General features: G+C 71.5%; 94 protein-coding genes, 1 tRNA gene and 1 riboswitch (1 of these 96 running past the window's edge). Of the genes, 58 read left to right on the top strand and 37 right to left on the bottom strand.

The features are described 5' to 3' along the window. Together ABZ910_RS20850 and ABZ910_RS20845 are read right to left on the bottom strand one after the other, a co-directional pair. A protein-coding gene (locus ABZ910_RS20850; protein WP_361366955.1) for an SUKH-3 domain-containing protein crosses the window boundary here: on the bottom strand, nt 1-296 show its 5' portion. 238 nt of this gene lie to the left of the window's left edge; the window shows 296 of its 534 coding nt (coding positions 1-296); it begins with the start codon at nt 294-296; its stop codon lies beyond the left edge, outside the window. Nucleotides 297-402: 106 nt separating this feature from the next. After that, a complete protein-coding gene (locus ABZ910_RS20845; protein WP_361366953.1) occupies nt 403-951 on the bottom strand; it encodes a YwqJ-related putative deaminase in 549 nt (182 codons plus the stop codon). 304 nt (nt 952-1255) lie between these two features. Here ABZ910_RS20845 and ABZ910_RS20840 point away from each other — a divergent pair, with 304 nt between their 5' ends. From ABZ910_RS20840 to ABZ910_RS20830, 3 genes are all read left to right on the top strand, one after another. Continuing rightward, complete coding sequence (locus ABZ910_RS20840) at nt 1256-2263, top strand: SMI1/KNR4 family protein (protein ID WP_361366950.1); 1008 nt, start codon at nt 1256-1258, stop codon at nt 2261-2263. Nucleotides 2264-2271: 8 nt separating this feature from the next. Beyond that, complete coding sequence (locus ABZ910_RS20835) at nt 2272-4653, top strand: SUKH-4 family immunity protein (RefSeq protein WP_361366947.1); 2382 nt, start codon at nt 2272-2274, stop codon at nt 4651-4653. A 171-nt stretch (nt 4654-4824) separates the two neighbouring features. Beyond that, a complete protein-coding gene (locus ABZ910_RS20830; RefSeq protein WP_361366944.1) occupies nt 4825-5712 on the top strand; it encodes a cellulose-binding protein in 888 nt (295 codons plus the stop codon). A 53-nt stretch (nt 5713-5765) separates the two neighbouring features. On the opposite strand, the gene ABZ910_RS20825 is transcribed toward ABZ910_RS20830, so the two are convergent. Both ABZ910_RS20825 and ABZ910_RS20820 read right to left on the bottom strand, forming a co-directional pair. After that, nucleotides 5766-7385: a cation acetate symporter gene (locus ABZ910_RS20825; RefSeq protein ID WP_361366942.1), complete on the bottom strand. Its 1620-nt coding sequence runs from the start codon at nt 7383-7385 to the stop codon at nt 5766-5768. Further along, complete coding sequence (locus tag ABZ910_RS20820) at nt 7382-7795, bottom strand: DUF485 domain-containing protein (protein ID WP_361366939.1); 414 nt, start codon at nt 7793-7795, stop codon at nt 7382-7384. Before ABZ910_RS20820 ends, ABZ910_RS20825 begins: the two co-directional genes overlap by 4 nt. Before the next feature lie 633 nt (nt 7796-8428). Here ABZ910_RS20820 and ABZ910_RS20815 point away from each other — a divergent pair. The 4 genes from ABZ910_RS20815 (at nt 8429) to ABZ910_RS20800 (ending at nt 16488) form a co-directional block, all read left to right on the top strand. Beyond that, nucleotides 8429-9217, top strand: a complete 789-nt coding sequence (locus ABZ910_RS20815; RefSeq protein ID WP_361366937.1) for an ABC transporter ATP-binding protein — start codon at nt 8429-8431, stop codon at nt 9215-9217. Next, nucleotides 9214-11781 carry an FtsX-like permease family protein gene (locus ABZ910_RS20810; RefSeq protein WP_361366935.1) on the top strand — a complete coding sequence of 856 codons (2568 nt, stop codon included), beginning with the start codon at nt 9214-9216 and terminating at the stop codon, nt 11779-11781. The genes ABZ910_RS20815 and ABZ910_RS20810 overlap by 4 nt, the downstream gene beginning before the upstream one ends. A gap of 250 nt (nt 11782-12031) precedes the next feature. Next, entirely contained in the window at nt 12032-15568 is a 3537-nt protein-coding gene (gene mfd, locus ABZ910_RS20805; protein ID WP_361366932.1) for a transcription-repair coupling factor, read from the top strand. A 206-nt stretch (nt 15569-15774) separates the two neighbouring features. Beyond that, nucleotides 15775-16488 (top strand): HNH endonuclease family protein, encoded by a 714-nt coding sequence (locus ABZ910_RS20800; protein ID WP_361366930.1) that lies wholly within the window; start codon nt 15775-15777, stop codon nt 16486-16488. 61 nt (nt 16489-16549) lie between these two features. Here the strand turns inward: ABZ910_RS20800 and ABZ910_RS20795 are convergent, their stop codons facing one another. Both ABZ910_RS20795 and ABZ910_RS20790 read right to left on the bottom strand, forming a co-directional pair. Then, the gene (locus ABZ910_RS20795) at nt 16550-17266 is read right to left on the bottom strand and encodes a hypothetical protein (RefSeq protein ID WP_361366927.1); all 717 of its coding nucleotides are present in this window, start codon (nt 17264-17266) and stop codon (nt 16550-16552) included. Between the two features lie 181 nt (nt 17267-17447). Further along, nucleotides 17448-18137, bottom strand: coding sequence for a hypothetical protein (locus ABZ910_RS20790; protein WP_361366924.1), 690 nt, complete (start codon nt 18135-18137; stop codon nt 17448-17450). A 191-nt stretch (nt 18138-18328) separates the two neighbouring features. Here ABZ910_RS20790 and ABZ910_RS20785 point away from each other — a divergent pair, with 191 nt between their 5' ends. The 6 genes from ABZ910_RS20785 (at nt 18329) to ABZ910_RS20760 (ending at nt 25604) form a co-directional block, all read left to right on the top strand. Next, nucleotides 18329-20500 (top strand): N-6 DNA methylase, encoded by a 2172-nt coding sequence (locus ABZ910_RS20785; RefSeq protein WP_361366921.1) that lies wholly within the window; start codon nt 18329-18331, stop codon nt 20498-20500. 141 nt (nt 20501-20641) lie between these two features. Beyond that, nucleotides 20642-21226 carry a hypothetical protein gene (locus tag ABZ910_RS20780; protein ID WP_361366919.1) on the top strand — a complete coding sequence of 195 codons (585 nt, stop codon included), beginning with the start codon at nt 20642-20644 and terminating at the stop codon, nt 21224-21226. 38 nt (nt 21227-21264) lie between these two features. Further along, nucleotides 21265-22749 (top strand): protein kinase, encoded by a 1485-nt coding sequence (locus ABZ910_RS20775; RefSeq protein ID WP_361367082.1) that lies wholly within the window; start codon nt 21265-21267, stop codon nt 22747-22749. 87 nt (nt 22750-22836) lie between these two features. Next, the gene (locus ABZ910_RS20770; protein WP_361366916.1) at nt 22837-23664 is read left to right on the top strand and encodes a glycoside hydrolase domain-containing protein; all 828 of its coding nucleotides are present in this window, start codon (nt 22837-22839) and stop codon (nt 23662-23664) included. A 142-nt stretch (nt 23665-23806) separates the two neighbouring features. Continuing rightward, nucleotides 23807-24463, top strand: coding sequence for a SurA N-terminal domain-containing protein (locus ABZ910_RS20765; protein ID WP_361366913.1), 657 nt, complete (start codon nt 23807-23809; stop codon nt 24461-24463). Nucleotides 24464-24599: 136 nt separating this feature from the next. After that, entirely contained in the window at nt 24600-25604 is a 1005-nt protein-coding gene (locus ABZ910_RS20760; RefSeq protein WP_361366910.1) for a nucleoside triphosphate pyrophosphohydrolase, read from the top strand. Nucleotides 25605-25644: 40 nt separating this feature from the next. On the opposite strand, the gene ABZ910_RS20755 is transcribed toward ABZ910_RS20760, so the two are convergent. After that, nucleotides 25645-26883 (bottom strand): cytochrome P450, encoded by a 1239-nt coding sequence (locus tag ABZ910_RS20755; protein WP_361366908.1) that lies wholly within the window; start codon nt 26881-26883, stop codon nt 25645-25647. Between the two features lie 243 nt (nt 26884-27126). On the opposite strand from ABZ910_RS20755, the gene ABZ910_RS20750 reads away from it, so the two are divergent. The 8 genes from ABZ910_RS20750 to ABZ910_RS20715 all read left to right on the top strand — a co-directional run bounded on the left by ABZ910_RS20750 (nt 27127) and on the right by ABZ910_RS20715 (nt 36221). Next, the gene (locus ABZ910_RS20750; protein WP_361366906.1) at nt 27127-28137 is read left to right on the top strand and encodes a transglycosylase family protein; all 1011 of its coding nucleotides are present in this window, start codon (nt 27127-27129) and stop codon (nt 28135-28137) included. A 183-nt stretch (nt 28138-28320) separates the two neighbouring features. Continuing rightward, a riboswitch (cyclic di-AMP (ydaO/yuaA leader) is annotated at nt 28321-28489 on the top strand. A gap of 4 nt (nt 28490-28493) precedes the next feature. Beyond that, nucleotides 28494-29195 carry a transglycosylase family protein gene (locus ABZ910_RS20745; protein WP_361366903.1) on the top strand — a complete coding sequence of 234 codons (702 nt, stop codon included), beginning with the start codon at nt 28494-28496 and terminating at the stop codon, nt 29193-29195. Nucleotides 29196-29447: 252 nt separating this feature from the next. Next, nucleotides 29448-30734 (top strand): phosphopyruvate hydratase, encoded by a 1287-nt coding sequence (gene eno / locus ABZ910_RS20740; protein WP_361366900.1) that lies wholly within the window; start codon nt 29448-29450, stop codon nt 30732-30734. A 132-nt stretch (nt 30735-30866) separates the two neighbouring features. Then, a complete protein-coding gene (locus ABZ910_RS20735; RefSeq protein ID WP_361366897.1) occupies nt 30867-31343 on the top strand; it encodes a septum formation initiator family protein in 477 nt (158 codons plus the stop codon). A gap of 38 nt (nt 31344-31381) precedes the next feature. Continuing rightward, nucleotides 31382-31951 carry a DUF501 domain-containing protein gene (locus ABZ910_RS20730; protein WP_361366894.1) on the top strand — a complete coding sequence of 190 codons (570 nt, stop codon included), beginning with the start codon at nt 31382-31384 and terminating at the stop codon, nt 31949-31951. Continuing rightward, entirely contained in the window at nt 31948-32889 is a 942-nt protein-coding gene (locus ABZ910_RS20725; protein WP_361366891.1) for a Ppx/GppA phosphatase family protein, read from the top strand. The genes ABZ910_RS20730 and ABZ910_RS20725 overlap by 4 nt, the downstream gene beginning before the upstream one ends. Nucleotides 32890-33336: 447 nt before the next feature. Then, nucleotides 33337-34728, top strand: a complete 1392-nt coding sequence (locus tag ABZ910_RS20720; protein ID WP_361366889.1) for an NAD(P)/FAD-dependent oxidoreductase — start codon at nt 33337-33339, stop codon at nt 34726-34728. Between the two features lie 203 nt (nt 34729-34931). Next, complete coding sequence (locus tag ABZ910_RS20715; protein WP_361366886.1) at nt 34932-36221, top strand: cyclopropane-fatty-acyl-phospholipid synthase family protein; 1290 nt, start codon at nt 34932-34934, stop codon at nt 36219-36221. A gap of 87 nt (nt 36222-36308) precedes the next feature. On the opposite strand, the gene ABZ910_RS20710 is transcribed toward ABZ910_RS20715, so the two are convergent. Both ABZ910_RS20710 and ABZ910_RS20705 read right to left on the bottom strand, forming a co-directional pair. Then, complete coding sequence (locus ABZ910_RS20710; RefSeq protein WP_361366884.1) at nt 36309-38837, bottom strand: FtsX-like permease family protein; 2529 nt, start codon at nt 38835-38837, stop codon at nt 36309-36311. A gap of 65 nt (nt 38838-38902) precedes the next feature. Further along, nucleotides 38903-39673: an ABC transporter ATP-binding protein gene (locus ABZ910_RS20705; RefSeq protein ID WP_361366882.1), complete on the bottom strand. Its 771-nt coding sequence runs from the start codon at nt 39671-39673 to the stop codon at nt 38903-38905. Between the two features lie 412 nt (nt 39674-40085). Here ABZ910_RS20705 and ABZ910_RS20700 point away from each other — a divergent pair. Together ABZ910_RS20700 and ABZ910_RS20695 are read left to right on the top strand one after the other, a co-directional pair. Next, a tRNA-Leu gene (locus ABZ910_RS20700) sits at nt 40086-40168 on the top strand. Nucleotides 40169-40379: 211 nt separating this feature from the next. After that, a complete protein-coding gene (locus ABZ910_RS20695; protein ID WP_361366880.1) occupies nt 40380-41240 on the top strand; it encodes a Bax inhibitor-1/YccA family protein in 861 nt (286 codons plus the stop codon). A gap of 75 nt (nt 41241-41315) precedes the next feature. Here ABZ910_RS20695 and ABZ910_RS20690 read toward each other — a convergent pair whose 3' ends face one another. Beyond that, nucleotides 41316-41546 carry a DUF4287 domain-containing protein gene (locus ABZ910_RS20690; protein WP_361366877.1) on the bottom strand — a complete coding sequence of 77 codons (231 nt, stop codon included), beginning with the start codon at nt 41544-41546 and terminating at the stop codon, nt 41316-41318. A gap of 101 nt (nt 41547-41647) precedes the next feature. Between ABZ910_RS20690 and ABZ910_RS20685 the strand changes: the two genes are divergently transcribed. After that, nucleotides 41648-41959 (top strand): hypothetical protein, encoded by a 312-nt coding sequence (locus tag ABZ910_RS20685; RefSeq protein WP_361366874.1) that lies wholly within the window; start codon nt 41648-41650, stop codon nt 41957-41959. Nucleotides 41960-42025: 66 nt separating this feature from the next. On the opposite strand, the gene ABZ910_RS20680 is transcribed toward ABZ910_RS20685, so the two are convergent. The 3 genes from ABZ910_RS20680 to ABZ910_RS20670 all read right to left on the bottom strand — a co-directional run bounded on the left by ABZ910_RS20680 (nt 42026) and on the right by ABZ910_RS20670 (nt 45559). Then, nucleotides 42026-42841 (bottom strand): hypothetical protein, encoded by an 816-nt coding sequence (locus ABZ910_RS20680; RefSeq protein WP_361367079.1) that lies wholly within the window; start codon nt 42839-42841, stop codon nt 42026-42028. Nucleotides 42842-43149: 308 nt separating this feature from the next. Continuing rightward, nucleotides 43150-44370 (bottom strand): acetyl-CoA C-acetyltransferase, encoded by a 1221-nt coding sequence (locus tag ABZ910_RS20675; RefSeq protein ID WP_361366871.1) that lies wholly within the window; start codon nt 44368-44370, stop codon nt 43150-43152. Between the two features lie 157 nt (nt 44371-44527). Beyond that, nucleotides 44528-45559, bottom strand: coding sequence for an SGNH/GDSL hydrolase family protein (locus tag ABZ910_RS20670; protein WP_361366868.1), 1032 nt, complete (start codon nt 45557-45559; stop codon nt 44528-44530). 162 nt (nt 45560-45721) lie between these two features. Between ABZ910_RS20670 and ABZ910_RS20665 the strand changes: the two genes are divergently transcribed. From ABZ910_RS20665 to ABZ910_RS20655, 3 genes are all read left to right on the top strand, one after another. Beyond that, entirely contained in the window at nt 45722-47110 is a 1389-nt protein-coding gene (locus ABZ910_RS20665) for a cystathionine beta-synthase (RefSeq protein ID WP_361366865.1), read from the top strand. Nucleotides 47111-47686: 576 nt separating this feature from the next. After that, nucleotides 47687-49195: an aromatic amino acid ammonia-lyase gene (locus ABZ910_RS20660; RefSeq protein WP_361366862.1), complete on the top strand. Its 1509-nt coding sequence runs from the start codon at nt 47687-47689 to the stop codon at nt 49193-49195. Next, nucleotides 49192-50034, top strand: coding sequence for a MurR/RpiR family transcriptional regulator (locus ABZ910_RS20655; RefSeq protein WP_361366860.1), 843 nt, complete (start codon nt 49192-49194; stop codon nt 50032-50034). The genes ABZ910_RS20660 and ABZ910_RS20655 overlap by 4 nt, the downstream gene beginning before the upstream one ends. A gap of 56 nt (nt 50035-50090) precedes the next feature. Here ABZ910_RS20655 and ABZ910_RS20650 read toward each other — a convergent pair whose 3' ends face one another. The 5 genes from ABZ910_RS20650 to ABZ910_RS20630 form a co-directional block, all read right to left on the bottom strand. Beyond that, on the bottom strand, nt 50091-50465 hold the full coding sequence (locus tag ABZ910_RS20650) for a hypothetical protein (RefSeq protein ID WP_361366857.1): 375 nt from the start codon (nt 50463-50465) through the stop codon (nt 50091-50093). Nucleotides 50466-50502: 37 nt separating this feature from the next. Further along, the gene (locus ABZ910_RS20645; RefSeq protein WP_361366854.1) at nt 50503-51003 is read right to left on the bottom strand and encodes a roadblock/LC7 domain-containing protein; all 501 of its coding nucleotides are present in this window, start codon (nt 51001-51003) and stop codon (nt 50503-50505) included. 31 nt (nt 51004-51034) lie between these two features. Continuing rightward, nucleotides 51035-51805, bottom strand: coding sequence for a transcriptional regulator (locus ABZ910_RS20640; protein WP_361366851.1), 771 nt, complete (start codon nt 51803-51805; stop codon nt 51035-51037). Continuing rightward, the gene (locus ABZ910_RS20635; protein ID WP_361366848.1) at nt 51802-52191 is read right to left on the bottom strand and encodes a hypothetical protein; all 390 of its coding nucleotides are present in this window, start codon (nt 52189-52191) and stop codon (nt 51802-51804) included. The genes ABZ910_RS20640 and ABZ910_RS20635 overlap by 4 nt, the downstream gene beginning before the upstream one ends. Before the next feature lie 171 nt (nt 52192-52362). Then, nucleotides 52363-53775 carry a diaminopimelate decarboxylase gene (locus ABZ910_RS20630; protein ID WP_361366845.1) on the bottom strand — a complete coding sequence of 471 codons (1413 nt, stop codon included), beginning with the start codon at nt 53773-53775 and terminating at the stop codon, nt 52363-52365. A 129-nt stretch (nt 53776-53904) separates the two neighbouring features. Between ABZ910_RS20630 and hutU the strand changes: the two genes are divergently transcribed. The 4 genes from hutU to hutI are packed head-to-tail and all read left to right on the top strand — an operon-like array spanning nt 53905 to nt 59424. After that, the gene (gene hutU / locus ABZ910_RS20625; RefSeq protein ID WP_361366842.1) at nt 53905-55587 is read left to right on the top strand and encodes a urocanate hydratase; all 1683 of its coding nucleotides are present in this window, start codon (nt 53905-53907) and stop codon (nt 55585-55587) included. Then, nucleotides 55584-56801, top strand: coding sequence for an allantoate amidohydrolase (locus ABZ910_RS20620; protein WP_361366839.1), 1218 nt, complete (start codon nt 55584-55586; stop codon nt 56799-56801). The genes hutU and ABZ910_RS20620 overlap by 4 nt, the downstream gene beginning before the upstream one ends. Further along, nucleotides 56798-58132, top strand: a complete 1335-nt coding sequence (locus ABZ910_RS20615; RefSeq protein ID WP_361366836.1) for a formimidoylglutamate deiminase — start codon at nt 56798-56800, stop codon at nt 58130-58132. The genes ABZ910_RS20620 and ABZ910_RS20615 overlap by 4 nt, the downstream gene beginning before the upstream one ends. Then, a complete protein-coding gene (gene hutI, locus ABZ910_RS20610) occupies nt 58129-59424 on the top strand; it encodes an imidazolonepropionase (RefSeq protein WP_361366833.1) in 1296 nt (431 codons plus the stop codon). Before ABZ910_RS20615 ends, hutI begins: the two co-directional genes overlap by 4 nt. A gap of 19 nt (nt 59425-59443) precedes the next feature. Here hutI and ABZ910_RS20605 read toward each other — a convergent pair whose 3' ends face one another. Together ABZ910_RS20605 and ABZ910_RS20600 are read right to left on the bottom strand one after the other, a co-directional pair. Further along, nucleotides 59444-61000, bottom strand: a complete 1557-nt coding sequence (locus tag ABZ910_RS20605; protein ID WP_361366830.1) for an RICIN domain-containing protein — start codon at nt 60998-61000, stop codon at nt 59444-59446. Between the two features lie 214 nt (nt 61001-61214). After that, nucleotides 61215-62090, bottom strand: a complete 876-nt coding sequence (locus tag ABZ910_RS20600; protein ID WP_361367076.1) for an RNA polymerase sigma factor SigF — start codon at nt 62088-62090, stop codon at nt 61215-61217. 336 nt (nt 62091-62426) lie between these two features. On the opposite strand from ABZ910_RS20600, the gene ABZ910_RS20595 reads away from it, so the two are divergent. Both ABZ910_RS20595 and ABZ910_RS20590 read left to right on the top strand, forming a co-directional pair. Then, nucleotides 62427-62804, top strand: a complete 378-nt coding sequence (locus tag ABZ910_RS20595; protein WP_361366828.1) for an STAS domain-containing protein — start codon at nt 62427-62429, stop codon at nt 62802-62804. Nucleotides 62805-63201: 397 nt separating this feature from the next. Next, on the top strand, nt 63202-63747 hold the full coding sequence (locus tag ABZ910_RS20590; RefSeq protein ID WP_361366825.1) for an ATP-binding protein: 546 nt from the start codon (nt 63202-63204) through the stop codon (nt 63745-63747). Nucleotides 63748-63883: 136 nt separating this feature from the next. Here the strand turns inward: ABZ910_RS20590 and ABZ910_RS20585 are convergent, their stop codons facing one another. Beyond that, the gene (locus tag ABZ910_RS20585) at nt 63884-65380 is read right to left on the bottom strand and encodes an oligopeptide:H+ symporter (RefSeq protein WP_361366822.1); all 1497 of its coding nucleotides are present in this window, start codon (nt 65378-65380) and stop codon (nt 63884-63886) included. 490 nt (nt 65381-65870) lie between these two features. On the opposite strand from ABZ910_RS20585, the gene ABZ910_RS20580 reads away from it, so the two are divergent. Next, nucleotides 65871-66548 (top strand): response regulator transcription factor, encoded by a 678-nt coding sequence (locus tag ABZ910_RS20580; protein WP_235457590.1) that lies wholly within the window; start codon nt 65871-65873, stop codon nt 66546-66548. 95 nt (nt 66549-66643) lie between these two features. Beyond that, a complete protein-coding gene (locus ABZ910_RS20575; RefSeq protein WP_361366819.1) occupies nt 66644-67915 on the top strand; it encodes an ATP-binding protein in 1272 nt (423 codons plus the stop codon). Nucleotides 67916-67944: 29 nt separating this feature from the next. Here ABZ910_RS20575 and ABZ910_RS20570 read toward each other — a convergent pair whose 3' ends face one another. Beyond that, entirely contained in the window at nt 67945-68454 is a 510-nt protein-coding gene (locus ABZ910_RS20570) for a GtrA family protein (protein WP_361366817.1), read from the bottom strand. Between the two features lie 225 nt (nt 68455-68679). Between ABZ910_RS20570 and ABZ910_RS20565 the strand changes: the two genes are divergently transcribed. Genes ABZ910_RS20565 through ABZ910_RS20555 form a run of 3 tightly spaced genes read left to right on the top strand, consistent with a single transcriptional unit; the run spans nt 68680 to nt 71548 of the window. Continuing rightward, nucleotides 68680-69819 (top strand): 5-(carboxyamino)imidazole ribonucleotide synthase, encoded by a 1140-nt coding sequence (locus tag ABZ910_RS20565; protein ID WP_361366815.1) that lies wholly within the window; start codon nt 68680-68682, stop codon nt 69817-69819. Nucleotides 69820-69845: 26 nt separating this feature from the next. Continuing rightward, nucleotides 69846-70343 carry a 5-(carboxyamino)imidazole ribonucleotide mutase gene (gene purE, locus ABZ910_RS20560; RefSeq protein ID WP_361367073.1) on the top strand — a complete coding sequence of 166 codons (498 nt, stop codon included), beginning with the start codon at nt 69846-69848 and terminating at the stop codon, nt 70341-70343. A 5-nt stretch (nt 70344-70348) separates the two neighbouring features. After that, a complete protein-coding gene (locus ABZ910_RS20555) occupies nt 70349-71548 on the top strand; it encodes a dipeptidase (RefSeq protein ID WP_361366813.1) in 1200 nt (399 codons plus the stop codon). Nucleotides 71549-71678: 130 nt separating this feature from the next. Here ABZ910_RS20555 and ABZ910_RS20550 read toward each other — a convergent pair whose 3' ends face one another. The 3 genes from ABZ910_RS20550 to ABZ910_RS20540 all read right to left on the bottom strand — a co-directional run bounded on the left by ABZ910_RS20550 (nt 71679) and on the right by ABZ910_RS20540 (nt 74123). Next, on the bottom strand, nt 71679-72071 hold the full coding sequence (locus tag ABZ910_RS20550; protein ID WP_361366810.1) for a VOC family protein: 393 nt from the start codon (nt 72069-72071) through the stop codon (nt 71679-71681). Nucleotides 72072-72105: 34 nt separating this feature from the next. Further along, on the bottom strand, nt 72106-72465 hold the full coding sequence (locus tag ABZ910_RS20545) for a VOC family protein (RefSeq protein WP_361366808.1): 360 nt from the start codon (nt 72463-72465) through the stop codon (nt 72106-72108). A gap of 314 nt (nt 72466-72779) precedes the next feature. Beyond that, nucleotides 72780-74123 carry a UDP-glucose/GDP-mannose dehydrogenase family protein gene (locus ABZ910_RS20540; protein ID WP_361366805.1) on the bottom strand — a complete coding sequence of 448 codons (1344 nt, stop codon included), beginning with the start codon at nt 74121-74123 and terminating at the stop codon, nt 72780-72782. 202 nt (nt 74124-74325) lie between these two features. Between ABZ910_RS20540 and ABZ910_RS20535 the strand changes: the two genes are divergently transcribed. The 3 genes from ABZ910_RS20535 (at nt 74326) to ABZ910_RS20525 (ending at nt 77248) form a co-directional block, all read left to right on the top strand. Next, on the top strand, nt 74326-75483 hold the full coding sequence (locus ABZ910_RS20535) for an acyl-CoA dehydrogenase (protein WP_361366802.1): 1158 nt from the start codon (nt 74326-74328) through the stop codon (nt 75481-75483). Nucleotides 75484-75584: 101 nt separating this feature from the next. Next, the gene (locus tag ABZ910_RS20530) at nt 75585-76421 is read left to right on the top strand and encodes an SAM-dependent methyltransferase (RefSeq protein ID WP_361366799.1); all 837 of its coding nucleotides are present in this window, start codon (nt 75585-75587) and stop codon (nt 76419-76421) included. 50 nt (nt 76422-76471) lie between these two features. Further along, a complete protein-coding gene (locus ABZ910_RS20525) occupies nt 76472-77248 on the top strand; it encodes a methyltransferase domain-containing protein (protein ID WP_361367071.1) in 777 nt (258 codons plus the stop codon). On the opposite strand, the gene ABZ910_RS20520 is transcribed toward ABZ910_RS20525, so the two are convergent. Further along, nucleotides 77245-78531, bottom strand: a complete 1287-nt coding sequence (locus ABZ910_RS20520; protein ID WP_361366796.1) for an LCP family protein — start codon at nt 78529-78531, stop codon at nt 77245-77247. The genes ABZ910_RS20525 and ABZ910_RS20520 overlap by 4 nt on opposite strands. Before the next feature lie 119 nt (nt 78532-78650). Between ABZ910_RS20520 and ABZ910_RS20515 the strand changes: the two genes are divergently transcribed. Next, entirely contained in the window at nt 78651-79208 is a 558-nt protein-coding gene (locus tag ABZ910_RS20515) for an acyl-CoA thioesterase (RefSeq protein WP_361366793.1), read from the top strand. Between the two features lie 43 nt (nt 79209-79251). Here the strand turns inward: ABZ910_RS20515 and ABZ910_RS20510 are convergent, their stop codons facing one another. Continuing rightward, nucleotides 79252-80625, bottom strand: a complete 1374-nt coding sequence (locus ABZ910_RS20510) for an LCP family protein (RefSeq protein ID WP_361366790.1) — start codon at nt 80623-80625, stop codon at nt 79252-79254. Between the two features lie 244 nt (nt 80626-80869). Between ABZ910_RS20510 and ABZ910_RS20505 the strand changes: the two genes are divergently transcribed. Then, complete coding sequence (locus ABZ910_RS20505) at nt 80870-81898, top strand: glycosyltransferase family 2 protein (RefSeq protein ID WP_361366788.1); 1029 nt, start codon at nt 80870-80872, stop codon at nt 81896-81898. Nucleotides 81899-81935: 37 nt separating this feature from the next. Here the strand turns inward: ABZ910_RS20505 and ABZ910_RS20500 are convergent, their stop codons facing one another. The 4 genes from ABZ910_RS20500 to ABZ910_RS20485 form a co-directional block, all read right to left on the bottom strand. Further along, the gene (locus tag ABZ910_RS20500) at nt 81936-83528 is read right to left on the bottom strand and encodes an LCP family protein (protein WP_361366785.1); all 1593 of its coding nucleotides are present in this window, start codon (nt 83526-83528) and stop codon (nt 81936-81938) included. A 129-nt stretch (nt 83529-83657) separates the two neighbouring features. Next, the gene (locus ABZ910_RS20495) at nt 83658-85400 is read right to left on the bottom strand and encodes an LCP family protein (protein WP_361366782.1); all 1743 of its coding nucleotides are present in this window, start codon (nt 85398-85400) and stop codon (nt 83658-83660) included. Nucleotides 85401-85655: 255 nt separating this feature from the next. Beyond that, nucleotides 85656-86849: an LCP family protein gene (locus ABZ910_RS20490; protein ID WP_361366780.1), complete on the bottom strand. Its 1194-nt coding sequence runs from the start codon at nt 86847-86849 to the stop codon at nt 85656-85658. A 191-nt stretch (nt 86850-87040) separates the two neighbouring features. Further along, nucleotides 87041-87796: a TIGR03089 family protein gene (locus ABZ910_RS20485; protein WP_361366777.1), complete on the bottom strand. Its 756-nt coding sequence runs from the start codon at nt 87794-87796 to the stop codon at nt 87041-87043. A 129-nt stretch (nt 87797-87925) separates the two neighbouring features. Between ABZ910_RS20485 and ABZ910_RS20480 the strand changes: the two genes are divergently transcribed. Then, nucleotides 87926-89311 (top strand): peptidoglycan recognition protein, encoded by a 1386-nt coding sequence (locus ABZ910_RS20480; protein ID WP_361366774.1) that lies wholly within the window; start codon nt 87926-87928, stop codon nt 89309-89311. A gap of 160 nt (nt 89312-89471) precedes the next feature. Then, the gene (locus ABZ910_RS20475; RefSeq protein WP_361366771.1) at nt 89472-90554 is read left to right on the top strand and encodes an NDP-sugar synthase; all 1083 of its coding nucleotides are present in this window, start codon (nt 89472-89474) and stop codon (nt 90552-90554) included. Nucleotides 90555-90642: 88 nt separating this feature from the next. Here ABZ910_RS20475 and ABZ910_RS20470 read toward each other — a convergent pair whose 3' ends face one another. The 4 genes from ABZ910_RS20470 to ABZ910_RS20455 form a co-directional block, all read right to left on the bottom strand. Continuing rightward, nucleotides 90643-91647, bottom strand: a complete 1005-nt coding sequence (locus ABZ910_RS20470; protein WP_361366768.1) for a DNA-3-methyladenine glycosylase 2 family protein — start codon at nt 91645-91647, stop codon at nt 90643-90645. A 78-nt stretch (nt 91648-91725) separates the two neighbouring features. Further along, a complete protein-coding gene (locus ABZ910_RS20465; RefSeq protein WP_361366765.1) occupies nt 91726-93057 on the bottom strand; it encodes a coenzyme F420-0:L-glutamate ligase in 1332 nt (443 codons plus the stop codon). Then, nucleotides 93047-94021: a 2-phospho-L-lactate transferase gene (cofD, locus tag ABZ910_RS20460; RefSeq protein ID WP_361366762.1), complete on the bottom strand. Its 975-nt coding sequence runs from the start codon at nt 94019-94021 to the stop codon at nt 93047-93049. The genes ABZ910_RS20465 and cofD overlap by 11 nt, the downstream gene beginning before the upstream one ends. A gap of 91 nt (nt 94022-94112) precedes the next feature. Continuing rightward, nucleotides 94113-94631 (bottom strand): cysteine dioxygenase family protein, encoded by a 519-nt coding sequence (locus ABZ910_RS20455; RefSeq protein WP_361366759.1) that lies wholly within the window; start codon nt 94629-94631, stop codon nt 94113-94115. 679 nt (nt 94632-95310) lie between these two features. On the opposite strand from ABZ910_RS20455, the gene ABZ910_RS20450 reads away from it, so the two are divergent. From ABZ910_RS20450 to ABZ910_RS20440, 3 genes are all read left to right on the top strand, one after another. Beyond that, on the top strand, nt 95311-95574 hold the full coding sequence (locus tag ABZ910_RS20450; RefSeq protein ID WP_003975777.1) for a WhiB family transcriptional regulator: 264 nt from the start codon (nt 95311-95313) through the stop codon (nt 95572-95574). A gap of 225 nt (nt 95575-95799) precedes the next feature. After that, on the top strand, nt 95800-99480 hold the full coding sequence (locus ABZ910_RS20445; protein ID WP_361366756.1) for a glycosyltransferase: 3681 nt from the start codon (nt 95800-95802) through the stop codon (nt 99478-99480). Further along, nucleotides 99477-100982, top strand: coding sequence for a DUF5719 family protein (locus tag ABZ910_RS20440; protein WP_361366754.1), 1506 nt, complete (start codon nt 99477-99479; stop codon nt 100980-100982). Before ABZ910_RS20445 ends, ABZ910_RS20440 begins: the two co-directional genes overlap by 4 nt. Nucleotides 100983-101097: 115 nt before the next feature. On the opposite strand, the gene ABZ910_RS20435 is transcribed toward ABZ910_RS20440, so the two are convergent. Next, nucleotides 101098-101550: a metallopeptidase family protein gene (locus ABZ910_RS20435; RefSeq protein ID WP_361367068.1), complete on the bottom strand. Its 453-nt coding sequence runs from the start codon at nt 101548-101550 to the stop codon at nt 101098-101100. 328 nt (nt 101551-101878) lie between these two features. Here ABZ910_RS20435 and ABZ910_RS20430 point away from each other — a divergent pair, with 328 nt between their 5' ends. The 9 genes from ABZ910_RS20430 to ABZ910_RS20390 all read left to right on the top strand — a co-directional run bounded on the left by ABZ910_RS20430 (nt 101879) and on the right by ABZ910_RS20390 (nt 112757). Beyond that, a complete protein-coding gene (locus ABZ910_RS20430) occupies nt 101879-102301 on the top strand; it encodes a DUF3499 domain-containing protein (protein ID WP_078967596.1) in 423 nt (140 codons plus the stop codon). A gap of 236 nt (nt 102302-102537) precedes the next feature. After that, the gene (locus ABZ910_RS20425) at nt 102538-104154 is read left to right on the top strand and encodes an L-lactate permease (protein ID WP_361366751.1); all 1617 of its coding nucleotides are present in this window, start codon (nt 102538-102540) and stop codon (nt 104152-104154) included. Between the two features lie 110 nt (nt 104155-104264). Continuing rightward, nucleotides 104265-105629, top strand: coding sequence for a phosphomannomutase/phosphoglucomutase (locus ABZ910_RS20420; protein WP_361366748.1), 1365 nt, complete (start codon nt 104265-104267; stop codon nt 105627-105629). Between the two features lie 142 nt (nt 105630-105771). After that, entirely contained in the window at nt 105772-105942 is a 171-nt protein-coding gene (locus tag ABZ910_RS20415) for a Trm112 family protein (protein ID WP_007382472.1), read from the top strand. A gap of 347 nt (nt 105943-106289) precedes the next feature. Continuing rightward, on the top strand, nt 106290-107417 hold the full coding sequence (locus ABZ910_RS20410; protein WP_361366745.1) for an SIS domain-containing protein: 1128 nt from the start codon (nt 106290-106292) through the stop codon (nt 107415-107417). Between the two features lie 339 nt (nt 107418-107756). After that, nucleotides 107757-108908, top strand: coding sequence for a mannose-6-phosphate isomerase, class I (manA, locus tag ABZ910_RS20405; RefSeq protein WP_361366742.1), 1152 nt, complete (start codon nt 107757-107759; stop codon nt 108906-108908). A gap of 162 nt (nt 108909-109070) precedes the next feature. Next, nucleotides 109071-110051: a cation diffusion facilitator family transporter gene (locus ABZ910_RS20400; protein ID WP_361366739.1), complete on the top strand. Its 981-nt coding sequence runs from the start codon at nt 109071-109073 to the stop codon at nt 110049-110051. Between the two features lie 442 nt (nt 110052-110493). Next, nucleotides 110494-111951, top strand: a complete 1458-nt coding sequence (gene ahcY, locus ABZ910_RS20395; RefSeq protein WP_361366736.1) for an adenosylhomocysteinase — start codon at nt 110494-110496, stop codon at nt 111949-111951. A 191-nt stretch (nt 111952-112142) separates the two neighbouring features. Continuing rightward, nucleotides 112143-112757, top strand: coding sequence for a hypothetical protein (locus tag ABZ910_RS20390; RefSeq protein WP_361366734.1), 615 nt, complete (start codon nt 112143-112145; stop codon nt 112755-112757). Nucleotides 112758-112809: 52 nt separating this feature from the next. On the opposite strand, the gene ABZ910_RS20385 is transcribed toward ABZ910_RS20390, so the two are convergent. Continuing rightward, nucleotides 112810-113799, bottom strand: a complete 990-nt coding sequence (locus ABZ910_RS20385) for an RDD family protein (protein ID WP_361366732.1) — start codon at nt 113797-113799, stop codon at nt 112810-112812. Between the two features lie 144 nt (nt 113800-113943). Here ABZ910_RS20385 and ABZ910_RS20380 point away from each other — a divergent pair, with 144 nt between their 5' ends. Then, on the top strand, nt 113944-114948 hold the full coding sequence (locus tag ABZ910_RS20380) for a stage II sporulation protein M (protein ID WP_361366729.1): 1005 nt from the start codon (nt 113944-113946) through the stop codon (nt 114946-114948). Nucleotides 114949-115343: the final 395 nt, after the last annotated feature.

Below are 115343 nucleotides of genomic sequence, written 5' to 3'. Positions count from 1 at the left end.
AGGTGGAGGGTGGCGGGGGCGATCTGGCGGCCGGGGCCCCTGGGGGTGACGCGGAGGTTGCCGAATTCGGCCCAGGCTTCGACGGCGGCGGGGAAGACGGCGTGCCGGTGCCCGGCGGGTGAGGTGTGTTCGCGGAGGGTGTCGGCCCAGACCTCGGCCTGCCTTATGTCCCAGCGTCCGGGTTGCCAGCCGGCGGCGCGCAGGGCGGCGTCGACGCTCGTGGGGAAGCGCGCTGGGGTTCCCCCCTGTGCCGGCGGTGTCGAGCGCCGGGGGGAGGAGGTGCGGTCGGCGTGCATCTGCCCTTCGATCGTTTCGTTCGCCGTTCGGCGGGGGTGCGTCCGGAGTGCGCGCGCCGGGGAGGTGTGCTGCGGGGTGTGGGGGGTCGGTGCGCGCGTGGTCGGGTCAGGTGGCGGCTGTCGTCGGGTCGACGACGCGGACGCCGAAGTGGTCGCTGAGGGCGGTGCAGGCGCGGCAGGGGGTGGCGAAGCTGCCGTGGAGCGGATCGCCGTCCTCGCGTATGCGGCGGGTGGTGAGCTTGGCTTGTTTGAGGGCTTTGCGGGCTTCGCCGTTGGTCATGGGTTTGCGGGCGGAGCGTTTGCTGCGGGCGGCGTCGGCGGCGGTGAGGTGGCGGGAGATGAGGATGGTCTCCGCGCAGCGGCCGGTGAAGCGGTCGCGTTGGGCGCTGGTGAGCGTGTCGAGGAAGTCCTGGACGAGGGGGTGCAGGGTGGGGGGCCGGTCGCCGCGGGCGGCGGTGCCGGTGAGGGTGGCGCCACGGACGGAGAGGGCGGCGGCGACGGTGGGCAGGATGCCGTCGCGGCGGTTGCGCAGGGTGGGGGCGTGCGGTGTCTCGGTGTGGCTCCAGTCGATGCGGGGGTCGCCGGAGGCCGCGGTGGGCCGGCCGGTTCGGGTGTCCGTGTGCGGCCCTGTCTGCGTCGCGTTCATGATCATCATCCCCTCCCGAGCATCCACCCGGAGGACACAGAGTGCCAAATACCGTGGCGTGTGCGGAAGCTGGGGCGGCGCGACACGCCAGGGTGCGGGCGGGTCGTCACGGTGGGGTGACGCCTGGTCACGGAGGCGGAGGTCCGGCGGTCGGAGCGCCGGTGACCGGTGTGCGCGTACCGCATAGGCTGTCGGCACCGCGATGGGTGCGGTCAACGCGTCGGAGACGGTGCGGGGACAGTGGGATACGGGCCGTGTCGCGCCGGAGGTGGCGTGCTGGGGTTCGTACAGAGTGCCGCAGGGGGCAACCGCCATGACGACAGGTCGGCTCGGGCAGCAAGCCGTGCCGCCGAACGCGGCCTACGCCGGGCAGGTCGTGCATTTCCCGGATCCGGTCCGCGCCGCACGTCACCCGGGAGGGGTACGGGTGGACGAGTACGGGTACCCCGATTTCTCGCCGTATGCGCGTGCGGCGGCGGACATCGCCGACCCGCCGGAGGGTTTCGGCGTCGACGAGCTGCGGCTGACGGACTACGTCTCGGCGAACGCCGCGTTGGCGGCGTCGGGCCACGAGTTGTGGGACACGGTGGCCAAGGTGGCGACGCCGCACGGCTGGACGTGGCACCACGTGGTGGGCACGCGGCGGCTGGAGCTGGTGCCGGTCGAGGTGAAGGCGTTGCTGCGGCACCACGGGGGCGTGGCGACGACGCGCGTCGATCAGGGCAAGCGGGGGACGCGGCCGTTGCAGGAGACGCGGCCGACGCACTTCAGGCTGCCGAAGTCGGGTGTGGCGGTGACGGAGCAGCAGGTGCAGGGGGTCGAGGAGGACCTGGGGTACCGGTTGCCGGGCGCGTACCGCTCGTTCCTGAAGGCGGCGGGCGGCTGCGCGCCGGTGGGCACGGCACTCGACGCCGAGCTCGGAATGCTCGTCGACCAGCCGTTCTTCACGGTGCGGGACGAGGCGGCGGTCAACGACCTGGTGTACGTCAACAAGTGTCTGCGTGACCACCTGACCAAGGACTACCTGGGCGTGGCCTTCGTGCAGGGCGGTCTGCTCGCGGTGAAGGTGAGGGGCGAGCGGGCCGGTTCGGTGTGGTTCTGCACGTACGACGATGCGCGGGACGTGGATCCGGCGTGGTCGCCGGCCGAGCGGGCGGAGCGGTTGCTGCTGCCGTGCGGTGAGGATTTCGACGTGTTCCTGTCGCGGTTGGCGGGCAGTCCGCCGGAGTTGGAGACGGTGTCGGGCCTGATGGTGGACGGCGGCTTCGCGCGCGTGGTGCCGGTGTCCGCGGCCGCTTCGGCGGCGTCGGTGGGGGAGTGAGATTTCCGATGGTGACGTTCGCGCAGGCGCAGGAGCGCGCGGAAGAGTGGATCAACGGGGACGTGCCGTCGTACCAGCATCGTGAGGTGCGGGTACGGGAGTTCGGGCTCGGGTTCGTGATGTGGGGCGAGGACCGGGCGGAGGGGCCGCGTTCGGACGCGGGCGGTCAGCGGCTGGTCCTCGCTCGGGACAGCGGCGAGGCCACGCTGTGGCCGGCGCTGCCGGTGGGCGAGGTGATCCGCCGGTACGAGGAGGAGTACGGCCGTGCGGGCGCGGGCGCGGGTGCGGCACCGGCGCCGCCCGAGCGGGTGGATCTGAACCAGACGTCGTTCCTGCTGACCCCGCCGGAGTGGCTCCAGGAGGCGGCGGACAAGCTGGGCATCCCGGATCAGAAGGCGTCGCACGGCGCGGCCGACGGTGTGCCGCCGACTCCGACTCCAGCGACTTCCGTGCCGCCGTCCGCCCCAACTTCCGTACCACCAGCGCCGGATGTACCCCCGGGCGCGACGCCTTGGGCGGGGACGGACACCAACGCGGATGCGGGCGACGACCGTTCGGTTCCGCTGCCGGAGACGGTGTCCGCGCCGCCGCTGAGTGACGCCGACGATGCCACGCCGAAGCCCGACGCGGCGTCGACGGCGGGTGGGGGCCAACTGCCGCCCGAACAACCGGCTCCGGCGGCCGACGTGCCTCCGGCGGGCAGGCCGCCCGCGCCTGCGTCTCCTCCCGCGGCGGGTGGTCCGTCGTACGGCCACCCGCACGGGCCGGGTGTTCCCGGGGCCTCGGGTGCTCCGGGCGCCCCCGTCTACGGCTACCCGCAGCAGCCGGGCCGCCCGCCCGCGCCCCACGCCGCGGACATCGCGGACGCGATGACGAGCAAGGCGCCGCCGCACGGGGAACGCGGTGCGATGGGTGCGCCGCCTCCCCCGCCTCCGGGTGCGCCCGCGGGCGATCACATGCCGACGCAGGTCATGCCGACGGTCGATCCGGGTGCGACGAACCCGCAGGGAGTCCCCAACTCGCCTGGCGCGCCGCTCTCCACGCCTCCCGGCGTCGCGGCCGTGCCGAGCGCGCCCGGGACTCCCGGTGCTCCGGGCATGCCCCCGAGTGCCCCGAGCGCACCCAACCCGCAGGGTGTTCCCGGGGACGCGTCCGGAGCCGTACACCAGGCGGAGACGGTCCTGGCCGCGCCCCCGGTGGGCGCCCCCGGCATGCCGCTCCCGCCACCGGCCCCGGCTCCGGGCACCCCCGGAGCACCGGGCACCCCCGGAGCACCGGGCGCCCCTGGCGTGCCCCCGGGCCCCCCGCAGCCCCAACCCCACTCGCAGCCGCAGCCGCAGCCTCAGTCGACGGCGCCCGGTGCGATGCCGCCGCCCGGTCAGCAGCCTCCGGCGTACGGTTACCCGCCGCAAGGGCAGCCGACGGTGGGTCCGGGCTATCAGGCCGTGCTGCGCTACCGCGCGCACGACGGCTCGGAGCAGCAGTTGATCCGGCGTTCCGCGCCGGGCATGCCGCACCCGGAGTGGCAGATATTCCATGAGCTGCGGGCCATGAACGTGCCGCCGGACAAGGTGCTGGAGCTGCACACGGAGTTGGAGTCGTGCGAGCTGCCGGGCGCGTACTGCGCGCGGATGATCCGTGAGCAGTGGCCGCAGGCGCGGATCACGAGCATCGCGCCGTACGGCACGGATCACGCGAGCCGTCAGCAGGGCATGCATCAACTGCTCGCCCACCAGGGCGAGTTGCACCAGGTGGCGGACGGTCCCGCGCGGCCCGCGCCGGTGCGGGCACCGTTGCCGCAGGTGCAGCCGGCGCCGCCGATTCCGCCGGAGGGGGTCGCGCAGGAACTGGCGGCGGCGTTCGGTCCGGGCGTGTTCCGGTTCGAGCAGGCCGCGGTGGCGCGGCAGGGCGTGCCGCCGATCGTGGCGCACACGCTGGTCTCGGCCGGGCTGCCGCTGGACATGGGCCCGTTCTTCTGGGCGCAGGCGCAGCCGGGCCGTCCGGTGCCGACGCTGGCGGAGCTGGCGCAGGAGCGCGGGGTGCAGCCGTCCGCGGACGCGGCGTCGTATCTGGTGATGGGCAGCGACTTCGGCAAGGCGATCTGTGTGCAGTACGGCACGGCGAACATCGTCGCGGTTCCGGTGGAGGCGGGGCCGGGCGGTGCGCCCGTGCCGCCGCAGTTCGTGAACACCGGGCTGCCGGAGCTCGCGCGCTGTCTGGCGATGCTGGGCCGGATGTGGCGGCTGCGGTTCGGTCTGAACCAGGAGCAGGCGGGGCGTTGGACCGTCGACTTCCAGGCGCAGCTCGCCGCCCTCGACCCGGCGGCGCTCGCCTCGCCGGAGAGCTGGTGGTCGGTGCTGCTGGAGCAGATGTGGGACGGGCTGCTCTAGGCAGCTCCGGGTCTGTTCAAGGCCGGCCTTGGTCTGTGACCGAGGCCGGCCTCTTTGTTTGTGGCCGTGACGCGCCTGCGGAGTGTCGCGTTATGAACACTTACGCCCGATCCATCAAGATGTGCGCGAAATCATCATTTCGTGTGTGTCCGGCGGAGAGGGGTTCCCGGGGTGAGCAGCACATCGATGCCGCCGCACGGCTTCGTGACTGTCCGGGGGCGCGGCTACCGCCCCGAGCAGGTCGACGCGTTCGCGGCGGCGCTCTCGCGGGAGCGGGACGACGCGTGGGAGCGGGCCGCACGGCTGACCGTGCTCGCCAAGGACATGGCGGTGGAGGCCGAGCGGTTGCGCGAGAGGGTGGCACGGCTCGCTCCGCAGAGCTACGAGACGCTCGGGGAGCGTGCGCGGCGCATCTTCCAGCTCGGGGTGGAAGAAGCGGCCGTCGTACGGGACGGGGCGGAGCGCGAGGCGCACGAGCGCGTGACGCGGGCGGAGGCGCACGCGCTCGCCGTGCGCCGAGCGGCGCAGGAGCGGGCGGATGTGGTCCGCGCGGAGGGGGAGGAACGCGCGCGTCAGCGGCTGCTCGCGGCGCGCGCCGAGGCGGACGACGAGCGGATCGGCGCGCGCCGTGAGGTGAAGGAGCTACGGAGCGAGGCTCTCGCCGCGTTGCGGGAGGTGCGGCAGCGGACCTCCGGGATGCTCGCCGACCAGGCCAAGGAGCAGGCCGAACGGTGGGCTGCGGCGGAGCGGGAGGAGGTCGAGCGGGTGGCCGCGCTCGACGCCCACCATGTCGAGCGGGCGGCCCGGGCCGAGGCCGCGCTGTCCGAGGCGCGGCGCGTGTTCGGCGCGGCGGAGGAGTCGGCACGGCGGTGTCTTGAGCAGGCGCAGGCGCGTGCCGCGCAGATGCTGGCCGAGGCGCGGGTGCACGAGGACCGGATCGCGCGGGAGACGGAGCAGGTGCTGCGCGAGCACGAGGAGACCCGGGGCGACGTGCAGGCGCACATGGACTACGTACGCAGCAGTCTGACGTCGTTGATGGGGCGTGCTGCGCTGGAGTAGGCCTGCCCGGTCCTGCGCCGGTCGGGCCGTGGGGACGGCCCGGGCGCCCTGCCTCAGCTCTCTCTCCGTACGGCTCCCGCGAGGATGCGGCTCTCGATCGCCTCGTACTGGCGGCGCTGTCGCTGGGTGGTGTCGCGGCCGGAGAGCATCGTGCCGAGCCAGCCGAGGGCGAAGCCCGCCGGGATCGAGACGATGCCGGTCGTGGTGAACGGGAACCAGTTGAAGTCGGCGGCGGGGAAGGCCGAGACGGGGGAGCCGGAGACCAGGTTGGTGCCCGGCATCAGCACGAGGACGGTGAGCGTGCCGCCGATCAGCGTCCACAGCACACCCCTTCGGGTGTAACGGCGCCAGAAGAGGCCGTAGACGAGGGCGGGCGCGAGGGCCGAGGCGCCGATGCTGAAGGAGAGGGTCACCAGCGGCTGGAGGGTGCGGTGCTGGGCCAGGATCGCCAGGAGGATGGCGGGGGCGCCCACGGCCAGGGCCGCGAGGCGGGCGAGGAGCATTTCGCGGCGGGCCGGCATCTCCTGCACGCGGGCCGCGAAGACGTCGTGGGCCAGGGAGTTGGCGCAGGCGAGGATCATTCCGGCGACGGAGGCCAGGAGGGTGAGGAAGATCGCCGTGGTGACGGTGGTGAACAGGAAGCTCTCCGCCGTCGACACGTCCGCTCCGAACGCCGCCCTCGACCCCAGCAGGTAGGCGGTGTTGCCCTGCGGATCGGCCTGGGTGATCACCGTACGGCCGACCAGAGCCGTGGCTCCCATGGCGACGACCGTGATGACGAGGACGAACAGGGCCACGACCGACACCGCCCAGGACATGGAGCGGCGCACCTGGCGGGCGCTGGAGGCGGTGTACATGCGCATGGTGATGTGGGGCAGGCAGGCGCCGCCCAGGACGACCGTCAGCTCGGACGCGATCATGTCCAGACGGGGTGCGAGGCCGCCCGTGAACTCCAGGCCCGAGTGCAGGAAGGCCGTCCCGACCCCGCTGTGGTGGGCCGCTGCCTGGAACAGGGCGCCCGGGTCCCAGTCGAAGCGGCCGAGGACGAGGACGGCGACCACGGCGCCGGAGCCGACGAGCATCACGATCTTCAGGATCTGGATGAGGGCGGTGCCCTTCATGCCGCCGATCGCCGCGTAGCTGATCATGAGGGCGCCGAGGCCGATCACGCAGCCCGTCTTCAGGGATTCGCTGGAGAAGCCGAGGACGAAGGCGATGAGCTGCCCGGTGCCGGCCAGTTGCACCACCATCAGCGGCAGCAGCGCGGCGAGGGTCACCGCGCAGACCGCGATGCGGACGCCGCGGCCGGGCAGGCGGCGGGCCAGCGCGTCGCCCATCGTGAACCGGCCCGTGTTGCGCAGGGGTTCGGCCAGCAGGAACATCAGCAGCAACAGGGACAGCGTCGTACTGAGTGCCAGCACGATGCCGTCGTAGCCGCACAGGGCGATGACGCCGCCGGTGCCGAGGACGGTGGCCGCGGAGATGTAGTCGCCGGCGATGGCCAGGCCGTTGCGCAGGGGCGACAGGGAGCCGTAGCCGGTGTAGAACTCGTCGAGGTCGTCCCGGTCGGGGCCGGTCATCACGCACAGCAGCAGGGTGATCGTGGCGATGGTGGAGAAGCCGACCAGGGACATCGCCTGGGCCGAGTCGCTGAAGCCGGTGAAGGTGCTCATCGCGCCGCTCCCCGCTTGGCCTCCACCGTGGCCTGCTTGCGGAGGCGGTCGGCGAGCGGGTCGACGTGGTGGCGCGCGGTGGTCTCGTACAGCGCGATCGCCAGCCAGGTGACCGGGAGTTGGACGAGCGCGAGCAGCAGGCCGACGGGGATGCCGTCGGCGATCGTGCGGGTCATGACGTGCGGGGCGAACGCCGACAGGACGAGGAACACCGTGAAGTAGCCGAGGGCGGTGAACGTGGCGGTGCGCCGCTGCCAGCGGTAGGCGCTGCGCAGGATGCGCAGGTCGCTGTGGCGTCCGAGGGGCTCGCGGTGGGGCCGGAGCCGGACGGTCGCCGGTTCGGGCGGCGGTGGGGGCTTCCAGGGGTAGGTGAGGTGCGACGGGGCGGGTGACGACGGGTCGTGGGACATCCCGGTGCTCCTTGCGCGGCTAGGGTCCGTGGCGGCGAACCGCAGGGAGGTGGGGGAGCGGTGCCGGGCACGCTACTCGCGGGCGCGGACGCCGCGCGGGGTTTTCCACAAACTGGCTGGTCGGTAGGCACGTGCCGCGAGAAAACGGGTCTGACCTCGGCTGTTACCCGGGTTAAGTCAGTCTTTTGGAAGTTAAGCGGCCCTTATGAGAAGCCACGAGGACGCGCGCCGCGCATCCCCTGCGACCCTCGGCTGCTCGCCGACTCGCACAACGTCTTCCAGGACGAAGGGCACTGACGGAGCCGGCTGCGCCCGGGGTGGAGCCGACCCCGAGAAGGACTGCTCCCGGGAGTGGACTGCCCCTAGGGGTACCTCCGTACTGCGGCTGGGGGAGGGTTCGTACCCGCGGAGGACGAGAGGGCGCCGGAGCCGTCCTTAATCTGGCATTACGCCGCCGGGGGGCGGCCGACCGAACCGGCAGGGGTCGGGTTTCCCCCAGGAAAAGACGGGGCTTCGCACCAGCGCGACGCACCCCTGCCGCTCACCAGACTCATCGACATCAACGTACCACGCCACGGCACACCTGTGCCGAAAAGGCTGCGACCGACTGCCGACCGACAGAGGAGACATACCGTGACATCGGCTGTGATCATCCCCAGGCCCGGGGGAACCGGAGGACGGACGGCCGTTGCCGCGCGGGCGCGGCAGGTCGTCAAGGCGTACGGGGCGGGGGAGACCCGGGTCGTCGCCCTCGACCACGTCGACGTGGACATCGACCGCGGCCGCTTCACCGCGATCATGGGCCCCTCGGGGTCCGGCAAGTCCACCCTGATGCACTGCCTCGCCGGGCTCGACACCGTGACGAGCGGGCAGATCTACCTGGACGACACCGAGATCACCGGCCTGAAGGACAAGAAGCTCACGCGGCTGCGCCGGGACCGGATCGGGTTCATCTTCCAGGCGTTCAACCTGCTGCCGACGCTGAACGCGCTCGAGAACATCACGCTGCCCATGGACATCGCGGGCCGCAAACCCGAACGCGCCTGGCTGGAGCGGGTCGTGGAGACCGTGGGTCTCGCCGAGCGGCTCACGCACCGGCCGTCCCAGCTCTCCGGCGGTCAGCAGCAGCGCGTCGCCGTGGCGCGGGCGCTGGCGGCCCGGCCCGAGATCATCTTCGGTGACGAGCCGACCGGAAACCTCGACTCGCGCGCGGGCGCCGAGGTGCTGGGCTTCCTGCGCCGCTCCGTGGACGAGCTCGGGCAGACCATCGTGATGGTCACCCACGACCCCGTGGCCGCGTCGTACGCGGACCGGGTGCTGTATCTCGCCGACGGCCGGATCGTGGACGAGATGCGGCAGCCGACGGCGGAGCAGGTCCTGGACCGCATGAAGGACTTCGATGCCCGGGGGCGTACGTCGTGACCGTCCTGAAGACCTCCCTGCGCAACTTCCTCGCGCACAAGGGGCGCATGGCGCTCTCGGGCATCGCGGTGCTGCTGTCGGTGGCGTTCGTGTGCGGCACGCTGGTGTTCACCGACACGATGAACACGACCTTCGACAAGCTCTTCGCGACCACCGCGTCCGACGTGACGGTCTCCCCGAAGGGCGTCAAGGGCCACGACATGCCGCAGAACGGTGTGCCCGAGTCGCTGCCGTCCTCCGTGCTGACGCGGCTGAGGACGGCCGACGGCGTCAAGTCCGCCGAGGGCGCGGTCGATTCGATGAACGTGACCGTCGTCGACAGCCACAACACGAACATGGGATCGTCGAACGGCGCCCCCACCATCGCCGGCAACTGGTCGAAGGGCGAGCTGCGTTCGATGGAGATCACCTCCGGACGCGCCCCGCACGGACCCGGCGAGGTGATGGTCGACGCCGACACCGCCGACAAGCACCACCTCCGGATGGGCGACGAGCTGCGCACCATCGCGTCGACCGGTGACTTCACGGCCCGGATCGTCGGCATCACCACCTTCAAGGTGACCAACCCCGGCGCCGCCATCGTCTACTTCGACACCGCGACCGCCCAGCGCGAACTGCTCGGCGCCACCGGCCGGTTCACCGCGCTCCACGTCACCGCCGCGGCCGGGGTCTCCGACGCGCGGCTCCAGCGGAACGTGGCACACACGCTCGGGGCGGGGTCGTACACGGTCCAGACCGCGAAGGAGAACGCGGACGCGAACCGCGAGGACGTCGGCTCGTTCATGGACGTCATCAAGTACGCCATGCTCGGCTTCTCCGGGATCGCGTTCCTCGTCGGCATCTTCCTGATCATCAACACCTTCTCGATGCTGGTCGCCCAGCGCACCCGGGAGATCGGCCTGATGCGGGCCATCGGCTCGTCCCGCGGGCAGGTCAACCGCACCGTCCTGGCCGAGGCGACGCTGCTCGGCGTCGTCGGCTCGGTCCTGGGCGTCGGGGCGGGCCTCGGCATCGCGATCGGCCTCATGAAGCTGATGTCGGCCGCGGGCATGAACCTGTCCACCGACGACCTGACCGTCAAGGCGACGACCCCGCTGTTCGGCATGCTCCTCGGCATCGTGGTCACGATCCTCGCCGCCTATCTGCCGGCCCGCCGGGCCGGCAAGGTCTCCCCGATGGCCGCGCTGCGCGACGCCGGTACGCCCGCCGACGCCAAGGCGGGCCTGGTGCGCGCGGTGATCGGCGTGATCCTCACCGCGGCGGGCGGGCTCGCCCTCTACGCGGCGGCCACGGCCCACAAGGCGAGCGACGGCTCGCTGGTCCTCGGGGTGGGCGTGGTGCTGACACTGATCGGCTTCGTCGTCGTCGGGCCGCTGCTGGCGAGCGGTGTGGTCCGGGTGATCAGCGCGGTGCTGCTGCGGGCCTTCGGGCCGGTCGGCCGCCTGGCCGAGCGCAACGCCCTGCGCAACCCGAGGCGTACGGGGGCCACCGGCGCCGCCTTGATGATCGGCCTGGCGCTGGTCGCCTCCCTGTCGGTGGTCGGCTCCTCGATGGTCGCCTCGGCCACCAGCGAGCTGGACCGGTCGGTCGGCGCGGACTTCATCGTCCTGGGCAACCAGCGGATCGTGCCGCAGGCAGAGCGGGCGATGGAGCGGACCCCGGGCCTGGCCCACGTCACCCGCTACAAGCAGCTCGACGCCACGCTGACCTCGCCGGACGGCAGGAGAGACGACTCGGGGCTGACGGCCGCCGACCCGTCGTACGCCCAGGACCTGCGCCGCCCCACGACGGCGGGCACCCTGGCGGACGCCTACGGCACGGACGCCATGTCGGTGGGCTCCGACTACGCCAAGAAGCACGGCGTGCACGTCGGCGACACCCTCTCCGTCGCCTTCAAGGGCGGAAGGACGGCCAGGCTCGAGGTCGCCGCGATCACCGACGACAGCACCTCCATCGACCAGGGCGCGCGCTACACCAGCCTCGCGACGATGAAGAAGTACCTGCCGGCCGGCAAGGTCCCGACGAACACGATCATGTTCGCCAAGGCCGAGGACGGTCACGAGAAGCAGGCGTACGCCGCCCTGAAGAAGGCCATGGAGCCGTATCCGCAGTACCAGGTGCGGGACCAGACCGACTACAAGCAGGAACTGAAGGACCAGGTCGGCCGGCTCCTGAACATGGTCTACGGCCTGCTCGCCCTGGCGATCATCGTGGCGGTCCTGGGCGTGGTGAACACCCTGGCCCTGTCGGTGGTCGAGCGGACACGGGAGATCGGCCTCATGCGCGCCATCGGCCTCTCCCGCCGCCAGCTGCGCCGCATGATCCGCATGGAGTCCGTGGTCATCGCCCTCTTCGGTGCCCTGCTGGGCCTCGGCCTGGGCATGGGCTGGGGCGCCACCGCCCAGAAGCTCCTCGCCCTGGAGGGCCTGGGCGTCCTGGACATCCCCTGGCCGACGATCACCGGAGTGTTCATCGGCTCGGCCTTCGTCGGTCTGTTCGCGGCCCTGGTGCCGGCGTTCCGGGCGGGCCGGATGAACGTGCTGAACGCGATCGCGAGCGAGTAGCGGGCGCGGAGGGAGCGAGTCGCCGGCGGACTGTCTGTGGCCTGCGGGCTGTGGGCGGGCTGCGGTCAAGGGCCCGGTGCCGGGAAGTCCTCGGGATTTCCCGGCACCGGGCCGTTCGCTGCCCGGTGCCGGGCAGGGCGTCGTCCACAGGCCCCCGCGCCCACCGGCGCGGCGTCGTACTCTTGGAAACCCCCGGCCCGCCACGCGTGTCGGGCGGTTCGCGTTGCCCACCCCGGACGGGAAGCCCTTCATGAGCCTGCACGGTCTGCTCGACGCCGTCGTCAAGGACGCCGCTCTCGCGGAAGCGATCAGCGCGGCCTCGGACGGCAACCGCATGCACGTCGACCTCGTCGGCCCCCCGGCGGCCCGGCCCTTCGCGGTCGCCGGCCTGGCCCGCGAGGCCGGCCGCCCCATGCTGGCCGTGACGGCGACGGGCCGGGAGGCCGAGGACCTGGCCGCCGCGCTGCGCACGCTGCTGCCGCCGGAGGGCGTCGTGGAGTACCCCTCGTGGGAGACGCTCCCGCACGAGCGGCTCAGCCCGCGCAGCGACACCGTCGGCCGCCGCCTCGCCGTCCTGCGGCGCCTCGCCCACCCCAGCGCCGACGACCCCGAGACCGGCCCGGTCTCCGTCGTCGTGGCCCCCATCCGCTCCGTGCTCCAGCCGCAGGTCAAGGGGCTCGGCGACCTGGAGCCGGTGGCCCTGAGGACCGGGCAGACCGCCGACCTGAACGACATCGTCGACGCCCTCGGGGCGGCGGCGTACTCGCGCGTGGAGCTGGTCGAGAAGCGCGGCGAGTTCGCGGTGCGCGGCGGCATCCTCGACGTGTTCCCGCCCACCGAGGAACACCCCCTGCGCATCGAGTTCTGGGGCGACGACGTCGAGGAGATCCGCTACTTCAAGGTCGCCGACCAGCGGTCCCTGGAGGTCGCCGAGCACGGTCTGTGGGCGCCGCCCTGCCGTGAGCTCCTGCTGACGGACGACGTCCGCACGCGTGCGCGTGCCCTCGCCGAACAGCACCCCGAACTCGGCGAACTCCTCGGCAAGATCGCCGAGGGCATCGCGGTCGAGGGCATGGAGTCCCTCGCTCCCGTCCTCGTCGACGACATGGAGCTGCTCCTCGACGTGCTGCCCAAGGGCGCCATGGCCGTCGTATGCGACCCGGAGCGGGTCCGCACGCGTGCCGCCGACCTCGTCGCCACCTCGCAGGAGTTCCTGCAGGCGTCCTGGGCGGCGACCGCGGGCGGCGGCGAGGCGCCCATCGACGTCGGCGCGGCCTCCCTGTGGTCCATCGCGGACGTGCGCGACCGCGCGCGCGAGCTGGACATGATGTGGTGGTCGGTGTCGCCGTTCGCCGCGGACGAGGCGTTCGAGGACGGCGACACCCTGAAGCTCGGCATGCACGCCACCGAGACCTACCGCGGCGACACGGCCAAGGCCCTCGCCGACACCAAGGGCTGGCTGTCCGACGGCTGGCGCACGGTCTTCGTGACCGAGGGCCACGGCCCGGCGGCCCGTACGACCGAGGTGCTCGGCGGCGAGGGCATCCCCGCGCGCCTGGACACCGACCTCGCCGAGCTGAGTCCGTCCCTCGTCCACGTCTCCTGCGGTTCGATCGACTACGGCTTCGTCGACCCGGCGCTCAGGCTCGCCGTCCTCACCGAGACCGACCTGTCCGGCCAGAAGGCCGCCGGCAAGGACGGCGCCCGCATGCCGGTCCGCCGCCGCAAGACCATCGACCCGCTCACCCTGGAGCAGGGCGACTACATCGTCCACGAGCAGCACGGCGTCGGCCGCTACATCGAGATGGTGCAGCGCACCGTCCAGGGCGCCACCCGCGAGTACCTGGTCGTCGAGTACGCCCCCGCCAAGCGCGGCCAGCCCGGCGACCGCCTCTACATCCCCACCGACCAGCTGGAGCAGATCACCAAGTACGTCGGCGGCGAGGCGCCCACCCTGCACCGCCTCGGCGGCGCCGACTGGACGAAGACCAAGGCGCGCGCGAAGAAGGCGGTCAAGGAGATCGCCGCCGACCTCATCAAGCTGTACAGCGCGCGGATGGCCGCCCCCGGACACTCCTTCGGCACGGACACCCCCTGGCAGCGCGAGCTGGAGGACGCCTTCCCGTACGCCGAGACGCCCGACCAGCTGACCACGATCGCCGAGGTCAAGGAGGACATGGAGAAGTCGGTCCCGATGGACCGCCTGATCTGCGGCGACGTCGGCTACGGCAAGACCGAGATCGCGGTCCGCGCCGCCTTCAAGGCCGTACAGGACGGCAAGCAGGTCGCCGTCCTGGTGCCCACGACCCTGCTGGTGCAGCAGCACTTCGGCACGTTCTCCGAGCGGTACTCGCAGTTCCCGGTGAACGTGCGCGCCCTGTCCCGCTTCCAGACCGACACCGAGGCGAAGGCGGTCCTGGAGGGTCTGAAGGACGGCTCGGTCGACCTCGTCATCGGTACGCACCGGCTCTTCTCGTCCGAGACGAAGTTCAAGGACCTGGGCCTAGTCATCGTCGACGAGGAGCAGCGCTTCGGCGTCGAGCACAAGGAGCAGCTGAAGAAGCTCCGCGCCAACGTCGACGTGCTGACCATGTCGGCCACCCCGATCCCGCGCACCCTGGAGATGGCGGTCACGGGCATCCGCGAGATGTCCACGATCACCACGCCGCCGGAGGAGCGCCACCCGGTGCTGACCTTCGTCGGGCCGTACGAGGAGAAGCAGATCGGCGCCGCCATCCGCCGCGAACTGCTGCGCGAGGGCCAGGTCTTCTACATCCACAACCGGGTCGAGTCCATCGACCGCGCGGCGGCCCGGCTGCGCGAGATCGTGCCCGAGGCGCGCATCGCCACCGCCCACGGCCAGATGTCCGAGTCGGCGCTGGAGCAGGTCGTCGTCGACTTCTGGGAGAAGAAGTTCGACGTGCTCGTCTCGACCACGATCGTCGAGTCCGGCATCGACATCTCCAACGCCAACACGCTGATCGTCGAGCGCGGCGACAACTTCGGCCTCTCACAGCTCCACCAGCTGCGCGGCCGTGTGGGACGAGGACGGGAGCGCGGCTACGCCTACTTCCTCTACCCGCCGGAGAAGCCGCTGACCGAGACCGCCCACGAGCGCCTGGCCACCATCGCCCAGCACACCGAGATGGGCGCGGGCATGTACGTCGCCATGAAGGACCTGGAGATCCGCGGAGCCGGAAATCTCCTGGGCGGCGAGCAGTCCGGCCACATCGCGGGCGTCGGCTTCGACCTGTACGTCCGTATGGTCGGCGAGGCCGTCGCCGACTACCGGCGGCAGCTGGAGACCGGCGAGATCGAGGAGGAGCCGCCGCTGGAGGTCAAGATCGAGCTGCCCGTCGACGCGCACGTCCCGCACGACTACGCGCCCGGCGAGCGACTGCGCCTCCAGGCCTACCGCGCCATCGCCTCCGCCGACTCGGAAGAGGACATCAAGGCCGTACGCGAGGAACTCACCGACCGCTACGGCAAGTTGCCCGAACCGGTGGAGAACCTGCTGCTGGTGGCGGGCCTGCGCATGCTCGCGCGTGCGTGCGGCGTCGGCGAGATCGTCCTGCAGGGCAACAACATCCGCTTCGCGCCGGTGGAGTTGCGTGAGTCCCAGGAGCTGCGCCTGAAGCGCCTGTACCCGGGCACGGTCATCAAGCCGGCCGTGCACCAGGTGCTGGTCCCCCGCCCGAAGACGGCCAAGGTGGGCGGCAAGCCGCTGGTCGGCCGGGAGCTGCTCGGCTGGGTCGGGGAGTTCCTCGCCTCGATCCTGGGGTCGTAGACGGGGTCCGAAAGGAGTGAGAGGGGCGCCCGGACGCCCCTCTCCTGCCCCCCTCGTGCGCGGCACGCCATGTCCGCACGATCCCGATTGCCAGGAATCACCCCATGAGGCCCCATCGGTCGAATGCGGTACGACGGCTACGGTGAGGGGCGGAACGTTCCGTCCCGTATGTGAGGGCGGACCAGGGTGAGCGAGGGGGGACGCACGTGAGGCGTCTGAGGGGCGGGGCGGTCACCGCACTGGTCGTGATGGCGGCCGCGGCGGGCTGCACGACCGGCCACACCACGGGGTCCTCGGGGCCCGGCCAATCAGGCGGCGGCGAGGCCCTCGCCGCCGCCGACGCCCTGACCGTCAAGGGGCGTGCGCCCAAGACCGGTTACTCCCGCGAGCGGTTCGGCACCGCCTGGGCCGACACCGACTCCAATTCCTGCGACACCCGCGACGACATCCTCAAACGCGACCTGAAGCAGGTGAAGTTCACCGGCGGCACCTGCAAGGTCACCTACGGCGTGCTGGGGCCGGACCCGTACTCCGGCAAGGACATCACCTACCGGCGCGGCCGCAGCCTGGTCGACATCGACCACGTCGTCGCCCTCTCGGACGCCTGGCAGAAGGGCGCCAAGTACTGGGACCCCGGCAAGCGCATAGCGCTGGCCAACGACCCCCTCAACCTGATCGCGGTCGACGCGAGCACCAACCGGGGCAAGGGAGACGGCGACACGGCCACCTGGGTCCCGCCCAACAAGACCTACCGCTGCACCTATGTCGCCGCGCAGGTCGCCGTCAAGAAGAAGTACGGCCTGTGGGTCACCGACGCCGAGAAGGCCGCCATGAAGAAGGTCCTCACCACCTGCCCGGACCAGAAACTGCCCACGGGCGGCAACCCGACCGAGGCCCCGGCCCGCTTCAAGGCGCACTGAGCCGCTCCCGCGCGCGGGCGGCACGGGAGCGGTGCGGCGGGCGGTCGCCGACTGCGCGTGATCAGGCCTTGCCGGCCGAGTCCTTCAGCGCGCCCACGATGTGCGTCGCCAGCTTGGCGGCGTTGGCGGCGCCGTTGTCGCTGCCGACCGTGGACGTCACCGTGACGACGGCGTTGCCCACGCGGGCGGCGATCAAGGTGGTGCCGCTCTCCCACTGACCGCTGGTGAGCGTCATGGTGTAGGCCTCGTCACCGAGACCGGGCGTGGTGCGGCCGGAGATCTTCACCTTGGCGTGGTTGTTCAGGTCGGTGAACGTGGCGCACTCGGTGGCCGCGGCCTGCACGTCCTTCATCACGGTCTTGGCGGTCGTGCCCTGGAACGCGTCGATCTCCTGGACCAGTTCCTCGCTCTGGTCCTTGTTCGCGTACTCGCCCTGCGCGAACGACACGCCCCCCTTGAAGCCGGACACGTCGAGCCAGGTGGTGTTCTCGAACTTGGTGCAGTCCGGCTTCGCCGTGTCCCGGGCGGCCGGGGAGCCGAACTCGCCGCCGCTGTCCGCGAAACCGTCCGCGACGGCGCTGAGGTGGGACGGGAAGAACGACGCCGGCGCCAGGGCCTTCTTCAGCCGGCTGCCCGTCATCAGACCGGCGTTGAGGTCCTTGGCCTTCGGCGCCTTGGCCGACGCGGTGGCACCCGTGGCACCGGTGGAACAGGCGGCCAGGGCCAGCGGGAGCGCGGCGACGGTGAGCGCCTTGACGAGGCGGGAGGGGAGACGCATGGGGGAGTCCTTCGGGGAGATGCGGGGTGGGTCAAGGAGAGCCGTACGGCGGGGGGTTGGGGGACCGACGGGGTGAAGGGGCGGCGGCGCGCAGCCGGGGGCGGGCGCGGCAGGCCGCGGCGCGGGACTTGAGTGAAGCGGAGCGGTCCCGCGCCGCGCGGGGCGTGGGGCGGCGGCCGGTTCAGGCCGTCTTCTTCCAGTCGCCGCAGCCGGTGGTCTTGAAGTAGGCGTCCGTGGAACGGATCGTGACGACGGCCGTGCCGGTCACGTTGTCGTTGGCGATGATCGAGTCGAGCCCGTGCTCGGCGTCCTTGGCGCGCTCCCAGTAGCAGGCGTCGTCGGCGTTGCCGGTGGACTTGTACGTGCCCGGGGCGATGTCGCTGCCGACCTTGAACATGCCCCCGTCGCCGGCCATCGCCGAGGCGGGCGAACCCTTCGCCTTCGGGGCGACGGCCTCCCAGTCCTTGCAGCCGCTCGACTTGAACAGCTTGTCGCTGGTCTTGACGGTGACGTAACTGGCGCCGGTGACATTGTCGTTGGCGAGCAGCGAGTCCATCTCGCCGCTGGCGTCCTTGGCGCGCTCCCAGTAGCAGGAGTCATCGGTGTTGCCCGTGGTGCGGTACGTGCCCGGCTTGACGTCGGAGCCGACCCGGAAGCTGCCGTCCCCGGCGAACGCGGCCTTCTTCTTCACCGCGCCCGATCCGTCCGCGCCCTTCTTGCCGCCGTGCTGATGCCGGGCGGACACCGACGGAGCCTTGCCGGTGTCGGCGGAGTTGCTGTCGCCGCCCTTGCCTCCGGTGTTCGCCGACACCGTCCCGATGACGACGATCCCCACGATGGCGCCGAACACGACCTTGCCCTTGGTGCCCATGACTGTCCCCCTGGTTGGCGTTGCGACGGCCCCTGCGTGGGCGTCGTCCGTTCGCTGGGTCAATAAGAGCAGAGCCTGTGAACCGAGTCAACACGGTTCACAGGATTGGATGTGTACACGTGCGTGAAGGGGTCGATCACGCGCGGGTCGGTATGCTCGGTGTCACACATGGGACGAGGGGAGCGGGGCCGGTGCAGGACAACGCAACAGAAGTGACCGCCGCCGGAATCGCGCGGCTCGCCGGCGTCGGCCGCGCCGCCGTCAGCAACTGGCGCCGCCGGCACGGCGACTTCCCCAAGCCGGTCGGCGGCACGGAGACCAGTCCGTCCTTCGCCCTCGGCGAGGTCGAGGCGTGGCTGCGCAAGCAGGGCAAGCTCGCCGAGGTCCCCCTGCGCGAACGCGTCTGGCAGCAACTCGCGGGTCACCCCGAGGGCCCGGTCACCGCCCTCGTCCACGCGGGCTGCGTCCTGCTGCTCATCCGGGAACGCCCCACCGTCTGGCTGGAGATGAGCGCGGGCTCCGACGAGCGGCTGGCCGCGAGGCTGCCCGCCGAGCTGGAGCAGGTGATCGTGCCGCGCTTCGGAGCGACGCGCGGCCGCCGTGTTCACAGCGACCGGGCGGCGGACGGCACGGCGGCTGTGAACACCTCTGCGGACGCGCAGAGCGCTACCTCGGTCGACACCCCCGCTGGTGTGAACGCCCTTCCTGGTGTCCGCACCCCCGCTGTGAACGGCGTGCCGGCGGTTCACACCCCCACCGGCCCCGAGCTCCTCCCCTCCGTCCCCCTCCTGCGGGGTGTCGCCGAGTTGGCGGCCGAGTCGGGGGCGCGGCAGGCGTTCGAGTTCCTGCTGGGGCGGCAACTGGACGCCAACCCGCGCCAGTACACGCTCACCCCGGCCGAACTCGCCCTGCTCATGGCCGACCTCGCCGGCGGCGCCCGCACCGTGCTCGACCCGGCCTGCGGCACCGGCGCCCTGCTGCGCGCCGTGGACACCCGCCCCGACCAGGCGCTGTACGCCCAGGACAGCGCCCCCGACCTCGCCGCGCTCACCGCGCTCCGGCTCGCGCTGCACGGCCGGGCCACCGTGCGCGGGGCCGTCGGGGACAGCCTGCGCGACGACGCGTATCCGGACCTGCGGGCCGATGCCGTCCTGTGCCATCCGCCGTTCAACGAGCGCAACTGGGGGCACGACGAACTCGCCTACGACCCGCGCTGGGAGTACGGCTTCCCGGCGCGCACCGAGTCCGAGCTGGCCTGGGTCCAGCACGCGCTCGCCCGGCTGACGGACGGCGGTACGGCCGTGCTGCTCATGCCGCCCGCCGCCGCGTCCCGCCGCTCCGGCCGCCGTATCCGCGCCGACCTGCTGCGCCGCGGTGCGCTGCGTGCCGTCGTCGCGCTGCCGGTCGGTGCGGCTCCGCCGTACAACATCCCGCTGCACCTGTGGGTGCTGCGCCGTCCGGACAAGGCGCCTGCGCAGCCCGAGGTGCTGCTCGCCGACACCGGTCAGTTCGCCGGTGAGGGGCGCGGCGGGCCGGACTGGCAGGCGGTGCGGGACACCGTGCTCGACGCCTGGCGCGGCTTCGAACGCGGCGGGCGGCTCGACGAGCGTCCGGGGCTGGCCCGTTCCGTGCCGGTGATCGAACTCCTCGACGACGACGTGGACCTGGCCCCCGCCCGCCACCTCCCACCCCCGGCGGCGGCCGGAGGCGTGGAGCAGCTCGCCGAGGTGCGCGAGCGCCTCGGCCGGACCCTGCGCCTGACCACCGACCTCGCCCCGCTGCCCGCGGTCTTGGGACGGCCCGCGCGCTGGCCGCTCACCACCGTCGGTGAACTCGCGCGCGGGGGCGCCCTGGTGATGCGTACGGGCGGAAACGGCGGCCACGCGCGCGTGCCCGTGCTCACCGATCACGACGTGCTCGCCGGGACCGCTCCCTCCGGGACGCTGCCCGAGAGCGACGAGGAGGCCGTGCTCACCGAACCGGGCGACATCGTCGTCCCGGTGCTCGGCGGCGGCTCCACCGCGCGCGTGATCGACGACGCCACAGCGGGCGCCGCCCTGGGACGCAACCTCGTGCTCCTGCGCCCCGATCCCACGGCGCTCGACCCGTGGTTCCTCGCCGGCTTTCTGCGCGGCACCGCCAACAACCGCCAGGCGAGCAGCTATGCGTCCACCGCCACCCGCCTCGACGTGCGCCGGCTCCAGCTGCCCCGGCTCCCGCTCGACGAACAACTGCGATACGGGGGCCGGTTCCGCGCGCTCGACGAGTTCGAGCGCACGCTCCGGCATGCGGGCCGGCTCGGGGAACAGCTCGTGCGCGGGCTGTACGACGGGCTGACGGACGGGACGGTGGCACCGGAGTAGCCGACGGGAGCGGGCCGTTCCTGGGGCGCGCGGCCGGGGAAAGTGATCAGTGCGACAACGGTTCCGTACAACCCGTAACCCCTTGTCCGTGTCGGCCTATACGCTCGAACTCAGAAATCGAACCCCGGCCCAGGAGCAGTCATGTACGGCCACGGCGCGGCGCCGCCCACCCGCAGCACGGGAACCGTCATCACCCTGCGCGTGCTGATGGTCGCCTGCGGCTTGCTGTCGTGCGGCATCCTCGCGTGCGCGCCGCTGTTCCGGGTCGCGTTCCTGCGCGGGCGGTGGTTCGACTGGCTGATGGCCTGCGTGAGTCTGCCGCTGGGCATCGGCTGCTTCGCGGTGGTCGGCACGCTGCCGGAGAAGGACCCGAGGAGCGATGCCGCGCTGATCGTGGTCCTCGTCCTCGGCCTCGCGGCGACCGTCCACTTCCTGATCACGGACGTCCGGTACCACAACGCCCGTCGGCAGCCCACGGGTTACGTCCCGCCCCACGCCCAGACCGTCCAGACGCCGTACGGCTACGGCTACCCGCAGCCCTCGGCGCCGTACACGGGCGCGCCCGTGCCGCCGCAGCCCCTGCCCCCCGCCCCTCCGGCGCAGCCCCCCGCCCCCGCGCGCATCGACCAGGTGCGGGCCGAGCTCGACGAGCTCAGTGACTACCTGCGCAAGCACGACGGCGGCCACGACGGCGGCCACGACGGCGGCCACGAGGGCGGAAGGTGAGCGTGGCGGCAGGACGTGTGGTCGCCGGCCGTTACGAGCTGTCCACCCTCATCGGGCAGGGCGGCATGGGCCAGGTCTGGACGGCGTACGACCAGCGGCTCGACCGGCGCGTGGCGGTGAAGCTGCTGCGCCCGGACAAGGTGGCCGGCCAGGAGGCCGACGAGCTGCGCCGCCGCTTCGTGCGCGAGTGCCGGGTGACCGCGCAGGTCGACCACCCCGGCCTGGTGACCGTGCACGACGCGGGCAGCGAGGGCGAGGAACTGTTCCTCGTCATGCAGTACGTCGACGGCGCCGACCTCTCCGACCATCTCGCCGAGCACGACCCGTACCCGTGGCAGTGGGCGGTCGCGGTCGCCGCGCAACTGTGCGCCGTACTGAGCGCCGTGCACGCCGTGCCGATCATCCACCGCGACCTGAAGCCGCGGAACGTGATGGTGAAGCAGGACGGCACGATCACCGTGCTCGACCTCGGCGTCGCCTCCGTCATGGACACCGACACCACCCGCCTGACCCACACCGGCTCGCCCATCGGCTCGCCCGCCTACATGGCGCCCGAGCAGGCGATGGGCGGCGCGGTCGGCCCGTACACCGACCTGTACGCGCTCGGCGTGCTGCTGCACGAACTGCTCAGCGGTGAGGTGCCGTTCGCCGGCTCCACGGTGCTCGGCGTGCTCCACCGGCACCTGTACGAGCCGCCGCTGCCCGTACGCCGTGTCCGCCCCGAGGTCCCCGAGGTGCTCGAAGCCCTCGTCCTGCGCCTGCTCGCCAAGGACCCGCAGCACCGTCCCGCGTCCGCACAGGAGGTGTACGAGGACCTGGCGCCGCTCCTGCCCGCGCGCGGGATGCCCACCGGAGCGCCCCTCGACCCCACCCGCCCCTTCCTGCGTCCGCACGCCCCCTGGCCGGACCGCGCGCGCACGCCCGCGCCCCAGCCCGCACCCGTGGCCCCCGTGCCCGACCGGCCCGATGTCGCCGTCGCCGTGGACGAGGTCAAGCGCCTCCTCGGCGAGGGCCGCATCACCCAGGCCGTCGACATCCTCGGCGCGATCCTGCCCGCCGCGGCGGACCAGCACGGCGCGCACTCCCCGGTCGTACGCACCCTGCGCAAGCAGTACGCGGCCACACTCATGGACGACGGCCAGTACCGGCGTGCGCTGCCCGAACTGCGCCGCCTCGCCGACGAACGCGCCGCCGAGGCCGGCCAGGCCGACCCGCAGTCCCTGCGCTTCCGGCACGACGCCGCCCAGTGCCTGGAGGCGCTCGGCGAACCGGCGGCGGCGCTCGCGGAGTACCGCGCGCTGCTGCCGTACTACGAGAACCAGTACGCCTTCGGCGACCCGCAGCTCGCCCACGACGTCCGCCGCCGCATCGGCCATCTGCTGCTCGCCCTCGGCGACCGGCCCGCCGCGCACGACACGCTCGCGCGGCTGCTCCTCGACGTGGAGCGCGTGCACGGCCCCGGCCACCCGCTGGCCGCGGAGATCCGGCGGACGCTGCAGTGGCTCGGGCAGGTGCGCGGGTAGCATTCGGTGGTTTTCGCCAGGCGGTAACCGCATGTGTCGCGGTCACCGCGGTTGCTGCAGTAACTCATGATCAGGGGTGGGAAGTTCATGTCCAGTCATCGGCAGTCGAAGAAACGCAGACACCTCACGTGGGCGGTGGCCGGGGCCGCCGTCGTCGCCGGAGCCGGCATCGCCGCGCAGACCTCCATGGCGGCCACCACCTGGCCCGCCCAGCGGACGTACACCGGACGCGCCTTCGACACCTGCGCCGCGCCCTCGCTCGCCGCGATGAAGGCCTGGCACACCGGCTTCTACGGCGCCGCCGCCGTCTACGTCGGCGGCAAGAACCGCGGCTGCGCCCAGGCCAACCTCACCGCCTCCTGGGTGAAGTCGGTCAGCTCGACCGGCTGGAAACTCATCCCGATCTACGTCGGCGCCCAGCCGCCCTGCCAGAGCGGCTCCAACCCGGAGAAGCTCACCGCCTCCACCGCCGCCTCCCTCGGCGCGACGGACGCGGCGGACGCCGTGGCCAAGGCGTCGGCGCTCGGCATGAAGGCCGGCAGCCCGATCTACCTCGACATGGAGGCGTACGACACCACGAACACGTCGTGCAACAACGCCGTGCTGACGTACGTGCGCTCCTTCGACAAGGCCCTGCGCGCGAAGACGTACCGCAGCGGCTACTACGGCTTCACCAGCTCCAGCGCCAAGGCCGTCGCCACCGCGAGCGACAAGACCGACCTGCCGGGCAACCTCTGGTACGCGCTGTGGGACAAGACCAACACCACGACCACCGACTGGCCGTGGGGCGCCACCCAGTTCACCCCGCACAGCCGCGCCCACCAGTACATGGTCAACAGCAAGGAATCGCGGGGCGGTTACACCATCACCGTGGACCGCGACGCGTGGGACGCCCCGGTGGCCATCACCGGCTGAACCGTCCCCGGCGGGCGGCGCGACGGTGCCCGAAGTGCTCGTGAATCGTTGGTCGAATGGGTTGGCCAGAGCGTGGCCAATCCCTACTATCGATCATCGCAAGACTTTGTGCACCGTCGCACAATCTCCTCGGGAGGCCTCCTTGCACCGCCGCCGTCGCACCGCGCTCGTCCTGTCCGCCGTGATCGCCGCCGCGGCACCCCTGCTCACCGCCTGCGGAAACGACGCGCACCCGGGAGCCGCGGCCGTCGTCGGCGGGCAGCGGATCTCCGTCGCCCAGCTGGAGGGACGGGTGAACGAGGTGCGCCGGGCGCAGCGGGCCGTGGTCCCGGACGAGGCGCAGTACCAGCAGGTCGTCGCCTCCACCAGCAGCCTCACCCGCGACACCCTGCACAACATGCTCCTCGACCGGGTCCTGCACCGCGCCGCGCGCGACCACGGCGTCAGCGTCACCCGCAAGGAGATCCAGGCGATGCGCACCGGCCTGGAGCAGCAGGCCGGCGGCGCCAAGGCCCTGGAGACGACCTGGCTGCAGAAGTACGGCGTCGCCCCCCGGCTGCTCGACGACAACCTCCGCCTCCAGCTCGAGGCCCAGAAACTGGCGCAGAAGCTCGGCACCGACACCACCCAGCCCGCCTTCTGGAAGGCCCTGTCCACCGCGTCCGGTGAACTGCACATCGACCTCAACCCCCGCTACGGCACCTGGGACGCGCAGAAGAGCAGCCGCGTCGACGCGAAGACGCCGTGGGTACGGGACGTCACGTCGGGCGGGATGCAGCAGCAGACCGCGTTCAGGTAGGCAGCCGGCGTCCGGCAGGCGGTCGGCGTGCCTGTAGGTGGCGACGCCGGGTGCCGGTCCGGCTGCGGTCACATGATCGGCCCGAGGCTGTGGACAACTCCCGAGGCCGGCCGCGGGTGTGGGTTACGTTCGAAGCGTGAACACCACCAGCCACGAAGACGCCGCCCAGGAACCGGGCCCGGACCACGCCACCGGCCGGGTCGTCCTGCTCACCACCAGCCACCGCGTCGCCCCCGGCCTGCTGTCCTGGCCCGCCTGGCAGGCGCTGCGCACCGCGGACCGGGTGCTGTGCGCGGACGGCGCCCATCCGCAGCTGCCGTATCTGCGCGAAGCCGGGATCACGGTGGACGAGGCGTCGCCCACCGCCCAGGAGGTGGTCGACGCCTGCGCCGGCGGGCGCACGGTGGTGGTCGTGGCGACGGGCGAGGGCGAACCGGCCCTCACGGACGGCCTGGCCCGCATGGCCGGTTCCGGCCGCGTCCGGATGCCCGAGCTGGAGCTGCTCCCCGCCTCCTACGACCTGCCGGGCGCCCGGCTCCTCGACCTCGTCCAGGTCATGGACCGGATCCGCGCCGAGTGCCCCTGGTCGTCCCGGCAGACGCACGAGGGCCTGGCGAAGTACGGCATCGAGGAGGCGTACGAACTCGTCGAGGCCATCGAGGCCGGCGACCGGGCGGAGCTGAGGGAGGAACTGGGCGACGTCCTGCTCCAGGTCGTCTTCCACTCCCGAATCGCCGAGGAGGACCCCGACGCTCCGTTCTCCATAGACGACGTGGCGGGCGGCATCGTCGCCAAGCTGATCCACCGCCACCCGCACGTCTTCGGTGAGGAGACGGCCGAGACGCCGGAGGACGTCAAGGAGCACTGGCTGCGCACCAAGGCAGAGGAGAAGCAGCGCGCCTCGGTGACCGACGGCGTCCCGCTGGGCCAGCCCGGCCTCGCCCTCGCGACGAAACTCGCCTCCCGTGTCCGCACGGCCGGACTGGACGTGCCGCTGCCGCGCGGGGAGGGCATCGGCTACGAACTGCTCGCGCTGGCGGCCCGCGCCGAGGAGGCGGGCGTGGACCCGGAGGCGGCGCTGCGCGCGGCGGCGCGGACCTACCGGGACGCGATCAGGGAGGTGGAGGGGGAGAAGAAGTGAGCTGAGACAGGGGAGGGAGGGGGAGGGGAGGGGGACCCCCTCAGACCGCCGTGAACCGCACCGGCAGTTCCCGCAGCCCCCGCATGATCAGCCCGCCCCGCCAGCGCAGGTCGGCGGGATCGGCCGCGAGCTGGAGGTCGGGCAGGCGGCGCAGCAGGGTCGCGAGGGCGGTGCGGCCCTCCAGGCGGGCCAGGGGTGCGCCGAGGCAGTAGTGGATGCCGTGGCCGTAGCCGAGGTGGGGATTGTCGGCGCGGGAGAGGTCGAGCGTGTCCGGCTCGGTGAAGCGGGCGGGGTCGCGGTCGGCGGCGGCGAGGACGACCAGCACGGGGTCGCCGGTGGCGATGCGCTGCCCGCCGATGGTGAGGGGTTCGGTGGCGAAGCGCCACGTGGCCAGCTCCACGGGGCCGTCGTAGCGGAGCAGCTCCTCGATGCCGGTGTCGAGCAGCTCCGACTCGCCGCGCTCGACGGACTCCTGGAGGCGGGCGCGCTGCTCGGGGTGGCGCAGGAGCGCGTACATGCCGTTGCCGATGAGGTTGATCGTGGTCTCGAAACCGGCGAACAGCAGCACGAAGCACATCGCGGCGGCCTCGTTCTCGGTGAGGTGCTCGCCGTGGTCGGAGGCGCGGATGAGGCCGGAGATGAGGTCGTCGCCGAGGTCGCCGCGCTTGCGGTGGATGAGGTCGGCGAGGTAGCCGCGGATCTTCTTGACCGAGCGGGCGACACCGCCGCGCGGGCCGCCCCCATGCCGGATCATCATGCCCGCCCAGTCACGGAAGTCGTCCTGGTCCTCGCGCGGGACGCCGAGCAGGTCGCAGATCGCGTAGATGGGGAGGGGGAAGGCGAACTCGTGGATGAGATCGGCCTCGCCGCGGGAGGCGAACCGGTCGATGAGGTCGTCCGTCAACTCCTGCACGCGGGGCGTGAATTCCGCCACCCGGCGCGGGGTGAACGCCTTGGACACGAGCCGGCGCAGCCGGGTGTGGTCCGGCGGGTCGATGTTGAGCAGATGCGTCATGAGGTTGGCGCTGCGCTCGCCCGGGATGCCGGTCTTGTGCTTGCCGTGCGCGTCCTCGGCGTGATGCTCGGGGTTCTTCGACAGCCGCTTGTCCGCGAGGGCCTGGCGCGCGTCGGCGTACCGGGTCACCAGCCATGCCTCGACGCCGCTGGGCAGCGTGGTCCGGTGGACCGGGGCGTGCTCGCGCAGCCAGGCGTAGGCGGGGTAGGGATCGCTGGCGAACTCCCAGGTGAAGAGTTCGGGGGCGGTGTTCGGGCCGTTCACGGAACGACCGTAACCGGAGCCGGTGCGTGCGCGCGCGGGCGCCGGGACGGGGAGGCGAATGAGCCCGCGGTATCCGGATAAAGGCGACTGGCGAGCAATTATGGGTGAGCGCTGTGATCTTCACGTGATCCGCGCGGGATTGACTTGTGACGGGCGATCGTCTGCCGATACGTTCACTCGTCAACACGGCGTCTCCGCTTCACTCGTGGCGCCGGGCACTGCTGTCGCACGAAAGGCTTCCGCATGATCTCCGGGAACGGTCGTCACCGTCGCCCTCGTCAGGCACCGGCTGTCCTCGTCGCGGCCGGAGTGACCGGCTCCGCCCTCGCCCTCCCGCTTCTGGGTGCGGCCAGCGCGAACGCGGCAGACGGCACCACGTGGGACCGGGTGGCCGAGTGCGAGAGCGGGGGTTCCTGGAGCGCCAGCACCGGCAACGGGTACTACGGCGGTCTGCAGATCTCCCAGGAGGACTGGGACAAGTACGGCGGTGGCCACTACGCCTCGAGCCCCGACGAGGCCAGCCGTTCACAGCAGATAGCCGTCGCCGAGAAGATGCTCGCCGACCAGGGGACGGGCCACTGGGCCACGTGCGCCCTGCTCGCCGGGCTCAGCAGCAAGTCGGGGTCGGTCCATGTCGACACCGGCGTCTCCGGGGGCGGTTCGTCCCATTCCGGCTCCGGCTCCTCGGGTGGGCACGGCTCGTCCGGTCTGATCGGCGCGTTGACGTCGGGCGGGTCTTCGTCCGGCTCCTCGTCCGAGGGCTCGTCGTCCGCGTCGTCCGCGTCCCCGTCGACGGATGCCGACGCGGGTGCCGGCGCCGAGAGCGGTTCCACCGGCTCCGGCGGCCCTGTCGAGACCGGGAAGTCCGCACCGGCCGGTTCCAGTGGCGCATGGAACGACGGCAGCTCGCACACGGCGAGCCCTGAAGCCGACGATTCGGACAACGAATGGCAGAGCGGTAGCTCTTGGAGTCTGGTCGACACCGGGGCGATCGGTGGCGGCGGTCGCCATCGGGGCGACAGTGCGGACGAAAATGGGGCGAACCGGGCGAGTGGTGACTCCGCCGACTCCTCCGCGCGGCACGCCTACACCGTCCAGGCGGGCGACACTCTCGCCTCCATCGCCGACTCCCTTGACGTGGACGGCGGATGGCGGGCGCTGTACGGCGCCAACAAGAAGGCCGTCGGTTCCGACCCGAACCGGATCGCCGCCGGTCAGACCCTCCACATCGGTGGCGAAAAGGGTGCGAAGTAGCGGGAGTTGGCGCCCCGCTTCGTCGCCAAATGTCCCGTTTGGCGAAAGTGTGGGATGACTCTCAGAAGCCCTGATCGTCTTTGGAATTCCGCGGATCGCGTGCCTACGGTCAAGTCCGCTCGTCACCACGAGCCCCGGCTGCCGCTACGCCGAGTCCTGCCAGCGGCCGTACGGGAACAGTCGACGCGTCAAGCGCCGTAGGCAGGAGCGGGGGACCCAAGGTAAGTGCCGGAACCGGCAGTTGATGCCGCGACCGGCTTGGGGTGAAGCCATGTCCCGCGAGGGACGTGGCCGGGCAACTCAACCGGCCCGAACCCGACAGCTCACCTCGCAGGCGTCGGTGAGGGGATCGATCCATGCTGTTTTCCAGCAAGGGCACGCACCGCCGTCCGTCCAAGGCCACCCGCGCTCTCGCGCTCGCCGGTGTCGCCGGCGCCGCTGTCGCCGCCCCGCTGATGGCGTCCGGCAACGCCTCCGCCGCCACCGCCTCCCAGTGGGACGCCGTCGCCCAGTGCGAGGCCGGCGGCAACTGGTCCATCAACACCGGCAACGGCTTCTACGGCGGTCTGCAGTTCTCCGCCTCCACCTGGGCCGCGTACGGCGGCACGCAGTACGCCGCCACCGCCGACAAGGCCACCAAGGCCCAGCAGATCGAGATCGGCGAGAAGGTCCTCGCCGCCCAGGGCAAGGGCGCCTGGCCGAACTGCGGCACGGGTCTGACCAGCACCCCGTACAGCGGTGGCACCGCCTCCTCCTCCTCCTCCGGCAGCACGAGCACCGGCAGCACGGACACCACCGCCACCGCCCACGCCAGTGAGCCGCAGGCGGCCACCCGCTCCACCGACCGCCCGGCCGCGAGCAAGACCGTCACCACCCCGACCGGCAAGAAGGTCAAGAAGGGCGACGGCGAGTACAAGGTCGTCAAGGGCGACACCCTCGGCTCGATCGCCGAGAAGCACAAGGTCGAGGGCGGCTGGAAGAAGCTGTTCGAGCTGAACAAGGACATCATCGAGGACGCGAACCTCATCTACCCGGGCCAGCAGCTGCACCTGAAGTAAGGAGCAGGCGGCCCCTCAGACTCCCCGCCCCGGCGCGTTTTCCCCCGTACGCGCCGGGGCGGGGGCTTTCCGGGCTTCTTTCAGCCCCCCCTTTGTTCCGCCCAGAAACAATATGTACGGTCGCCGTCGTGTCCATGGGGCGGTCGGTCGGCCGACCGGGACCCCCGGGCGGTTAGGCTCTAGTCGCAAGGCACAGCCAGGGCCGACACGGCCCATGTGCCCCGCACTTTCAGCGTCACATCCAAGAAGGAGATGCTCGTGCCGTCCATCGACGTCGTCGTAGCCCGGGAAATCCTGGACTCCCGAGGCAACCCCACGGTCGAGGTCGAGGTCGGCCTCGACGACGGCAGCACGGGTCGTGCCGCCGTTCCGTCCGGCGCCTCCACCGGCGCCTTCGAGGCCATCGAGCTCCGCGACGGTGACCCCAACCGCTACCAGGGCAAGGGCGTCGAGAAGGCCGTCCTCGCCGTGATCGAGCAGATCGGCCCGGAGCTCGTCGGCTACGACGCCACCGAGCAGCGCCTGATCGACCAGGCGATGTTCGACCTGGACGCCACCGACAACAAGGGCTCGCTCGGCGCCAACGCCATCCTGGGCGTCTCCCTCGCCGTCGCGCACGCCGCCTCCGAGGCCAGCGACCTCCCGCTGTTCCGCTACCTGGGCGGCCCGAACGCGCACCTCCTGCCGGTGCCGATGATGAACATCCTGAACGGCGGCTCGCACGCCGACTCCAACGTGGACATCCAGGAGTTCATGATCGCCCCGATCGGCGCGGAGTCCTTCTCCGAGGCCCTGCGCTGGGGCGCCGAGGTCTACCACACGCTGAAGAAGGTCCTGAAGACCAAGGGTCTGTCCACCGGCCTCGGTGACGAGGGCGGCTTCGCCCCGAACCTCGGCTCCAACCGCGAGGCCCTCGACCTCATCCTCGAGGCCATCAAGCAGGCCGGGTACGTCCCCGGTGAGCAGATCGCCCTCGCGCTCGACGTGGCCGCCTCCGAGTTCTACAAGGACGGCAAGTACCTCTTCGAGGGCAAGGAGCGCTCCGCCGCCGAGATGACGGAGTACTACGAGCAGCTCGTCGCGGACTACCCGCTCGTCTCCATCGAGGACCCGCTGTTCGAGGACGACTGGGCCGGCTGGAACGTCATCACCGAGAAGCTGGGCGACAAGGTCCAGATCGTCGGCGACGACCTCTTCGTCACCAACCCCGAGCGCCTGGCCCGCGGCATCGAGGAGGGCTCCGCCAACGCGCTGCTCGTCAAGGTCAACCAGATCGGCTCGCTGACCGAGACCCTGGACGCCGTCGAGCTGGCCCAGCGCAACGGCTTCAAGTGCATGATGTCCCACCGCTCCGGCGAGACCGAGGACGTCACCATCGCCGACCTGGCCGTCGCGGTGAACTGCGGCCAGATCAAGACCGGCGCCCCGGCCCGCTCGGACCGCGTCGCCAAGTACAACCAGCTGCTGCGCATCGAGGAGATCCTCGACGACGCCGCGGTGTACGCCGGCCGCAGCGCCTTCCCGCGCTTCAAGGGCTGAGCCTTCCCGCACGGCCGCTGATCCAGCGGCTGACCAAACCAGGCGTAAGGCTTCGCCAGTCGTACGTACGTCCCCGTACCGGTCCCGTACCGTGTGCGGGGACGTACGCGCGTGACACGGGAGGCGGGGAACATGGGCGTGAAGGACCGGGACCGGTTCTCCACCGCGACCAGGCTGCGGCTGCTCGGTGAGCAGACGGCGGCCCGCGTCTACCGCTCCCAGACCAAGCGCCAGGCCCGCCGCTCCCGGCTCACCGGCCGTGCGGCGCTGCTGGCGCTCGTCCTGTGCTCGCTGATCGTCGCCCTGGCCTATCCGATGCGGCAGTATGTGTCGCAGCGGGCCGAGATCGCAGACCTCCAGCGGCAGCGGCAGCAGGCCCAGGAGCGGGTCGAGCAGCTGCGCGACCTCAAGGCGCGGTGGCAGGACGACGCGTACGCGGAGCAGCAGATCCGGCAGCGGCTGCACTATGTGATGCCCGGCGAGACCGGTTACGTCGTGATCGACCCGAGCACGGCCAGGAAGGCGCGCACCGACCTGGGAGCCACCGACCGCCCCTGGTACGCCAACGTCTGGGACGGGGTCGACAAGTCCGACGCCTCCGACCAGTGACACCGACAGACCCAGAGAAAGACAGCCTGAAGACAGTCATGGAAACGCCTCCGCCGCCCACTCCGCGCACCGAGCCCACCGACGCGGACGTCGAGGCCTTCAAGCAGCAGCTCGGCCGTCCGCCGCGCGGGCTGCGGGCGATCGCGCACCGGTGCCCGTGCGGGCAGCCGGACGTCGTGGAGACGGCCCCGCGGCTGCCCGACGGCACGCCCTTCCCGACGCTGTACTACCTGACGTGCCCGAAGGCCAACTCGGCCATCGGCACGCTGGAGGCCGGGGGCGTCATGAAGGAGATGACGGAACGGCTGCAGAACGACCCCGAGCTGGCCGCCGCCTACCGCGCCGCGCACGAGGACTACATCCGGCGCCGCGACGAGATCGAGGAGCTGAAGGGCTTCCCGAGCGCCGGCGGCATGCCGGACCGGGTGAAGTGCCTGCACGTGCTCGTCGCCCACTCGCTGGCCGCGGGCCCGGGGGTGAACCCCCTCGGTGACGAGGCCCTCGCGATGCTGCCGGAGTGGTGGCGCAAGGGCGCCTGCGTGACGCTCGCTTCGGACGACGCCTGCACCGACACCACCACCACCGCCGCTGAGGAGGACGCCCAGTGACCCGTGTCGCCGCCATCGACTGCGGTACGAACTCGATCCGGCTGCTGGTCGCCGACGTGGAGCCGGAGACCGGCGAGCTCGTCGAGCTGGACCGGCGGATGACCATTGTGCGGCTCGGACAGGGCGTCGACCGCACCGGACGGCTCGCCCCCGAGGCGCTGGAGCGGACCTTCGCGGCCTGCCGTGAGTACGCGCAGGTCATCAAGGAACTCGGCGCCGAGCGGCTCCGTTTCGCGGCCACCTCCGCCTCCCGGGACGCCGAGAACCGCGACGACTTCGTGCGGGGCGTGCTCGACATCCTCGGCGTCGAGCCCGAGGTCATCACCGGCGACCGGGAGGCCGAGTTCTCCTTCACCGGCGCCACCAAGGAGTTGGCGGGCAGGGACGACCTGACCAAGCCCTACCTGGTGGTGGACATCGGCGGCGGCTCGACCGAGTTCGTCGTCGGCGACGACCATGTGCGCGCCGCGCGCTCCGTCGACGTCGGCTGTGTGCGGATGACCGAGCGGCACCTGGTGCACGAGGGCGTCGTCTCCGATCCGCCCACCGAGGAGCAGATCGCCGCGATAAGGGCCGACATCGAGGCCGCCCTGGACCTCGCCGAGGAGACCGTGCCGCTGCGCGAGGCGCACACGCTGGTGGGCCTCGCCGGGTCGGTCACCACGGTCTCCGCGATCGCGCAGGAGCTGCCCGAGTACGACTCCACCCGCATCCACCACTCCCGGATCTCCCACGACCGCGTCCGCGAGATCACCGAGTGGCTGCTGCACTCCACGCACGCCGAGCGGGCGGCCGTCCCGTCCATGCACGCCGGCCGCGTCGACGTCATCGGCGCGGGCGCCCTCGTCCTGCTCGCCATCATGGAGCGGATCGGCGCCGAGGAGGTCGTCGTGAGCGAGCACGACATCCTCGACGGCATCGCCTGGTCGGTGGCCTGAACAGGCAGCCGAACAGGGCCTCGACCCTTGAACCGTCGGCCGGCGGCGAACCCGATTCGCCGCCGGCCGACGGCTTTCAGAGCGCCGCTGGTGACACCTCGTCGGAAACCTTCGTGAAGTTCTTCACAAGGAATTCGGCCGCGTTGGGCGATCGGAGCCGCCGATTGACCCATAGGGGGGCTCAATGGCCTTGAGGGGGTGCTCAGGAGAGCGTTTCGGGGGTGCTTCGGGAGGGTGTCGACGAGGGTCCGTCAGGGGGCCCTGCGGGAGGCCCGATCCGATGGATGGGCAGCTCAGGGGCCATTGGCAATGGCGTATTCGACGTGTTGGTTCCCTGTCGTCGGCATGATCTGGGTCACGTGAGCCGCGGAGTTTAACACAGGGTGTACCCATGCTTGTGAAGGGGCGCACGAGCGACCCCTCAGGACCGGGTGGATACTCGATGGCATGAGCACCACGGAGCGTCCCAGGATCCTCGTAGTAGGCGGTGGGTACGTAGGCCTGTACGCGGCTCGGCGCATCCTCAAGAAGATGCGCTACGGCGAGGCGACCGTCACGGTCGTCGACCCGCGGTCGTACATGACCTACCAGCCCTTCCTCCCCGAAGCCGCCGCCGGCAACATCTCCCCTCGCCATGTCGTCGTCCCGCTGCGACGCGTGCTGCCGAAGGCGGAGGTCCTCACCGGCCGGGTCACCACCATCGACCAGGACCGCAAGGTCGCCACCATCGCCCCGCTGGTCGGCGAGGCGTACGAGCTGCCCTTCGACTACCTGGTCGTCGCGCTGGGCGCCGTCTCCCGCACCTTCCCGATCCCCGGCCTCGCCGAACAGGGCATCGGCATGAAGGGCATCGAGGAGTCCATCGGCCTGCGCAACCACGTCCTCGAGCAGCTCGACAAGGCCGACTCGACGACCGACGAGGACATCCGCCGCAAGGCCCTCACGTTCGTCTTCGTCGGCGGTGGCTTCGCGGGTGCGGAGACCATCGGTGAGGTCGAGGACATGGCGCGCGATGCGGCCAAGTACTACAAGAACGTGTCCCGCGACGACATGCGCTTCATCCTCGTCGACGCCGCGGACAAGATCCTCCCCGAAGTCGGCCCCAAGCTCGGCCAGTACGGCAAGGAGCACCTGGAGAGCCGCGGGGTCGAGATCTACCTCTCCACCTCCATGGACTCCTGCGTCGACGGCCACGTCGTGCTCAAGAACGGCCTCGAGGTCGACTCCGACACGATCGTGTGGACGGCGGGCGTCAAGCCCAACCCGGCGCTGTCCCGCTTCGGTCTGCCGCTCGGCCCGCGCGGTCACGTCGACTGCGAGCCCACGCTCCAGGTCCGCGACAGCGACTACATCTGGGCCGCGGGCGACAACGCCCAGGTGCCCGACCTCGTCGGCCGCAAGGCGGGCAACGAGAACGCCTGGTGCCCGCCGAACGCGCAGCACGCGCTCCGTCAGGCCAAGGTGCTCGGCGACAACGTCATCGCCGGCATGCGGGGCTTCCCGCAGAAGGAGTACGAGCACGCCAACAAGGGTGCGGTGGCCGGTCTCGGGCTGCACAAGGGCGTCGCGATGATCGTCCTGGGCAAGACGAAGATCAAGGTCAAGGGCCGGCTGGCCTGGTACATGCACCGTGGCTACCACGGTCTGGCCATGCCGACCTGGAACCGCAAGATCCGCATCTTCGCCGACTGGACGCTCAGCATGTTCCTCAAGCGCGAGGTCGTGTCGCTGGGCGCCATGGAGAACCCGCGCGAGGAGTTCTACGAGGCCGCCAAGCCGACGCCGGTCGCCGCCGCGCCCGCCGCCGACAAGGCCGGGGCCAAGGCCAAGGCCTCCTGACCTCAGGTCACTTGCACAGCCCGAAGGGGCCGCCCGCCATCCGTGGTGCGGGCGGCCCCTTCGGCGTGTTTCGGGGGGACGGCTCGGTATGTGCCGTATCCGATGTACGGCGGGGCGTACGGCGGGGAATGACCTGGGCAGGCACGATCGTTTACCGAATGACCGGATCCTGTGGGCCGATTCCTTTCATGGAGGTGTGCGCCATGGCCGAAGACGCGTCGCGGCTGACGAGTCTTGCCGAGCAGTTGCTGGGGGTCCCGCTCCCGGTGCGCGTCCGCGCCTGGGACGGTTCGGAGGCGGGTCCGCCGGGCGCCCCGGCCCTGGTCCTCCGCAACCGGCGAGCCCTGCGCCGCCTGCTGTTCAAGCCGGGCGAACTGGGCCTGGTCCGCGCCTGGGTCTCCGGTGACCTGGGCATCGACGGCGACCTCTACACCGCCCTCGACCTGATGGCGGGGCTGGTGTGGGAGCGCGGGGAGGACACCGGCCGTACTCCCCTGAGGGTGCTGCGCGACCCCGCGGCGCGCGCGGCCGTCCGCGAGCTGCTCACGCTGGCCGGGCCCCCGATCCCGCCCGCCCCGCCGCGCGAGGAGGTCCGCAGGAGCCGCCATCTGCACACGCGGCGCAGCGACAAGCGCGCCATCAGCCACCACTACGACGTCGGCAACGACTTCTACGCACTCGTCCTCGGCCCGTCCATGGTGTACTCCTGCGCCTACTGGGAGGACGCCGGGACGCTGGAGTCCGCCCAGCGCGACAAGCTCGAACTCGTCTGCCGCAAGCTCGGACTGACCCCCGGTCAGCGCCTCCTCGACGTCGGCTGCGGCTGGGGTTCCATGGCCATCCACGCGGCCCGGGAGCACGGTGTGCACGTCGTCGGCGTCACCCTGTCCCAGGAGCAGGCGGCGTACGCCCGCAAGCGCGTCGCCGACGAGGGGCTCACCGACCGGGTGGAGATCCGCGTACAGGACTACCGGGACGTGTCCGACGGCCCGTACGACGCGATCTCCTCCATCGGAATGGCCGAACACGTCGGCGCCGAACGGTACCTGGAGTACGCGACCGATCTGTACGCCCTGCTGAAGCCCGGCGGACGGCTCCTCAACCACCAGATCGCCCGCCGCCCGCAGCGCGACGAAACGGCGTACCACGTGGACGAGTTCATCGACTCCTACGTCTTCCCCGACGGCGAGCTCGCCCCGCTCGGCACCACCGTGACCCAGCTGGAGCGCGCCGGGTTCGAGGTCCGCGACGTGGAGTCGATCCGCGAGCACTACGCCCGCACGCTGCGCCGCTGGGTCACCCGCCTGGAGGCCGACTGGGACCGCGCGGTACGGCTCGCCGGACCCGGCCGCGCCCGCGTCTGGCGCCTGTACATGGCGGCCTCCGCGCTCGCCTTCGAGCACAACCGCATCGGCGTCAACCAGGTGCTCGCGGTGCGGACGCCCGAGTCGGGCGACTCCGGCCTGCCGCTGCGCGCCCGCACCTGGAACTGAAGCCGCAAGAGGCCCCGTTCCCGTGGCGGGAACGGGGCCTCCGGCCTCCGCACGACGGCTGCTCGTCGTGCCGTACGTGCGCTGCGGCTACTCGGACTTGATCGCCGCCAGCATGTTCAGGCGTGCTGCCCGCCGGGCCGGCCACAGGGCGGCCAGGACGCCGACCGCGCCCGCCAGCAGCAGGAAGAGTGCCATCCGGTCCCACGGCAGGACCAGCTCGTACGTCGGCATCTTCGTGCCGAGCAGCTCGCCGGCCGCCCAGCCGAAGAACACGCCCAGGCCGATGCCCAGCACGCCGCCGAAGAGGGAGATGACCAGGGACTCCAGGCGCACCATCCGCTTGACGGCCCGGCGCTCCAGGCCGATCGCGCGCAGCATGCCGATCTCCTGCGAGCGTTCGAAGACCGACATGGCCAGGGTGTTGATGACGCCGAGGACCGCGACGACCACCGCCATCGCGAGCAGGCCGTAGACCATGTTCAGGATCAGCGTGAACATCTGCGCGATGGAATCGGACAGGTCCTTCTTGTCCTGGACCTTGATCGCCGGGTTGGAGCCGAGGGCCTTCTCCAGCCGGTCCTTGTTCGCGCCCGAGACACCGCCGGCCGTCTTGACCATGACCCGCATGTCGGCCGGGACCGACTGGTGCGGGGCCAGGGTCGCGTCGTCGAGCATGATCCCCTTGAGCATCTGGTTGCCGCGGTAGACCCCGGCGACCGTCAACTGCTGCGCCCTGCCGTCCTCGTAGTGGACGGTGAAGTCAGAACCGGGCTTCCAGTGACGGGACTTGGCGGTGTCGTCGTCGACGACGACCTTGGTGCCGCCCACCTCGAAGGAGCCGGCGGCGACCGTCAGGTCGGTGAGGCTGCCGATCGCCCGGCCGTCGACGCCGGTCAGGTACTCGGGCCGGCCGTCGATCCGGGCGGGCGCGTTGCGCAGCGGGCTGGTCGCGGTGACGCCGTCGGTGGCGGCGAGCAACCTGTCGACGTCCGGGGAGAGCGGGCGGCCGTTCGCCATCGACACCACGTAGTCCGCGCGGATCGACGCGCTCGCCATCCTGTCGATCGACGTCTGCAGGCTGCCCGCCATCACCGTCATGCCGGTGATCAGGGTCAGGCCGATCATCAGCGCCGAGGCCGTGGCGGCCGTACGGCGCGGGTTGCGGACGGCGTTCTGGCGGGCCAGCTTGCCCGAGACGCCGAACACGCGCAGCAGCGGGGCGACGGCCGCGATCAGCGGGCGGGACAGCAGCGGCGTCAGGATGAACACGCCGATGATCAGCAGGACGGCGCCGAGGCCCATCGGGGCCTGGCCGTCGGAGCCGTCCATCCTGGTGGCCGCCAGGATCACGGCGACACCGGCGGCCGAGAACAGGGCGCCGAGCGTGTTGCGCAGCACCAGTGACTTGGCGGTGGCCTGGGCGTGCAGGCTGCTCATCGCCGCGACCGGCGGGATCTTCGCGGCCCGGCGGCCCGGCAGCCATGCCGCCAGCATGGTGATGACGACGCCGACCGCGAGGGCGGCCGCCACCGTGGACGGCGCGACGATCAGCGGTCCGTCGGGCACGCTCGCGCCGAGCGAGCCCATCAGCGAGCGCAGCCCGGCGCCGATGCCTACGCCGGCGGCCAGGCCGGTCACACCGGCGACCGAGCCGACCACGAACGCCTCGACGAGCACCGAGCGGGTGACCTGCCACCGGGAGGCGCCGACGGCCCGCAGCAGGGCCAGCTCTCTGGTGCGCTGGGCGACCAGCATGGTGAAGGTGTTGGCGATGATGAACGTGCCGACGAAGAGGGCGATGCCGGCGAAGACCAGCAGGGCCTGGCGCAGGCCGCTCATGCCGTCGGCGATCTGCTCGGCCTGGTCGTCGGCGAGCTTGCGGCCCGTGGTGGTCTTCACCTGCTGGGCCGGCAGCGCCTTGTCCAGCGCCGCCTTCAGCGCGTCCTGGCCGGTGCCCGGCTTCGCCGTCACGTCGATCTCGTCGTACGTGCCCTGCTTGCCGAACATCCGCTGGGCGGTCGCCGTGTCGAACAGGGCGAGGCTGCCGCCCGCGGCCACGTTGCCGTCGTCCGTGGTGAAGATGCCGGTGACCGTCGGCGTCAGGACGGGGCCGTCGACGGAGACGCGCACGGTGTCGCCGACCTTGTATCCGGCGCGCTCGGCGGTCTTGGCGTCGATGGCGACCTGGTGTGCGCCGTGCGGGGCCGTGCCGTCCTTCAGCGGGTACCGGGGGTCGTCGGCGCCCCAGTAGTTCCCGCCCCGGGACTGCCAGCCGCCGCCGATCAGTCGGCCGTGCTTGTCGGCGATGGCGGTGAAGCCGTCGACCACACCGATCGCGGAGGCGGCCCCGGGGGCCTTCGCGCTCGCGTCGAGCTGAGCGCGGGTCAGTGCGGCGGGCCTGCCGACGGTGTTGCCCCCGCTCTCCCGGGACTTGGGGGTCACGGCGACGTCGACCCGGTCGAAGCCCTTGGCGGAGCTCTTGCGGTAGGCGTCGGAGATGGTGTCGGTGAAGACCAGGGTCCCCGACACGAACGCGACGCCGAGCATCACGGCGAGCACGGTCATGAGGAGCCGGGCCTTGTGCGCGAGTACGTTGCGCAAGGCAGTGCGGAACATGGGTTTTCTCAGTCCAGAGCTACGAGTCGAAGGGGGAGTCAGCCGGTGTTCGAAGGGACGGGGCGTCAGCTGGTGCGGCCCTTGGCGTCGAACTGCTTCATGCGGTCGAGTACGGACTCGGCCGTCGGCTCCTGCACTTCGTCGACGATCCGTCCGTCCGCCAGGAACACCACGCGGTCCGCGTAGGCCGCGGCCACCGGGTCGTGGGTCACCATCACGACCGTCTGCCCCAGCTCTCGCACGGAGTTGCGCAGGAAACCGAGCACCTCGGCGCCGGAGCGCGAGTCGAGGTTGCCGGTCGGCTCGTCGCCGAAGACGATGTCGGGCCTGGAGGCCAGGGCGCGGGCGACGGCCACGCGCTGCTGCTGGCCGCCGGAGAGCTGCGAGGGCCGGTGGCTCAGCCGGTCCGACAGGCCCACCATCCCGATCACCTTCTCCAGCCACTCCCTGTCGGGCTTGCGGCCGGCGATGTCCATGGGGAGGGTGATGTTCTCCAGGGCCGTCAGGGTCGGCAGCAGGTTGAAGGCCTGGAAGATGAACCCGACCTTGTCCCGGCGCAGCCTGGTCAGCTGCTTGTCCTTCAGCGAGCCCAGCTCGGTCCCGCCGATCCGCACGGACCCGGAGGAGAAGGTGTCGAGGCCCGCCACACAGTGCATCAGGGTGGACTTGCCTGAGCCGGACGGCCCCATGATCGCGGTGAACTCGGCCTGCCGGAAGTCCACCGAGACCCGGTCGAGGGCGACCACCTGGGTCTCACCCTGTCCGTAGATCTTGGACAGCTCCGTGGCGCGCGCGGCCACGGCGGTGGCTTTGTCGGCGAGGGGGGTGGTGGTCACGGGAAGGGTGCTCCTGTCGGACGACGGCGTCGGGGGACTTGTCCATCCTCGCAACCGCCCGCTGCCGCGGCGTCAACCGCTGTTCCGGTTCCGGGGGCCGACTGCGGGCTGACCGTACGGCGCCGTCTCCTACCTGGGTATGACGGCCGACCCGGAGGCCGCCGCGGGGTGCCGGGGCGGGACCGGCCGCCGAGAACAGGGGGAGCCCCCTTCTTCGGGCGGTGAAATTCCGTCATTCCGCGTACGCGGGCGCCCTCCGCACGCAACGCTACTGGCAAGTGCGGATGGCCCATACCATGGGCTGATGCTCCCTCAGACGTCAATAAAATAAGACAACATCGGTCCGCTCGGCGGCTGTTCGAGGGATGCATCCCGATAGGCTCGGAGCCTCTGACAGCGGAGCCCATGGCCTGCCCGGGTGGTGGAATGCAGACACGGCGAGCTTAAACCTCGCTGCCCCTCGCGGGCGTACCGGTTCAAGTCCGGTTCCGGGCACCTTCTCGCGCCAGATTCCCCCGTTCGCCCTCCCTTGTCTCCTCCTTCACCTCTGAGCCCTGTGGTTCGGGCCATGGCCGGGAATCAGGCGTCCGCGTAGCGTGTTGCGCAGCAAGGTCAGGGAAAGATCCTCCCGAGGCACGAGGGTCGATCCTTTGCCAGTCCATTACTCTGGAGCCAAGGCCGCGCACGGCGGCCATGGAGGAGCGACATGAGGAGCAGCAACCCGGTCTTCTCGCGACGGGGGTTCAGCCGCGACAACGGCTACGCGGGCTTCGGCACCGCGCCGCAGGCCGGGTACGCACAGGGCAACCCGTACGCGCAGAACCCGTACGCGACCAACCCCTACGCCCAGCAGGACCAGCAGTACGGCGCGCCGCCGCAGGCCCCGGCCGGCACCGGCCGGATGACGATGGACGACGTCGTCGTCCGCTCGGCCACCACGCTCGGTGTCGTCGTCCTCGGCGCGGTCCTCGCCTGGGCGCTGCTTCCGGTGTCGCCCGGCAGCTACGGCCTGGCGGTCGGCGCCGCCCTGGTCGCGCTGGTCCTGGCCGTCATCCAGAGCTTCAAGCGCACCCCGTCGCCCGCGCTGATCCTGGGCTACGCCGCGTTCGAGGGCATCTTCCTCGGCGTCATCAGCGAGATGTACAACTCCGCGTGGAACGGAGCCCCCTTCCAGGCGGTGCTCGGCACCATGGCGGTCACGGCCGCGACCCTGCTCGTCTACAAGGCGGGCTGGATCCGCGTCACCGCGCGCTACGCCCGCGTCGGCATGGCCATCGCCCTGGCCTTCGTGCTCGTCATGGCGGTCAACCTGCTGCTCGTCGTGTTCGGCGTCGCCGAGGGCGGCGGTCTGCGCAGCATGGGTCCGCTCGGCGCGATCGTGGGCATCATCGCGATCCTGATCGGTGCGTTCTTCCTGACGCTCGACTTCAAGCAGATCGAGGACGGCATCGCCTACGGCGCCCCGCGCGACGAGGCCTGGCTCGCGGCGTTCGGCCTCACCATGACGCTGGTGTGGATCTACGTCGAGATGCTGCGGCTGGTGGCGATCTTCAGCAACAACGACTAGCCGTTCGGCGGCAGTCGAAGGAGGGGCCCCGGGTCGTCGACCCGGGGCCCTTCGCCGTCACGGTGGTGCGCGCGGCTAGCGCAGTTTGCGCGCGGCCCTCCTCAGGTCGTACTCGTGGACGATCGCCTTGGCATGGCCGTACGCGAGGTCGTACTCGTGGCGGAGCCAGCTGACCTTCTCCTCGAAGCGGAAGAGGGCGGGGCCTTCCTCGACGGTGCGCAGCCAGTCGGAGATCTCACGACCGGTGCAGTGGGGGATGCGGGCGAGCAGATTGCGATGGGTCTCCTCGGAGAAGACTTGGGACATCGGCGCCTCCGGACGCGTTCGATGAAGCCGGTCCTTCACGTCACCGTGCCTCAGCGTTGGCGTGTTGGCAACAGTGCTGGTGCGCCGCGTACCCTCACGGCGTGGTTGATACGACGCCCTTGGCCCGAGCAGTGGATCACTTCGCCGACCGGTTGCGGGCGGCGCCGCAGAGCCGGCTGCAACGAGGTGCCGCGGCCGAGGCCCTGCGGCTGGCCAGGGAACTGTCCCTGCGCGCCCAGCGGATCGAGGACCCCGGCGGGGAGCCGCGGGAGATGCCCGACGCGGGCATGTTCGCGGCGGCCGATCAGATCACCGTCGCCGGACACGACTTGGCGGTCGTGCTGACGACCGACGCCGAAGTCGAGGAAGCGGTGCGGTTGGTGGAGGAGGCACGGAAGCGCGCGGGGGTGTGAACGCGCGCTCCGGAGTGTCGTGGCCCGCGCCCCTTGCCCGCGCCCCTCAACGGGACGCGATGACGCTCAGAGGGACGCGATGACGCGGTCGGCCAGGATGTAGACGCTCTCCTCGCCGCACGCGAACGTCAGCGTGTACGCGCCGGAGACGCCCGAGCCGCCCATCAGGTAGGGGCTCTCCCCCGTGCGCAGGGCCGCGGCCAGGCGCTCCGCGGTCTCGCGGTGCCCCGGCGTCATGCACAGGGTCGTACCGTCGGCGAAGACATAGACGTCGAGGGTGCCGAGCGGGCCCGGGCGGACGTCGGTCAGTTCGACGCGCTCGTGGGCCAGCTGCTCCAGGGTGGAGACCATGCGCTCGTGGTCGTTCACGACCGGCGACTGCACGGGTACGAAGTCCGGGTGCGAGGGGTGACGGCGCCGGGCCGCGGCCAGCTCCGCCGACTCGGTGGACCCGCCGCCCTGGGGAAGGTCCTTGGGGGAGAGGTCGTCGGCGTCCGGGGCCGGCTCGGTCACCGGCTCCAGCGGTTCGAGGCCCGCGAAGTCGGCCTGCCGGGGCAGGAAGAGCTCGCTGTCGGGCAGGCCCAGCAGCGAGGGGGCGTCGGTGTCCCGCGCCTCCTGGGCGGCCCAGAACGCGCGTGCCTCGGCGAGCTCCCGCTCCCGTTCCTCGGCGAGCGCCTCGGCCACGGCCGCGCGTATCTCCTCGGTGTCGGCCGCGGAGCGGGCGGCGGGCAGCAGCGCGCGCGTGGCGGCGTGGCTCGCGGCGCTCTCGGCGAGCTGGGCGTGCAGGGCCGCGACCTGGCGGCGCAGCACCAGAACAGTGCGCAGGACGGCGACGCCCACGGCACCCGTGGCGAGCGTGGTGAGCAGCAGGGCGATGGGCATGACGCTCACGTACGAACTCCCTGGTTCAAAGTCGACCCCCGACTTCCTACATCAGCTTGAAGGGCGGACTAACCAGCTGTCAGTGCGTAACGTCACGAAACGGACAGAGAGCTGACTCCGAGGAGCGCCCCTCTGCTCTTCTGACCTGCGTCGATACCCCCACGGGGGAGATAGGTCACATCCTGGGTGAGATTGGATCACAAATCGGCCCGGTGTTCGGGAAATCCCGAACACCGGGCCGAAGCGTCACGGTGGGTCCCGCGACGGTCACCGTACGGCGACCGCCGTGCGGTGTGGGGCGCGCGGTCTCAGCTGAGGCGCTCGATGACCATCGCCATGCCCTGGCCGCCGCCGACGCACATCGTCTCCAGACCGAACTGCTTGTCGTGGAACTGGAGCGAGTTGATGAGCGTGCCGGTGATGCGGGCGCCGGTCATGCCGAAGGGGTGGCCGACGGCGATGGCGCCGCCGTTGACGTTCAGCTTGTCGAGGTCGATGCCGAGGTCGCGGTAGGAGGGGATCACCTGGGCGGCGAACGCCTCGTTGATCTCGACCAGGTCGATGTCGTCGATGCTCAGCCCGGCACGGCGCAGTGCCTGCTGGGAGGCCTCGACCGGGCCGAGGCCCATGATCTCGGGGGACAGACCGGAGACGCCGGTCGACACGATGCGGGCGAGCGGGGTGAGGCCGAGCTCGCGGGCCTTGGTGTCGGACATGACGACGACCGCGGCGGCGCCGTCGTTCAGCGGGCAGCAGTTACCGGCGGTGACGAGTCCGTCCGGGCGGAAGACCGGCTTGAGGCCGGAGACGCCCTCCAGGGTGACGCCCGCGCGCGGGCCGTCGTCCTTGCTGACGACCGTGCCGTCGGGGAGGGTCACCGGGGTGATCTCGCGCTCCCAGAAGCCGTTCTTGATGGCTTCCTCGGCGAGGTTCTGCGAGCGGACGCCGAACTCGTCCATGTCCTGCCGGGTGACGCCCTTCCAGCGGGCCAGGTTCTCGGCGGTCTGGCCCATCGCGATGTAGGCGTCCGGCACGAGGCCGTCCTCGCGCGGGTCGTGCCAGGTCGTGCCCTCCTGCTCCGCGACGGCGGCGGTGCGGGCCTCGGCCTCGGCGAAGAAGGGGTTGCGCGTGTCCGGGAGGCTGTCGGAGTTGCCCTTGACGAACCGGGAGACCGTCTCGACACCGGCCGAGATGAACACGTCGCCCTCGCCGGCCTTGATGGCGTGCAGGGCCATGCGGCTCGTCTGGAGCGACGAGGAGCAGTAGCGGGTGATCGTGCAGCCCGGCAGGTGGTCCATGCCCATCTGCACGGCGACGATCCGGCCGAGGTTGTTGCCCTGCTCGCCGCCGGGCAGGCCGCAGCCGAGCATCAGGTCGTCGATGTCCCTGGGGTCCAGCTCGGGGACCTTGGCGAGCGCCGCCTGGATGATCGTGGCGGTGAGGTCGTCCGGGCGCAGGTCCTTGAGGGAGCCCTTGAAGGCGCGGCCTATGGGGGAGCGGGCGGTCGAGACGATGACGGCTTCGGGCATCACGGCTCCATGGCATACATGCGAAGTGGGCAGGGCTGGTTGGGAAGTTACCTCCACGTATGGTCCGGGTCACTGCTGTCGCGGTGTGACCCTGACCGCAATTTTCTAAGCGCTTGCTTTGTCGTTGAGGGTTGCTACGACGTCTGCCGTGGTGCCGTTAGGAGTGCTGCGTGGACGGCGCCGACGTCGGCTCCGTCTCGCTCACCCTGCGCCGCCTGCGCCGCTTCAGCAGGGCCCACGGTCCCCGCGGTCCGGTCGGCATCGCCGCGGTGACCTCCGTGCCCGCCTCGGAGGCGGCCTCGGCCGCCGCCCGGGCCACCGGCAGGAAGCCCTCGCGCCGCGAGGCGTCGGGGCGCTCCTCCTCCGCCGGCCACAGGCCCAGGGCGGCACAGACGGTCGGCAGGACCGCCATCGCCGCCGTGGCGTAGCCCTCGGCGGAGGGGTGGTAGTTGTCTGGGCCGAACAGCTCGCGCGGGTTCGCCGCGAACTCGGGGCCCAGCAGATCGCCGAGCGACACCGTGCGGCCGCCCTGCTCCACCACCCCGATCGTCTGGGCCGCGGCCAGCTGCCGGGAGGCCCGGCGGGCCAGCCAGCGCAGCGGCTGCTGGACCGGCTCGATCGTGCCCAGGTCGGGACACGTGCCGACGACGACCTCGGCGCCGGCCGTGCGCAGCCGGCGCACCGCCGACGACAGGTGCCGTACCGAGCGCGTCGGCGGCATGCGATGCGTCACGTCGTTGGCGCCGATCATGATCACGCAGACGTCCGGTACGGGGTGGGGCGCGGCGAGCACCAGGGCCACCTGGCGGTCCAGGTCGTCGGACTGCGCCCCGGGGAGGGCGACGTTGCGGAGGGACACCGGGTGTTCGGCCACCGCCGCGAGGCCCGCCGCCAGCAGTGCGCCCGGCGTCTGGCCCGCGCGGTGCACACCCTGGCCGGCGGCCGTGGAGTCGCCGAGCAGCGTCAGCAGCAGGGGCGATTCACCGTGGGTTTCGTACTCGTCGCCGTACAGTCCGTCCGCCGACGGGACGCGGCCGCTTGTGCCGTTGCCCACGTGACGCCTGGCCAGGTGCATCTCCGCCAGCAGCAGCCCGGCGGCCGCCGCGCCGACCAGCCCGACCCCGCCGCCGCCGTACGCCGCACCGGCCGCGATCCGCCGGGCCACTCTCGCCCTCGACATGCTCGTCATACGTCGCCGCCACCTCCTCGTAGCCGTACATCCACTCCTTGCCCCGTACAGCCCGTCGCCCAATCTCGACGAGGAGTGAAGCGGCGTCTTCCACGTGGTCCGTGGCCTTAGGCTGGCTGAACCAGTAGGACCACTCTTTTTTGCAAGCAACCGGAGACAACGGTGCAATTCCACGACTCGATGATCAGCCTCGTCGGCAACACCCCGCTGGTGAGGCTCAACAACGTGACCAAGGGCATCCAGGCCACCGTCCTGGCCAAGGTGGAGTACTTCAACCCGGGCGGTTCCGTGAAGGACCGCATCGCCCTGCGCATGATCGAGGCCGCCGAGGAGAGCGGAGAGCTCAAGCCGGGTGGCACCATCGTCGAGCCGACCAGCGGAAACACCGGTGTGGGCCTTGCGATCGTGGCCCAGCAGAAGGGCTACAAGTGCATCTTCGTGTGCCCCGACAAGGTGAGCACCGACAAGATCAACGTGCTGCGGGCCTACGGCGCCGAGGTCGTCGTGTGCCCGACCGCCGTGGCGCCTGAGCACCCGGACTCGTACTACAACGTCTCCGACCGCCTGGTGCGCGAGACGCCCGGCGCCTGGAAGCCGGACCAGTACTCCAACCCCAACAACCCTCTCTCGCACTATCACTCGACCGGCCCCGAGCTGTGGGAGCAGACGGAGGGGAAGCTCACCCACTTCGTGGCGGGCGTGGGCACCGGCGGCACCATCTCCGGCACCGGCCGCTACCTGAAGGAAGCCAGCGACGGCCAGGTCAAGGTCATCGGCGCCGATCCCGAGGGCTCGGTCTACTCGGGCGGTTCCGGCCGGCCGTACCTCGTCGAGGGCGTCGGTGAGGACTTCTGGCCGACGGCGTACGACGGCTCGCTCGTCGACGAGATCATCGCCGTGTCCGACAAGGACGCCTTCCAGATGACGCGCCGTCTCGCCAAGGAGGAGGGCCTCCTGGTCGGCGGCTCCTGCGGCATGGCCGTCGTCGCCGCGCTGCGCGCCGCGGAGCGGCTCGGCCCGGACGACGTCGTGGTGGTGCTGCTGCCCGACAGCGGCCGCGGCTACCTGACCAAGATCTTCAACGACGAGTGGATGGCCGACTACGGCTTCCTGGAGGGCGAGGGCACCAGCGCCCGCGTCGGCGAGGTCCTCTCCGACAAGGAGGGCGGCTCCATCCCGTCCCTCGTCCACATGCACCCCGACGAGACCGTCGGCCAGGCGATCGAGGTGCTGCGCGAGTACGGCGTCTCGCAGATGCCGGTCGTGAAGCCCGGCGCCGGCCACCCCGACGTGATGGCCGCCGAGGTCGTCGGCTCGGTCGTGGAGCGCGAGCTCCTCGACGCCCTGTTCAGCAAGCGGGCCTCGCTGGAGGACCCGCTGGAGAAGCACATGGGCGCCCCGCTGCCGCAGGTCGGCTCCGGCGAGGCGGTCGCGGACCTGATGTCCGTGCTGGGCGAGGCGGACGCGGCGATCGTCCTGGTCGAGGGCAAGCCCAAGGGCGTCGTCAGCCGCCAGGACCTGCTGGCCTTCCTCGCCAAGGGCAGCAAGTAGCAGGGCAGCGCGGCGCAACCGGTAACCGCCCGCGCCGGCAGGGGACTTGCGGTCCCGCTGCCGGCGCGGGCGGTTCGCGTTCGGGCCGGGGCGCGGACTTCGCGCAAGTGGTACGCGGGTGTCACGTGCGCGCAGCACCCGCTTAACACGGGTCCGGCACCGTAGGGGGTGTCGGCAGGGCGGCGAGGTACCTCTCAGACTTGAGCGCTGGGGGGAGGCACCCGCCCCGGCCGGCACCAGCGGCGTCAAGGACCTCCGGAGCGGCTCCCGGAACTCCACGGACGCCCTGGACGCGAAGGCCCGGCCCTGACCCCGGCCCGCGTCCCGCGGGGACCGCCGTCGTCCCGCACCCCCGGCAACGGGGGTGTGGCGGTCCCCGCGGTTTTTTTGCGCCTGAACCGGCGCCGCTCTCGAGGAGACGGTTGCTCGGACAGCCCCTTTCCCACCGCACCGCGCCGCACGCATGCCGCTTGCCCGGCTGTATAACGTCATGCAGAGTTCTTGCAGAGTGAATAACTCGCCGAGAGGATCGACTCGCCCAGGGGATCGAGCGGAACCGAGAGGAGCTGGGGGCCCATGCTGTCCCGCACCGTGGCCACACCGGATGCGGCGCACGCCGGTCTGGTGATCCTCGACGGAGTCGGCTTCGGCGTCGAGGACGTTGTACGGCTCGCCGACGGGGTCGCGCGGCCGGTCCCCGGCACCGACGCGATGCGACGGGCCGAGGACTCCTGGAACGCCGCCCGGCGGATCGCGGCCACCGGACGGGTCTACGGCCGCTCGACCGGCGTCGGCGCCAACCGCAGCGAGGACGTGCCCACCGAGGCCGCCGCCGGACACGGCCTGCGCCTGCTGCGCAGCCACTCCGGCGCCATCGGCCGCGAGCTCCCGGCCCGGCAGGTGCGCGCGACGCTCGCCGTCCGCGCCAACCAGCTGCTCGCCGGGGGCGCCGGCCTGCGGCCCAGCGTGATCACCGCCCTGTGCGACGCGCTGGAGACGGGCGCGTATCCCGTCGTCAACGAGTTCGGCTCCGTCGGCACCGGCGACATCGCGGCCCTGGCCCAGGTGGGCCTCGCCCTCGCGGGCGAGCACCCCTGGCGGGGCGCCGGCGCCCCCGAGCCCCAGCCCCTCGACAACAACGACGCCCTCGCCCTGATCAGCAGCAACGCCCTCACCCTCGGGCAGTCCGCGCTCGCCCTGCACGAGCTGCGCGGGCTCATCGGCGCCACCCAGGTGGTCGCCGCGCTGTCCCTGCTGGCCGTCGACGGCTCGCACGAGGCGTACGCGGCCCCCGTGCACGCCGCCCGCCCGCACCGCGGAAGCACCGAAGTGGCCCGACGCATGCGGGAGTTGATCGGGGCCGCGGACCGGCCGACGCCACCGCTGGGCCGGCTCCAGGACCCGTACGGCTTCCGCTGTCTGCCCCAGATACACGGTCCCGCGCACGACGCGGCCGACGCGCTGGACACGGTCCTCACGGTGGAGATCAACGCGGCGGCCGAGAACCCCCTCATCTCCTCCGAAGACCTGGCCGCCTACCACCACGGCGGCTTCTACCAGGCCCAACTCGCCCTCGCCCTGGACCACTTCCGGCTGTCGGTGATGCAGGTGGCCCGGCTGTCGACCTCCCGTCTGTCCACCCTCAACGAGCCCGCCTACACCCGCCTGCGCCCCTTCCTCGCCGACCACGAGCCCGCCTCCTCCGGCGTGATGATCCTGGAGTACGCCGCCGCAGCCGCCCTCGGCGACCTGCGGGCCTTCGCCGCGCCCGCGTCGCTCGGCCACGCTGTACTCTCCCGGGGCGTCGAGGAGCAGGCCAGCTTCGCCTCGCTCGCGGCCCGGCAGACGCTGCGCGCGTGCGACGCGTTCCGTCTGGTGGTCGGCTGCGAACTCGTCGCCGCCGTACGGGCGTTGCGCCAGCGCGGCCTGCGGCCCGACCCGGAGCTGCCGGTCGGGCGGGCGCTGGCGCTCGCCGAGTCGGTGCTCGACGAGGACGCGGCCGACCGGCCGCTCACGGACGACGTGACGGCCGCGGCCGCGACGCTCGACCGGTTCACGGACATCTGGAGGGGGAGCACGCCATGAGCGTGACCGACAGCCCGGCCACCCGGCTGCAGGCGCTCTTCGAGGGGCACCGGCTCACGCCGACCCAGCGGCGCATCGCGCACAGCATGGTGCGGCGCGCCGCCGACGTGCCGTTCCTGTCCAGCGTGGAGCTGGCCGAACTGGCCGGCGTCAGCCAGCCCTCCGTGACCCGCTTCGCCGTCGCCCTGGGCTTCGACGGCTACCCGGCCCTGCGCAAGCACCTGCGCGAGGTCGTGCCCGCCGAACCGGCCGCGGACTCGACGTCGTACAACGAGTACCAGCAGGCCGTCGAGGCCGAGATCGAGAACCTGCGGCACCTGGCCGAGCTGCTGGCCGACCCGCGCCCGGTGCAGAAGGCCGGCCGCGTGCTGGCCGCCTCCCGCCCCCTGCCCGTGCTGGGCCTGCGGGCCGCGGCCGCCCAGGCGCACGGCTTCGCGTACTTCGCGGCCAAGGTCCACCCCGATGTCCGGCTGCTCAACGAGGGCGGCACGATGCTCCACGACCGCATCGACGCCGCCGTACGGGCGGGCGCCTCGGCGCTGCTGTGCTTCGCGCTGCCCCGGCATCCGCGCGAGGTCGTCGACTCCCTGGCGTACGCCAAGGAGGCCGGTCTGTCCGTGGTCACGGTCGCCGACTCGCCGTTCGCGCCCGTCGCCAAGGTGTCCGAGCTGCTGCTGCCCGCCGCCGTCGGCACGGGACTCGCCTTCGACACGGCGTGCGCGCCGATGCTGCTGGGACGCGTCCTGCTGGAGGCCATGTGCGACGACCTGCCGGACGCCCAGGTGCGCCTGGAGGAGTTCGACGCCGCGGCGGCGGCCCGGGGACTGTTCGTGGACTGACCGGTACGGCGGCGGCCCCGGGTGGAGCCGCCGCCGTACCGCGACGCCGGCAGACGTCAGACCTCCAGTTCCTCCTCGACCTTCTTCAGCTGGTGCCGGGCCATCGCCAGGTTGGCGCGGCTCGAGTCGAGGACCAGGTAGAGGAACAGGCCGTTGCCGCTGCGGCCCTTGAGCAGCCGGATCAGGTGGTACTGGTCGGAGAGCGTGATGAGGATGTCCTCGATCTCACCCTTCAGGCCGAGGTGTTCCATGGTGCGCATCTTCGCCCGGATCACGTCGGTGTTGCCGGCGGCGGCCACGTTGAGGTCGAAGCTCTTGCTGCCGCCCATCGTGCCCAGCGCCATGCCGGTGGTGTAGTCGACGAGCGCGACGCCGGTGGCGCCCTCGATGGAGGTGAGGGCCTCTTTCAGCGAGGTCTCGGTGTTGGCCATGGTGCTGCCCCTTTTCCTTCGTGTTCTTCGGTGCTTCTCAACTGTCGGTTGCGGTGCGCGTGTTGGCGACGTTGGTGCGCGCTGCGCGGGTGACTCGGGTGCGGGCGTTGGCGGGCTTGGCCGCCGTTCCCGGTTTCGCGGGCTTCCTGGCGGCGGCCTCGGCGGCGTCGACCAGCTCGCCGATCCGGGCGCCGGCCCTGCGGCCCTCCAGGTGCAGCCGGCCGACGTTGACCCGGTCCTGGGCCAGCAGTGTCAGCACGGCGGCATGGCCGGCCGCGTACGTGGCGACGTAACCGTCCGTGCCGCGGACCAGCAGCTCACGGAAGTCGCCCTGTCCGGTGGCGTCCGCGACGCGCACGGCGATGCCGAGCGCGGCCGCCGTGAGCGCCGCCAGACCGTCGGGGTCGACGCCCGGGGCGTCATGGGCGACGACGAGTCCGTCGACGCCGGCCGCCAGAGCGCCGGTGAGCTGCGGGACGCGGCTGCGCAGCCGGCGCAGCTCGTCCAGGATGGCGTCCATCTCGGGCTCCGCCGCCATCAGGTCTCTCCTCTCGGCGAGTCGGTTCCGTTCAAAGGGCCTCCAGCGCATCTCTGAGCCTCTTCAGCAGCGCGATGTCGGGGTCGGTGACCTGGAGGAGGGACGGGGGCGCCGGTGGCGCCGGTCCCGGCACCGGCGTGCCCGGTGCCACGAACCCCGCCGCCGCCAGCCGGCGTAGGTCCACCAGCGTGTGGAACGCCTTCCTGCCCAGTTCCCGCGCGATGTCCGGCGCGGTGCGGACGCCGTCCACCCGCTCCAGCACCGCTCGCCGGCGCCAGGTGACCGGCGGGGCCGCCGCGGGGTCGGCCCGGATCAGCGGCGCGCTGTCGATGGCGGGGTCCGGCCAGATGCGGTGCAGGAGAGCCCGGCGGCGGAGCGTCTCCCGTTCCAGGGCGGTGACCGGTACCGGGCGCAGGGGCGCCGGGCCGGGGACGGTGCCGTAGCGGAAGTGGCCCGGGGTGCTGCTGGGCGCCAGGACGAAGTACCCGGCGTCGTACAGGGCGCCCAGCTGGCACAACTCCAGCGCGCCCGTGGGCAGAAGGCCGGCGTCGAGCAGTGGGCCGGCAGGGGTGAGCGCGTCGTGGGCCGCGAGGAGCACGTCGAGACCGGGGGCCAGGGGACTCTCGGCGTGCAGCACGTGGCCCTCGGCGAGGTGCAGGGTGCCGTGCTCACGGACGAGGACGCCGGTGGCCCGTTCGTCGGCGAGCCGGGTCAGCATCGGCGAGAGGGTGCCCTCGGCCCGTGCCCGTACGCCGGACTTGTCCCGCACGGGCAGCGGCGGAGAGGCCCCGACCACGGTCATGCCAGCACCAGCCGGTCCGCCATCTCGCCGAGCCGGATGCGGGCGAGCGCGAGGTTGCCCTCCTCGCGGGCCAGCCACAGGTGCAGGAACACGGTGCTGTCGAAGGGGGTGACCACGAACCGCAGCAGGTGGTAGCGCTCCTGGTTGCTGACGATCAGGTCCTCGACCGGCGGCCGTCCGGCATCGGCGTCCCCGGCCGCGAACGCCCCGTGCTCCGCCGCCAGCCGGGCCAGCTCGGCGGCCTCCGCCGCGGTCGTCTCGTGATCACCGCCCGGGGCTTCCCCGACGGTGCCCAGGGCCAGCCCGCTCGTCCAGTCGACCAGCGCCGCACCTCGGGCACCGGGTAGACGCATCGCTTCCAGCAGGCACTCGTCGATTCCGGGCATCGCGGTTCCCCTCCCACCTGTGACGCCGGCTGAGTGATGCCGACACTACGCAACGTGTGGAGGAGGAGTGAGGCTTCTGGCATTTCCAGTGGAACATGCGACGCGAGGCTAGAGTTTGGCCAACTCGCCCTGTTTTTGCTCCCATTCGGTGCCCGCGACCGCAGGAGTGTGTCACCGGTGCCCGGGTGCCCCGAGGGTGGTGAGAGAGGCGGCGTGCGCCCCTCCCGACTCGGCCACGACCTCCTCGACCGTCTGCGGCTCGCGCACCGTCGCGAAGGTCACGCCGCCCGCCCCGTCCGGGGCGAAGCCGTAGATCCCGGGCCGGGCCAGGGAGTTGTACGCGTAGTGATGCGCGAAGTAGTACGCGCCCGTGTCCAGCGCCGCCGCGTAGTCCCCCTGCTCCAGCAGGGGAAGCGCATACCCGCGGGCGAGCAGGTCGCCGCTGAAGCAGGCCGGGCCCGCGACGTCCTGCACCACCTCGGGCCCCGGCTTGGCGCGCCCCTTCGCGTCGTACGCGGCGATCCTGAGCGGCCACGCCCCCGGCATGTACACCGTCCGCGCCGCCACCTGCACGCCCGCGTGCGTGACCGCGACCCGGCGCCCGCCCGCGCTCTTGGCGTACTCCACCCGCGCCACCACCGTCCCGTGCTTCGCCAGCAGCGACCGCCCGAACTCCGTCACCAGCCCGTACCGCCCGTCGAACAGCCCCGGCACCGTCTCGCCCAGCAGCCGCGCGTACTGGGCGTACGTCGGTGTCGTCACGTCCGAGCCGAAGTTCACCGGCAGGCCGCCGCCGATGTCGAGCGTGTCCACCTGCCGCCGCCCGGCACGCGCGTTGATCTCCTCGGCGAGCCGGTACGTCTCCGCCACACCCTGCGCCATGAGCGACAGCGGGATGCCCTGCGAGCCGGTGTGCGCGTGCAGCCGGGTCAGCCACGGCCGGTCCAGATACGCCTGTACGACCCACTCCCGGGCCCCCTCGTCGCGCAGCGCCACCCCGAACTTCGAGGTCGCGGTCGCCGTAGAGGTCGCCTCGATCGAACCCCCGCCGATCTGCGGGTTCACCCGCAGGCCCAGCGGAGAGCGCGTGGGCGCCGCCCGCACGAGGCCGTCGATGCGGGCCAGCTCCTGCGGGTTGTCCGCGTTGACCGCGACCCCCAGCGCCAGCGCCTCCCGCAGTTCGCCCGGGGTCTTGGCGGGCGAGTCGAGCACGATCCGGTCCGAGGGCACCCCGGCCGCCCGCGCCAGCGCCAGCTCGCCCGGGCTGGCCACCTCGGCGCCGACGCCCTCCCGGTCCAGCAGCCGCAACACCGGCACCAGCGGGGTCGCCTTCACCGCGAAGGCGTGCAGCACCGGCGTCCCCGGCGCCACCGCCGCCTCGAACGCCGCCCGCAGCGCCGCCGCCGACTCCCGGATGCCGGTGACGTCCAGCAGTGCCACGACGGGCGCCTCCGGTCCGAGCAGCCCGCGCTCCACCGCGGCGCGCACCGCCTCGTCCCGCCGGGCGACCCGCTCGCGGTCGTCCCCGTGCCTGTCGCCACCGCGTCCCACCGCGCCCCCCGGAGTGTCACTGCCTGCGCCCATGCATCCAGCCAAACACCCGCGGCGCGCCCGCGCTGGCGCACCGGCCTATTGACTAGCTCTATTCAGAAGGCAAGGATGTGAATAACCTCAGCAACATCCCATCGGGAGCGATCCGCCAGGAGGCAGACCATGTCAGGACCACGGCCCGTACGAGCCCCGCGCGGTACGGAACTGAGCGCCCTGGGATGGCAGCAGGAGGCCGCCCTGCGCATGCTCCAGAACAACCTCGACCCCGAGGTCGCCGAGCACCCCGACAAGCTCGTCGTCTACGGCGGCACCGGCAAGGCCGCCCGCGACTGGCGCTCCTTCGACGCCATGGTCCGCACGCTGCGCACCCTGAAGCAGGACGAGACCATGCTCGTCCAGTCCGGCCGCCCCGTCGGCGTGATGCAGACCCACGAGTGGGCCCCGCGCGTCCTCATCGCCAACTCCAACCTGGTCGGCGACTGGGCCAACTGGGAGGAGTTCCGCCGTCTGGAGGCCCTCGGCCTGACCATGTACGGCCAGATGACCGCCGGCTCCTGGATCTACATCGGCACCCAGGGCATCCTCCAGGGCACCTACGAGACCTTCGCCGCCGTCGCCGCGAAGAAGTTCGGCGGCACCCTCGCGGGCACGATCACCCTCACCGCCGGCCTCGGCGGCATGGGCGGCGCCCAACCGCTCGCGGTCACGATGAACGACGGCGTCGCGATCTGCATCGACTGCGACCCCCGCGCCATCGAGCGCCGCATCGAGCACCGCTACCTGGACGTTAAGGCCGACTCCCTCGACCACGCCCTCCAGCTGGCCACCGAGGCCCGTGACGCCCGCCGTCCGCTGTCCATCGGCGTCCTCGGCAACGCCGCCGAGCTGGTCCCGCAGCTGCTCGCGATGAACGCTCCCATCGACATCGTCACCGACCAGACCTCCGCCCACGACCCGCTGGCGTACTTGCCGGTCGGCATCGCCTTCGAGGACATGGCGGACGCCGCCGCCAAGGACCCGGCCGGTTTCACCACCCGCGCCCGCGAGTCGATGGCCCGGCACGTCGAGGCCATGGTCGGCTTCATGGACGCCGGCGCCGAGGTCTTCGACTACGGCAACTCCATCCGTGGCGAGGCGCAACTGGCCGGCTACGACCGGGCGTTCGCCTTCCCCGGCTTCGTCCCCGCCTACATCCGCCCCCTCTTCTGCGAGGGCAAGGGTCCCTTCCGCTGGGCGGCCCTCTCCGGCGACCCGGCCGACATCGCCAAGACCGACAAGGCGATCCTCGACCTCTTCCCGGAGAACGAGTCCCTCGCCCGCTGGATCAAGCTGGCCGGCGAGCGCGTCCACTTCCAGGGCCTGCCCGCCCGCATCTGCTGGCTCGGCTACGGCGAGCGCGACAAGGCCGGCGAGCGCTTCAACGACATGGTCGCGAGCGGCGAGTTGGCCGCTCCCCTGGCCATCGGCCGCGACCACCTGGACTGCGGCTCGGTGGCGTCCCCCTACCGCGAGACCGAGGCGATGCTCGACGGCTCCGACGCCATCGCCGACTGGCCGCTGCTGAACGCCATGGTGAACGTGGCCTCCGGCGCGTCCTGGGTCTCCCTCCACCACGGCGGCGGCGTCGGCATGGGCCGCTCCATCCACGCCGGCCAGGTCACCGTGGCCGACGGCACCAAGCTCGGCGGCGAGAAGATCCGCCGGGTGCTGACCAACGACCCCGGGATGGGCGTGATCCGGCACGTGGACGCCGGATACGACATCGCCGAGTCGGTCGCCGACGAGCGCGGCGTGCGGGTGCCGATGCGCGAGGGCGACGACGACCGCGAGGGCGGCGCGGCGTGAGCTTCCACAGCATGTGGGCGGAGCTGCTGCCCGTCGGCCGCAGCTCCGCCTCCGGCGGCTACCGCCGGTTCGCCTGGACCGGCGCCGACGCCGACTGCCGGGCCTGGTTCCAGGAGCAGGCCGAGGCCCGCGGGCTCGCCTACGAGGTGGACCGGAACGGCAACCAGTGGGCCTGGCTCGGAGACCCGGCCGCGGGCGACGCCGTCGTCACCGGCTCGCATCTCGACTCGGTACCCGACGGCGGGGCCTTCGACGGCCCCCTCGGGGTCGTCTCCTCCTTCGCCGCCCTGGACGAACTGCGCGGGAGGGGAGCGCAGTTCACCCGGCCGCTGGCCATCGTCAACTTCGGTGACGAGGAGGGCGCCCGCTTCGGGATCGCCTGCGCCGGCTCCCGGCTGACCACCGGACAGCTCACCGCCGAGCAGGCGCACCGGCTCACCGACGCGGACGGCGTCACCCTGCCCCAGGCCATGGAGCGCGCCGGTTACGACCCCGACGGCATCGGTCCCGACCCCGAGCGGCTCGGCCGGATCGGCGCCTTCGTCGAACTGCACGTCGAGCAGGGCCGCGCCCTCGACCTGAGCGGCGACCCGGTCGGCGTGGCCAGCTCCATCTGGCCGCACGGACGCTGGCGGTTCGACTTCCGCGGCGAGGCCAACCACGCGGGCACCACCCGCCTCGTCGACCGCCACGACCCGATGCTGCCGTACGCCGAGACCGTGCTCGCCGCCCGCCGCGAGGCCACGCTCGCGGGAGCCGTCGCCACCTTCGGCAAGCTCTCCGTCGAGCCGAACGGCGTCAACGCCATCCCCTCCCTCGTCCGCGCGTGGCTCGACTCCCGCGCCTCCGACGAGCCGACCCTCGACACCGTCGTCACCGGCATCGAGAAGGCGGCCCGCGCCCACGCGGACGCGCACGGTGTCGAACTCGCCGTCTCCCGCGAGTCGTTCACCTCCGTCGTGGAGTTCGACCACGCCCTGCGTGACGAACTCGCCCGCATCCTGGGCGAGCGTGCGGTACGCCCCGTCCCCGTCCTGGGCACGGGCGCGGGACACGACGCCGGGATCCTCTCCGCCACCGTCCCGACGGCCATGCTGTTCGTGCGCAACCCCACGGGTGTCTCGCACTCCCCGGCCGAGTCCGCGGCCGAGGACGACTGCGTGGCCGGGGTGACCGCACTCGCCGAAGTACTGGAAGGGCTGGCCTGCAAGTGACGCAGACGTACTGGCTGGAGCACGCCTGGCTCGGCGATCACGTCGAGCCGGGGGTGGCCCTGGAGGTCGCGGGCGGACGGATCACCGCCGTCCGGACCGACGTCCCGGTTCCGCCGCCCGGCGCCGAGATCCTGCGCGGACTCACCCTCCCCGGGCTGGCGAACGCCCACAGCCACGCCTTCCACCGGGCCCTGCGCGGCACCGTCCAGGTCGGCTCCGGCACCTTCTGGACCTGGCGCGAGGTCATGTACGCGGTCGCCGACCGGCTGACCCCGGAGACGTACCACGCCCTGGCCCGCGCCGTGTACGCGGAGATGGCGCTGGCCGGCATCACGGCCGTCGGCGAGTTCCACTACGTGCACCATGCGCCCGGCGGCACCTCGTACGCCGAACCGAACGCCATGGGCGAGGCGCTCATCGCGGCCGCCGCCGAAGCCGGTATCCGCATCACCCTCCTCGACACCGCCTACCTGTCCTCCGGCTTCGGACAGCCGCCCAATGTCCACCAACTCCGCTTCTCCGACGGGACGGCGGAGGCCTGGGCCGCACGTTGTTCAGTTCTCAAGGAGCGGGATCACGCGCGGATCGGGGCGGCGATTCACTCCGTACGGGCCGTGCCCGCCGACCAGTTGGCGACGGTGGCCCGCTGGGCCGAGGAGCGGCGGGCCCCGCTCCATGTGCACCTGTCCGAGCAGACCGCCGAGAACGACGCGTGCCGTGCGGCGCACGGCCGCACCCCCACCCGCCTCCTCGCCGACCACGGCGTCCTCGGCCCGCGCACGACCGGCGTGCACAACACGCACCTGACCGACGAGGACATCGCGCTGCTGGGCGACTCGGGCACGGGCACCTGCATGTGCCCGACGACCGAGCGCGACCTGGCGGACGGCATAGGACCCGCCGTCGCCCTTCAGCGGGCCGGTTCGCCACTCAGTCTCGGCTCCGACAGCCACGCCGTCATCGACCTGCTCGAAGAAGCGCGCGCCATGGAACTGAACGAGCGGCTGCGCACCCGCACCCGGGGCCACTGGACGGCCGCCGCCCTCCTGCGGGCCGCGAGCGCCGACGGCCACGCCGCCCTCGGCTGGGACGAGGCGGGCACCCTGGAGGCCGGCGCGCTCGCAGACTTCATGACGATCGCGCTCGACTCGGTCAGGACGGCAGGGCCGCTTCCGCGGCTCGGGGCCGAGACGGCCGTATTCGCCGCGTCGGCAGCAGACGTGTCGCATACGGTCGTGGGAGGTCGGCATGTCGTACGGGACGGGGTCCACACCCTCGTACCGGATGTGCCGAAAGCCCTCGCGGACGCCGTCGAAGCCCTGCGCGGATGACACCGGGCCGCCCGTCCGCGCGGCCCGCCTCCGCCCCCGAACCCGACCCCACCGCCGAGCAGGCCACCAAGGACGCCATGAGCAACGCGACGACCGTCAGCCCCGCCCACTCCGCGAGCACCGCAAGCACGCTCATCACCAACATCGCCGCCCTGGTCACCAACGACCCCTCCCTCGGTGACAGTTCCCCCCTCGGACTGATCCAGGACGCGGCCGTCGTCATCGAAGGCGACCGCATCGCGTGGACCGGTGAATCCAGCAAAGCACCCGCCACTGACAATCGGGTCGACGCGGGCGGCCGGGCGGTGCTTCCGGGCTTCGTCGACTCCCACTCCCACCTGGTCTTCGCGGGCGACCGCACGCAGGAGTTCAACGCCCGGATGTCGGGCCGCCCGTACAGCGCGGGCGGCATCCGTACGACCGTCGCGGCGACGCGGGCGGCGAGCGACGGGGAACTGGAGGCGAACCTCACCCGTTACCTCGCCGAGGCCCTGCGCCAGGGCACGACCACGTTCGAGACGAAGTCCGGCTACGGCCTGACCGTCGAGGACGAGTCCCGCGCCCTGCGGATCGCCGCCGCGCACACGGACGAGGTGACCTACCTCGGCGCCCACATCGTCTCGCCCGACTACGCCGACGACCCGGCCGCGTACGTCGCCCTCGTCGCCGGCGAGATGCTCGACGCCTGTGCGCCGTACGCCCGTTGGATCGACGTCTTCTGCGAGAAGGGCGCCTTCGACGGCGACCAGGCCCGTGCGATCCTCACCGCCGGCAAGGCGAAGGGCCTGCACCCGCGCGTCCACGCCAACCAGCTCTCGTACGGACCCGGCGTCCAACTGGCCGTCGAACTCGACGCGGCCAGCGCCGACCACTGCACCCATCTCACGGACGCGGACGTCGACGCCCTCGCGAGCGGCCGTACGGTCGCGACCCTGCTTCCCGGCGCCGAGTTCTCCACGCGCGCCGAGTGGCCCGACGCGCGGCGCCTGGTGGACGCGGGCGTGACGGTCGCCCTGTCGACGGACTGCAACCCCGGCTCGTCCTTCACCTCCTCCGTGCCCTTCTGCATCGCGCTGGCGGTACGGGACATGGGGATGACGCCGGACGAGGCGGTGTGGTCGGCGACGGCGGGCGGGGCGGCGGCGCTGCGGCGCGATGACATCGGCCGCGTCACACCGGGTGCGCGGGCCGACCTGATCCTGCTCGATGCCCCGAGCCATGTGCACCTGGCCTACCGGCCGGGCGTACCGCTGGTCAGCGGGGTGTGGCGCCGGGGCGCGCGGGCGGTGTGAACCGGCGCGGGCGACGCGCTCACCTCGCACCGGCCCGCCACCGCTGCAGCGGCCCTCCGCTCAGCGGCTCCAGCGACACATCCTCGTACCGGTCCGCGGTGACGGCCGTTTCGATGGCGATCGCCGGGCGGATCCCGCCGTCGGAGTCGACGGTGAAACGGAGGTTGTCGCCGTGGTCGCCGTCGAGCGAGGAGCACGCCCAGATGCCGACGCCCCGGTCGACGTCGCCCCGGCTGTCGAGGCAGAAGTCGTCGTCGGCGTACGAGCGGAGCGCGTTGTCGTAGGCGTCGAAGCGCCAGCGCTGGGTGGGGGAGGAGGAGCAGGGCGCCGTGATGACGTCCGTGCCCTTGTCCAGGTCGCCGTCGCGGATGTCGAGGCAGCGGCCCGTGGCGACGTTCACCACCTGGGCGTACGTGCTGCCTGGCGGCCGGACCACGGGGGAGGGGGACGGCGCGGGCGTCCGCCTGGGGGGCGGGGCGGGCTTCGGCGGGTGCGACGTCCGGGGCGGGGTCGCGGCCGGGGTCTTGGAAGGGGGCCGATGAGTCGGGGGCGGGGACGGGGAGATCGTCGCCGTCGTCGTGACCGTGACCGGGGGGCTCGACGGCCGCACCGTCGCGGCCGCCGATCCCTGGTCGTGGGAGTCACCGGGGGACAGCAGGAGGACCAGCAGCGGTAACACCGCGACGCTGAGCGCCGCCGAGGTCAGGAGCAGACGGCGGGAGGGGTGCCAACTCCGGTGCGGCGGGGCCTCGGCCGGAGCCTGCACGGGGAGCGCGTCGGGGGCCTCGTCCCGCGTGTACGCGACGCCGCTCCAGGGCAGCAGGCCCTCCGCCAGGGCCGTGCGTGGGCGGTCCCTGAGCGCGGTGAGGTCCTCGAACGCGGCCGTGCAGTACGGGCAGTGCGCCATGTGGGCGTGCAGATCGGCGCTGTAGCGGGGGGTGTCGGGCCGTACCGCCTCCTCGATCAGACGGCGGAAGTCCCCGCAGCGCGGGTCGTCGGAGGCGGCCAGACGGGATTTCAGGCAGGCCTGGGCCATGGCCTGGACGGCCTGTTCGGTTCCGTACGCCACGTCCTGGCGGGTCAGGCCGAGGAACGTGGCCGTGTGGTCCTCGGACTCCCGTTCCACGACGCCGTACCAGATCAGGCCCTGGACGCGGGAGGACAGCGTCTGGAACGCCGCCATCATGGGCGGGAGGGGGCCCTCGGCGGTGCCGGTCGTGTTCAGGACCAGGAGCAGGCCGGGGTCGAGGCTCGCCGCACGTTCGTCCCTCGCCCAGGCCGCGGCCGACCGCGCGGTCAGCAGGAGGAGTTGGTGGCGCAGGGGGACCCGCGGCTCGACGCCGCGCGCCGTCTCCCGGGCCACCGTGGTGAAGGTCTGGGCCGCCAGCTGCCGCGCCGACGACTCGCTCGCCGTGCACAGACGGGCGTGGTCGAGGACGGAACGGTGGTGGCGCCGGCGGAGTTCCCGCAGGGCCGGGTACGCGGTGGAGGTGCGGGTGCGCAGCAGTGTGATCAGTCGCGCGTCCGACGCCCTCGCGCAGCCGCCGTCGTCCTCCGCCCCGTCACCCTGAGCCATCCCTGAGCCTCCTCGCACCCGGCGCGGTCGCGTGGCCGCGGCCCGGCTTCTGACCTACCAGCCGGTTTGGGGTGCCCATAGTGATGGAGGAGGGGCTTCAGGGAAAGGTGTTTCTCGGAGTAACTGCTGCGGCCCCGGCCCTGGGGGGTTCCCGAGGGTGTCCCCCGGGTCGTCCCCAGGCCGTGCCGGTCCCGGATGCGGCGGAGGCCGAGGGTCACTCCTCCAGGGTCAGCCCCCTGCGCAGCCGTACCAGCGTGCGGGACAGCAGCCGCGACACGTGCATCTGGGAGATGCCGAGTTCCTCGCCGATCTCCGACTGGGTCAGGCCCGCGACGAAGCGCAGGGAGAGGATCTTCCGGTCCCGGGGCGGGAGTTCGGCGATCAGCGGCTTCAGCGACTCGATGTACTCGATGCCCTCGAGCCCGTGGTCCTCGTACCCGATGCGGTCGGCGAGGGCGCCCTCCGAGTCGTCCTCCTCGGGCTGGGCGTCCAGCGAGGAGGCCGTGTAGGCGTTGGAGGCGGCCATGCCCTCGACCACCTCTTCGCTGGAGATGCCGAGGCGCTCCGCGAGCTCCGCCACCGTCGGGGCGCGGTCCAGTCGCTGGGCCAGCTCGTCGCCGGCCTTGGCCAGATCCAGTCGCAGTTCCTGCAGCCGACGGGGTACGCGCACGGACCAGGAGGTGTCGCGGAAGAAGCGCTTGATCTCGCCGATGATGGTCGGCATCGCGAAGGTCGGGAACTCGACGCCACGGGTGAGCTCGAAGCGGTCGATCGCCTTGATCAGGCCGATCGTGCCGACCTGGATGATGTCCTCCATCGGCTCGCTGCGGGAGCGGAAGCGGGAGGCGGCGAACTTCACCAGCGCGAGGTTGAGTTCGACGAGCGTGTTGCGGACGTACGCGTGTTCGTGCGTGCCTTCCTCCAGCGACTCGAGCCGCTCGAAGAGGTTCTTGGACAGCGCCCGCGCGTCCACGGGGCCGATCTCGTCGTACGGAGGGATCTCGGGGAGCCCCTCGATGGGATCCAGCTGTTCCGATGCGGGTGTCGACGTCGCTACCGGGGTAGGCGATGCGTCGAGCCGGGGTGACATGGTGTCCTCCATCGTTCTCGGCATAAGGCTGCCGAAGCCGTGCGTGCACTGCGGTGTGCGGCGCCTCCAAAGCCGGCGTGTCGGTTTGCGTGTCCCTATTAGCCCTACCGGCTTCTATCAATCGATCGCAAGTGCGTTGTCGGGTGATGTGTCCGACAATGGGCGGTTGTTCGGGTGTCGGAGTACGTAGGGAGGGCGTAGTGTTCGAGGGCACCAGCGGAGCGCCGGCAGGGTATGTGCAGGGCTTGCGCAGAGCATGCGCAGGACCTCGGCAGGGCATCGTCAGTGCATCGGCAGGGCATAGTTCAGCAGCCACGACCTCGGGAGACAGACGGCATGGACCGCGGGACGGTCGGCAGTGCACAGTCGGGCCGACTACTGGTGGAGGTGCGGGAGGAGGGCTCCAGCGCCGTTGTGACACCGGCGGGTGAGCTTGATCACCACACCGCCGATCTGTTGCGCGAGCCGCTCGACGACCTTCTCTCCAAGGGGTTCTCGCGGCTCGTCCTGGACTGCTCGCGGCTGGAGTTCTGCGACTCCACGGGCCTCAACGTGCTGCTCGGCGCGCGCCTGAAGGCGGAGGCGGCCGGCGGTGGGGTCCATCTGGCGGCGATGTTGCCGGTGGTGGCCCGTGTGTTCGAAATCACCGGGGCCGAGGCGGTCTTCACCATCCATGACTCCGTCGAGGCGGCCCTGGCCGGCGGGGACGGCTGAGCCGACGCCGTAACCCCTGCCCCGAACCCCTGGAAATCACCGGTCTGCGACGGGCGTCCGGAGGGCCTCGCGTGGTGCTTCCGTGCGCTGTCCGGGGCAGGTTCGAGGGCGGTCCGGGGGGTACTCCGGACGGCGGTCCCGACGACGGTTCGGACGGCGTTTCGAACGCCGGTCACCAACAAGGGGGTGTTCCCCTCGATCAGTCGGGCAGGAGACATCCTGGACGCGTTGGCCCCAGTGCGCTGTGAAGTGGAACTGGTGAAGGGCTCGCGCGCGACGTACGTACTGATGGGTGCCGGCAGGTCCGACTGCCGCATCGTGAACTGCTGAACATGAATTGCTCAATCTGAATCCGAATGTGAATCGTGAACTGGTGAATCGGTGAGGTGAAGCGCTGATGAGCACCACCCGGCCTTACTCGCCGGGCGACCGCGGCCCGGAGCCGAGAGGCGCTTCCGGGGTGTCCGAGAGGGGTGCGCCGATGGCCGGCGCGTCCACGGGGACAGCGGCCGTGCCGTCGGAGGGCCCACGGGCCCGTGAGGTCCGCAGGCTGCGGCTCGACGGTGAGAGCGGGGTGGTTCCCCTCGCGCGTGACTTCGCCCGCCAGGCGCTGTACGCGTGGGGCTGGCTGCCCGCCGCCACCGCGGACCAGCGGGCCGCCGCCGAAGACGTGCTGCTCGTCGTGTCCGAGCTGGTCACCAACGCCTGCCTGCACGCCGAGGGCCCCGACGAGCTGCTCCTCGCGCGCGACAACAAGGTGATCCGCGTCGAGGTCTCCGACCGGGGCACCGGCCAGCCCGCCCCCCGTACCCCGCATCGCGCGGGGCGTCCCGGCGGCCACGGGATGTTCATCGTGCAGCGGCTCTGCCTGGACTGGGGCGTCGTACGCATCCCGGGCCTGACCGGCAAGACGGTGTGGGCCGAGCTGGGGGCGCCCGCCTAGGGGCCCGCAGGACTGCGCAGAACTCGGAGAACCCGCAGAACCCGCTGAGAGAGTCCGTGAGGCCCTCCCGACATGCGAAAGGGCCACCGCCTCCCTCACGGAGGCGGTGGCCCTTTTCAGCGCCTTGGGGCGGGTGTCAGTTGACGTCGCCCATGAGCTGCTTGACCTTGTTGCGGTATATCCAGACCGCGACACCGGCGGCGGCCGCGAGGGCGGCCTCCAGGGCCACGATGGACGTGGTGTTGAGGTCGACGCCCGCGACACCGAGCAGACCGGTCGTGGCGTCACCGGCGGTGACGGCCAGGAACCAGACACCCATCATCTGGGAGGCGTACTTGGCGGGCGCCATCTTCGTGGTGACCGACAGGCCGACCGGGGAGAGCAGCAGCTCGCCGACGGTCTGGACGAAGTAGATCGCCACCATCCACAGCGCGGCCGCCTTGTGACCGCCGTGGGCGATCGAGAGCGGGGCCAGGAAGACGAAGAAGGACGCACCGATCAGGACCAGGCCGAGGGCGAACTTCGTCGCCGTGCCCGGCTCCTTGCCGCGCCGGTTCAGGGCGAGCCACAGCGACGCGAAGACCGGCGCGAACGCCATGATCATGACCGGGTTGACCGACTGGTACCAGGAGGCCGGGAACGTCCAGCCGGCGATGCTGTTCTTGGCCGACTCGTCGGCGAAGATCGACAGGGTCGAACCGCCCTGGTCGTAGATCATCCAGAACACGGCCGCGGCGACGAAGAACCAGATGTACGCCGACATCCGCGACTGCTCGGTGCCGTCCAGGTCCTTGTCCCGCTTGATCCGGGCCAGCACGACGACCGGGATGACCAGACCGGCGATGATGATCGGGACCATCACCCAGTTCAGCGTGTAGACGCCGGAGAAGCCGACGATGGCGTAGAAGACCGCCGCGATGGCCGCCCAGATGCCCGCCTTGCGCAGCGTGGAGGTCTTCTCCTCGGCGGACAGCGGGGTCGGGACGTCGGCCGAGCGCGGGCTCAGGTGACGCGAGCCGAGCAGGAACTGGGCCAGACCCACCGCCATGCCGAGCGCGGCGAGCGCGAAGCCGAGGTGCCAGTTGACGCTCTGGCCGACGGTGCCGATGACCAGCGGGGCGGCGAAGGCGCCCACGTTGATGCCGATGTAGAAGAGCGTGAAGCCGCCGTCACGGCGTGCGTCGTCCGGACCGTTGTAGAGGTGGCCGACCATCGTGGAGATGTTGGCCTTCAGCAGACCGGAACCGATCGCGACCAGGCCGAGACCCGCGTAGAACGTGCCGGCCATCGGCAGCGCGAGGGTCAGGTGCCCCAGCATGATGATCGCGCCGGCGACGGCGACCGTCTTGCGGGGGCCGAGGATACGGTCAGCGACCCAGCCGCCCGGCATCGCGAGCAGGTAGACGAGGGAGACGTACACCGAGTAGATCGCGGTGGCCGAGGCCGCATCCAGGTGCAGCCCGGCCGGGGCCACCAGGTACAGCGGGAGCAGAGCCCTCATGCCGTAGTAGGAGAATCGCTCCCACATCTCGGTCATGAAGAGGGTGGCCAGTCCGCGAGGGTGGCCGAAGAAGGTCTTCTCGGAACCGGAAGAGTCCGGCTGGACCGAGTCCTTCGTCAGGCTGGACGCCATGGTCGTTCCTTGCTGATCGGGACGCGCGTCTGGAGCGTTGCGCGCCCGGTGGCGGTGCGGCCGGCACCGGCGGGGCGCCCATCCACCCCACGCCCGGGGGGAGTCCGCCCCGGATCAGGGAGCGGCGGACGGCGACCACCGGGATCCACGCCCCACGACGCGTCAGTGCGTCCTCGGAGCCCGGCCAGAGGTCATTCCTTTCAAGGCTGGCGAGCCAGCCCGTACACAAAAGAGACCCTCCGCGTCATGTGCCGCCAAAGGGTCTTCGGTGTACTACAGGCGTTCCGCTCACCATACGGCAGGACACCGCCGCATATGGAAGGACTTGAGACGGGAATCACAGGCCCCGAGGGAACCGACGGGCCGGTTTCGAAGGTCTCTCCTACGATCACATCTCCAGCCCATAGGTTCGCACCATTGCGCGCCAAGGTAAGAATCCCGGGTTCCGATCACACTCCGGGGCCGCGCACGGGCGGTCTACCATCACTTCATGACTCGTGTACTGCTCGCCGAGGACGACGCGTCCATCTCGGAGCCGCTGGCCCGCGCCCTGCGCCGGGAGGGTTACGAGGTCGAGGTGCGCGAGGACGGACCCACGGCCCTCGACGCCGGAATGCAGGGCGGCGTCGACCTGGTCGTGCTGGACCTGGGGCTGCCCGGCATGGACGGCCTCGAGGTCGCCCGCCGGCTGCGGGCCGAGGGCCACACCGTGCCCATCCTCATCCTGACCGCCCGCGCCGACGAGGTGGACACCGTCGTCGGTCTGGACGCGGGCGCCGACGACTATGTCACCAAGCCCTTCCGGCTCGCCGAACTGCTCGCCCGGGTCCGGGCCCTGCTCCGGCGCGGTGCCGCGGAGCCGCAGCAGCCGCCCGCCACGCACGGCGTGCGCATCGACGTCGAGTCGCACCGCGCGTGGATGGGCGAGGAGGAACTCCAGCTCACCGCCAAGGAGTTCGACCTGCTGCGGGTGCTCGTGCGGGACGCCGGCCGCGTGGTGACCCGGGACCAGTTGATGCGGGAGGTCTGGGACACGACCTGGTGGTCGTCGACCAAGACGCTCGACATGCACATCTCCTGGCTGCGGAAGAAGCTGGGCGACGACGCGGCGAACCCCCGCTACATCGCCACGGTGCGCGGCGTGGGCTTCCGGTTCGAGAAGAGCTGAGCGTCACAAGGGGGCCGTGGGGCGCTGCTCCGGGCCGGGGCGCCCAGGTGACCAAGGCACACTGGTCCACGTAAAGCCATCGCCCGGAGGGCCCCGTGCGTCGTCGTCTCATCCAGTCCACCCTTGCCGTCGTCCTTGTCGTGATCGCCGTCTTCGGCGTGTCCCTCGTGCTCGTCGAGACCCGGACGATCAGCAACAGCGCCCAGGAGCGGGTGGACTCCGAGGCGCTGCGCCTGGCCAGCATCGTGGACAGCCGCATCCTCGGGGCGCGGAACGTCACCGCCGGGATGCTGCGCGACCAGGTGGCGAAGGAGCAGTACGCCGTCATCCGCATGCCCGGCCAGGCGCCCATCGCCGTCGGCACCAAGCCCGAGGGCGACGTCATCCAGTCGAGCGCCGACGGCGAGGAGGGCGAGCGGGTCACCGTCCAGGAGCCGCGCTCCTCGGTGACCCGTGAGGTCGGCCGCACGCTGCTGATCATCGCGGCCGTCGCGCTGCTCGCGGTGGTCGCCGCCGTACTGCTCGCCGTCCGCCAGGCGAACCGGCTCGCCTCCCCGCTGACCGACCTCGCGGAGACCGCCGAACGCCTCGGCTCCGGCGACCCGCGGCCCCGGCACAAGCGGTACGGCGTCCCCGAGCTCGACCGGGTCGCCGACGTGCTGGACTCCTCGGCCGAGCGCATCGCCCGCATGCTCACCGCCGAGCGCCGGCTGGCCGCCGACGCCTCCCATCAGCTGCGCACGCCGCTGACCGCGCTCTCGATGCGCCTGGAGGAGATCACCCTCACCGACGACCCGGACACGGTGAAGGAGGAGGCGAACGTCGCCCTCACCCAGGTGGAACGCCTGACGGACGTCGTCGAGCGGCTGCTCACGAACTCCCGCGACCCGCGCACCGGCTCCGCCGTCACCTTCGACCTGGACGAGGTCATCCTGCAGCAGCTCGCCGAGTGGCGTCCGGCGTACCGCAGCGTGGGGCGCGCGATCGTGAGCTCGGGCAAGCGGCACCTGCGGGCGGTGGGCACGCCGGGGGCGGTGGCCCAGGTGCTGGCGGCGCTGATCGAGAACTCGCTGATGCACGGCCGGGGCACGGTGGCCCTGCGGACCCGGGTCACCGGGAACCAGGTGGTCATCGAGGTGACCGACGAGGGGCCGGGCGTCCCGGCCGACCTCGGCGCCCGGATCTTCGAGCGCACGATCAGCGGGCGGAACTCGACGGGCATCGGCCTCGCGGTGGCCCGTGACCTCGCGGAGGCCGACGGCGGCCGCCTGGAGCTGCTCCAGGCCCAGCCGCCCGTGTTCGGCCTGTTCCTGTCCCGGACGCCGCCCGCCAGGAAGCCGGACGGCGAGCAGCCGATGGTCCGCTGAGGGACCTGCCCCCGGGCGACCTGTCGGCCCTAGGGGACCCGCTGCTTCGGGCGCGGCTTCTTCGACTGCTCCGCGACGTAGCTCTTCGCGGCGGCTCCGGCACCGGCCTCCCGGGGCGGCAGCGCCTTGAACACCCAGGTCCGGTACGACCAGAAGCGGAACAGGGTCGCGACGCCGATGCCGAGGAACTTGAAGACGTTGCTCTGCAGCGGGGTGTCCCAGCCGAACCAGTACGTCGCCGCGTACAGCACGCCGTTCTCGATCACCAGGCCGACCACGCTGAACAGCAAGAACAGCGTGAGCTCCCGGGCGCGACCGCTCTTGTCGCGGTCCCGGTACGTGAAGTAGCGGAAGCCGATGTAGTTGAAGATGATCGCGACGACGGTCGCGATGACGCCGGCCCGGACGACCTGGAGGTCGGTCACATGCCGTACCAGGTTGAACACGCCCAGGTTGACGAGGATCCCCGCTCCGCCGACCGCGCCGAACTTGGCGACCTCGTCTACGAGTCTTCGCAGCCCCGAGGAACTACGTCCCATGGTTGCGCTGGCCCCCGTCCGTAGGTTTCGTCGTCGACTCGGCAAGCTGTCGACCCAGCCATGCTAACGAGCCGCCCCCTCCGACGCCTGCGGGCGAGCTCGCGGGTCGGAAAGGTGTCGGAAAGAACTGGGAAAGCATCGGGCAAGCGCCCGGAAAGCGGCGGGTAAGCGCCGGACAAGAGGCGCGGAATCCGGCCGCCCTGGCGTGACCGATACCCTGGGGGCGTGACGTTCCCGGTAGTCGGCATGGTCGGCGGGGGGCAGCTCGCGCGTATGACGCACGAGGCGGGCATCCCGTTGGGCATCAGGTTCAAGCTCCTCAGTGACACTCCCCAGGATTCCGCGGCGCAGGTCGTGAGCGAAGTCGTCGTCGGCGACTATCGCGATCTCGACACGCTGCGCGCATTCGCGGCGGGCTGCGACGTGATCACCTTCGATCACGAACACGTGCCCACCGAGCATCTCCGCGCCCTGGAGGCGGACGGCATACCCGTCCGCCCCGGGCCCGATGCCCTGGTGCACGCCCAGGACAAGGGGGTGATGCGCGCGAGGCTCGACGCGATCGGCGTGCCGTGCCCGCGGCACCGCATCGTGACCGATCCCGAGGACGTGGTCCGTTTCGCGGCCGAGGGCGACGGCTTCCCAGTCGTCCTCAAGACCGTCCGCGGCGGCTACGACGGCAAGGGCGTGTGGGTCGTGGAGTCGGCCGAGGAGGCCACCGACCCGTTCCGCGCCGGGGTCCCGGTCCTCGCCGAAGAGAAGGTCGACTACGTCCGCGAGCTCGCCGCCAACGTCGTCCGCTCGCCCCACGGCCAGGCCGTCGCCTACCCGGTCGTCGAGTCCCGGCAGGTGAACGGCGTCTGCGACACCGTGATCGCCCCCGCGCCCGACCTCGACCCGGCGCTCGCCCTGCGGGCCGAGGAGATGGCGCTGCGCATCGCCCAGGAACTGGGTGTCGTCGGCCACCTCGCCGTCGAGCTCTTCCAGACCCGCGACGGCCGCATCCTCGTCAACGAGCTGGCGATGCGCCCGCACAACTCGGGCCACTGGACCCAGGACGGCGCGATCACCAGCCAGTTCGCCAACCACGTCCGCGCCGTCCTCGACCTCCCCCTCGGCGACCCGCGCCCGCGCGCCGAGTGGACCGTCATGGTCAACGTGCTCGGCGGCGACTTCCCGGACATGTACGGCGCGTACCTGCACTGCATGGCCCGCGACCCCCAGCTGAAGATCCACATGTACGGCAAGGACGTGAAGCCCGGCCGCAAGGTCGGCCACGTCAACACCTACGGCGACGACCTGGACGACGTCCTCGAGCGCGCACGTCACGCAGCCGGTTACCTGAGAGGCACGATCAGCGAATGAGCCCCAGCCCCGTTGTTGGCATCGTCATGGGGTCGGACTCCGACTGGCCCGTCATGGAGGCCGCCGCCCAGACCCTCGACGAGTTCGAGATCGGCTACGAGGTCGACGTCGTCTCCGCACACCGCATGCCCCGCGAGATGATCGCGTACGGCGAGCACGCGGCCGAGCGCGGACTGAAGGTAATCATCGCGGGGGCGGGCGGCGCCGCCCACCTGCCCGGCATGCTCGCCTCGGTCACCCCGCTGCCGGTCATCGGCGTGCCGGTTCCGCTGAAGTACCTCGACGGCATGGACAGCCTGCTGTCGATCGTGCAGATGCCGGCCGGCGTGCCCGTCGCCACCGTCTCCGTCGGCGGCGCCCGCAACGCCGGCCTGCTGGCGGCCCGCATCCTCGCCACGCACGACGAGGAACTCCTCACCCGCATGCGGGAGTTCCAGCAGGAACTCAACGATCAGGCCACCGAGAAGGGCAAGCGCCTGCGGTCCAAGGTCGAGGGTTCGAACGCCTTCGGCTTCGGGAAGTGACGGGCATGACCTCACTGGACGAAGCCCGGGCGCTCCTCGGCGACTTCCCCGTCGTCGACGGACACAACGACCTCCCCTGGGCCCTGCGCGAACAGGTCCACTACGACCTGGCGGCCCGCGACATCGCCACCGGCCAGCACGCCCACCTGCACACCGACATCCCGCGGCTGCGCGAGGGCGGCGTCGGGGCGCAGTACTGGTCGGTGTACGTCCGCTCCGACCTGCCGGGCGCCGTCACGGCGACGCTGGAACAGATCGACTGCGTACGGCAGTTGATCGACCGGCACCCGGCCGACCTGCGGGCCGCGCTCACGGCCGCCGACATGGAGGCCGCACGCGCCGAGGGCCGTATCGCGTCCCTCATGGGCGCCGAGGGCGGGCACTCCATCGACAACTCGCTCGCCACCCTGCGCGGCCTGTACGCGCTCGGCGTCCGCTACATGACGCTCACCCACAACGACAACGTGGCCTGGGCGGACTCGGCGACGGACGCACCGAACGTCGGCGGCCTGTCGGCCTTCGGCCGCGAGGTCGTACGGGAGATGAACCGGCTGGGCATGCTGGTCGACCTCTCCCACGTGGCCGCGACGACCATGCGGGACGCGCTGGACGCGACCGACGCCCCGGTGATCTTCTCGCACTCCTCGGCCCGTGCCGTCTGCGACCACCCGCGCAACGTGCCGGACGACGTCCTGGAGCGGCTGCCCGCCAACGGCGGCATGGCGATGGTGACGTTCGTCCCGAAGTTCGTGCTCCGGGCGGCGGGGGAGTGGACCCTCGCGGCCGACGAGAACATGCGCGCGCACGGCTTCCACCACCTCGACACCACCGCCGAGGCCATGAAGGTCCACCGCGCCTTCGAGGAGGCGAACCCCCGCCCGATCGCCACGGTGGCGACCGTCGCCGACCACCTCGACCACATGCGCGAGGTCGCCGGCGTCGACCACATCGGCATCGGCGGCGACTACGACGGCACGGCCTTCACCCCGGACGGCCTCAGTGACGTCTCCGGCTACCCCAACCTCATCGCGGAACTGCTGGACCGCGGCTGGTCGAAGGCCGACCTGGCCAAGCTGACGTGGCAGAACGCGGTGCGGGTGCTGGGCGCGGCCGAGGACGTGGCGAAGGACCTGCGGGCGACGCGCGCGCCGTCCAACGCCACCATCGAGTCCCTCGACGGCCCCCCGGCCGGCTCCGACGACTGACGGCCCCCTGGTGGGCGGTCGACCCCCGAACGGGCCGCCCACCAGGAAGGACCTCCGACCACGTGCGCAGCAGCGCCGCGGGCCGTCCACCGCGAAGTTCGCCGAGCCGGACGGCTGACGTCCCGCGCCCCTACGGGTGCCCGATACGGCACAGGCAGAAGGGATGCCCGGCCGGATCGGCGTACACCTGGAAGTCCTTCTCCTCCCGCTCCGCCAGATCCAGCGGCCGCGCGCCCAGCGCCACCACCCTCGCGTGGGCCACGTCGACCTCCTCCCAGGTCGCCCCGGCATCCAGGTCGAGGTGGACCTGCTGGGCGTTGCCGCCGTCGCGCGGCCATGCGGGCGGCTCGTGGCCCGGCTCCCGGTTGAAGGCGAGCCGCGGACCGTCCGGGACCTCCAGGACGACCCAGTCGTCCTCCTCGGCCCGGGGCGTGCCGCCCACGAGCGCCGCGTAGAAGCCGGCGAGCGCGAGCGGATCGGAGCAGTCGAGCACGACGGAACGGAAACGGGCCACGGGTGCCATGAGAGTCCCTCGGGTCAACAGGGGCAGAAACGGGTCAGCAGGCGCAGAGGCAGAAGGGATGCCCCGCCGGGTCCGCGTACACCCGCCAGGTCCGCGCCCGGTCCGCCGTGTCCAGCGGCTTCGCGCCCAGTGCCAGCACCCCCTGCTCCGCCGTGTCGAGGTCCTCAACGACCAGGTCCAGATGGAACTGCTGCGAGCCGTCCGGGGACGGCCACTTCGGGGGCACGAATCCGGGAGCGGCCTGGAAGGCCAGTGCCTGGCCGCCGGGTAGCTTCAGGTCGACCCACTCCTCCTGGTCCTCGACGGTTCCGCCCAGCACCGCGGCGTAGAAGCCCGCCAGCGCACGGGGGTCGAGGCAGTCCAGGACGACGACACCCAGCTTTGCGAGAGCCATGGCTCTTCCTCCTCGGAGTCCGGGTCACCCGAGCACCTGTGGACGCGGGCGACCGCTCACTGTCATCGCATGCTCCCGCAAGGCCGCCAAAGGCCCGTGCCCCACGGGGAGTTCACCGGCGACAGGATGACTCCGTGGTGCAGAATGCGACAAGACGCCGGTTCGGCCGACTGAGCCTCGGCCGAACCGGCGTCTCCCCTTTTATTGTTCGTTCACCTTCGGGCGCTTGAGCCGGTGTCGAGGTACCGAGCGCGCGGAGGCCCGAAGGGCTGAGCACGGTCGGTACCTCGACACCGGCGCGCCCTACGGTTCTCTCACGCGGTCGGGCGCCCCATCGCCCGGTACGTCCAGCCGGCCCGCCGCCACAGCTCCGGGTCGAGGGCGTTGCGCCCGTCCAGGATCACCTTCGCCGCCGCGGCCTCGCCCAGCGCCGCCGGGTCCAGCTCGCGGAACTCCCGCCACTCGGTCAGGTGGAGTACGACGTCGGCGCCCCGGACGGCATCGAGGGCCGAGTCGGCGTAGCCCAGCGTCGGGAAGACACGGCGGGCGTTCTCCATGCCCTTCGGGTCGTACACCGTCACCTGGCCGCCCTGGAGGTGGATCTGCCCGGCCACGTTGAGCGCGGGCGAGTCCCGGACGTCGTCCGAGTCGGGCTTGAAGGCCGCGCCGAGCACCGCGACCCGCTTGCCGAGGAACGGCCCGCCACCCAGCGCCTCACGCGCCAGCTCCACCATCTGGCCGCGCTGGCGCATGTTGATGGAGTCGATCTCGCGCAGGAAGGTCAGCGCCTGGTCGGCGCCCAGCTCGCCCGCCCGCGCCATGAAGGCCCGGATGTCCTTGGGCAGGCAGCCGCCGCCGAAGCCGATGCCGGCGCGCAGGAACTTCCTTCCGATCCGGTCGTCGTAGCCGATGGCCTCCGCCAGCTTGGCGACGTCACCGCCCGCGGCCTCGCACACCTCCGCCATCGCGTTGATGAAGGAGATCTTGGTGGCGAGGAAGGAGTTCGCGGAGGTCTTCACCAGCTCGGCCGTCGGGAAGTCCGTCACCACGAAGGGCGTGCCCTCGCCGACCGGCGTCGCGTACACCTCGCGCAGCAGCTTCTCCGCGCGATCGCTGCGCACGCCGACCACGATCCGGTCGGGGTGCAGCGTGTCCTCGACGGCGAAACCCTCACGCAGGAACTCCGGGTTCCAGGCCAGCTCGGCGTCGGCGCCGGCGGGCGCGTGCGCGGCCAGGTAGGCGGCGAGGCGGTCGGCGGAGCCGACGGGCACGGTGGACTTGCCGACGACGAGGGCGGGGCCGGTGAGGTGCGGGGCGAGGGAGGCGATCGCGGCGTCGACATAGCTCATGTCCGCGGCGTACTCACCGTGCCGCTGCGGAGTGTTCACGCACACGAAGTGGACGTCGCCGAACGCGCCGACCTCGGCCCAGTCCTGCGTGAACCGCAGCCGGCCCGAGGAGCCCTCGATGCCCGCGACGTGCTTGCGCAGCAGTTCCTCGAGCCCCGGCTCGTACATCGGGGTCTCGCCCCGCTCCAGCATCGCGATCTTCTCGGGCACGACATCGAGCCCCAGCACCTCGAACCCGAGCTCGGCCATGGCTGCGGCGTGGGTGGCGCCGAGGTAGCCGGTGCCGATCACGGTGATCTTGAGGCTCATGGATGCTCCAGAAGAGGTACGACAGGGGATGCGACGCCCGAGCATAGTCGGGGCATGCATCGGTCCTCAGGGGGGCAACTTCTCCGCTGTCGCCAAGCTCACGTATGCGGGCAGTGGGCCGACCACTAAAATTTGAGTTACTTAACGGTAATTAGCGTCAGTATCGCGTCAGTAGCACTGCGTCTTTGGAGCGTGAGAGACCTTGGCCGGATCGGCTGACTTCGACCTGTACCGCCCGTCCGAGGAGCACGACATGCTCCGCGACGCCGTCCGCTCGCTCGCCGAGGCGAAGATCGCGCCGTACGCGGCCGCGGTGGACGAGGAGGCCCGCTTCCCGCAGGAGGCGCTCGACGCCCTGGTCGCGGGCGACCTGCAGGCCGTGCACGTCCCCGAGGAGTACGGCGGCGCGGGCGCGGACGCGCTCGCCACCGTGATCGTGATCGAGGAGGTCGCCCGGGTCTGTGTCTCTTCCTCCCTGATCCCCGCCGTGAACAAGCTGGGCTCGCTCCCGGTGATCCTCTCCGGCTCCGAGGAGCTGAAGAAGCGCTACCTCGGCCCGCTCGCCGCCGGCGACGCGATGTTCTCGTACTGCCTCTCCGAGCCGGAGGCGGGCTCGGACGCGGCGGGCATGAAGACGAAGGCGGTCCGGGACGGCGACCACTGGGTGCTGAACGGCGTGAAGCGCTGGATCACCAACGCCGGCGTCTCCGAGTACTACACGGTGATGGCCGTGACGGACCCCTCGAAGCGCTCGAAGGGCATATCCGCCTTCGTCGTCGAGAAGTCCGACGAGGGCGTGTCCTTCGGCGCCCCGGAGAAGAAGCTCGGCATCAAGGGCTCCCCGACCCGCGAGGTCTACTTCGACAACGTGCGCATCCCGGCCGACCGCATGATCGGCGAGGAGGGCACCGGCTTCGCCACGGCGATGAAGACCCTGGACCACACCCGCATCACGATCGCCGCCCAGGCGCTCGGCGTCGCCCAGGGCGCCTTCGACTACGCCAAGAACTACGTCCAGGAGCGCAAGCAGTTCGGCAAGCCGATCGCCGACTTCCAGGGCATCCAGTTCATGCTCGCCGACATGGCCATGAAGATCGAGGCCGCCCGCCAGCTGACGTACGCGGCGGCGGCCAAGTCGGAGCGCGGCGACCGCGACCTCACCTTCCAGGGAGCGGCGGCCAAGTGCTTCGCCTCGGACGTCGCGATGGAGGTCACGACGGACGCGGTCCAGCTGCTCGGCGGCTACGGCTACACGCGGGACTACCCGGTGGAGCGGATGATGCGTGACGCCAAGATCACGCAGGTGTATGAGGGGACCAACCAGATCCAGCGGGTCGTGATAGCGCGCAACCTGCCGTAGAACCCCGGCCGTTGGGTTTCACAAGAAGGCGTCCCGCGGGGCGCCTTCTTGTCTAATTTGGTGTGCAGCCTGACGAGTTGACACCCGAGGAGCCTCGACGCATGTCCGACGACATCCCCGCAGCCGGTGACGAAGGCGCAGCGCGCATGGCACCTCTGCGCACCGATGTCTCGCACTCGGCCCGGATCTGGAACTACTGGCTGGGCGGCAAGGACCACTATCCGGTGGACCAGGAGGTCGGTGACCAGATTCTCGGGTTCGTGCCGGCGCTGCCCCGCTCGGCCGTCGCCGATCGGGCCTTCCTCGCGCGGGCGGTGCGGTATCTCGCCCGGGAGGCCGGGGTGCGGCAGTTCCTCGACATCGGGGCGGGGCTGCCGACGGCCGACAACACCCACGAGGTGGCCCAGAGGGCGGACCCGGCGGCCAGGATCGTGTACGTCGACAACGACCCCCTGGTCCTCCGGCACGCCCACGCTCTGCTGACCAGCACGCCGGAGGGGGCGACGGACTACATCGAGGCGGACGTGCGCGAGCCCGAGGAGATCCTCCGGCGTGCGGCGCGAACGCTGGACTTCGCGCGTCCCGTCGCGATCACCATGCTGGGCATCGTCAACTTCGTCATGGACACGGACGAGGCGGTCTCCCTCGTGCACCGGCTCCTGGACGGCGTACCGTCCGGCAGCCACCTGGTGATCTCCCACCCCACCACCGAGGTGGACGGCGAGGCGATGACGCAGGCGGTGGCGTACTGGAACGGTCAGGGCTCGGCCCCCATGACCCTGCGCGCCCGCGCGGACCTGGTCCGCCTCTTCGACCGCGTCGACCTCCTGGAGCCCGGCATCGTCTCCTGCTCCCGCTGGCGCCCCGACGCCACGGACGCCGAGGGCGGTGAGCCGGCGGAGGTCACCCACTTCGCCGGGGTGGGCCGCAAGCCGTAGTACCGGCGGTGAGCAGCGCGACCGAGGCCTTCGACGCGGCCGAGCGGAGCATGTGGCGGGGCCGGGCGGAGGCGTACGGCACCAGCTTCGCGCGGCTGTGCGCGCACCCCGTGGAGGCGCTGCTGGACGCCGCCGGGGTGACGGCCGGGGCGCGGGTCCTCGACGCCGGTACGGGAACGGGCACGGCCGCTCTGGCGGCACGGGCCCGTGGGGCGCGGGTGCGGGCGGTGGACGCCGATGCGGGCATGGTCGCGGCCGCGCGGGCGCGCGGAGTCGCCGTACAGGTCGGCGTCCTGCCTGACCTGCCCTTCCCCGACGGGGAGTTCGATGTCGTCGTGGGGAACTTCGTGCTCAACCACGTCGGCCGTCCCCGCGCGGCGCTCGCCGGGATACGGCGGGTGCTGCGTCCTGGGGGGAGGGTCGCCGTGACGACGTGGGGTGCGCGGCGTGGCGCCGGGCAGGAGCTGCTCGGGCGGGCCTGTGCGGCGGCCGGGGCCGTACCGCCGTCGTATCTGCCGCGTCTGGACCCGGGCGAGGAGTGGGCGCGGACGCCCGAGGGGCTCGCGGGGCTCCTGGCGGAGGTCGGCCTCCGTGAGGTGGTGGTCCGCGAGGTGGCCTGGGACCACCGGACCACCCTTGAGGAGTGGTGGGGCGGTGCGGTCGGCGGGGTGGCCGCGATCGGGCTGGTCGTGGCCGCGCAGGACGCGGAGACCGTCGTACGGATCAAGGGGGAGTACGAGCGGTTGAGCCGGGGCTTCGGGGACGACAGTGGGGAAGGGCGGCTGGCCCTTCCCCACGTCGCGTTGCTTGCGTCTGCTGCCGTCTAGTTGTTGGAGACGGTGACCTTCTCGTCGTTCTTCAGCTCGTTCACCAGCGTGTGCATCTTCGCCTTGTCCCAGACGAGGTTGCCGCCGACGGAGCCGGAGACCGGCATGTTCATCGACTTGCCCTCACCGCCGCTGACGCTCTTCATCGCCCAGAACATCGAGCCGAGGTCCCACAGGCTCATGTCCTTGTCGACGGTGAGCGCGTCCAGGCCCGCGCCCATGGTGGGGTAGAGCTTGAAGGGGTTCAGGAGCGTGCCCGGGGTGGCCACCTCGTTGGCCAGCGAGGACAGGAACTTCTGCTGGTTCTTGGTGCGCTGCAGGTCGGAGGTGGCGAAGGCGTGCCGCGTGCGGACGAAGGCCAGTGCCTGCTGGCCGTTCAGCGTCTGCTTGCCCGCCTTGAAGTCGGCGCCCGAGTACTTGTCCTTGAAGCCCTGGTCGAGGGTCATGTCGACACCGCCGACCGCGTCGACGATGTTCGCGAAGCCGCCGAAGCCGATCTCCACGTAGTGGTCGATGTGCAGGCCGGTGTTGTACTCGATGGTGCGCACGAGGAGCGTCGGGCCGTCGAAGGCGTAGGCCGCGTTCAGCTTGTTCTGGCCCAGCGGGCCTCTGATCTTGCCGGACGTCGATCCCTGGAACTTGGGGATCGTCACGTTCGAGTCACGCGGCAGGGATATCAGCGTGTCGCCGTTGGCGCCGACGTGCAGGATCATCATCGAGTCCGTGCGCTTGCCCTCGGCGGACCCGGTGTGCAGCCGCTTCTTGTCGGCGGAGGTCATGCCGGCCCGGCTGTCGGAGCCGACGATCAGGTAGTTCGTGCCCTGGCCCGCCTCGGGACGGTCGATGACCTTGGACAGGTCGACGTCCCGGTGGAGCTTGGAGTCGGCCCAGAAGTAGGTGCCCACGGACGCGGCGACCAGCAGGACGACGAGCGTGAGGACGAGCCGCTTGAAGCGGCGGCCCCGCCTCGGGCGCGGCGCGTACCGCTGGTAGTCCGGATCCGGGTCGTCGTCGTTGGGTATGAAGCGGCCGCCCCGGCCTCCGCCTCCGTAGACCTGGCCCGTGCTGTAACCGCTGTCGTACGCGTCCTGGTCGCCGTAGCCGTAACCGTCGCGGTACGGCTGCTGCGGGATCCCGGCACCGTAGCCCTGCTGGGGCGGGGGTGTCGGGCCGCGCTGGACCTGGCGCATGACGCGGGCGCCCTCAGGCTGCGCGCTGGCGCTTCCGCGTCCGTACCGGTTGCCGCGGTTGTCGTCGTGCCATCCTTCGGGCCATTCGTTCATGCGCCCCAGTGTGCAGGGGACGACCGTGTGCTTTACAAGGCTCGGTAGGAAATCAGGGCCGGGCTGTTGCGAAGCCAACACAAAGTCCCCGAATGTAGCTTCGGCATAAGGTGGAGGCCATGACAGACCAGGCCTCAGTTGTGGAATCGGACACCCCGGAGATCCCGGGCAAGCCGACATCCGCGTCCCGCACCACCCTCAGCCACATCATGACCCACAACGACACCAATCTTCTAGGGTCGGTGCACGGCGGGGTGATCATGAAGCTGGTCGACGACGCGGCGGGCGCGGTGGCCGGCCGGCACAGCGGCGGTCCCGCCGTCACCGCGTCCATGGACGAGATGGTGTTCCTGGAGCCGGTCCGCGTCGGCGACCTGATCCATGTGAAGGCCCAGGTCAACTGGACCGGCCGGACCTCGATGGAGGTCGGCGTCCGCGTCGTTGCCGAGCGTTGGAACGAGTCGACCCCGCCCACTCAGGTCGGCTCGGCGTACCTGGTCTTCACGGCGGTGGACGCCGACGGCAAGCCCCGTCCGGTCCCGCCCGTCCTCCCCGAGACCGAGCGCGACAAGCGCCGTTACCAGGAGGCCCAGATCCGCCGTACTCACCGCCTGGCCCGCCGCCGGGCGATCCGCGAGCTGCGTGAGCAGCGGGCGGCGGATGGGTTCGAGGACTGAGGAACCGAGGATCCGAGGGTGCCGGGGGGCGCTGCTTCTGCGCTCACGCGCCCCCCGAGCACACCACCTCGTCCCCGCGCACCACGCCGTCCTTCCCGGCGGCCTGATCCTCCGCCCGGACCTTGCGTACGCTCCGGAAGTTCGAACCGGCGATCACCTTCAGCACCGGCCCCTGCCTGGGCACCGCGCGCAGCTCGCTGCCGGGCAGGGCCGCCGCCAGGGACGTGGCCGACCTGTCCCAGCGGGGGTCGTAGAGGACCACCGTCCGCTGCACGGAGTGGTCGTGCGCGGTCACCGGCTGGTGGGTGGTGGCGAAGCCCGTGGCCGCCAGGGCGGCGTCGACCCGCCGGGCGAGGCCCTCCGTGCCGGTGCCGTTCTCCACCTGGACCCGGATCTGCTGCGGTGCCACGCCCACGGCCGTCGGCCGGGTGCGGGGCCGTCGCTCCACGGCCATGGGCCGGTCGTCGCGCAGGGACCGGAAGAGCTTGTCCGCCTTGGCCGGGTCCCACTTCAGCGTCGAGCCGACGCCCTTCACCACGTATCCCATCTGTCCGATCGGGACGGTGGTGAACTCGGAGGACGAGGGGGAGAAGTTCCGCATCGCCCGGCCGAGGTCCAGCAGTTCGTCGGTGCCGAAGCCCTTGTCCGCCCGCACCGAGCTCAGTACCGCCCGGGACACGTCCCGGAACCTCATCGGGTTCAGCAGCACCCCGGAGGAGGTCGCCCGGTCGATCAGCGCCGCGAGGAAGCGCTGCTGGCGTTTCATGCGGCCCAGGTCGGAGGCGCCGTCGACGTGGCGGGCGCGGACGTACTGCAGGGCCTCGCCGCCCATCAGCGTGTGCGTGCCGGCCGGGAGGTCGAGGCCGGTGTACGAGTCCTTCAGCGGCGAGGCGGTGCAGATCTGGACGCCGCCGAGCACGTCCACGGTCTTCATGAAGCTGGTGAAGTCGACCTCCATGTAGTGGTCGATCTTCACGTGGGTCATGTTCTCGACCGTGCGCACGGTCAGCTGCGGGCCGCCCTCCGCGTACGCCGCGTTGATCTTGAGGGGGTGCGGTCCGTGGCGTTCGCCGGTGTTCTCGTCGGTGTGCTCGGGCACCTCGGCGTAGGAGTCGCGTGGCAGGCTCACCACGCTGGCCCGCTTCCGGTTCTCCGAGATGTGCACGATCATGAGCGTGTCGGTGCAGTGGCAGGGCGCCCCGCCCAGCCGGTACTTCCGCCGCTCCCACTCGTCGATCTTGTCCCGGCCGTCGGTGCCGACCAGCAGGATGTTCATGCCGTGGCCCGCCTGCGGCCGGTTCTTCATGTCCTTGAAGGGGTCGATCCGGGCGATCCCCGCGTCCAGGCTGGTGACCACCGCGTGCCCGATCCCGGCCGAGGCGAGTACCAGCACCGAGAGCGTGGTCACCGCCCGCATGGCCCAGCGCGGCCGTTTCCGCCGTACGGGCGGACGCGGCGCACGGCCTGGCGGCTGCGGCCTCCGTCGCGGAGGGTGCTGCGGCCGGGCTGGGGACCGAGGCGGGCTGGACAAAGACAGACACCTCCGGACGAGGGCCGAACGTGGGATCCGTGAGCACCGTAGGCCCATACGATCTCCGGCCCGCGGCGGCGGCCCGCAGGCGCGCACCGGTGTCCCCCATTCGCGGTAACGTGAGGCCCCTATGAACGCCAAGCCCGACGTGCGCCTCCCCGCAGTTTCTGTGATCATGCCCGTCCTCGACGAGGAGCGGCATCTGCGCGGAGCCGTCCAAGCGATCCTTGCGCAGGAGTACGCCGGCGAGATGGAAGTCGTGATCGCCCTCGGTCCGTCCGCGGACCGCACGGACGAGATCGCCGCCGAGCTCGTGGCCGAAGATCCCCGCGTGCACACCGTCCCCAATCCGACCGGCCGTACACCCGCCGCGCTCAACGCGGCGATCAAGGCCTCCCGCCACCCGATCGTCGTGCGCGTCGACGGGCACGGCATGCTCTCGCCCAACTACATCGCCACCGCCGTACGGCTCCTGGAGGAGACCGGCGCGCAGAACGTCGGCGGCATCATGCACGCCGAGGGCGAGAACGACTGGGAGCATGCCGTCGCCGCCGCGATGACCTCGAAGATCGGGGTCGGCAACGCCGCCTTCCACACGGGAGGGGCGGCCGGACCGGCGGAGACCGTCTTCCTGGGTGTCTTCCGGCGCGAGGCGCTGGAGCAACAGGGCGGCTACAACGAGGAGTTCATCCGAGCCCAGGACTGGGAGCTGAACTTCCGCATCCGTGAGGCCGGCGGGCTGATCTGGTTCTCGCCGGAGCTGAAGGTGTCGTACCGCCCGCGACCGAGCGTGAAGGCGCTCGCCAAGCAGTACAAGGACTACGGCCGTTGGCGGCACGTCGTCGCCCGCTACCACGAGGGCTCCATCAACCTGCGCTACCTCGCCCCGCCGACCGCGGTGTGCGCGATAGCCGCCGGTCTCGTGGCCGGCGCCGCCCTGACCCCGTGGGCCTTCGTGATCCCGGGCGGCTATCTCGCGGCGATAGCCGCCGGTTCGGTGCCGGCGGGCAAGGGGCTGCCGCTGAAGGCCCGTCTGCAGATCCCCGTCGCCCTCGCCACCATGCACATGTCGTGGGGCTGGGGCTTCCTGACCAGCCCGAAGGCACTCGCCGAGCGGGTCATCGCGTCCCGGCGCCCCGCGGTTCTCAGCGCCGGCTGAGGCCCGCGAGGCGGCCGTTCGCTCACGTCGACCCGGTCTACCAGGTGTAGGCCGGGTTGACGTGCATGCACTGCCCCTTGTCCGCGCCGTTGATGGCCTGCGCCGTCTTCGGGGTCGAGTCGTCCTCCCTCGGTGCGGTGTACGTCGTACCGGAGCGCCAGTCGGCGCCGACGACCAGGGTGACCCCGGAGACGTCCGTGGACTTCTCCACCGCGCTGTCCGGGATGCCGAGCACCTCGGCCACCCGCCGGGCGTCGCCCGCCAGGTCCGCGCTCGGATAGCGGATCACCGTCTGCTCCTCGCTGAGGGAGGCCGAGGGGTCCGCCAGCGCCTGGGTGAAGCCCTTGCCGACGAGCAGCTGGGCGATCGCACGCGCCCGTCCGGAGACCGGGATCTGCGTGCTGGACATCGTGCCGTTGCGCACCTGTACGGCGATCTTGTCGTCCGGTGCGGCCGGCGCGGTGACCGTCTGCGCCTTCGGCTGCGCGGGCTTCTTCTTGCCCTTGCCGTCCAGGGCGATGTCGTCGCGGACGAGCCGGAACAGCTTCGCCGCGTCGCCGGGCCTCGGCACCACGCGGCCGCTGTCGGTCGCGGAGTACACCCACGGCATCGTCGTCATGGTGATGCGGTCGGTGGGGACCTTCTTGAGCTCCTTGCTCAGGCCGTACAGCTTCGCCACGGTCCCGAGGCCGTTGTCGACGGTCAGCGCCGTGGTGGCCGTCTCGGCGAGCGCGCGCAGCTTGCCCGGGTTGCTGAGCGTGGCGTTCGCGCGCAGCTGGCGGACCATCGCGTTCATGTACTGGTGCTGGGCCTTGGCCCGCGCGATGTCGGTGTTGTCCTCGAAGCCGTAGCGGGTGCGCAGCCACTGCAGGGCCTGGGTGCCCTTGACGTACGTGGTGCCCTTCTTCAGCCGCAGGCCCGAGCCGTGGCCGTCGGAGGACTTGGAGTGGATGTTGGCGTCCACACAGACCGGTACGCCGCCGATGGCGTTCCCCATCGACACCACGCCCGCGAAGTCGATCATCATGAAGTGGTCGATGTGGATGTCGGTGAGCTTCTCCCAGGTCGCCACCGTGCAGCCGGGGCCGCCGCGGCCCAGCGAGTCGTTCGTGATCGTCTGTGTGACCGGCGCGTAGACCTTGCCGTTGCCGGGGTCCGTGCACTGGGGAATGTCCACCAGCGTGTCGCGCGGCATGCTGACGACCGCCATGTTGCTGCGGTCCGCCGAGACGTGCAGCAGCATCTGGACGTCCGCGCGCGGAGCGGTGTTGAAGGTGTCCCGGGCGCCGCCGAGCTTCTGGTTCTCCGCGGAGTCCCGCGCGTCCGAGCCGATCAGCAGGATGTTCAGCGGTTTCTGCCCGGCCGCGTTCGCCTTCGACTCGGGCGCCCTGTCCTTGTCGTCGCCGAGGAACAGGTCGCCCTTCCTGATGTTGCCGTTGAGGTGCCGGTAGTAGAGGTAACCGGCGCCCGCGGTGCCGAGTATCACCACCGTCAGCACCGTGGCCGACCAGCGCAGCGCCCGCCGTCTGCGGGGCCGTCTGCCGTCGTGCGAGCCGGCTCCGTTGCCGCCCCGGTCGTCGTATCCGTCATGGCCCTCGGACCCGCCCGGGTGTCGCGGTGAGAGCGACATCGTGTCCCCGACCGCGGAAGCCTTTCCCCGTGCACCACTTCGCGCCAATTCCCCGCCCCTCCCCGCCCTCCGCACTGACACGGGCCCGTCCCGCGTCGGGTTAGACGCACGACGGGCCCGATGGGTTACCTACGAAGCGCACTGAACCTTGTCTGCCGTGGACTTCTCCACATCCGGCGCCTTGGACGGTCCGGTCAGCGGCTCGCCCGCCCCCTTGAAGTCCTTGCCCAGCGTCAGCGTCATCGCGGGCAGGCCCTGGGAGTTGGTCACGCTCTTGCCCGGCTTCATGGCGGAGCCGGACAGCCCCATGATCTCGGCCAGCTTGCGCGCCTGGTCGGCCTGGTCGGGGGCGTACTCGAGCGTGGTCTTGTCCAGTTGCTGTGGGGCGTTGCCGGCGTTGTCCGACTTGAGGACGCCCTCGCTGTTCTGCAGCCAGCCGAGGACCTGCTGTGCGCTGCCGCCCACGGCGCCGCCGTTGTAGACCTGCACCCGCACCTCGGAGGCATCGGCCTTGGGCCCCTTGAGCCGGGCCGCCTCCGCGTCCTTGGACTTCTTCTTCTGCTTCTTCTTGACGTCGGTGAAGGAGACGTCGTGCCTTATCGCGTCGAACACCGCAGGCGCCTTCGACTCGTTGAGGACGACGGTCGTCTTGACCTTCTCCGCCGGGTTGTCCAGCACCGGCACGGTGGTGAACGCCAGGTTCTTCGGGTTGAGCTTGCCCAGCTCCAGGCCCAGGTCCGAGAGCTTGCCGATGCTGTTCAGCTTGCTGTCGACGGTCAGGGCCTTGGTGCCGGCGTCGGCCAGCTTCCACATCTTCGACGGGCTGGTGAGCGTGGCGTTGCCCTTCAGCTTGCGCATCAGCGCGCTGAGGAACTGCTGCTGCAGCCCGATCCGGCTCAGGTCGCCGCCGAAGCCGACGGCGTGCCGGGTGCGCACGAAGGCCAGTGCCTGCTCGCCGGAGATGTTGTGCGTGCCCTTGGTCAGGTTCAGGTGCGAGTCCGGGTCGTGCACGTCATGGGCCACGCAGACCTCGACACCGCCGACGGCCTCGGTGAGGTTCTTGACCGCGTTGAAGTCGGCGACCATGAAGTCGTCCGGCTTGACCCCGGTCAGCTCGGTGACCGTGCGCATGGTGCAGCTCGGCGTACGGCCGTCCTGGCCGAGGCTGGTGTTGAAGCGGACGTGGTCCGTGCCCGGGATGACCTTGGTGGTGCCGTCCGGCTGCGTCGTCGGGCAGTCCGGGACGTTGACGATCAGGTCGCGCGGGATGCTCAGCGCGGTCGCGTTCGACCGGTCCTTGGAGACGTGCAGCAGGATGTTGGTGTCGGCGTGACCGACGCTACCCGCGTCACCGTAGCCCTCGTTGCCCTTGCCCGTGCGCTTGTCGGTGCCCATCAGCAGGATGTTGATGGCCTTGTCCTTGCTGAAGCCACCGGTGCTCGCGCCGTCGTCCGACACCGACGTGATGTTGTCGTTGAGGTGCTGGATGTAGAGGTAGCCGGCCGCGGAGGCCGCGACCAGTACGAAGGCCATGGAACCGCCGGTCCACAGCAGTATCTTCTTCGCCTTCGGCGTCGGCTTCGTGGTCCTCCGGCCACGGCGCCCGGACGGCGGTTCGGGCTCACTCCTGCGCCTGCCGCGCTGCTGCGGCACGTCGCGGCTTTGGGCTCTCCCTGCCGCCCGCCCCGCTGTGGCGGACCGGCCGCGTGATGCGCCTCCGGATTTCCGGGAGCCGGATCTGCGGGGGCTCGGCACCGACGACTGCGGTGCGGAAGTAGCCAGTTGCATTTCGTATTCGCCGGTGTTCGGATTGAACACCCACTGGTCTGCGGGATCGATGTTGTCCGCCCGCCCACGGCCTTGCGCGTCCACGCTGTCCGAATCCTCCGTCGGGGCCACGCGGCGCCTTGCCCCCTCAACAAAGCGCTCGGGTCTCGTTCAAACAGTGCACGACCCCAGATCGGATGTCGCGGCCTCGTGCACCGGATCGCTCACACTATCCGTCCAGTTCAGCGGCTAGCGACGGCGGGGACAAATTCCTCGTCCCTACAACCGGGCAATCCGTCTCATTTTCCTGAACAGGGGTTCGTCGCCTTGGCGTGCGCTTTACTCGCGACCGTCCGCGTCTTACCCGCAGGCGTCGTCGGCGGCGGTGTTGCCGCGGAACGTCGGGGCGGGCGAGGCGCTGTGGGAGGGGTCGCCGCCGCCCCCGGAGTCGTGAGATTCCGGTGAGAATTCCCTTGCGGTGGCTACGGGGGCGTCGGTGCGCAGCCGCTCGAAGAGCCGGCCGGCATCGGGCTCCACGAGCTGGTCGCGATTCGCGTTGTAGGCATACGACTTCCGCGGAACGGTCAGGAACTGCATATGTTCGGTGGGGATGCCTCGCAGCCCTCGTACAAGTTGGTACAAGTCGCCCAGACTGGCCAGGCCCGGGTCGGTGGTGAGGGACGAGGTGGCCGCGTCCAGGAGCGGATAGAGCCGGACCGGGTTCAGCAGAACGTCCTCGCTCTGCACCTTGTTCACGAGCGCGCCCAGGAACTGCTGCTGCCGTTCCATCCGGTCCGTGTCGCTTCCGTCGCCGAGCGACTTGCGGGCGCGGACGTAGCCGAGCGCCTGCTCGCCGTCGAGAGTGACCCGGCCCGCGGGCAGCCTCAGCTTCGCGGCCTTGTCGTCGATGGGCTTCTTCAGGCACACCTGCACGCCGTCGACGGCGTCGACCATCTCCTTGAAGCCGTTGAAGTCGACGACGACATGGTGGTCGATCCGGATGTTCGTCAGCTTCTCGACGGTACGGATGGCACAGGCCGAACCGCCCACCTCGAAGGCGTAGTTGAGCATCGTGAACGCCGGCGCGCTCCGGCTGCCGTCCGGCCGGTGGCAGCTCGGCACGTCGACCATCAGGTCGCGGGGCAACGACACGGCGGTGGCGCTGCGCCGGTCGGCGGCGAGGTGCAGCAGGATCGCGGTGTCGGAGCGCTGGGTGCCCTGGTCGCGCCCGTACGCGCGGTTGCCGCTGCCCGCGCGCGAGTCGGATCCGATCAGCAGGATGTTCTGCGCGCCGCGCACGAGCGCCGTGGGCCGCTCCCGCTCGTACTGGGCGAGCTCGGCCGCGGCGGCCTCGTCGGCGGTGATGTTGCCGTTGAGCTTCTCGTAGGCGGCCCAGCCGCCGCCCGCGGCGGCGACGAGCAGCAGCCCGGCCCCCAGCGCCGTCCACCGCACCCACCGCCGCCGGCGCCGCCGTATCAGCCCGTCCCCGGTGGCGGAGGCGCCGGGGACGGGGCGGAGCGGGTCTCGGGAAGACGTACCTGCGGCGTCGGTCACGGGCGGCACACCCCCTCATGGCGTACGAAGGTGTCGTCCTGCTCTCGTGTGGTCCGGCTCTCTGCTCTCGCGTCGTCGTGCGCTGTGGTGCGCTGCCGCCTTCTTACGGCTGTGCTCTTACGACGATGACGCCGGGTGGGCGGCGGAGGCGGCCGGTATTACTCCGATCGGGTGAATGAAGCCCGCTCCCCTCAGTGGCGCGAGGCGGTCACCCGCTCGTCCTCGATCCGCTTGGCCAGGGCGTCCTCGCCCAGCTCGGACAGGTGCCGGCACAGCACCACGGAGCCGCCGACGGCCAGCGGCGCGTACAGGCCGGAGCTCAGTCCGTCCCAGGTGTCGTACGGCAACCCGGACAGCAGCCGGGAGCCGGGCCCCGTCAGGTCCAGCGACGGCGCGTCCGCCCGGGCCCGCTCGACGACCTCCGCCCCCGTCATCTCCGCCCCGGCCACGATGAGCGCCGGCTCCTCGGGGTCCACCGGAGCGAACGGTACGAAGCGGTCGCCCTGGCTCGGCACCTCGACGGCGTAGTCCATGAAACCGTCCGGGGTCTGCGGGAACCGCCCGCCCAGGGGGCGCAGCGCGAGTGCGACCCGCTCCCCGCCGCAGGCGCGCGCCGCCTGAAGCGTGTCCGGCCCGCTGACGACGACGTCCGCCGCCGCCGGATCCCCGGCCACGTCCGCGATCGCGCCCACCGAGGAACACGCCAGCAGCCACACCGCCGTCTGCCAGTGCGCGGGCAGCAGCAGCGCGACCCGGTCGCCGGGCCCGGCGGCTAGATCGCCCTGGAGCAGGTTCGCGGTCTTGGCCACCCAATTGGCGAAGGTGGCCACGGACAATTCGACGCGTTCGCCCGTGGCGTCGTCGTAGAAGGTCACCAGGGGGCGTCCGGGGTCCGCGGCGAGCGCGGAACGCAGCAGGTCGGCGGGGGTGCGATCGGTGGCGTTCACCCGGGCAAGCGTACGCGGCGACGCGGCCGTGCAGCGGGCGGCGGGGCCACCGGTTCGGACGAACGCGGCCCGACGGGCCGTCAAGTCCGCGATGGCCGAACCGGTATGAATATGTACAAGATCAGCGGCATGCGTGGATTTCTTACCTCCTCGATCGGCGTGTCCTCCGTCGGTGTCACGTGCGCGGCCGCCCTGGTCCTCCCCCAGGCCCTGCCCGCGTCCGCCGCGACCGCGAGACCCGCGCCGGCCTCGAACAGAGCCGCGACCGGCGGCCGTACGACGGCGGAACCGGCCGTCCCCGGCGACACCCAGTCGCTGCCCCTGACCCCGCTCCCTCGCGACCGTGCCCTCGGCGCAGCCGAACAGGGCCTGCGCCGCGGGGACGTGCGTCACTTCTCCCTCGTCGGCATCATCTGGGACAACCCCCGCATCGAGCTGCACGGCCAGGTCCAGGTCCGTACCCGCTCGGTCGCCACCGGCGTCTGGACCGGCTGGCAGGACATCGGGACGCACAACGCCGACCACGGCGCCGACCCCGATACCGCGGAGAGCACCTCGGGCCGTGTGCGCGGCGCGACGGCTCCGCTGTGGGTCGGGGACTCCAACGGCGTGGAGGTACGGGTCCGCGCGGAGGAGACCCCCGGCGGCGACCGCACCGGCGGCCTCACGGCCCCCCTCCCCTCCGGGCTGCGCCTGGAACTCGTCGACCCCGGCGCGGAACCCCCGTCCGACATCCCCCGCACCGGCGCCGCCGCCCTCGATGACGCGGCGGCCGCCTCGTCCGCCGTCAACACCGACGTCGCGCCGCTCGGCGCCGCCGAGATCCCTGCACTGAACAGACAGGACACCGAACGCGAACTGCTCACCCTGCGCGGCCCCGCACCCGCCGGGGCGCAGCGCGCGACGCCGTACATCGGACCGCGCCCGAAGATCGTGACGCGGAGCGGCTGGGGGGCGGACGAGAGCCTGCGCGAACGGGGCTTCGTCTACACGAAGAAGGTCAAGGCGGCCTTCGTGCACCACACCGACTCGGGCAACAACTACAGCTGCTCACAGGCCCCGTCCGTCATCCGCAGCATCTACCGCTACCACGTCAAGAGCATGGGCTGGCGGGACATCGGCTACAACTTCCTCGTCGACAAGTGCGGAAGCATCTACGAGGGCCGTGCCGGGGGCGTGACGAAGGCGGTCAGGGGGGCCCACACCCTCGGGTTCAACAGCAACAGCATGGGTGTCGCGGTCATCGGCTCGTTCAACTCGACCAAACCGTCGTCCTCCGCGGTCAAGGCCATCGCCAAACTCACCGCGTGGAAACTGGGCCTCTTCGGGGCCGATCCGCGCGGCAAGACATACCTGACGTCAGGGGGTGGCAATCTCTACCCAAAGGGAAAGAACGTACGACTGAACGTGATCTCCGGCCATCGGGACGGGTATGCCACGGATTGCCCGGGCGAGCGGCTGTACTCCAAGCTCGGCTCGGCCCGCTCGACCGCGGCGCGCTACCAGGGACGCTGAGGCCGGCGTGCGCGTTCACCGCCGTCAGGGGCAGTCGGGGGAAACCGCACGCGGAATTCGCGGGACACCGCGCGGCCATCGAGGGCGCTATCGCACGGTCTGCATACACTGGCCCGCCGAATGACAGTTCGGCCGGTCCCGGCAGGAAGCAGAGACGAAGGTGACAGAAGCGATCCTCCTGGTCGGAGGCAAAGGCACCCGGCTGCGCCCGCTCACGGTCAACACGCCCAAGCCCATGGTCCCGGCGGCCGGGGTGCCGTTCCTCACGCACCAGCTGGCCCGGGCGAGAGCGGCGGGCGTGGAGCACATCGTGCTCGCGACGAGCTACCTCGCCGAGGTCTTCGAGCCGTACTTCGGCGACGGCTCCGCGCTGGGCCTGCACATCGAGTACGTCACAGAGGAGGAGCCGCTGGGCACCGGCGGCGCCATCCGCAACGCGGCCGCGCACCTCCACTCCGGCTCCGACGACCCGGTACTGGTCTTCAACGGCGACATCCTGACGGGCCTGGACATCGGGGCCCTGGTGCGCACGCACGAGTCGACCGGCGCCGATGTGTCCCTGCACCTCACCAAGGTGACCGACCCCCGCGCCTACGGCCTCGTCCCCACGGACGACACCGGCCGCGTCCTCGCCTTCCTGGAGAAGCCGCAGACCCCCGAGGAGATCGTCACCGACCAGATCAACGCCGGGGCGTACGTCTTCCGCCGCTCCGTCATCGACGCGATCCCGGCCGGCCGCTCGGTGTCCGTCGAGCGGGAGACCTTCCCTGGCCTCCTGTCGGCGGGTGCCCATCTGCAGGGCATGGTCGACTCGACGTACTGGCTGGACCTCGGCACACCGGCGGCCTTCGTCCGCGGCTCCGCGGACCTGGTGCTGGGCCGCGCCCCGTCCCCGGCGGTGCCCGGCCGCTGCGGCGACCGCCTGATCCTGCCGACGGCGACGGTCGCGCCCGACGCCAAGCTGACGGGCGGCACGGTGGTGGGCGAGGGCGCGTGCGTCGCCGAGGGCGCACGGGTCTTCGGCAGCGCGATCCTCCCCGGCGCCGTCATCGAACCCGGCGCCGTCATCACCGACTCCCTCATCGGTGCCCGGGCCCGCATCGGTGAACGCTCCGTCCTGGAGGGCACGGTCATCGGCGACGGCGCGGTGATCGGCCCGGACAACGAGTTCCGCGGGGGTGTACGGGTGTGGTGCGACGCCCGGATCCCGGCGGGGGCGGTGCGGTTCTCCTCGGATCAGTAGAGGGTCTGGCTGCGGGCATTCGTGCCGCCGGCGCAGCGGCACCCCGCAGCACCGGGTTTCCTTGCAGCGCGGCCCAGTTGACCGACCCTCACAACCGGCTGATGTCCCCGACAGGGAACCGCGGGCCCCGCCGCTCCGGCACCTTCCCGCTCAACAGGATCAGCCGGGCCGCCCGATGACGCTGCCCGGCGTACGGCTCCAGCAGCGACAGCATCGCGGAGTCGTCCGCGTGCCGGTCCCCGGCCAGCGCCCACCCCACGATCCCCGGCAGATGCAGATCGCCCACGGTCACGGCGTCCGGCGCGCCATGACTGCGCTGCACGACCTCCGCCGACGTCCAGGGACCGATCCCCGGCACGACCTCCAACCGCGCCTGCGCGTCCTGAGGCGCCATCCCCGCCGCCTCCTCCAGTCGTGCGGCGACCCGTACGGCCCGCAGGATCGTCGACGCCCGCTTGTCGTCGACGCCGGCCCGATGCCACTCCCAGGACGGAATCAGCGCCCACGTCCGCGGCGCGGGCATCACCCACATCCGCCCGTCCACGGGCCCCGGCGCCGGCTCCCCGAACCTGCGCACCAGCAGCCGCCACGCGCGGTACGCCTCGACCGTCGTGACCTTCTGTTCGAGGATCGACGGGATCAGCGACTCCAGCACCAGAGCGGTCCGCGTCAGCCGCAACCCGGGCCGCCGGTGCCGGGCCAGGGCGACGATCCGGTGCCGGGGCGCGAAGGCGTCCGGGTCGTCCGCGGCGCCGAGCAGCTGCGGCAACTGCTCCAGCAGCCACTCGGCCCCCGGCCCCCACGCCTGTCCGCGCACCTCATCGCCGTACGCCGACACGCGCAGCGTCCCCGGCCCTGTGGGCGTCCGGCTGGCGCGCCACACGGAGCCGTCGGGCATCGCCCGGAACGTCGGATCGCCCGGCCCGCGCCGCAGCGGGCCGAGCACCAGCCCGAGGTCGAGCGGGCCCTCCGGCACCCACCGGCGCATCCGGCCGCGTTCGTGCCCGGCCGGCCGCGGCACCCCGGCGGGTACGGCGACATGCCCACCGCGCACGGTCGTACGCGTGGGCCGTGGAGCGAAGCGTCCTGCCACGAGTGAGGTCCCAGGGTTCCGGAGTCGTCCTACGAGACTATGGGGTCGTACGGCATGATCACCGCGCCCTCCGCACAGTCACCGCACCTCGATGAACGCCCCCGCCTCCCGGTCCGGCCGGGGCCGCGGAGCCTGCGCCGGGTGACCGACGGCCACCGCGCCCATCGGGTCCCAGTCCTCGGGAAGGCCGAGCACCTCGCGCACCACGTCCCGGCAGAACATCGTCGACGACACCCACGCCGAACCCAGCCGCTCCCCGGCCAGCGCGACCAGGAAGTTCTGCACCCCGGCCCCGGCGGCGACCACGAACATCTCCCGCTCGGCCGCGTCGCGCCGCGCGTCCCCGTACGTGTGCGAGCCGTCCATGACCAGGCAGGGGACGACGAGGTACGGCGCGTTGCGCAGCACCTCGCCGCGGCGCACGCGCTTGGCGATCGACGCCTCGGACTTGCCGTCCCGGCGCAGGTCGGCGATCCAGGCGTCCCGCATCGCGTCGAGCAGCCGTATGCGCGAGTCCTCGGACTCCAGCAGCACGAACCGCCACGGCGTCGTGTGGTGCGGGGCCGGCGCGGTCACCGCCGCGGCCACCGCCCGCCGTACCGCTGCGGGGTCCACGGGCTCGTCGGTGAAGGCCCGCACCGTACGCCGCTGGGTGACCGCCTCCCGCACCGCCTCGGAGGTGCCGAGCCGGAACATGTCGTCGCGCGCGTCGCGCACCATGGCCCTCGCTCCCTCCGCGTGCTCACCGGCGACGACATGCGGCAGCCCGCGCACGACGGCGACGGGCAGTCCGGCCGCCTTGCCCTTCACCAGGTCGCCGGCGGCGGCGAGTTCGTCCGCCGTGGCGACGACGGTGGCGCTGAGCGGATTGCCGTACGCGTCCGTGCCGCCGCGCAGATCGTCCAGCACGCGCACGCCCGCGGCGCCGATCGCGACGTCCGTGAGCCCCGCGCGCCACGGCCGCCCGAACGTGTCGGTGACGACGACCCCGACGTCCACGCCGAGGGCGTCACGCAGCCCGTCCCGGATCGCGCGTGCGGAGGCGTCCGGGTCCTCGGGCAGCAACAGCACCGTCCCCGAAGGGGTGTTGGAGGCGTCGACCCCGGCGGCCGCCATGACCAGGCCCTGCCGGTTCTCGACGATGCGCAGCGGTCCGCGCCGGGCCACGACCCGTACGGTCTCGGCGTCGATCGCCGCCTCCCGGTCGGCCGCCTCGACGAGCCGGCCCTCCGCCTTGGAGACGATCTTCGAGGTGACCAGGAGGACGTCCCCGTCCGTCAGTTCGGGCACGGCCGTGGCGATCAGCTTGGCCAGGTCGTCGCCCCGCTGGACCTCGGGAATCCCGGCGACCGCCCAGACCCGGAACCCGGGCGTCGTCTCGGCCCCGTTCCCAGAGTTCTCAGACGGCATCCCGCGCAAGCCCCCGCACCTCCTCCGCCAGCGCCAGCGCCTCGCGGGCCATCTGCGCGGCCGCGTCCTCGTCGATCATCATCAGCGGTACGGCCCGGCAGCGGATGCCGGCCGCCTCGACCCGCTCGGCCGCGCCCGCGTCGACGGTGTCGACGAGCCAGCCGTCGAGCAGGCCCGAGCCGTAGTGCTCCGCCACCGCGGCGGCCGTGGACTCCACGCCGACCGCCGCGAGCACCTTGTCGGCCATCCCGCGCACGGGCGCGTCACCGACGATGGGGGACAGGCCCACCACCGGCACCCCGGCCTCGGCGATCGCCTCCCGGATGCCGGGGACGGCGAGGATCGTGCCGACGGAGACGACCGGGTTGGACGGCGGGAAGAGGATCACGTCGGCCCGGGCGATGGCCTCCAGGACGCCGGGCGCCGGCTTGGACTGCTCCGCGCCGACCGGCACGACCGCCTCGGCCGGGACGGAGGCCCGCAGCCGCACCCAGTACTCCTGGAAGTGGACCGCCTTGCGTTCCCCGTCCACCTCGACGGCGACATGCGTCTCGACCCGGTCGTCGGTCATGGGGATCAGCCGTACGCCCGGCTGCCAGCGGTCGCACAGCGCCTCGGTGACCGCGCTGAGGGGGTAGCCGGCGGCCAGCATCTGCGTCCGCACGATGTGCGTGGCGAAGTCCCGGTCGCCGAGCCCGAACCACTCGGGACCGACGCCGTACGCCGCGAGCTCCTCCTTGAGGTGGAAGGTCTCGTCCGTCCGCCCCCAGCCCTGCTCCTCGTTGATGCCGCCGCCGAGCGTGTACATCACCGTGTCGAGGTCCGGGCAGACCTTCAGCCCGAAGAGGTGGATGTCGTCCCCGGTGTTGCCGATGACCGTGATGTCCGCGTCCGGCGCGGCCTTCTTCAGACCACGCAGGAACCGGGCACCGCCGATGCCGCCTGCCAGAACCACAATGCGCATTGAAACAGTGTGTCAGCCGACAGACCGACTCGTTGAGGGGTGGTGGCCGGGCGACGGGTGGGCCGGTGTTGCAGACGGGTACGACAACACGTCAGGCAGTCAGGGTGCGTGCCCCGCCGCGCGGCTCCGTGCGCGCCTCGCAGTGCGGAGCCGTGTGCATCGGCATCTCGGTCAGGCCCGGGTAGTAGACGTGCAGGCTGACCGCCGGGTCCAGCGCGTCGTTGACCACCTCGTGCGCGTAGCCCGGTGCGAACACCCGCTGGGTGCCCGCCTCCAATGCGCGCGTGCCGCGCCGGGTCCGCTCGGACAGGGTGCCCTCCAGGACGGTCAGGACACCGGAGGAGCGGCCGTGGTCGTGCAGCCCGCTGCCCTGTCCCGGCACCCAGGACAGCAGCCACACCTCGTAGCCCGGGCCTGTGCGCAGCCGGTGGTACCAGCGCGTCGTGGCGTCGTACCGGACGAGGTGCTCCCACTGGGAGCGGTCGGCGGCGAGGGAACGGGCCAGGCCGACGAACTCGGCGACGGTGGCCGGGTGCGCGCGCGGGGGCTGGAGGAGGTGCGGCACCTCGAGGATGTCGCCGGCGATCTGGAGGTCGTTGTCGCTGTTCATGGGGATGTGGGGGTCCTCGGCGGGAGAGTGTGAGGCTGGGTGTCGCCGGCCGTTCGCCCGGGTCGCGGGCGGGCAGGGGCCCTGTGGTGAGGGCTCGGGAAGCTCTGGAAGGAGAGCGGCGGCAGAGTCGGGATGGACTCAGCGGCAGCCGGAGCGCGCGTGGCTCAACAGCTGGAACAGCAACAACAGCTACAGCGGGCGCGGGCAGCACCGAGGGACCCGGCGGGGCGGGTCGAGGTGAGTGCCGAATGCGCGAGCATGCCCACAAGGACATAGGTTCACGCGCGCACTGTCAACTTGACGTCCGGTATGTGGGACGTATTTCACCCCATCTGGTTCATCTCCCAGGTGAAAGGTTTGTTCATCAGAGCGCCGGGACACATGGCGCACAACCGGGCGCACGAGCCTCGCCGGAACGCGATCGAACTCCTGGGCGTCCTCTTCCGTACAGGTGAAGTGCGGAGTCGGTGCCTCTCCCGGACCTCCGTTGTATGTCAAGGTTTATGGCGATTTGAACACTTTCCGCACGGCCTTGGTTCCGCAGAGTGAATAACGGGCCCAATAGCAGATCTCGGCTTGACTCGCCCGGAGCAGCACACTTGTAATTTCACTCGTGTCGTTCAGCCGATATCGGTAACGGCCGGAACACGGGGACGCGAAAGACAGACGAGGGGCGCACATGACCGAGCTGGTGCAGCAACTGCTGGTCGACGACGCGGACGAGGAACTCGGCTGGCAGGAGCGCGCACTGTGCGCCCAGACCGACCCCGAGTCCTTCTTCCCCGAGAAGGGCGGCTCGACCAGAGAGGCGAAGAAGGTCTGCCTCGCGTGCGAGGTCCGCTCGGAATGCCTCGAGTACGCCCTCGCCAACGACGAGCGCTTCGGCATCTGGGGCGGTCTGTCCGAGCGTGAACGCCGCAGGCTGAAGAAGGCCGCCGTCTGAGCAAGGCCACCGTCTGAGCAAGGCCGCCGCCCGACCGTCACGTACCGCAGGGATCCTTCACGTACATACGCATACGCCACGAACGGCCCGTCGCAGGTGAGTTGTCCACAGGCGGCGGGTCGTCGTCATGGTCAGCCGATAGTGTGGTCGCTCGTCCGAGACGCCCCGCTGCCCCTCGGGGCACAGGCGTCCACCACAGTCCACCGAACCGGGGCCCGTACCTCGATGTCCGTGCACAGCCATACGCCAGCCCATCACGACGCGCCAGCTCATCAAGGAGCGGCTGCCGCGCCCGAGTTCCCGCGGCACGTGGTGACCGCGGTCCTTGTATCCCACGACGGCGCCCGCTGGCTGCCCAAAACGCTCGACGGACTGCTCGGCCAGGAGCGGCCCGTCCAGTTCGCCGTGGCCGCCGACACCGGCAGCGCGGACGAGTCCGCCCAGTTGGTCGCCGGCGCGCTCGGCGACGAACAGGTGCTGCACCTCGCCCGGCGCACCGGCTTCGGCCAGGCCGTCGAGGAGGCGAGCCGCATCGCGCCGGTCCTCACGCCGGACGAGCTGCCGTACCTCAGGCGCCCCAGCAGCTGGGATCCCGTCACGCGCTCATGGCGCGACGACGCCTACGACCTGCCCGACCTCCCGCACGGCGAACCCGTCCAGTGGCTGTGGCTGCTGCACGACGACTGCGCGCCCGAACCCGAGGCGCTGGCCGAGCTGCTGAGGGTCGTGGAGAACGAACTGGAGCTGGGCCGCGACGACGTGGCGGTCGTCGGCCCCAAGCTCCGCGGCTGGTACGACCGCCGTCAGCTCCTCGAGGTCGGCGTCACCATCGCCAACTCGGGCCGCCGCTGGACCGGTCTGGACCGCCGCGAACAGGACCAGGGCCAGCACGACCACGTCCAGCCCGCGCTGTCCGTCTCCACCGCGGGCATGCTGGTGCGCCGCGACGTCTTCGAGCAGCTCGGCGGATTCGACCGCCGACTGCCGCTGATGCGCGACGACGTCGACCTGTGCTGGCGCGCGCACGCGGCCGGTTACCGCGTCCTCGTCGCCCCCGACGCCGTCGTACGGCACGCCGAGGCCGCGTCCCGCGAGCGCCGCACCGTCGACTGCGTGGGGCGCACCGCCGCCTCCCCGCACAAGGTCGACAAGGCCGGCGCCGTCTACACCCTGCTCGTCAACATCCGTACGGCGGTGCTGCCCTGGGTCCTGCTGCGGCTCGTCCTCGGCACACTCCTGAGAACCGTCGCCTATCTCGTCGGCAAGGTCCCCGGACAGGCCGTCGACGAGGTCCGCGGTCTGTTCGGCGTCCTGCTGCGGCCGGAGCGGATCATCGCCGGACGGCGCATGCGCGGCCGCCCGCAGATCGGCAAGGACGAGCTGCGGGCACTGTTCCCGCCGCCCGGTGCGACCGTGCGGGTCACCATCGAACAGGTCGCCGGCAACTTCTTCGGCGGCTCCGACCCGGAGCTCTCCTCGGCCGGACGGCACGGCGCCGCGGCCGACGCCGGTGACGACGCCGAGTTCCTGATGCCCGAGCGGCACGCCCGCCTCAAGCGCATCGCCCGCAATCCCGGCCCGGCGCTCTTCCTGGTCCTGCTGCTGTTCTCGCTCGTGGCCTGCCGCAGCCTCATCGGAGGCGGCGCGCTCGCGGGCGGCGCCCTGCTGCCCGCCCCGGGTGGCACCGGTGAGCTGTGGTCCCGTTACCTCGACGCCTGGCACCCGATGGGCCCGGGCGGCACCCAGTCCGCGCCGCCGTACCTGGCCATCATGGCGCTGTTCGCCTCGGCCCTGCTCGGCTCGACCGGTCTCACGGTCACGGTCCTGCTGGTCGGTTCGGTTCCGCTGGCCGGGTTCAGCGCGTACTTCGCCTCCCGGCCGCTCGTCACCTCCCGCCTTCTGCGCGCGTGGGCGGCCGTCGCCTACGCCTTCCTGCCCGCCGCCACCGGAGCCCTCGCGGGCGGCCACATCGGCACCGCCGTCCTCGCCGTCCTGCTGCCGCTCATCGCGCGCGCGGGCATCGCCGCGAGCGGCCTGGCGCACTCCTCGGGGACGCGCGGCAGCTGGCGCGCCACCTGGGCGTACGCGCTGCTGCTGACCATCACCACCGCGTTCACGCCGATCGTGTGGCCCATCGCCCTGATCCTCGGGATCGGTGTGCTGGTCGTGCGCCGCGGCGACATCGTCGCCCACGGCCTGCGCCTGCTGGCCCAGTTGGGCACCCCGTTGCTGGTCCTCGCGCCCTGGTCGCTGACCCTGCTGCCGTTCGGCTTCTTCAAGGAAGCCGGGCTCGCGTACGGCCCGTCGGCCGCCTCCGCCCTCGACCTGCTCGGCATCAGCCCGGGCGGTCCCGGCACGGTGGACGGGCTGATGCTCATCGGCATCGTCCTGGCCGCGTTGGCCGCGCTGATGCGCTCCGAGCGCCAGGCGGGAATCCGGGCCGCCTGGGTCGTCGCCCTGGTGGGTCTCGTCTTCGCGGTCCTGTCCAACGCCTCCGCCTGGGCCGGGCCCGCCACCCTCGTCTACGGCATAGCCCTTCTGGCCGCCGCCGCGCTCGGCGCCGACGGAGCACGCGCGCGTGTGGCCGAGCAGAGCTTCGGCTGGCGCCAGCCGGTGGCCGCCCTGATCGCCTTCGCCTCGGCCGCGGGACCGCTGCTGGTCGCCGCCGGCTGGATGATCGCAGGCGCCGACGATCCCGTGGAGCGGCGCGACCCGGTGCAGGTTCCCGCGTTCGTCGCCGAGGAGAGCGGCACCCGCGACCAGGCCCGCACCCTGGTCCTCGACAGCGACTCCGACGCGCGCGTGCGCTACTCGCTCGTCCGCGGCTCCGGCGCCCGCATGGGCGACGCCGAACTCGCCGCCGCCGACGGCCAGAACACCAAGCTCGACAAGGTCGTCGCCAACCTCATCGCCGGATCCGGTGCCGACCAGGCGAACCAGCTCGGCGGGTTCGCCGTGCGCTACATCCTCGTCCACCGGGGCGCGCCCCGCGAGGTCGGCCGGGTCCTCGACGCCACGCCCGGTCTGAGCCGGCTCAGCCAGCAGGACGGCAGCAAGCTGTGGCGCGTCGACCGGCAGGTCTCCCGTGCCGCCATCGTGCCCGCCTCCGGCACGGGCACCGCACAGTCCGTCGCCGCCGGACCCGTCGAGATCCACACCACGATCCCGACCGGCTCGGGCAGCCGCGTCCTGCGCCTGGCCGACACCGCCGCCGACGGCTGGACCGCCACCCTGGACGGCAAGCCGCTCGCTCCCACCACGGTCGACGGCTGGGCCCAGGGATTCGAACTCCCCTCAGCGGGCGGCAGGTTGGACGTCACCTACGACGACCCGATCGGCCACACCGCCTGGCTGTGGGCCCAGGGCGCGCTCGCCGTCGTCCTGATCGTGCTCGCGCTGCCGGGCCGCCGCCGTGACATCGACGACGACCTGCCCGAGGAGCCGGTCGTCCTGGCCGACGCGGGGGAGGGCCGCCGGGCCCGCCGCCTGCGCGCCCAGGCCGAGGCCGAGGAAGCCGCGGCGGCCGACGCGGCCGGCGTGGCCGAGGAAGCCGTCGACATGGGCGAGCCCGGCGCCGTGCCTCCTCCTCCGGAGGAGGCCCCTGCCGTGCCGCACCAGCCGGGCTACGGCGACTGGGACGCACCGGCCTATGCCGGCGCCGAGTACGGCGCCTATGACGGCGGGCAGTACCAGGACGCCGCGCCGTTCGCGGGCGGGTACGACCAGCAGGCGTACCAGGCCGACCCCTACCAGGACGGCCCGTACGACCCGTACGGCTACGGCGCCCCGACCGAGCAAGGGGCGTACGACCCGACGTACCAGCAGGGCTACGACCCGGCCTACGACCCGACGCAGCCCCACCCCCACGGCACCGGCCACCAGCGTCCCGACGGGAGCCAGCAGTGAAGAGCATCCCCCTGCCCCTGATCGCCGGCGTGGCCGCCCTCGCCGCCGTCACCGGATTCGCCGCGCTCAACGCACCGGACGGATCCGGCACGGACACCGTCAAGGCGGCCGCCCAGCTGCCTGTCGAGCGCACCAGCCTGCTGTGCCCGGCTCCGAGCACCTCCGACATCGCCGACACCACGTACACGTCCTTCACGCCGGTCACGAAGGGCACGCCGGGCAGCGGCAAGGCCGAGCTCCAGGCGGCCCCGGAGGCGTCGGAGAACGGCACGAGCGGCTCGGGTACGGCCAAGCAGGCGAAGAAGGGCCAAGCGCCCGTCCTCACGCCCAAGGCGCCCGGCACGCCGATCACCGGTGACACCTCGGGCGGGGACGCGCCCGCGCTCACCGGCACCGCCGACGGGAAGTTCGCGCCCGGCTGGACCGTCCAGGAGACCACCCAGGTCGCCGCGGGCATCGGCCGCGGACTGCTCGGCGTCAACTGCACCGCACCGGACACGGACTTCTGGTTCCCGGGCGCCAGCACCGGCGCCGACCGCACCGACTACGTGCACCTCGTCAATCTCGACGACAGCGCCGCGGTCGTCGACATCGAGCTCTACGGCAAGGACGGCGCGGTCAAGTCCACGCTCGGCGAGGGCCTCACGGTCCCGCCGCACGCCGCCAAGCCGGTCCTGCTGTCCACACTCACCAACGAGCAGCAGTCCGACCTGACCGTGCACGTCAGCGTCCGCAGCGGACGTGTCGGCGCCTCCGTGCAGGCCCTGGACGCCAAGCAGGGCGGCGACTGGCTGCCCGCGTCCGCCGACCCGGCGGGCAGCCTGGTGCTGCCCGGCATACCGAAGGACGCCACCTCCGTCCGTCTGGTCGCCTTCACCCCGGGCGACGCCGACGCGGACCTGAAGGTGCGCCTGGCCTCCCCCCACGGGATGATCACCCCGGCCGGGAACGAGACGCTGCACGTGAAGTCGGGCATGACGACGGCGGTCGACCTCGGCGCCCTCACGCGCGGCGAGGCCGGCTCCCTGGTGCTCACCCCGACCGGCCGGTCCGTCCCCGTGGTCGCCGCCCTCCAGGTGACCCGCGGCAAGGTCGGCAACCAGGAGACGGCCTTCATCCCGGCCGCCACCCCGGTCGGCACGCGCGCGACGTCCGCCGACAACAGCGGCAAGGGCACGACCCTGTCCCTCACCGCCCCCACGGCGACGGCGCGGGTCAAGGTCACGGCCTCGGCGGGCAGTGAGGGAGGCTCGCCGGTGACGAAGACCTACACGATCAAGTCGGGCACCACCCAGGACGTCCAGGCCCCGGTCCCGAGCGGCCTGAAGGGCACGTACGCCCTGACGGTGGAGCCCGTGTCCGGCGGCCCGGTCTACGGCGCCCGCGCCCTGTCCGCCGACGAGGAAGGCGTCCCCGGCTTCACCGTCCAGACCCTCCCGGACGACCGCGGGACGGTGGCCGTACCGAAGGCGGACCAGGACCTGTCGGTGCTGCAGAAGTAGCCGACCGGCATGCCGGCCGTACGCGCTGGAAGCGCAGAAGCGGGCAGAAGGAGGCAGAAGTGGGCGGCCGGGCCGGCGGTCGCCCACGCCGCGCGGGTGGCCTCGGCGCGCGGCCTCAGTCCTCGCCGTAGCGCGGATCCACGGTCTCCGGAGTGAGCCCCAGCAGCTCCGCGACCTGCTCGACCACGACCTCGTGCACCAGCGCGGCCCGCTCGTCGCGCCCCTTGGTGCGGATCTCCACCGGCCGCCGGTACACCACGACCCGCGCGCGACGCCCTTCACGCGCGGGAATCGTCCCCCCGAGCGGCACCGCCTCGTCGCTCCATGCCGCGTCCGGCCCCGACGGCAGGCGGGGTACCTCCAGCACCAGGAAGTCGATGTCGGCCAGCTGCGGCCACCGTCGTTCGAGACGCTCCACGGAGTCCTGCACCAGGTCCGCGAACACCTCGGCGCGACTCGCCGCGAGCGGCACCTGCGGCGGCGCGATCGGCCCGCGCATGCCCCGCCCGTGGCGATCACGGCGACGGGGCCCGGGGCCGGTGGCGCGGGGCGGTACACGGTTGTCCATCACCGGTGAAGCGTAGTCCCCGCGCGGTCCGTACGCCCGGCTGTCACGGCGGGATGATCGTCCGCGATCACGCGGCGATTGCCCGGTGACCGGACGAGATCCGGCCATCTCACGAGATTGTCGTCGACTGACCGTTCCGATCAGGGTAGAGCTCGCTCCGTACCCATCTCGGACCGTAGACCTCAAGGCAATTGACGTGATTTGCATCGATTGCCGACCGGATGCGGACCTGTCCCGAACCTGGGGCAGGGACGTCCGTGCAGGTCGGCGGTACTTGTCCAGAGAGGCGCGCGGGGCGCTTCGCAGCACGACACGGTGGAGTGACCTGGTGGAGAGTCGTCGCGGCCCGCTCAAGAGTGCGGTACCGTCCAACGTCGTGAGCCCTGTACGTCGCTGTTCGCGCACCGCTTGCGGCCGACCCGCCGTCGCGACGCTGACGTACGTCTACGCCGACTCGACCGCGGTCCTCGGCCCGCTCGCCACCTACGCCGAGCCCCACTGCTACGACCTGTGCGCCGAGCACTCCGAGCGCCTCACCGCCCCGCGCGGCTGGGAGGTCGTCCGCCTCCTCGACGGCTCCGCTCCGGCGCGCCCCAGCGGGGACGACCTGGAGGCGCTCGCCAACGCCGTGCGCGAGGCCGCCCGCCCCCAGGAGCGAGCCGCCGAGGCGGGTGGCGGGGCCCGTACGGCGGACCCCATGGAGGTCGCCCGCCGCGGCCACCTCCGGGTGCTGCGCTCGCCGGACAACTGAGACTCTTCGTCTCCTTCGGCTTCTTCGTCTCCTTCTGTTCTTGCGGCGACTTTTCGGCTCCTTCGCCCCCTACCGCCCCACGTTGTGACGGCCGAACCTCCCCGCGGCGACATCAATGACGCACCTTCATCGACTGGATGACGCACGCCCATTGACGTGCCGTTGGCGCGGACACGACCATTCCGTCAGCCGAAACGAGAAATCACTTTCCGCATGACGGAATCCGGGGAGGCCCCGTGTACGTCCAGCAGTTGGAGCCCATTGCCGACTCGCTCGGCCTGTCCGCCCTAGTCGCAGCCCTGCCCCTTGTCGTCGTCCTGGTCCTGCTCGGGGGAGTGCGTCTGAAGGCGCACCTGGCGGGCCTGATCGGACTTCTGACGGCCGTTCTGGTCGCCTGTCTCGCCTACGGCATGCCGCTGGGCCAGACACTTTCCAGTGCGGCCCAGGGCGCCGCGTTCGGGCTCTTCCCCATCCTGTGGATCGTGGTCAACGCCCTGTGGGTGTACCGGATGACCGTCCGCACCCGGCACTTCGACATCCTGCGCCGCTCCTTCGGGCGCCTGTCCGACGACCCGCGCATCCAGGCCCTCGTCATCGCCTTCTGCTTCGGCGCGCTGCTGGAGGCCCTGGCCGGTTTCGGCACCCCGGTGGCCATCTGCTCGGTGATGCTGGTCGCGCTCGGCTTCGACCCGGTGCGCGCGGCAGCGGTCTCCCTGGTCGCCAACACCGCACCCGTCGCTTTCGGCGCCATGGGCACCCCGGTCGTCACGCTCGCCCAGGTCACCGGGCTGCCGCTGGATTCCGTGGCCTCCGTGGTGGGCCGTCAGACGCCGCTGCTGGCCCTGATCGTCCCCCTGGTGCTCGTCGGGCTCGTCGACGGCCGGCGCGGGCTGCGGGAGACCTGGATGCCCGCCCTCGTCTGCGGAGTCGCCTTCGCCGTCGCCCAGTTCGTGGTCTCCAACTTCGTCTCCGCGCAACTCGCCGACATCGCCGCCTCCTTGGTCGGTGCCGGCGCCCTGGTGGCGGTGTCGCACGCGCGCGTACCGGCCACCGAAGCCGTACGGGCGTCCGTGCTCACCGGCGCCCGCAGCACGGACCTGGACGAGACCGACCCGCGCCCCGAAGTCCTGCGCGCCTACGCCCCGTACGCCCTCATCGTCGTGATCTTCTCGATCGCCCAGATCCCGGCCGTCAAGGACTGGCTGGCGCAGGCGACGCAGACGTACGACTGGCCCTTCCTGGACGTCGCCGGCCCGGACGGCAAGCCGGTCAGCGGAAACCTCTTCACCTGGCCGATCGTCGGGACCGGCGGCACGCTCGTGCTGTTCGCCGGGGTGTGCACGGCGGCCGTACTCGGGGTGCACGCGCGCGTGGCGGTGCGGGAGTGGCTGGAGACCGTACGCGAGTTGAGGTTCGCCATCCTGACCGTGACGTCCGTCCTGGCCCTCGCCTACGTCATGAACCTCTCCGGACAGGCGGCCACGATCGGCCACTTCGTGGCGGCGGCCGGTGCCGGACTCGCCTTCCTGTCGCCCGTGCTGGGCTGGTTCGGCGTGGCCGTGTCGGGGTCCGACACCTCGGCCAACGCGCTGTTCGGCGCCCTTCAGGTGAGCGCGGCCCGCGAGTCGGGCCTGTCGCCCGTTCTGCTCGCCGCCGCCAACAGCTCCGGCGGTGTGCTCGGCAAGATGATCTCGCCGCAGAACCTCACCATCGCCTGCGCGGCGGTCGGTCTGGCGGGACGCGAGGGCGACCTGCTGCGCCGCGTGCTGCCCTGGAGCATCGGCCTGCTGCTGGTGATGTGCCTGATCGTGGTCGGCCAGAGCTCACCGGTCCTCGGCTGGATGCTGCCCTGATCCGCGGCCACGGTCGAGAGTCCACAGGGAGTGCACAGGGCGTCCGCACGGCGGATTCGGTGCGGGCGGGTAGTTTGTGCTGACCGACAGGACTTTCAGGAGGGTTGACCGTGGCTGGTGATCTGTCACAGATCGTGAAGGCGTACGACGTGCGCGGGGTGGTCCCGGACCAGTGGGACGAGTCGCTGGCCGAGCTCTTCGGGGCGGCCTTCGCGCAGGTGACCGGCGCGGACGCGATCGTGACCGGCCACGACATGCGGCCCTCGTCGCCGGGCCTGTCCCGCGCCTTCGCGCGCGGGGCGGCGGCCCGTGGGGCCGACGTCACGGAGACCGGGCTGTGCTCGACCGACCAGCTGTACTACGCGTCGGGCTCCCTCGGTCTCCCGGGCGCGATGTTCACGGCCTCGCACAACCCGGCCCAGTACAACGGCATCAAGATGTGCCGGGCCGGCGCGGCCCCGGTCGGCCAGGACACGGGCCTGGCGGAGATCCGCGAACTGATCGAGGGCTGGCTGGAGTCGGGCGCGCCGCAACCGGTCGCCGACCCGGGAACCCTCACCGGCCGCGACACGTTGGACGATTACGCGGCGCACCTCCGCTCCCTCGTCGACCTGACCTCCATCCGCCCCCTGAAGGTCGTCGTCGACGCGGGCAACGGCATGGGCGGCCACACGGTCCCCACGGTCCTCGCCGGCCTGCCCGTGACCCTCGTACCGATGTATTTCGAGCTGGACGGCACGTTCCCGAACCACGAGGCGAACCCGCTCGACCCCGCCAACCTCGTGGACCTGCAGAAGCGGGTCCGTGAGGAGGGCGCCGACCTCGGCCTCGCCTTCGACGGCGACGCCGACCGCTGCTTCGTGGTGGACGAGAACGGCGAGCCGGTGTCCCCGTCGGTCATCACGGCCCTGGTGGCCGCGCGCGAGCTGGCCAGGAACGGCGGCACGGGCGCGGTCATCCACAACCTGATCACGTCCTGGTCCGTCCCCGAGGTCGTCCGGGAGAGCGGCGGCACGCCGGTCCGCACCCGGGTCGGCCACTCCTTCATCAAGGGGGAGATGGCGCAGACGGGCGCGATCTTCGGCGGCGAGCACTCCGCCCACTACTACTTCAAGGACTTCTGGAACGCCGACACGGGCATGCTCGCGGCCCTGCACGTCCTCGCCGCCCTCGGCGGCCAGGACGGTCCCCTCTCCGGACTGGTCGCCCAGTACGACCGCTACGCCGGTTCCGGCGAGATCAACTCCACGGTGGCCGACCAGGCGGACCGCCTCGCCGCGATCCGCTCCGCCTACGAGGGCCGCGCGGACGTGACCCTGGACGACCTCGACGGCCTCACCGTCTCCGCCGCCGACTGGTGGTTCAACGTCCGTCCCTCCAACACCGAGCCCCTGCTCCGCCTGAACGTGGAGGCACGCGACGAGACGACGATGGCCAGGATGCGGGACGAGGCACTGGTGATCATCAGGGGCTGACGGCCCCCTTCTCCGCCCTCGTCACCCCCCCCGTCCGCCTGCCCGCTGCCAAACCTCGGCCGACTCCGCTGCCGCACTCCCTGCGGCGGTACGCTGACCAGGCACATCAGTGCACGCCCACCCCCGCCCGAAGGGACACCCCATGCCGCTCGAAGCCGGCCTCCTGGAGATCCTCGCCTGCCCGGCCTGCCACGCCCCCCTCAAGGAGCAGGACACCGAGCTGATCTGCACCGGCCAGGACTGTGGCCTGGCGTACCCGGTCCGCGACGGTATCCCCGTACTCCTCGTCGACGAGGCCCGCCGCCCCGCGTAACGACGGGTCCGGCCGCTATCAGGGAGCCGAGTCCCGCCACCAGGAGCCGAGTTCCGTCACGGGCGCGCGCGCCTGCCGTCGGGAGCCGGACTCATCAGTCGGGGATGCGAACACCCCTAGGGGACACCCACCGCGCGGGACCGCCTTCTATGGGGAAAGCGCCCTCCTACGGGGAAGGCGCCCCGCACGGGGAAAACGGTTCCACAACCACGGACGCGGATACGACCCCCGCGAACGGGAAACGAGCTCCCCACACGGAAAACCCGGAAAAACGAGGCCCGCCCGACGAGGCGCCCACCCAAGACGAGCCGGCCCCTAGGACCCACGGCGAGCGGAGGCTGCCGCCCATGCTGGACGAATCGCTGCTCGACACCCCGGAGGACCTCGCCGAGGCCGACCGCCGAGGCCTCCTCCGCGGCGCCGCCGAGGCGGGTGCCCGCGTCCGTACCGCGGCGCGCCATGCCATCGAGGCCGGCATCGACGACCTCAAGCCGGACGGCCGTCCCCGCGCGGTTCTGATCGCCGGCCCCGGCGCCGCCGCGACCCACGCCGCCGACCTCCTCGGCACGCTCGCGGGCCCCGGCAGCCCGGTCATCCGGCTCGCCCCCACCGGTGTCGCCCCGGCCGCCGGCGCCCTGCGCTGGGAACTCCCGGGCTGGACCGGCTCCGTGGACCTGCTGCTGATCGCCACCCCGGACGGCACCGAACCCAGCCTCTCCCTGCTCGCCGAGCAGGCCTACCGCCGCGGCTGCTCGGTCGTGGCCGTGGCCCCGGCCCGCACCCCGCTCCACGAGGCGGTCACCGGCGCTCACGGTCTGTTCCTGCCGATGGCGACGGCCCCGTACGACCACGACGAGCCGCTCGCCGCGTCCTCCCCGGGCGTCCTGTGGGCGCTGCTCACCCCGCTGCTCGCGCTCCTCGACCGGATCGGCCTGGTCAGCGCCCCCTCGGACGCCCTGGAGACGATCGCCGACCGCCTGGACAACGTGGCCGAGCGCTGCGGCCCGGCCATCGTGACCTACAGCAACCCCGCCAAGGCCCTCGCCGCCGAACTCGCCGACGCACTCCCGGTGATCTGGACGGAAGGCATCTCCGCCGGACCCGCGGGACGCCGTTTCGCCGCCGCCCTCGCAGAACTGGCCGGCCGCCCCGCCCTCGTCGCCGAACTCCCCGAGGCGCTTGCCGAGCACAGCGCCCTGCTGGCGGGCCCGCTCGCCGCGAGCGCCGACCCGGACGACTTCTTCCGCGACCGCGTCGAGGAGACACCGGCGCTGCACGCGCGCGTGGTGCTGCTCCGCGACCGGCCGATCGGCGGCCTGACCGCGGCACCGGCCGCCCGTGACCTGGCCCTCAGCCATGACACGCCGATCAGCGAGCTGGAACCCGAGCCCGGCGACGAACTGGAGACCCTCGCCGAACTGATCGCCATGACGGATTTCGCCGCCGTTTACCTGGCGCTCGCTTCGGTGGCCTGATCTTGTCGTCGGCGCCCTGACCGCCGTAACGCGGAGCGAACGCGCGACGGACATGGATCGGACCCGAGACGTACGTGCATGGATGAGACGCGAGACATCCGCCATGGATCAGACCCGAGACATCCGTCGTGGATCAGACCCTGAGACGTACGTCCGTGGATCAGACCCTGAGACGTACGTCCGTGGATCAGACCTGAGACGTACACACGCCACCTCCGTGAGTCGCGCGCTAGAACTGTGAGACGCGCGCGAGAAGCCATCAGAACCGCGACACCAGCAGCCGCGACACCAGAGCCGCGAAACATGCGCGGAAGAACCCTGCGGAGAGAAACCAGCCCCATGGACCGCCTCGACAACGTCATCCGCCCCTACGCCTGGGGTTCCCCCACCGCCATCCCGAAGCTCCTCGGCGTCGAGCCGACCGGCGAGCCGCAGGCGGAGATGTGGATGGGCGCCCACCCGGGCGCGCCCTCGCACACCGCGCGCGGAACGCTCGCGGAGGTCATCGCCGCGGACCCGGAGAGGGAGCTCGGCGCGGCGGCGGTCGGCAAATTCGGCCCTCGCCTGCCCTTCCTGCTGAAGATCCTCGCGGCCGGCGCCCCGCTCTCTCTCCAGGTGCACCCCGACCTCGAACAGGCCAGGCAGGGGTACGCGGACGAGGAGCGGCGCGGCATCCCGCTGGATGCCCCGCACCGCAACTACAAGGACGCCAACCACAAGCCCGAGCTGATCTGCGCGCTCACCGAGTTCGACGGCCTGTGCGGCTTCCGCGACCCGCTCCAGGCCGCCGACCTGCTCGACGGTCTCGGGGTCGACTCCCTCAAGCCGTACATCGACCTGCTGCACGCCCACCCCGAGGAAGCGGCCCTGCGCGAGGTCCTCACCGCGGTCCTGACCGCCGACCCGGAGGAGATGGCCCACACGGTCGCCGAGGCCACCGCCGCCTGCGCCCGCCTCGGCGGTGACTACCTCCCCTACGCGGATCTCGCCCACCACTACCCGGGCGACCCGGGCGTCATTGCCGCCATGCTCCTCAATCACGTACGCCTCCAGCCGGGCGAGGCCCTTTTCCTCGGCGCAGGCATCCCGCACGCCTACCTGAGCGGTCTCGGCGTCGAGATCATGGCCAACTCCGACAACGTCCTGCGCTGCGGTCTGACCCCCAAGCACGTCGACGTCCCCGAGCTCCTGCGGATCGTCCGCTTCGAGGCGGGTGATCCGGGCGTGCTGCGCCCGGAGGCGTCCGCCGAGGGCGAAGAGGTCTACGACACACCGATCGACGAGTTCCGGCTCTCCCGGTACGTCCTGACCGGGGGCGGCGCCACCCACGACCTCACCCGCTCCGCCCCGCAGATCCTGCTGTGCACGGCGGGTTCCGTACGGGCCGGCGAGCACAAGCTGACGTCGGGCCAGTCCGTTTTCGTCCCGGCGGGCGAAAAGGCCGGGGTGTCCGGAGACGGTACGGTCTTCCGGGCCACGATGATCATCTGACCGGTGGTTGTGGACACCTGACACACCGTCGCCCGATCGGCCTGCAAGAATGGCTCGACCGGCAAAGGGCAGGCAAAGGCCTGACGGTCGGATGGTCAGACGGCCTGACGGCCTCATGGCCGGACGGTCAGATGGACGAAGGCGAAGGGAAAGCGCGGACACATGAGCGCGTCAGGCGGCACCAAGGCGATCGTGGCGGCACTGGGTGCCAACCTAGCGATCGCGGTATCGAAGTTCGTGGCGTTCGCGTTCAGCGGTTCGTCGTCGATGCTCGCCGAGGGCGTGCACTCGCTCGCCGACTCCGGTAACCAGTTCCTGCTGCTCATCGGCGGCAAGCGCGCCCAGCGCGAGGCTACCCCGCAGCACCCCTTCGGCTACGGCCGCGAGCGGTACATCTACGCCTTCCTCGTCTCGATCGTCCTCTTCTCGGTCGGCGGCATGTTCGCCATCTACGAGGGCTACGAGAAGATCAGCCACCCGCACGCGGTGGAGCACTGGTACTGGCCGGTCGGCGTCCTGGTCTTCGCGATAATCGCCGAGGGCTTCTCCTTCCGTACGGCCATCAAGGAGTCCAACGAGCTGCGCGGCAAGCTGTCCTGGGCGCAGTTCATCCGCCGCGCGAAGGCGCCCGAGCTGCCGGTCGTCCTCCTGGAGGACTTCGGCGCGCTCATCGGTCTCGTCCTCGCCCTCTTCGGTGTCGGCCTCGCCCTGCTCACCGGCAACGGCGTCTGGGACGGAATCGGTACCGTGTGCATCGGTGTCCTGCTCGTCCTGATCGCCCTCGTCCTCGCCGCCGAGACCAAGTCGCTGCTGCTGGGCGAGGCCGCCGGCCCCGCGGTGATACAGAAGATCGAGGCCGCCATGGTCGACGGCGACACGGTCACCGGCATCATCCACATGCGTACGCTCCACCTCGGCCCCGAGGAGCTGCTGGTCGCCGCCAAGATCGCCGTCGACCACGACGACACGGCCACCGAGGTGGCCAACGCCATCAACGCCGCCGAGGCCCGCATCCGCGCCGCCGTGCCCATCGCGCGCGTGATCTACCTCGAGCCGGACATCTACAGCGAGGCCGAGGCCGCCAGGGGCGCGGACCCGGAGGCGACCCCGGGCGGCCCGACGCCGCACTCCGCCGAGGACTGATGCCCGGTCCCGGCCACGGGACGATCGGATACGGCCATGGGGCCCGCCGGACCTTCCGGCGGGCCCCTTTTTCGTGCTGCGTTTGTGCACGCCGCCGCCGTACCGTCCGGCCCTCCGGTCCCGAACCCGCGTCCGGAACTCCCGCTCGAGCCCCCTCGTGCCCCCGGTTCACGCCCCGGTCGGCTCCCGCGGCCGGGGTGACGCGTCCGAACGCGGACTGGGGACGGCCGGGTCATCCGGTGTAGCTTGGGACGGAGCCAGACGTCGCTGCTGATGGCGGTCGGGCGGTCCCAACAGGGATCGGCCGAGGGAGAGAGGGCCTCCGACGGACTGCGCTGCGCGTACGTGGGCATCCCTGTGTCCTCTTCCCGGGCACCCGTGTGTCCGCCGCCGCGCAGACCAGCCGCACCCACCTCGACCCAACCCCGAGGAGCAGCCCGCAATGACGACTGTCGACAACCGACAGGACTTCAAGGTCGCCGACCTCTCCCTGGCCGAGTTCGGCCGCAAGGAGATCACCCTCGCCGAGCACGAGATGCCCGGCCTCATGGCGATCCGCAAGGAGTACGCCGATGCCCAGCCCCTCGCCGGCGCCCGCATCACCGGCTCCCTGCACATGACCGTGCAGACCGCCGTCCTCATCGAGACCCTCGTCGCCCTGGGCGCCCGGGTCCGCTGGGCCTCCTGCAACATCTTCTCCACCCAGGACCACGCGGCCGCCGCCATCGCCGTCGGCCCGAACGGCACGCCCGACAACCCGCAGGGCATCCCGGTCTTCGCCTGGAAGGGCGAGACCCTGGACGAGTACTGGTGGTGCACGGAGCAGGCGCTGACCTGGCCGGACAGCGCCACCGGCGGCCCCAACATGATCCTCGACGACGGTGGCGACGCCACCCTCCTCCTCCACAAGGGCGTCGAGTACGAGAAGGACGGCAAGGTCCCCGGCGTCGAGACCGCCGAGTCCGACGAGCACCGCGTCATCCTCGAGCTGCTCCACCGCACCCTGGGCGAGAACCCCCAGAAGTGGACCCAGCTGGCCTCTGAGATCCGCGGCGTCACCGAGGAGACCACGACCGGCGTCCACCGCCTGTACGAGATGCAGCGCGACGGCGTCCTCCTCTTCCCGGCGATCAACGTCAACGACGCCGTCACCAAGTCGAAGTTCGACAACAAGTACGGCTGCCGCCACTCCCTGGTCGACGGCATCAACCGCGCCACCGACGTCCTGATCGGCGGCAAGACCGCCGTCGTCTGCGGCTACGGCGACGTGGGCAAGGGCTGCGCCGAGTCCCTGCGCGGCCAGGGCGCCCGCGTGATCGTCACCGAAGTCGACCCGATCTGCGCCCTGCAGGCGGCGATGGACGGCTACCAGGTCACGACGCTCGACGAGGTCATCGACAAGGCCGACATCTTCGTCACCACGACGGGCAACAAGGACATCATCATGGCCTCGGACATGGCCAAGATGAAGCACCAGGCCATCGTCGGCAACATCGGCCACTTCGACAACGAGATCGACATGGCCGGCCTCGCGAAGATCCCCGGCATCGTCAAGGACGAGGTCAAGCCGCAGGTCCACACCTGGACCTTCCCTGACGGCAAGGTGATCATCCTGCTGTCCGAGGGCCGCCTGCTGAACCTGGGCAACGCCACCGGCCACCCGTCGTTCGTGATGTCCAACTCCTTCGCGGACCAGACCCTGGCCCAGATCGAGCTGTTCACCAAGCCCGACGAGTACCCGACCGGCGTGTACACGCTGCCCAAGTACCTCGACGAGAAGGTCGCCCGCCTCCACCTGGACGCGCTCGGCGTGAAGCTGACCACGCTGCGCCCCGAGCAGGCCGCGTACATCGGCGTGAAGGTCGAGGGCCCGTACAAGTCGGACCACTACCGCTACTGAGTCCGCAGCCCCGCCCTCCGGGTGGGCGCGTCCGTGCACTGACGCGCCCACCCCGGCGGCAGGTCCTCCGAGGCAGGCCCCCGCACCCCCGTGCCGGGGGCCTGCCCCTTTGGCCGGATCACCAGTCGGTCTGCCAGGATCCCCCGTCAGCCCGGTCGGCTCACCAGCCCGTCACGACCCAGGACCCCCTCATGCCCCGCGGCCGCTATTCGCTCCTCGATCCGCACGATCACACCCCCTTCGCGGAAGAACACTTCCACTGCGCACCCGGTCCGTCCGGCTGGCGTTACGTCTCCCAACTGACCGCCCCCTCGGGCGACCACAGCGGCTCCGTCGACCTCGCCCTCGACGACCTCGGCCGCCCCATCCGCCTGGAACTCCACGCCGGGGGCTGGCAGGTGCGCGGCGCCGCCATCGACGGCGTCACCTGGGTCCGCACCGACCCCGCCGGCACTCACGCCACCGAAGGCAATGTGCGCGCGCACGCCTTCACCGGCACGTCCCCCGCGTTCCTCGTCGCCACCGCCCGTCTCCTGCGCCTCACCCCTTCCGACTCCGCGACCCGCGTACGTCTCGTGGCCTTCACCGACCCGGTCCTCGCCCCCCGCACCGTGGACCAGTCCTGGGCCCTGGTGGACAGAGAAACACACGCCACTGACATCGGCCCTCTGGCCGTGGACGAATACCAGGTCACAGCCCTGGACACGGGTGAGCGGCACACCGTGCACATCGCCGGCGACGTGGTCCTCGCAGCACCCGGGATCGAACTCGAAGAACTCGAGTCGCCACCGTCGACGTTCAGCTGAACAAGGACCCCGTGAGCAAGGACCTCGCGGGGGCATGCCCCGACAGCCCCGACTAAGCAGGCGGTACGAATCCGGTGGCCGGGCGGCCGCCCGCAGCCTCGCCCGTCGAGGTCCGCACAGGCTGCGCGGGCTGTGCGAGCGGGGCGGCAGGCGCCGAGCTCTGGCTCGAACCCTCGTAAACCTCGCCGGGATACGCGTCCGGCGGCGTCGTACCGACGGCAGGCGACCAACCGGGAGCACTCTCCACCGAGGCAGGCGCACCGCCGATGACCGGCATTCCGTCCGCCGCCGGGGCGCCACCGAAGACCCGCCGCGCGTCACGCACCTGCCGCTCCTGCACGACCGCCGCCAAAAACGCGGCCGACGGAACGTCCTGCGGGACCTCAGTGCCCGTACGAGCCGCAAGGTCCGCCGCAAGCCGCTCCGCCATGACCCGGGCGACCTGCTGATCAAGCTGCCGCATCCGCGTCAGGTACTGCCGTACGGCCAGCCACAACCCGTCGGGAACCGCCGACAGGTCGAGCGCCGAGAAGCGCCCTGCCAGCGCGGGTGGCGGGGGAGGTACGAAACCCGTCCGCCCGGCAGGCACTCGCTCCCGTACGACCAAGGTGCCCGCGAAGACATCCCCGAGCCGCCGCCCCCGCGCCGAAACGAGCGAGGCGATACAGGCGACAACCCCGAACGTCAGCAGGATCTCGACCACACCGATCGCACCACGCACCAGCGCGTGCCGAAAACGGATCGGCCCGCCGTCGTCCCGCACCACACGCAGCCCGCACGCCAGCTTCCCCAGCGAACGCCCATGGGTGAGAGTCTCCAACGCGATCGGACCGCCGATCAGCACCAGCAGGAACGTCGTGCCGGACAGCGCGGCCTGCGCCGCATCGTCCAAGGACGAGGTGGACGCCACCACCGCCACGATGACGGCGAGATAGACGAACATGGCCACGATGAGGTCGAGCACCACCGCCAGCGCTCTGCTGGGCAGCCGCGCAGGACGCAGCTCGAGCGCCACCGCCTCGCCGGTCACCAGCTCGCTCACGCCCGTGGTCCTTCCCCTGGCCTGCCCCGAGAACCGCAAGTCTGCCAAGCTGAGGCCACGCGGCGCCCTGGATACGACAAGCTGACATCACGACGACACGACGAACAGTCCGGTCGACGACCAGCCGAGGAGCAGGCAGACCCGATGGACCTCGACGTCTTCGTCTCCGCCCACCGCCCCGAGTGGGACCGCCTGGACGTCCTGCTCGGTCGCCGGGGCCGCCTGACCGGAGCGGAAGCCGACGAACTCGTCGCCCTCTACCAGCGCACGGCGACGCACCTCTCCCTCATACGCTCCAGCGCCCCCGACCCACAGCTGACAGGGCGCCTCACCCAACTCGTGGCACGCGCGCGTAGTGCCGTGACGGGGACCCGCCGCGCCTCCTGGCGCGATGTGACGCGCTTCCTGGGACGGAGCTTTCCCGCCGCGGTCTACCGCTCGCGCCACTGGTGGGTGCCCACCGCGTTCCTCTCCGTCGCCGTCGCGGTCCTCCTTGGCTGGTGGATCGGTACGCACCCCGAGGTGCAGTCCTCCATCGCCGCTCCGAGCCGACTGCGCGAGCTCACCCGCCCTGGTGGCGACTACGAGACCTACTACTCGAGCCATCCCGCCGCATCCTTCGCGGCTCAGGTATGGACGAACAACGCCCAGGCCGCCGCGGTGTGCCTGGTTCTGGGGATCTTCCTCGGCCTGCCGGTCCTCTGGATCCTCTTCCAGAACATGCTCAACCTGGGCGTCGGCCTCGGACTCATGTCGTCGGTCGGCCGGCTCGACACCTTCCTCGGCCTTGTCCTCCCGCACGGACTGCTCGAACTGACCGCGGTCTTCGTCGCCGCCGGTACGGGGCTGCGCCTGGGCTGGACCTTGATCGACCCGGGCCCGCGAACCCGCCGTACAGCCCTGGCCGAGGAGGGACGGGTCGCCATCGGCATGGCGATGGGCCTCGCCCTGGTCCTCCTCGTGTCCGGCGCCATCGAAGGCTTCGTCACCCCGTCCGGCCTGCCCACGTGGGCGCGCATAGGAGCGGGGATCGCAGTGGAGCTGGCCTTCCTGGCGTACGTCTGGGGTCTCGGCGGTCGTGCGGCACGCGCCGGCGAGACGGGCGACCTCGAAGCGGCGGAGCGAAGCTCGGCTCCGAGGGTCGCCTGATGTGCGAAAACCCCTGCTGAGCTGCTAGTCTCCTCATCGCCCCACAGAGACCGTTGACACGGAGCGAGTGGGGAGGTAGATTCGAACAGTTGCCTGGAGAGCTGGACAGCTCGGAGGGCCACCAGTTAAAATCTATCTGCTTCTTGTGAAGGACATTCCCGAGAAGCAACCCCCCCGATTACTCAGAAATGAGCGGCTGGTCAGACCGGCCAAGAACTTCTGATAAAGTCGGAACCGCCGGAAAGGGAAACGCGAGAGCGAGAACCTGGAAAGCACCGAGGAAATCGGATCGGAAAAAGATCTGATAGAGTCGGAAACACCGAAGGGAAGCGCCCGGAGGAAAGCCCGAGAGGGTGAGTACAAAGGAAGCGTCCGTTCCTTGAGAACTCAACAGC

It is taken from the genome of Streptomyces sp. NPDC046805 (genome assembly GCF_040645355.1).
Lineage (GTDB): Bacteria > Actinomycetota > Actinomycetes > Streptomycetales > Streptomycetaceae > Streptomyces.
The sequence above is the reverse complement of the archived record's forward strand: the minus strand, read 5'-3'. Positions and strand labels throughout refer to the sequence as shown.

Bases quoted from the DNA above. Each gene is read 5' to 3' on its own strand.
- ABZ910_RS20845 (WP_361366953.1), bottom strand. From the start codon at position 951: ATGATGATCATGAACGCGACGCAGACAGGGCCGCACACGGACACCCGA.
- ABZ910_RS20840 (WP_361366950.1), top strand. From the start codon at position 1,256: ATGACGACAGGTCGGCTCGGGCAGCAAGCCGTGCCGCCGAACGCGGCC.
- ABZ910_RS20835 (WP_361366947.1), top strand. From the start codon at position 2,272: ATGGTGACGTTCGCGCAGGCGCAGGAGCGCGCGGAAGAGTGGATCAAC.
- ABZ910_RS20825 (WP_361366942.1), bottom strand. From the start codon at position 7,385: ATGAGCACCTTCACCGGCTTCAGCGACTCGGCCCAGGCGATGTCCCTG.
- ABZ910_RS20820 (WP_361366939.1), bottom strand. From the start codon at position 7,795: ATGTCCCACGACCCGTCGTCACCCGCCCCGTCGCACCTCACCTACCCC.
- mfd (WP_361366932.1), top strand. From the start codon at position 12,032: ATGAGCCTGCACGGTCTGCTCGACGCCGTCGTCAAGGACGCCGCTCTC.
- ABZ910_RS20795 (WP_361366927.1), bottom strand. From the start codon at position 17,266: ATGCGTCTCCCCTCCCGCCTCGTCAAGGCGCTCACCGTCGCCGCGCTC.
- ABZ910_RS20790 (WP_361366924.1), bottom strand. From the start codon at position 18,137: ATGGGCACCAAGGGCAAGGTCGTGTTCGGCGCCATCGTGGGGATCGTC.
- ABZ910_RS20780 (WP_361366919.1), top strand. From the start codon at position 20,642: ATGTACGGCCACGGCGCGGCGCCGCCCACCCGCAGCACGGGAACCGTC.
- ABZ910_RS20770 (WP_361366916.1), top strand. From the start codon at position 22,837: ATGTCCAGTCATCGGCAGTCGAAGAAACGCAGACACCTCACGTGGGCG.
- ABZ910_RS20750 (WP_361366906.1), top strand. From the start codon at position 27,127: ATGATCTCCGGGAACGGTCGTCACCGTCGCCCTCGTCAGGCACCGGCT.
- ABZ910_RS20745 (WP_361366903.1), top strand. From the start codon at position 28,494: ATGCTGTTTTCCAGCAAGGGCACGCACCGCCGTCCGTCCAAGGCCACC.
- eno (WP_361366900.1), top strand. From the start codon at position 29,448: ATGCTCGTGCCGTCCATCGACGTCGTCGTAGCCCGGGAAATCCTGGAC.
- ABZ910_RS20735 (WP_361366897.1), top strand. From the start codon at position 30,867: ATGGGCGTGAAGGACCGGGACCGGTTCTCCACCGCGACCAGGCTGCGG.
- ABZ910_RS20730 (WP_361366894.1), top strand. From the start codon at position 31,382: ATGGAAACGCCTCCGCCGCCCACTCCGCGCACCGAGCCCACCGACGCG.
- ABZ910_RS20720 (WP_361366889.1), top strand. From the start codon at position 33,337: ATGAGCACCACGGAGCGTCCCAGGATCCTCGTAGTAGGCGGTGGGTAC.
- ABZ910_RS20715 (WP_361366886.1), top strand. From the start codon at position 34,932: ATGGCCGAAGACGCGTCGCGGCTGACGAGTCTTGCCGAGCAGTTGCTG.
- ABZ910_RS20710 (WP_361366884.1), bottom strand. From the start codon at position 38,837: ATGTTCCGCACTGCCTTGCGCAACGTACTCGCGCACAAGGCCCGGCTC.
- ABZ910_RS20695 (WP_361366880.1), top strand. From the start codon at position 40,380: ATGAGGAGCAGCAACCCGGTCTTCTCGCGACGGGGGTTCAGCCGCGAC.
- ABZ910_RS20690 (WP_361366877.1), bottom strand. From the start codon at position 41,546: ATGTCCCAAGTCTTCTCCGAGGAGACCCATCGCAATCTGCTCGCCCGC.
- ABZ910_RS20680 (WP_361367079.1), bottom strand. From the start codon at position 42,841: ATGCCCATCGCCCTGCTGCTCACCACGCTCGCCACGGGTGCCGTGGGC.
- ABZ910_RS20675 (WP_361366871.1), bottom strand. From the start codon at position 44,370: ATGCCCGAAGCCGTCATCGTCTCGACCGCCCGCTCCCCCATAGGCCGC.
- ABZ910_RS20670 (WP_361366868.1), bottom strand. From the start codon at position 45,559: ATGACGAGCATGTCGAGGGCGAGAGTGGCCCGGCGGATCGCGGCCGGT.
- ABZ910_RS20660 (WP_361366862.1), top strand. From the start codon at position 47,687: ATGCTGTCCCGCACCGTGGCCACACCGGATGCGGCGCACGCCGGTCTG.
- ABZ910_RS20655 (WP_361366860.1), top strand. From the start codon at position 49,192: ATGAGCGTGACCGACAGCCCGGCCACCCGGCTGCAGGCGCTCTTCGAG.
- ABZ910_RS20650 (WP_361366857.1), bottom strand. From the start codon at position 50,465: ATGGCCAACACCGAGACCTCGCTGAAAGAGGCCCTCACCTCCATCGAG.
- ABZ910_RS20645 (WP_361366854.1), bottom strand. From the start codon at position 51,003: ATGGCGGCGGAGCCCGAGATGGACGCCATCCTGGACGAGCTGCGCCGG.
- ABZ910_RS20640 (WP_361366851.1), bottom strand. From the start codon at position 51,805: ATGACCGTGGTCGGGGCCTCTCCGCCGCTGCCCGTGCGGGACAAGTCC.
- ABZ910_RS20635 (WP_361366848.1), bottom strand. From the start codon at position 52,191: ATGCCCGGAATCGACGAGTGCCTGCTGGAAGCGATGCGTCTACCCGGT.
- ABZ910_RS20630 (WP_361366845.1), bottom strand. From the start codon at position 53,775: ATGGGCGCAGGCAGTGACACTCCGGGGGGCGCGGTGGGACGCGGTGGC.
- hutU (WP_361366842.1), top strand. From the start codon at position 53,905: ATGTCAGGACCACGGCCCGTACGAGCCCCGCGCGGTACGGAACTGAGC.
- hutI (WP_361366833.1), top strand. From the start codon at position 58,129: ATGACACCGGGCCGCCCGTCCGCGCGGCCCGCCTCCGCCCCCGAACCC.
- ABZ910_RS20605 (WP_361366830.1), bottom strand. From the start codon at position 61,000: ATGGCTCAGGGTGACGGGGCGGAGGACGACGGCGGCTGCGCGAGGGCG.
- ABZ910_RS20600 (WP_361367076.1), bottom strand. From the start codon at position 62,090: ATGTCACCCCGGCTCGACGCATCGCCTACCCCGGTAGCGACGTCGACA.
- ABZ910_RS20595 (WP_361366828.1), top strand. From the start codon at position 62,427: ATGGACCGCGGGACGGTCGGCAGTGCACAGTCGGGCCGACTACTGGTG.
- ABZ910_RS20590 (WP_361366825.1), top strand. From the start codon at position 63,202: ATGAGCACCACCCGGCCTTACTCGCCGGGCGACCGCGGCCCGGAGCCG.
- ABZ910_RS20585 (WP_361366822.1), bottom strand. From the start codon at position 65,380: ATGGCGTCCAGCCTGACGAAGGACTCGGTCCAGCCGGACTCTTCCGGT.
- ABZ910_RS20580 (WP_235457590.1), top strand. From the start codon at position 65,871: ATGACTCGTGTACTGCTCGCCGAGGACGACGCGTCCATCTCGGAGCCG.
- ABZ910_RS20570 (WP_361366817.1), bottom strand. From the start codon at position 68,454: ATGGGACGTAGTTCCTCGGGGCTGCGAAGACTCGTAGACGAGGTCGCC.
- purE (WP_361367073.1), top strand. From the start codon at position 69,846: ATGGGGTCGGACTCCGACTGGCCCGTCATGGAGGCCGCCGCCCAGACC.
- ABZ910_RS20555 (WP_361366813.1), top strand. From the start codon at position 70,349: ATGACCTCACTGGACGAAGCCCGGGCGCTCCTCGGCGACTTCCCCGTC.
- ABZ910_RS20550 (WP_361366810.1), bottom strand. From the start codon at position 72,071: ATGGCACCCGTGGCCCGTTTCCGTTCCGTCGTGCTCGACTGCTCCGAT.
- ABZ910_RS20545 (WP_361366808.1), bottom strand. From the start codon at position 72,465: ATGGCTCTCGCAAAGCTGGGTGTCGTCGTCCTGGACTGCCTCGACCCC.
- ABZ910_RS20540 (WP_361366805.1), bottom strand. From the start codon at position 74,123: ATGAGCCTCAAGATCACCGTGATCGGCACCGGCTACCTCGGCGCCACC.
- ABZ910_RS20530 (WP_361366799.1), top strand. From the start codon at position 75,585: ATGTCCGACGACATCCCCGCAGCCGGTGACGAAGGCGCAGCGCGCATG.
- ABZ910_RS20525 (WP_361367071.1), top strand. From the start codon at position 76,472: ATGTGGCGGGGCCGGGCGGAGGCGTACGGCACCAGCTTCGCGCGGCTG.
- ABZ910_RS20520 (WP_361366796.1), bottom strand. From the start codon at position 78,531: ATGAACGAATGGCCCGAAGGATGGCACGACGACAACCGCGGCAACCGG.
- ABZ910_RS20515 (WP_361366793.1), top strand. From the start codon at position 78,651: ATGACAGACCAGGCCTCAGTTGTGGAATCGGACACCCCGGAGATCCCG.
- ABZ910_RS20510 (WP_361366790.1), bottom strand. From the start codon at position 80,625: ATGCGGGCGGTGACCACGCTCTCGGTGCTGGTACTCGCCTCGGCCGGG.
- ABZ910_RS20505 (WP_361366788.1), top strand. From the start codon at position 80,870: ATGAACGCCAAGCCCGACGTGCGCCTCCCCGCAGTTTCTGTGATCATG.
- ABZ910_RS20500 (WP_361366785.1), bottom strand. From the start codon at position 83,528: ATGTCGCTCTCACCGCGACACCCGGGCGGGTCCGAGGGCCATGACGGA.
- ABZ910_RS20480 (WP_361366774.1), top strand. From the start codon at position 87,926: ATGCGTGGATTTCTTACCTCCTCGATCGGCGTGTCCTCCGTCGGTGTC.
- ABZ910_RS20465 (WP_361366765.1), bottom strand. From the start codon at position 93,057: ATGCCGTCTGAGAACTCTGGGAACGGGGCCGAGACGACGCCCGGGTTC.
- cofD (WP_361366762.1), bottom strand. From the start codon at position 94,021: ATGCGCATTGTGGTTCTGGCAGGCGGCATCGGCGGTGCCCGGTTCCTG.
- ABZ910_RS20455 (WP_361366759.1), bottom strand. From the start codon at position 94,631: ATGAACAGCGACAACGACCTCCAGATCGCCGGCGACATCCTCGAGGTG.
- ABZ910_RS20450 (WP_003975777.1), top strand. From the start codon at position 95,311: ATGACCGAGCTGGTGCAGCAACTGCTGGTCGACGACGCGGACGAGGAA.
- ABZ910_RS20445 (WP_361366756.1), top strand. From the start codon at position 95,800: ATGTCCGTGCACAGCCATACGCCAGCCCATCACGACGCGCCAGCTCAT.
- ABZ910_RS20435 (WP_361367068.1), bottom strand. From the start codon at position 101,550: ATGGACAACCGTGTACCGCCCCGCGCCACCGGCCCCGGGCCCCGTCGC.
- ABZ910_RS20415 (WP_007382472.1), top strand. From the start codon at position 105,772: ATGCCGCTCGAAGCCGGCCTCCTGGAGATCCTCGCCTGCCCGGCCTGC.
- ABZ910_RS20410 (WP_361366745.1), top strand. From the start codon at position 106,290: ATGCTGGACGAATCGCTGCTCGACACCCCGGAGGACCTCGCCGAGGCC.
- manA (WP_361366742.1), top strand. From the start codon at position 107,757: ATGGACCGCCTCGACAACGTCATCCGCCCCTACGCCTGGGGTTCCCCC.
- ABZ910_RS20400 (WP_361366739.1), top strand. From the start codon at position 109,071: ATGAGCGCGTCAGGCGGCACCAAGGCGATCGTGGCGGCACTGGGTGCC.
- ahcY (WP_361366736.1), top strand. From the start codon at position 110,494: ATGACGACTGTCGACAACCGACAGGACTTCAAGGTCGCCGACCTCTCC.
- ABZ910_RS20390 (WP_361366734.1), top strand. From the start codon at position 112,143: ATGCCCCGCGGCCGCTATTCGCTCCTCGATCCGCACGATCACACCCCC.
- ABZ910_RS20380 (WP_361366729.1), top strand. From the start codon at position 113,944: ATGGACCTCGACGTCTTCGTCTCCGCCCACCGCCCCGAGTGGGACCGC.